We start from the raw sequence: 114,630 nt of genomic DNA, 5'->3' as shown, positions 1-114,630 counted from the left end.
TCGCGAGCGAGGTGGCAGCGACGCCCTCTCCGTAGAACTCGACGAACTTGCCGACGACGCCGTGCTTGCGCAGCATCTCGGTGATGGTGAGGACGAGGTCCGTGGCGGTGGTGCCCGGCTTGAGCTCACCGGTCAGCTTGAAGCCGACGACGCGCGGGATGAGCATGGAGACCGGCTGGCCGAGCATCGCGGCCTCGGCCTCGATGCCGCCGACGCCCCAGCCGAGTACGCCGAGGCCGTTGACCATGGTGGTGTGCGAGTCGGTGCCGACGAGGGTGTCGGGGTAGGCCTGGCCACCGCGGACCATGATCGTACGAGCGAGGTGCTCGATGTTCACCTGGTGCACGATGCCGGTGCCCGGGGGAACGACCTTGAACTCGTCGAAGGCGGTCTGGCCCCAGCGCAGGAACTGGTAGCGCTCCTTGTTGCGGCCGTACTCCAGCTCGACGTTCTGCGCGAAGGCGTCGTTGGTGCCGAACTTGTCGGCGATGACGGAGTGGTCAATGACCAGCTCGGCCGGGGCAAGCGGGTTGATCTTCGCCGGGTCGCCGCCGAGCTCCTTGACGGCCTCGCGCATGGTGGCGAGGTCGACGACACAGGGAACACCGGTGAAGTCCTGCATGATCACGCGGGCCGGCGTGAACTGGATCTCCTGGCTCGGCTGAGCCTGGGAGTCCCAGCCGCCGAGCGCCCGGATGTGGTCGGCGGTGATGTTCGCGCCGTCCTCGGTGCGGAGCAGGTTCTCCAGCAGCACCTTCAGGCTGTAAGGGAGGCGCGCGGAGCCCTCGACCTTGTCCAGCTTGAAGATCTCGTACGACTCGTCGCCCACGCGCAGCGTGCTGCGGGCGTCGAAGCTGTTCGCCGACACGACAGTCTCCTTCATCAATGTGCGCGTACTACCTCAATGCTGCCGCCACGGCTTCTCGCCGATCCGCTAAGGTAAGACTCAGTTAGGTAACCCTTACCGGATGGCGGCTGCGGTACGCCTTCGGCAGATATCTCGATGTCGAGATAACTCTAGTACATGACCGCCGCTGGGTCATGCCCCGACCTCGCCCGATCGCCGCTGCATGGATGCCGAGTGGCGCCGAACTACCGCTTTTACGAGCCTCGACACCCGATTGCCCACGGCCTGTCACCCCAATGGCCTATCCCCACGCGATCACATCTCATATCTGAGATAGCCTGCGGCCATGGCAGACGATTACCTCGTACGCATCGGCAAGCTCATCCGTGACGCCCGTCAGCATCGGGGCTGGACACAGACGCAGCTTGCCGAGGCGCTCGGCACCAGCCAGAGCGCCGTGAACCGCATCGAGCGCGGCAACCAGAACATCAGCCTTGAGATGATCGCGCGTATCGGTGAGGCGCTCGACAGTGAGATCGTCTCGCTCGGCTACGCCGGGCCCATGCATCTTCGGGTGGTCGGCGGCCGTCGGCTGTCAGGTGCCATCGACGTCAAGACCAGCAAGAACGCCTGTGTCGCGCTGCTCTGCGGTTCGCTGCTCAACAAGGGTCGTACGGTGCTGCGCCGGGTGGCCCGTATCGAAGAGGTCTTCCGGCTGCTGGAGGTGCTGAACTCCATCGGGGTGCGCACCCGCTGGATCAACGAGGGCGTCGACCTGGAGATCGTGCCGCCCGCACACCTCGACATGGACGCCATCGACGCGGAGGCGGCCCGCCGGACCCGGTCGATCATCATGTTCCTCGGGCCGCTGCTGCACCGGATGGACACCTTCCGGCTGCCGTACGCGGGCGGCTGCGACCTCGGCACGCGGACCATCGAGCCGCACATGATCGCGCTGCGCCGCTTCGGCCTCGACATCACCGCGACCGAGGGGCTCTACCACGCGAAGGTGGAGCGCGCGACCGTCCCCGAACGCCCCATCGTACTGACCGAGCGCGGGGACACGGTGACCGAGAACGCGCTGCTGGCCGCGGCCCGGCACGACGGGGTGACCGTCATCCGTAACGCCTCGTCCAACTACATGGTCCAGGACCTGTGTTTCTTCCTGGAGGCGCTGGGCGTCAAGGTCGAGGGTGTCGGGACGACGACGCTGACCGTGCACGGTGTGCCGAACATTGACGTGGACGTCGACTACTCCCCCTCCGAAGACCCGGTCGAGGCGATGAGCCTGCTGGCCGCGGCGGTGGTCACCGAGTCCGAACTCACCATCCGCCGAGTGCCGATCGAGTTCCTGGAGATCGAGCTCGCGGTTCTGGAGGAGATGGGCCTGGACCACGACCGTACGCCGGAGTACAGCGCCGACAACGGGCGTACCCGGCTGATCGATCTGACCGTGCGGCCCTCCAAGCTCGAGGCGCCGATCGACAAGATCCACCCGATGCCGTTCCCCGGCCTGAACATCGACAACGTCCCGTTCTTCGCGGCCATCGCGGCGGTCGCCCAGGGCAAGACGCTGATCCACGACTGGGTCTACGACAACCGCGCGATCTATCTGACGGACCTCAACCGGCTGGGCGGCCGCCTCCAACTCCTGGACCCCCACCGGGTCCTGGTGGAGGGTCCGACCCGCTGGCGCGCGGCGGAGATGATGTGCCCGCCGGCGCTGCGGCCCGCGGTGGTGGTGCTGCTGGCGATGATGGCGGCGGAGGGCACGTCCGTACTGCGCAATGTGTATGTCATCAACCGGGGTTACGAGGAGCTGGCGGAGCGGCTCAACTCGGTGGGCGCGCAGATCGAGATCTTCCGCGACATCTGAACGACGAATGCCGCCGCACCCTGCCTGACCAGCACGAACACGGGTCAGGAGGGGGTGCGCCCGGCACCCGTGGGGCTTCTCTGGGCTTTGCGCCGGAACCGAGTTGCTTGCCGGTCCGGCCCGGGCCGCGCGAAGACCGCGTCGATGGCCGCACTGCTGTCTCTACTACAAGCTCGACCAGGCCCAGGTTTGCCTGACCTGACCGGCTGCGGGGTGTCGGGGTTCAGACGACGGGTTGCGCCGAATCTGCTGCGGCCCTGGCCCGGATCGCGTCGGCCGGATCCCAGCCCTCGTGCGGTGCGGAGGCGAGGAGCAGACGGGTGTACGGGTGCTGGGGCATGCCGAGCACACGCTCGGTCGGGCCCTGTTCAACGACGCTGCCGCGCTGCATCACCACCGTTTCGTCCGTGATGTGCTGGACCACGGCCAGGTCGTGGCTGACGAAGACGAGCGCCACTCCGGTTTCGTCCCGGATCTCACCGAGCAGTTGGAAGATCTGGGCCTGGATCGACACGTCCAAAGCGGCGACCGCCTCATCCAGGACGAGGATCTGTGGGTCGACGGCGAGGGCCCGGGCGATGGCCAGTCGTTGGCGTTGCCCGCCCGACAGCTGGTGCGGGCGGGCGCCAGCCTCGCGGGTGCCGAGGCCGACCTGGTCCAGCAGTGACTGGGTCCGGGCATCCGTCGAGGGATGTCCGTGCAGCCGCAGGGCGGTGCGCAGGCACTGGCGGGCCGTCAGGCGTGGGTCGAGCGAGACGTACGGGTCCTGGAAGACCATCTGGATCTCGCGTGCGCGCTCCAGCCGGGCGGCCGGGCGGTGCCGGCTGAGGGCCGACGGCCGCGAGGCGCGGTCTCTGCCATTGACCGTGACCGTACCGGCGTCCGGCGGTACCAGGCCGACGAGCATGCGGGCCACGGTGCTCTTGCCCGATCCGGACTCGCCCACGATGCCGACCGATCCGCCGCGAGGCACGGTGAACGAGACGCGGTCGGCGGCGGTGAGGCTCCCGCCGCCCGGCAGCCGGTAGCTCTTGGTCAGGGCGTCGACCACCAACAGGGGCGCGTCGTGCGGCGGATCGAGTGCGGTCACGGTGTGCTCCTCTTGGCCAGGGGCGAGGGGACGGCGGCGGGCGACACGGACGCCTCGGCCGGGGCGTCGCCCCCGTTCGGGTCCTCGTGGCTGTTGTGGGACGGCTGTCCGGTCGGTTCCGCCGACACGTCGGATGCGTCGGACGCGTCAGGCAGGTCGGGGAGCCGTCGGCAGGCGGCGGTGCCCCCGCCCGGAACGGGGATGGGCTGCGGAATCCACGTTTCGCATGCGGACTCGGTGTACGGACAGCGAGCGCTGAAGGGACAGCCGGTGAAGCTGTCGGCCAGGGAGGGCGGGCGGCCGGGGATCGGGTGGAGCGTGCGGGTGGTGTCGCCGAGGGCGGGGGAACAGTCGAGCAGGCCCCGGGTGTACGGGTGCTGGGCGTGCGCGAAGAGCCGATGCGCGCTCTGCTGTTCGACGACGCGGCCCGCGTACATCACGTATACGCGGTCGCAGTACGCCGCGGCGAGGTGCAGGTCGTGGGTGATGAACAGCAGCCCCAGCTCGCGTCGTTCGCGCAGGCTGCGCAGCAGGGCGAGGATTTCCGCCTGGGTGGTGACGTCCAGTGCGCTGGTGGACTCGTCGGCGAGCAGCAACCGTGGCTCCGTGGCGAGCGCGCCGGCGATGACGACGCGCTGCAGCATTCCGCCGGACATCTCGTGGGGGCGCTGGCGGATGCGCCGTTCGGGGTCGGAGATGCCTACGGCGTCGAGAAGCTCGACGGCCTTCGTCCGCGCCGCGCGCTTGTCGCCGGTGCCTGTGCCTGTGCCTGTGCCTGTGCGGACGAGCCGTTCGATGAGGAAGTCGCCGATCCGGCGCACCGGGTTCAGGGCGGAGCGCGGGTCCTGATGGACCATCGCGACCGTACGCGCCCGGTGGTCTCGCAGTCGGGCATCGGTCATGGAGAGTACGTCCACGCCGTCGACCAGCACCTTCCCCTGGGCTCGCGCTCCTTCCGGGAGGATGCGCAGGGCCGTCTTGGCGGTGGTGGACTTGCCGGAGCCGGATTCGCCGACGAGGCCGACGACCTCACCGGTGCGGACCTGAAGGCTCACATCCGCGAGCAGTGGCCGCGCAGCGCCCGGCAGGTGCAGGGTCAGATTCTCGATGTCGAGCAGCATGAGCGGCTACCTCCTGGCGCCGAGCCGGTCGGCGGCCCAGACCCCGACGACGTTGAAGGCCACCACGACGGCGGCGATGGCGATACCCGGCACGAGTGCGGGGAGCAGGGCGCCCTGGACGATCGCGGACTGCCCCTCCTGAACCATCAGCCCCCAGTCGCTGCTGGGCGGCTGGGCACCGAAGCCGAGGTAGCTGAGCGTCGCCAGACTCATCAGTGCCTCGCCGAACAGGACGACGAGATAGCCGACGATCGAGCGCGCGAGGTTGGGCACGAGGTGGCGCACACATATACGCGCTCCGCCCATGCCCTGCACACGGTAGGCGTCGATGTACGGCTTCGCCCGCTCGGCCAGCGCCACGCTGCGGGTGTACTTGGCGATCGTGGGAGCGAAGGCCAGCGCGAGTCCCAGCACGGACGTGGTCATGCCGGCCCCGAACACCGCGATGATCAGCACGACGAACAGCAGGCCCGGGAAGGCGTACATCACGTCGGTGACCCGGGACAGCAGCGTGTCCACCCAACCTCCGCGCCAGGCAGCGACGGTCCCGATGGTGACGCCGAGGATCGCGGCGAGCGCCAGCAGCACGATCGGGGCGATCAGGCTCGTACGGACCCCGAACAGCACCCGGGAGAGCAGGTCCTGCCCCGAGGCGTCGGTGCCGAGCAGATGGTCGCCACTGGTGCCGGCCAGGGAGGCCGACAGATCCACGGCGTCGGGGGCGTACGGCGCGAGCAACGGGGCGAACACGGCGGCGAACACAACGAGTCCGAGGAATCCCGCCGCGACGGCCACCCCGACGGGTCGGCGGGCGCGCTCCCCGACGGGCAGCAGCGGCCCGGTGGTGACGGCGGTCGTCATGCTGAACTCCTCATGGCCTTGACGCGGGGATCGAGCAGCGGGTGCACGAGGTCCACGACGGTGGTGACGACGATGTAGCAGGTCACCATCAGCAGCAGGACCGCCTGTGCGACGGGGAAGTCGTGGCTGTTGATGGCGCCGACGAGCAGAGAGCCGATGCCGTTCAGCCCGAAGACGGTCTCGATGGCAACGGTGCCGGCAAGCATGCCCGCCGTGACCAGGCCGCACATGGTGACGATCGGCCCCAGTGCGTTGCGCAGGACGTGCCGCCGAACGATCTGACGCTCGGGCAGCCCGGAAGCGCGCGCCACCTCCACATGGTCGGCGGCCCCCGCCTCGACCATCGCCTGCCGGGTCACCCGGCTGATGACGGCGAGCGCGCCGAGCGCCATGGCCACCGCGGGCAGCGTGAGGTGGTGAATCGTGCCCGCGAATCCCTCACCACTGCCCGTCACCGGGAACCAGCCGAGCTGGACACCGAACAGCGCGACGAGAGCGATGCCGCCGACGAACGAGGGCACGGACGCGGCGAGCGTGGTGCCGCCCACCACCGCCGAGTCGACCCAGCTGCCGCGGCGGACGGCGGCAAGGATGCCGGCGCCGACACCGAGGACCACGAACAGGACGGTGGCGTAACCGACCAGGGCGAGGGTGGTGGGGAAACGGCCGGCGAGCAGGTCGGAAACCTGGTCGTTGTACTGGAACGAGCGACCGAGATCGAAGTGCAGACCGTCCCAGAGCCAGCGGCCGTACTGCACGACCAGCGGCTCGTCGAGGTGGTACTGCTCCCGGACCGCGGCCAGTCGCTCAGGGGTGAGTTTGTCGCGGCCCCCGGCGAGGAAGACGGCAGGGTCGCCCGGGGCTGCGTACACGGCGGCGAAGATGACGAAGGACGCGGCCAGCAGCGTGGCCAGCAGTCCCCCGATTCGTCGGCCGATTGCGGCGGTCATGAGTGCTCAGCCTCGCTTCGCGCCGAGCTCTGCGGCCCAGGGGTAGTAGAGGTACGCCATCGAGGCGGGCGGGCCGGTCAGCTTGTCGTCGATGACGAGCGCGGTGGGCACTTGGGCGATGGGGATCCACACGGCGGCGTCGGCGAACTGCCGCTGGACGTCGACCATGAGAGCGGCGCGCTTCTTGTCATCCAGCGCACGCATCGCGTCCTTGACCTTGGAGTCGTAGGCAGGACTCTTGAAGCCGACCCAGTTGTTGGAGCTGTCGGACAGCGCGTTGTCGTAGAAGCCGACCGGATCGCTCTTGGAGATGTACCAGTCGGCGACCAGGACATCGATCTCCGCACGGGCTTCCGCGTCGCCGTAGAACTCTCCGTACTCGGCAGGCGGCACGGTCTTGATCTGGCTCTTGAGGCCGATCTGGGTCAGTGCCGCGCGGACGGCGTTGGCGATGACCATGCGGCCCTGGCTGTTGTCGGTTCCGATGACGATCGGCTTGTCCGGATCCGCCTTGGCGTTCTCCACCAGCTTCTTCGCCGCGGCGATGTCTTCGGCGTCCGGATGGGCCGGCGCGCCGGTGAGCTGCTTCTGGGCAGCGGCGAAGGTGGCCTTCTCGTATCCCCAGGAGCCCGAGCCGACAGGTGTGGCCCAGGGCTCGATCAGGCCGCCGTAACCGGACTTCGCGATGCCGCTGCGGTCCAGGGCGAGGGAGAGTGCCCGGCGGATGTCCGGGTCGGCCAGGCCGCCGCGCTCGGTGGGGATGAGGGAGAGGGCGGCGGTGCTCGGTCCGTAATGCTGGTCGAGGCCCTTCTTGCCGCGCAGCGCGGCGGCGGTGCTGGTCGAGTCGGCATAGGTGCCGTCGGCTGCTCCGGTCCTCAGGGCGTTGACCATGGCGCTGTCGTCGGCCCAGCGGAAGACGACCTGCTGGGTGAGCGGCCTGGTGCCCCAGTAGGTCTCGTTCCGGTCGATGACGATCGAGTCGCCGGACGTCCAGTCGGTCAGCTTGTACGGGCCGGAGCAGGCGTCGGGCTGACCGGGGGTGCCGAATTCCTTGCCGGCCTTCTCGACCTGCTCACGGTTGTAGACGAGTCCCGCGTCCCCGGCCAGTGCCTTGGTGAACAGGGCGTCGGGCTGCTTGAACTTGACAGTGATCTCGAGATCACCGGTCTTGGCCATGGTGGCGACGTTCTCGAACTCGTCGGACTGCTCCATTTCCGGCTCTGCGTGCCGCTTCAGGCTGAACAGGACATCGTCGGCGGTCATGGCGGAGCCGTCGTGGAAGGTGACGTCGTCGCGCAGCGACAGGACGAGCGTCTTGGGGTCCGGTGTGGTGGCCGTCCGGACCAGGGAGGGGCGGACCGTCATGTCGGGCTGCAGTTGGTAGAGGCGCTCGCACACATTGCTGAGCACGGTGCGGCCCGCGCTGCCGCCCTGGGTGTCCAGGTCCAGGGAGTCGGGTTCGTCCTCCAGCAACCAGTTGACGGTGGCGACTTCGCCCTTCGCCTCGGCTGTGGTCGGTGTGAGCTTCAGCGTGGCGGCGTCGGCGGTCTTGCCGCCGCCGGCCGACGGGCTGGTGTCCGCGCCGCTGCACGCGGTGGTGAGGGCCATCGCCCCAGCGAGGCCGACGGCGGCAATGGAGGTCTTGAGCTTCATGGCAGGGCTCCTGAACAGGGGACGGGAGAGAGCGAAGACTGCTTGCTCGGGGACTTGGGTGCGGGCGTGGTCCGGGGCGGGTCAGTGGGGGGCGTGGGGGCCGTCGTAGAGATTCCAGGGGAGGTGCTGGTACTCGTGATCACAGGGCGTTCCGGCCGTCACGTGGTAGTCACCGGCGGTGAGGTCCACACAGGAGGAGACGAGCGTCTGCCACTGCTTGACCTGCGGCTGCCGCGGGTCGGTGTGCGTGCACAGCGACTCGGGGAACCCGAGATGGTCGGACATCGCCTGCCGGATCGCCTTGCGGGACTCGTCGGCGCCGGTGGATTCGCGCAGTCGGTGCAGCCCTTCCTCGGCGCGTGGCACGCGCACGAGGGAGTCGGGGGCGAGCGGACGGTAGCCGTCGGCCAGGGCGGTGGGAACGCCCGCCTGATAGTGGTTGCCGTGCACGAGCAGCCCGTCCGTCGGGTACATCCAGCCGTGGCCGGCGGGGGTGGTCTCCAGGTCGATCGCGAACCCCTCGCGGCAGGTGAGGAGGGCGTTGCTGGCGATGTGGGCACGGGTGCGGCAGAGCACGCCCAGCGCGTCGGCGATGCTCGACTGGTCGAGAACGCTGCGTCGGATCACGGTCTGCGGCAGTCCGACGGCGTCGCTGAAGCGCCCGCCGAGCCCGTTGGCGTTGAGGGCGATCCCCGCGGAGTTGGCGCCCTGTCGGCCGATCTGTCCGGCCTCCACCTGCATGATGAGGGTGGGCTTGGGGGGCTGGACGATACGGAGCATGACGACGGTGTCGGCGACACCCGCGCGCCAGTCCCAGTTCTGACCGGCCCAGACGTGGCCGTCACCGCTGGCCTGTCCGTACGCCGCGAAGGAGGTGCAGCCCTCGGCAGGCTCCTCCTCGTCGCGCATCTGCGCGAAGGAGTCGTCGTAAATGACCTCTCCGCGGGCGTTGAGCGCCAGGATGTCGAGGAGGTCGAGCCCGGCGCCGGTGGCGATGCCCTGCATCTCCTCCAGGAGGTGCGGCGCATAGTCGTGCACGGGCTCGAGCCAGCGTGCGGCCCGTCCGGTCACCTGCTGCCAGGTCAGGCCGGACGATTCGCCGAACGCCTCCGCGTAGTAGCCGAGCGCGGCCTCCAGCTGTGGTGCTACAGCTTCTCCATACTGCCTGCCGCGCTCTGCGGGGGTTCCCGAGATTTCAATGACCGGAAGGCTGTGCTGCATCGCGGGACTCCTCAGGGACACACCAGTTGCTGTAACATCCGTTCCGGAAATGCACGCCCTTGGAACGGGATGCTCGAGAGCGTAACGGTGATGACGTGATAGTCAAGAGGTGTAATGAAGAATCCAGAGTCCGGCAGTGCGGGTCCCGGTGGGCTCACTCGCCTGCGGGCGACCATTCGCGATCTTTGGGATGAGCTGTCCGCCTCTGAACGGACCGTTGCGCAGTACCTCGCGAGCGCTCCGGCCGAGCAGGTGATGTTCGCCAGCGCCCAGCAGCTGGGCGCGGCCAGTGGCACCAGTAACGCCACGGTCGTGCGGGCCCTGCAACGCCTCGGCTATGCGGGACTGCCCGCGCTCAAGAGGGAGCTGGCTGCCGATTTCACCTCGGCGATCGCCCCCGAGATCCGGCTCCAGCAGCGCATCGCCCACGTCGGTCACGACCTGGAGGGCATCTGGAACGACGTCTTCGACGAGACGCAGGACCGCATCGACCAGTGCCGTCGGCTCACCGGCACCGACGCCCTCCAACAGGCGGTCGCGGCCATGGCGGATGCCCGCGAGGTCTTCTGTTACGGCGTCGCGGCCTGCGAGCTCGCGGCCCGCCATCTTGCGCTGGCCCTCGGCCGCATCGGCCGCCGGGCCCGATTCGTCGGCGCCACCGGCTTCGCCCTCGCCGACCCCCTGCTCTCCCTCGCCCAGGGGGACGCGGTCGTCATCTTCCAGCCCGGACGCCCCCTGCACGAGCTGACGGTCCTGGTGGAGCGGGCGCGCTCGGTCGGCGCCAAGGTCGTCTTCGTCACCGATGAGCTGGGCGAGGCTTTCGAGGACCGAGTCGACGCCATCCTCACCGCACCCCACACCCCGACCGGGATCACGAACGAAGCGCTGACCGGCCTCATCGTTGCCGACGCTCTGCTGCTCGCCCTCACCGCGGTCGACGAGACGCGCGCGGTGGAGCATTCCCATCAGCTGACCGCATTGCGCGAACAACTCCTTGCGCACCGGGAGCCCCGCACGCGCAAGGCGTGAACGGGGCTCCCGCTCCTCGAGGGGAAGGCTCTTGCCGGTGTCGATGACGGCGAAGTGCAGGATCCGGTCACGCAGCGCCAGGCGGAGCGTCATCTCCGCGCGGCCGTGCTGGACGGCACTGGGTGGTCGGGTCGCTGACAATCCCGACTTCGGCCATCGCCGTGCTGACCCGGCACGGCACATGGTCGGACCTCGCACCGGGAGCCGCTCTGCTGACAGCCCTGGCCGTCCCACGCGCAGAGCGGTAAGGCGGCAGGGCGCAACTTTCAAGCTGATCACGACGGGGGCCACTTCGGTTCGGTGGTCGGACTCAACCCTCCGGAGCAGAATCCGGGTCAGTCTCCGGGGGCCATGCCTCCGCCCAGCGGGAAAGCGCGGGCGGTGCCGCGGACGCGCAGGCCGACCTCGTCCCCCACGGCTGGCGGGACCGCGGCCGGATCGAAGATCCGGGCAGCCACCGGCGTGCCGTCCCCCAGGCGCAGAGCCAGCACCGCGTCGTGGCCGTAGAAGTCGCGCCGCACGACGGTAGCGGCGACCGCGCCCGGAGCCCCGCGCGCGGCGAGCGCGATCTGCTCGGGCCGTAGCATCACGCGCATCGGGCCGGTCGGCACGCCGCTGTCGGCCGGTGTGAGCGGTACGGCGCCGAGCGGGGTCCGGGCCAGGTCGCCGTCGATCACCGCGGGCAGCCATACGGCCTCGCCGACGAACCCGGCCACCCACGGATCGGACGGTGTCCCGTAGAGAAGTTCCGGCGGTCCGCTCTGGACGATCCGGCCGTCCCGCATGACCGCGACGTCGTCGGCCATCGACAGGGCCTCCGACTGGTCGTGGGTGACAAGGACGGCCGTGGCGCCGTCGGCGCGCAAGGCCTGCCATACGTCCTGGCGCACCTCGGAACGCAGTGCGGCGTCGAGTGCGTTGAACGGCTCGTCGAGCAGCACGACCGGTGGTCGCGGCGCGAGTGCGCGGGCGACGGCGACGCGCTGCTGCTGTCCGCCGGAGAGGTGGTGCGGCATCCGGTCCTGGAAGCCGGAAAGGCCCACCAGGTTCAGCACGGCGGCCGCCCGGCCGGCCCGCCGGGCGGCGCGGTCGAGTCCGTAGGCGACGTTGCCGAGGACGGACAGGTGGGGGAAGAGCGCGCCCTCCTGGGGGACCACCGCGATCCGCCGCCGCTCGGGCGCCACCGCTGCGTCGGGTGTGGCGACACGGCGGCCGTCGACGCGGATCTCGCCCGCGTCCGGCACCTCGAAGCCTGCGATGCAGCGCAGCAGCGTGGTCTTGCCGCAGCCTGAGGGCCCGAGCACGGCCACCAGCGCTCCGGAGCGGACGGTCAGGTCCACCCCGGACAGGGCCTGCACCCGGCCGAAGGCTTTGCGGACGTCGGCGATTCGCAGTTCCGCCATGTCAGCCGCCTCCCCGTGTGAGGACTCCGGTGCGCGCCGACAGCCACCACGTGGGCACGGCGGCGATCAGTACCAGCAGGGCCGCGTAGGGTGCGGCGGCCGCGTACGCGGAGACCGACGTCTGTGTCCACAGTTCGGTGGCGAGCGTGTCCATCCCGGTCGGGCGCAGGAGCAAGGTAGCGGGCAGCTCCTTCATGCAGGTGAGGAAGACCAGTGCGGCCCCGGCGCCGATGCCGGGCGCGGCCAGGGGCACGGTCACCGTGCGCAGCACGTACGCCCGTCGACGTCCGAGCGAGCGGGCGACCTCCTCCAGGCCGGGAGGAGCCTGTGCCGCGGCGGCGCTTACGGCCGCGACCGCGAGGGGCAGGAAGAGCGACGCGTACGCCAGTCCGAGGAGCCACACGCTCTGGTAGAGCGGGTACACCACGTTGATCCCGAAAAAGACCAGTGACAGCCCCATGACCAGGCCGGGCAGGGCGTGTGAGAGATAGGCCAGGCGGTCCAGTGCGACGGCGAGCAGGCCGGGTGCGCGGGCGGTGAGGAGCCCCAGCGGCAGCGCGAGGAGCATGGTGAGACCCGCGCCGGCGAGCGAGACCCACAGCGAGTTCCCCGCGGCCGCGGCGATCCCGGTCAGCGACCCGGGCCGCGAGACGCCTTCGCCGAACCACCGCATCAGGCTCGCCGCGGGGACGCCGAGCGACAGCGCCGCCACGCCGGTGAGCCCGAACGCGGCCGGCCACCGCAGTCGGCCCAGCCGCAGCCGCGCCTGTGGTCGAGGCGCCCCGCTGCCGAGCCGGGCGTAACGGGCCCCGCGTCGCCGGGTCAGCTGCTCGGCCAGCAGGATGAGCGCGGTGAGGGCGACGAGCACCGTGGCGAGTACGAGCGCGCCGGTGCGGTCGAAGCCGAGGTTGATCGAGGTGAAGATGGCCCGGGTGAAGACGTCGACCCGCACGATGGAGACGGCGCCGAAGTCGGAGAGTACGTACAGCGCGACGAGCAGCGCGCCCGCCCCCACCGCGGGCCGTACCTGGCGCAGCGTCACGCCGCCGACCGTGTGCCACGGGCCGCGCCCCAGCGACCGCGACACTTCCTCCTGCGCCGGGTCCACGCCGGCCAGCGCGGCCGCGACGGGCAGGTAGACATACGGGTACGAGACCAGCGTGAGCACGAGTGCGGCAGGCCAGAAGCCCTCGAAGCCCTGCACGGTGGACACCCAGGCGAAAGCGGCGACGTAGCTGGGGACAGCCAGCGGCAGCGCGGCGAGCATCCCGAACAGCCGCCGCGCCGGTACGTCGGTGCGGGTGACCAGGAAGGCCGCTGCCACACCGAGTACGGTGCACGCCGCGGTGACGACGGCCGCCAGCGCCACGCTGCGGACGACCAGTGCCCCCGTGCGCGCCGTAAACAGCTCGTCGGCGATGCGGGCCCAGCCTGCCTCGCCGGCCCGTAGCCCCAAATAGGCCAGCGGAATCAGGGCGACACCGACCGCGAGCGTCGCGGCAGCCGCCAGCGCCGGGCGGGGCACCAGCCGCCGCACCCGGCGCAGGGCGAGGGCCGACGACGACATGCTCAGGCGAGCCCCGAATCCTTGATCATTTCGACCGTCGTCTCCAGATCGTCCAGGTCGTTGAGGTCGATGTCCGGCGCATTCAGCGACGAGAGCTTCGGCAGCCCGGGAGCACTGTCGACGCCGGCCACCAGCGGGTACTCGTACGTCTTCTCGGCGAAATAGGTCTGGGCCTGCTTCCCCAGCAGATAGTCGACGAATACGCGTACGTCGGGATCCTCGCCTGCCTTCTTCAGCACGCCGACCCCGGAGACGTTGACCAGGCTGCCGATGTCTCCGTCCGGGAAGAAGTGGTTCTTCGCTTTGAGGGCGTCGACGGTGCCGCCCTCCTCCTTGGCCAGCTCGTACACGTAGTAGTGGTTGACCAGCCCGGCGGCGATCCTGCCCTTGTTGACGTCGGCGACGATGGGCGCGTTCCCTTCTCGGATCTGCGCGTCGTTCGCCTTCAGCCCCACGAGGAACTCCTTGGTCATCTCCTCGCCATGCTGCACGCGCATGGCCGTGATGAATGCCTGGAACGAGCCGTTGGTCGGCGCGATGCCGACCTTGCCTTTCCATTTCGGCCCGGTCAGCTCGAACACGGACTTCGGCAGCTCGGAGGCGCGAACCTGGTCCACGTTGTAGACCATCGTGCGTACGCGGCCGGTCACCCCGACCCACTCCCCGCCGTCGTCCCGGTAGGCGTTTGCCACCTTGTCCAGCACGTCGTCGCGGAGCTTGGCGAACAGACCCTGCCTGGCCACGGCTCCCAGGGCTCCAGCGTCCTGCGCGAGAAACACGTCCGCCGGGCTCCGGTCCCCTTCTTCCTGCAGCTGGGCGGCCATCGCGGCGGTGTCGCCATAGCGCACGTCGACGGTGATGCCGCTGGCTTCCCGGAAGTCGTCGAGCACGGGCTTGACGAGCGACTCGCTCCGGCCGCTGTACACGGTGATCTTCTTGTCGGAGCCCGACTCGCTCTGCTCGCCCTGCGCCGCGCCGCAAGCCGTGCCTCCAAGGGCCAACAGACCGCCGAGGGCCGACGCCAGCACGAGCCTCGTCCGGGACGTACTCACGAACCCACTCCTCCGTTGCCGATCGGCCGGGCCCGCAAGGGGGAGCGGGCCATCCTTAGGCCAGGCTAACCTTACATAGGGGGATAAGTCAGGTTTCGTGCGAGGCATAAGGGTGAAACCTGCAACTGGTGCCGCACCTTTTAGGCAGAGCTCGACAGAGTCGTCGGCCGTGCTCGTGGCCGAGTGCCGACACGGTCCTCGCAGTCAGCTCTCGGGCTGCTCGACGACCTGTGCGATATAGAGCGGCTCGCCGAGCTTCTCGATGAGATCCAGCTGTGTGTCGAGGTAGTCGATGTGGTGCTCCTCGTCGGCGAGGATCGACTCGAAGATGTTCGCCGAGGTGATGTCGCCCTTGGAGCGCATGACGTCGATGCCGCGCCTGAGCCTGTCGATCGCCTCGACCTCGACCTCACGGTCCGCCTGGAACATCTCGGTGACCGTCTGCCCCAGCCGCACATGGAAGAGCCGCTGGTAGTTGGGCAGGCCGTTGAGAAGGAGGATGCGGTCGGTCAGGACCTCCGCGTGATTCATCTCCTCGAACGACTCACGTCGCGTGTGTGCCGCGAGCTTCGTCCAACCGAGGCTCTCCTGCATCTTGGAGTGCAGAAAGTACTGGTTGATGGCGGTCAGCTCCGCGGTGAGCTGCTCGTTGAGGAACTCGAGGACCTCGGGGTCGTCCTGCATGGCAAGTCGTCCTTCCAGAGAGATCGACGCCACGCCGCGCCTCCTCGAACCACGCCTGCGGGTTGACCGACGAATCCGATTCGGCCAGGACGCTGTCGTCGGCGCCCCCTTCTTCGACGATAGCTCGCGGCGGATCAAGGCGCCTGACGTGTCGGACTCGGTCTGCGCCGGCGCGGGATTCGGCGGCTGGTCCTCGTGATCAAGCTGCTTGCGGAGCCGTCGCAGCTCCGGGTGGCGGTCCGGGTGCTGGCCCACGGGGAGGCGTTGCGCGCCGAGCTGCGGTCCGCCGACGTCGACCACGTACGCTCTCTGCTGGAGGCGATCGGCCCTCAACCGCGGTGCAGCTCAAGGACCCTGTGGGGCATGGTCGCCGACGATCTGGTACCTCGGCCGCATGCTCGGCCAGGAGGAGCGAGCCGTGCGGGCCGCGACCGAGCTGCCCCGCGCTGCTCGTCGGCATCACCCTGCCCGCGATCTTTCTCACCTCATGGGTCGCCACACGCCGGCGCAGATGAGACCCGGCCACCGGCGTGCAGTGGTAGATCCGCGGTCGCTGTCCCACGGCCCACTGCATCAATGACCTCATCGGCTCCGCTCCAGCGTCGGGCGTGAGCGTGTGGTGGGCGGAGGGCTCGCCCCAGCGATCCAGAGCGCCGCGTGCGAGCGAGCCCGGCCGCGGCAGTCGGGGAAGCAGGGCGGCCCGCCGGCGCTGCTGCTCGCGGACCGAGTCTGGGCCCCCGCCGCTACGGATCCGCAAGGGCGACGTCAGTGGTGCTCCACCACCGGCCTGCGGCGGATGCGGGCGGCCATGACCGCCACGTCGTCCTCCGCGTGGGCGGCGTCGAGTTCGTCGAGTACGACGTCGAGCAGTTCGTCGACGCTGCTGTCGGGGGCGGCGTGTACGTCCGCGAGGCGGGCGAGCGAGGCGTCGATGTCCTCTCCGCGCCGTTCGACCAGGCCGTCGGTGAACAGCAGCAGGGTGTCACCGGGTTGGAGGCCGCGCGAGATGATTTCGTATCCGCCGAGGCCGGTGCCGAGAGGTGGTCCGACGGGCACGCCTATCAGCTCCGCGGCGCCTTCCCGGCTGAATACGGCGGGCGGCAGATGGCCTGCGCTGGAGAAGGAGCCCATGCCGCGCGCCGGGTCCACGCGTACGAGCAGACAGGTGGCGGGCCGCCGGGTGACGGCCTCGGAGATGGCGTTGTCCAGCTGCCGCAGCACCCGGTGCGGTGGCAGGTCGTTGGCCGCGACCTCGCGCAGCGTGGAGCGGTAGCTGTTCATGTCGACGGCGGCCTCCACGCCGTGGCCCATCACATCGCCCATCACGAGCAGCGTCCGGCCGAAGTGCAGCCGCACGGTCTCGAACCAGTCCCCGCCCACGAGGCTGCCGGATCCCGAGGGCAGGTACCGGGTGGCGACCTTGAGGTTGGGGTGCGGGAGGCCGGGGTCGGTCAGCAGGGCTCGCTGCAGCTTGAACGCGGTCCGCTCGGCCTGCTCGTACAGGCGGGCGTGTTCGACGGCGGTGGCTGCCCGCGCGGACACCGCCTGGACGCTCCGTACGTCGTCCTGAGTGAACCTGCCGTGGGTGCGGGCGACCAGCACGGCGCCGATTGCCCGGCCGTCGGCGATGAGCGGCATGGCCAGTCTTCGCTCGTCGAGGACGGGACGTCCGGCCCGCATCGCACGGACCGAGACCGGGACGGCGTCCGCGGAGGAGTGAGCGAGCAGCTCGTCCCGCCCTGACACGGCAGCGCGGTACACCCCACGCAGCTCCTCATCGCCCAGGTCACCGGTAGTGAGGGGAGAATTGGGAAGCAGGTCGACCGCCGCCGCGTCGGCAAGACCGGGACTGAGGTAACTGACCACTTCCAGGCACGTGGTCTCCGCGTCGAGAGTCGTCCCGATGCCTTCCCCGGTCTCCGCCAGTGAGAGGTACGACGGAGCTGCCTGCAGCTCGCCGGCCGACGCGGGCGCGGTCTCGACGATGACGCCCACGACACCGACGACTTCTCCATGGATCGTCAGACGGTGCCATGTGCAGCGGCTGAGTGCGGTCACCTGCGTGCGCGACACCCCGTCGGTGAGAACCCTGGTCAGCAGCAGCGTGGAGCCGACTCTCGGCCGGGCTCCCCAGCTGACGGGGCTGCCCGCCAGCCCTTCGTGCTCCTCCCCCGCGATCCGGCAGTAGGCGGCGTCCGCGACGACGTACCTGGCGTCTGTGTCGAGGACAGCCAGGCCCACGGAATCAGCCTGCGAGGAGGCGCTCTGGTACCCACCGAGGGAGTCGGCACTCACATGATCGCCTCCTCCGGGTCCTGGCCTTTCTCCCCAGTCCCATGCGCCTCACGTCTACCCGCATTGGCACACTTCAGCCAGGTCGCAGAACGGATTGTGGCGAGGCGGGCCGGGGCGAGCCTCAGGGCCCCGGGCTGATGCCTCCCTGGAGGCGTTCCAGGTCTGCGGGACGGACCTGGATGGCCAGAAGGGCGATCACCGCGGCGATCACCGTGAAGATGGCGGCCACGATGAAAGCGGCGGAGACCCCGGAGGTGAGCACTTCGTCGCCCCAGGGCGGCGGGAGTTGACCGGTGCGTTCGAAGAACAGCCGCTCCCCCGGTCCGGCCTGGGCCATGAAGCGCGGGACCTGCTCCTGGGCCTCGTTGCGGCTGGCCGTGCCGAACACCGTGACCAGGATGGCCAGGCCGAGCGAGCCGCCCACCTGCTGGGTGGTGTTGAGCATGCCGGATGCGGCACCCGACTCGTGCGTGGGCACTCCGGAGACGGCCATCAGCGTCAGCGAGACGAAGTTCATGCCCATGCCGAGACCGAAGATCAGCATCGGGCCCAGGATGCTGCCCGGATACGTGGAGTGGATGTCGGTCTGGGTCAGCCAGGACAGGCCCGTCGCGGCCAGGATCGCGCCTGTCACCATGAAGGGCTTCGGGCCGTATTTGGGCAGGAGTTGGGAGGCGATACCCGCGCCCACCGCGATGACCGCGCTCACCGGGAGGAAGGCGAGTCCCGCTTTCAGCGGGCTGAAGTCCAGCACGTTCTGCACGAAGAGCGTGAGGAAGAAGAACATGCCGAAGATCGCGGCGGCGAGGCTGAGCATGATTCCGTACGTGCCCGCGCGGTTACGGTCGGCGAACATGTGCAGCGGGGTGATCGGCTGTTTCGAGCGGCGTTCGACCAGGATGAAGGTGGTCAGGAGCAGCACAGCGGCCCCGAACGACGCGAGCGTGAACCTGTCGCGCCAGCCGTCCTGCGCGGCCCGGATGAAGCCGTAGACCAGCGCGACCATGCCGAGCGTGGAGGTCAGCGCGCCGGCCAGGTCGAAGTGGCCGGGATGGCGCTCGGACTCCTTGATGTGGCGGGGGGTCGCCAGAACGATGAGCAGGGCGATCGGCACATTGACGAAGAACACCCAGCGCCAGTCGAGCCATTCGACGAGGACGCCGCCCGCCAGCAGACCGATCGCGCCGCCGCCCGCGGAGACCGCGGCGAAGACGCCGAACGCCCGGTTGCGGGCCGGGCCTTCGGTGAACGTCGTGGTGATCAGCGCGAGCGCGGTCGGTGACGCTATGGCGCCGCCGACGCCCTGAAGGGCGCGCGCGGCCAGGAGCTGGCCGGAGTTCTGGGACAGCCCGCCGAGCAGGGAAGCGAGCGCGAACAGCAGTACTCCGAAGACGAAGACCCTGCGGCGGCCGAGGATGTCCCCGGCGCGGCCGCCGAGGAGCAGCAGACCGCCGAACGTGAGCGTATAGGCGCTGACCACCCAGGACAGGCTCGTGGTGGAGAAGTTCAGCGAGCTCTGGATGTGCGGGAGAGCGATGTTCACGATGGTGATGTCGAGAACCACCATCAACTGACAGGAGGCGATGACGAAAAGCGCGATCCCATCGCCGCTGCCGCCCTGCTTCTTCGGGGCGGTTCTTTTGGAGGTGGGCGTCGGCTGCGGGGGCGTCATGGCGGATCGCGTCCCTCTTACGAGGGTCAGTAGACGATTCCGTCTACCAATCGACCGTAAGCCCGGCGCGGGACCGTGACCAGTCGATCAAGACCCGCTGACAACCGGCTCCGCAACGAAGGTGCGCAGGGCCGTGGACAGGGCCTCCGGCTGGTCCTCGGCGATGAGCGTGCAGCTGTCCTCGATCTCCAACAGCCGCCCCTGCGGCAGCAGTTCGGCCAGCCGCCTGCCGTGTTCGCGCGGCATCATCCGGTCCTGGGCCGCCCAGATGACAAGCGCGGGCCGGTCGAATTTCCGCAGTCCCTCGACCGCCTCCAGGAGTTCGGTCCTGCGCACGCCCGCGTTGTAGCGCTTGAAGTCCGCCCTGATGGCCTTGTCGGTGAGCAGGGGCCGCAGCCAGCCGTCGGCGATCTCGGGCGGTACGGGACGCTTGGTGAGCGCGCCGAGTCCGATGGGCAGTCGGCGCAGCGGCTTCAGCGCCAGGATCCGGGCCATCAGCGCGATGCCGCCCGGCACCTTGCAGACGAGGGAAATCATCTTGCCGGGTGCGCCCGGCGGGTAGTTGTCGAAGGCCTCGCAGGAGATGAGCACGAGCCGGGCGAGCCGCTCGGGATGGCGTCCTGCGACGGTCTGGGCGCGCCCGCAGTCGTTCTCGACGAGGGTCACATCGCGCAGGTCCAGGAGGTCCAGGAACTCCGCGATCAGCTCGTTGACGGAGTCGGGGGTGAGCGGGACGTCCGGGCGCATGGCGGTGCGGTGCGAGCCGTACGGCAGGGTCGGGGCGATACAGCGGTGGTCCCGTCCCAGGTCGGCGACCACCTTGCGCCAGACCGTCGCGTCGTGGACCAGCCCGTGCAGCAGGACCACGACCGGGCCCGGGCCTCCGCTGTCCTCGTATGCGAGCGTCCCTGCCTCGAGCTCGATCTCCGGCATGGCGTCTCCCCTCGTACCGGTACGGGCATAACGATGTTATGCCCGTCAGGGGAGCACGGCCAAGCCCTCAAGCTCCACCAGCGCTACGTCGTCCCAGAGGCGGACCACCCCGATCACCGCCATCGCGGGGTAGTCGCGGCCGGCCAACCGCCGCCAGATCCGACCCAGTTCGGGCGCGTGCGCGCGGTAGTCGGCCACATCGGTGGCGTAGACGGTGACTCGGGCCAGGTCCTGCGGGGCGCCGCCGGCGGCCGCGAGGGCGGTGAGGAGATTGGCCAGCGCGGTCTCGAACTGCTCGGGCAGCGTCTCGCCGACGATCTTGCCCTCGGTGTCGAGGGCGGTCTGCCCGGCCAGGAACACGATCCGCGTGCCGGTGGCGGTGACGGCGTGGGAGAAGCCGGTGGGCGGGGAGAGCTCCGCCGGATTGTGGCGGTGCAGGCTCATGCGTACGGCTCCTTCGTGCCCTTCGCGTACGGTCCCTCGGCGTGCAGCTCGTGGGCGTGCAGCTCCTCGGCGTACAACTCCTTGGCGATGATCGTGCGCTGAACCTCGGTGGCGCCCTCGTAGATCCGGGGCGCACGGACTTCACGGTACAGATGTTCCAGTAGATGGCCGCGCTGGAGCGCGCGTGCCCCGTGCAGCTGGACGGCGGCGTCCACGACATGCTGCGCGGTCTCCGTGGCGAGCAGCTTCGCCATCGCGGACCGTTTCGGCACATCGGCGGCGCCTTCGTCGTACGCCGCGGCCGCCGCGTAGACGAGAAGCCGCGCGGCTTCGATACGGGTGGCCATCTCCGCGACCTGGTGGGCGACCGACTGGAGGTCCTTGAGGGGACCGCCGAAGGCACAGCGCCGGGCGATGTGGCCGAGCGTCGCATCCAGGGCCGCCTGGGCCATCCCGACGGCGAAAGCGCCGACGCTGGGACGGAAGAGGTTCAGGGTGTTCATCGCGACGCGGAAGCCCCGGTCCTCGTCGCCGAGCACATCGTCCCTGGTCACCGGGACATCGGTGAAGGTCAACGCACCGATGGGATGCGGCGAGAGCATCTCCAGCGCGGCACCGGCAAGGCCCGGCCGGTCGGCGGGGACGAGGAAGGCGGTCACACCACGGGCGCCCGCGCCCTGTGTCGTACGGGCGAAGACGGTGTAGAAGTCGGCTTCGGGGGCGTTGGAGATCCAGCGCTTCTCCCCGCTCAGCCGCCAACCCCCTTGATCCGGAACGGCTTTGAGGGCGAGAGCGGCCGCGTCCGAGCCGGCGTCAGGCTCGCTGAGCGCGAAGGCGGCGACGGCGCGGCCGGCGATCACCTCGGGGAGCCAGCGTTCCCGCTGCGCGGCCGTACCCGCCTGGACGATGGGGTAGCTGCCCAGTCCCTGGAGGGCGAGCGCGGTCTCGGCCTCCGTGCATCCGTAGGCGAGGGACTCGCGCAGCAGGCACAGCTCAAGCGCTCTTGCTCCCGCTCCCACCGCGGCCGTGGCCTCCGCTCCTGCTGGGGAGCCCGCCGCCGCACCGAACAGCCGCTCAAGCAAGCCCAGTTCACCGAGAGCGGCCACCAGGGGGCGGTTGACGCGACCCGGCTCCGCTTTCTCCGCGAGCGGTCGCAGCTTCTCGGCGGCCAGCGTACGCAATTGCGTACACCAGGCGGTCTGTACCGGATCGAGCGAGAATACGGGCATTCGTGCCCCCACTTCTGACGCATCTATCGCGGACCGTTGACTGTCGTCACCTTCACGATACGCTCGTTTGGCGACCCCACCACGAGAAGGGGGCGAACCATGGAGCTGTCACCCTCGGCCCACCGCGACACCTTTGCGCGCGACCATCTCCCGCCCGCCGGGCAGTGGCCGGAACTCCTCTTCGAGCTGCCCTCGCTGCGCTATCCGCAGCGGCTCAACTGCGGGGCCGAGCTGCTGGACCGTACGATCGACCGCTTCGGCGCCAACCGGCCCGTCTTCCGTACCGGGGGCGGCGAGATCTGGACGTACGCAGAGCTGCGCGACCAGGTCGACCGGATCGCCCATGTCCTGACTTCCAGCCTGGGAGTCGTCCCCGGAAACCGCGTCCTGCTGCGCGGCCCCACCACGCCCTGGCTCGCGGCCTGCTGGCTGGCGGTGATGAAGGCCGGCGCGGTGGCAGTCACCGTCCTCGCCCAGCAGCGCGCCAAGGAGCTGGCCACGGTGTGCGAGATCGCCGCCGTCAGCCACGCCCTGTGCGACATCCGCTCGCTCGACGACCTGGCGAAGGCCGAGGTGCCGGGGCTGCGCATCACGGGCTACGGCGGCGACTCCCCCGACGATCTGCTGCGGCTCGCCGCCGCCGGGACCGGTGAGCCGTACGAGGCGGTGGCGACCGCGGCCGACGATGTCGCGCTGATCGCCTTCACCTCGGGCACGACCGGCCGCCCCAAGGGGTGCATGCACTTCCACCGGGATGTGCTGGCCGTCGCGGACACCTTCTCCGCGCAGGTGCTGCGGCCACAGGCCGACGACGTCTTCGCGGGCAGCCCGCCGCTTGGCTTCACCTTCGGGCTGGGCGGTCTGGTGATCTTCCCGATGCGGGCGGGCGCATCCGCGCTGTTGCTCGAACAGGCGGGCCCGACACAGCTGTTGCCCGCGATCGCCGCGCACCGGGTGTCGGTCCTGTTCACCGCGCCCACCGCGTACCGCGTGATGCTGGCCGGCCTCGACGGGCACGACACCGCCTCGCTGCGGCGGTGTGTGTCGGCCGGTGAGAATCTGCCCGCCGCCACCTGGCAGGCCTGGCAGGAACAGACCGGGCTGCGCATCATCAACGGCATCGGCGCGACCGAGCTGCTGCACATATTCATCTCGGCGGCGGACGGGGCGATCAGACCGGGCACCACCGGGATTCCGGTTCCCGGCTGGCAGGCGCGGGTGGTGGACCGTTCCGGCCGGCCGGTAGCGGACGGGGAGCCGGGCCTGCTGGCCGTGCGCGGCCCGGTGGGCTGTCGCTATCTGACCGACCCCCGGCAGCTGGAGTATGTGCACGACGGCTGGAACCTCACCGGTGACACGTATGTGCGTGAACCCGACGGCTACTTCCGTTACGTCGCCCGCGCCGACGACATGATCATTTCTGCCGGCTACAACGTCGCGGGGCCCGAGGTGGAGGACGCGCTGCTGCACCACCCGGATGTGGCGGAGGCCGCGGTTGTCGGCCGCCCCGATGAGCTGCGAGGACAGATCGTGGTGGCGTACGTCGTGCTGCGTGCGGGAGTCCCGGCCGGCGAGGACACCGCCGCCGCGCTCACCGACTCGGTGAAGCGGCGCCTGACACCGTACAAATGCCCGCGCGAGATCGTCTTCCTCGACGCGCTTCCGCGCACCCCCACCGGCAAGCTGCAGCGCTTCCGCCTGCGGGCCCTAGAGTGATCACGTGGCCGAGCAGCACACTCCCCGTTCCCTGATCGTCACCCTCTACGGCGCCTACGGACGCGAACGGCAGGGCCCCATCCCCGTGGCCGAGCTCATTCGCCTCCTGGCGGTTCTGGGCGTGGATGCGCCGTCCGTGCGCTCCTCGGTCTCCCGGCTCAAACGCCGCGGCCTGCTCGTCCCCGAACGCACGCTGGACGGTGCGGCCGGCTACGCCCTGTCGCCCGCCGCCCGTCAGCTGCTCGACGACGGCGACCGGCGGATCTACGCCCGGCACGCCCCGCTGCTGTCCGACGGCTGGGTGCTCGCCGTCTTCTCGGTGCCCGAGGCCGAGCGCCACAAGCGCCATCTGCTGCGTTCGCGGCTGGGGCGGCTCGGCTTCGGGTCGGCGGCGCCCGGGGTGTGGATCGCCCCCGCGTGGCTGTACGAGGAGACCCGGCACACGCTGCGCCGTCTCCAGCTCGACCCGTACGTCGAACTGTTCCGCGGCGAGCACCTCGGCTTCGCGGCGACGGCGGAGGCGGTGGCGCGCTGGTGGGATCTGGGCGCGATCGCCAAGCAGCACGAGGAGTTCCTGGATCTGCACGAGCCGGTACTACGGGCGTGGGAAGCGCGCGGTGAGGTGCCGGCGCGGGACGCCTACCGCGACTACCTGCCGGCGCTGGACTCCTGGCGGCAGCTGCCGTACATCGATCCGGGTCTGCCGGCCGAGCTGCTACCACAGGGCTGGCCCGGCGGACGGTCGGCGGAGGTCTTCGCGCGGCTGCACGCGCTGCTGCGCGACGCGGGTGCGGAGTTCGTGCGGCTCAGCTCAGAGTGAGCCGCGGTTTCGGGGCGTCGGCGCGGCCGGTCGGGGGCTTGCGGCTGCCCGCCCGGTAGGGATCGGGCCACAGTGCCGCCGCTCCCGCGTAGTCCTGGTCCGCTGCCGCGTGCAGGGTCCAGTGGGGGTCGTACAGATGCGGCCTGGCCAGCGCGCAGAGGTCTGCGCGCCCCGCCAGCAGGAGCGAGTTGACGTCGTCCCAGGAGGAGATCGCGCCGACCGCGATGACGGGGATACCCAGGGCGTTGCGGATCCGGTCGGCGTACGGGGTCTGGTACGAGCGGCCGTACTCCGGCTGTTCGTCGGGGACCACCTGCCCCGTCGACACGTCGATCGCGTCCGCGCCATGGGCGGCGAAGGCTCGGGCGATCTCGACCGCGTCCTCGGCTGTGGTGCCGCCGCGTGCCCAGTCGGTGGCGGAGATACGGACGGTCATGGGCCGGTCGTCGGGCCAGATGCCGCGCATCGTGTCGAAGACTTCGAGGGGGAAGCGGAGTCGGTTTTCCAGGGAGCCGCCATAGGCGTCCGTCCGCCGGTTGGTGAGCGGGGAGAGGAAGCCGGAGAGGAGGTAGCCGTGGGCGCAGTGGAGTTCGAGCAGGTCGAACCCGCAGTGGGCGGCGCGCCGGGTCGCGGCGGCGAACTGCTCGCGGATGTCGGTGAGTCCGGCGCGGTCCAGGGCGTGCGGGACCTGGTTGACGCCGGGGCGGTACGGGAGCGGTGAGGCGGCGGCGAGGGGCCAGTTCCCCTCGTCCAGCGGCTTGTCGATGCCTTCCCACATCAGCTTGGTGGAGCCCTTGCGGCCGGAGTGACCGAGCTGGACGCCGATCGCCGTGCCGGGCGAGTGGTGGTGCACGAAGTCGGTGACGCGCCGCCAGGCGGCGCCCTGTTCGGGGGTGTAGAGGCCGGTGCAACCAGGGGTGATGCGGCCCTCGGCGCTCACACAGACCATCTCGGTCATCACCAGGCCGGCTCCGCCGAGGGCCCGTGCGCCGAGGTGTACGAGGTGGAAGTCGCCGGGGACGCCGTCCACGGCGGAGTACATGTCCATGGGTGAGACGACGACCCGGTTGCGGAGGGTGAGTCCGCGCAGGCTGAAGGGGGTGAACATCGGCGGTGTGCCGGGCGGGCAGCCGAAGTCGCGCTCGACGGCGTCGGTGAACGCCGGGTCGCGCAGCCGCAGATTGTCGTGGGTGACGCGGCGGCTGCGGGTGAGGAGATTGAAGGCGAACTGCCGTGGCGGCTGGTCGAGGTAGCCGGCGAGCTCCTCGAACCAGCGGAGGCTGGCGGCCGCCGCGCGCTGCGTGGACTCGACGACCGGGCGGCGCTCCGTCTCGTACGCGGCGAGTGCGGCGGGCAGGTCAGGCTGTTCCTCGACGCAGGCGGCGAGCGCGAGGGCGTCCTCGACGGCGAGCTTCGTGCCGGAGCCGATGGAGAAGTGGGCGGTGTGGGCGGCGTCGCCGAGAAGCACTGTATTGCCGTGGGACCAGCGGTCGTTGACGACGGTGCGGAAGGCGATCCAGGAGGAGCTGTTGGAGCGGAGGCCGCGGCCGCCGAGGGCTTCCGCGAAGATCTTGGAGCAGAGATCCGTGGACTCCTGCTCGTCGGCCGTGTCGAAGCCGGCGGCCCGCCATACCTCTTCGCGCATCTCCACGATGACGGTGCTGGCATCGAGGGCGTACGGGTAGCCGTGCAGCTGCATCACTCCGTGCTCGGTCTCGGCGATCTCGAAGCGGAAGGCGTCGAAGGCGAAGTCGGCGGCGAGCCAGATGTAGCGGCAGCGGTGGGTGGTGACGCGCGGCGCGAATGTGTCGGCGTGCGCCTCACGGGTGAGGCTGTGCACCCCGTCCGCCGCGATGACCAGGTCGTACGCGGCGGCGAGTTCGGCGGCGGGCGGGGCGGGGGTGCGGAAGCGGAGGCGCACGCCGAGGGATTCGCAGCGCCCGTGCAGTATCTCCAGCAGGCGTCGTCGCCCGAGGGCGGCGAAGCCGTGCCCGCCGGAGGTGAGGGTGCGGCCGCGGTGGACGATGTCGATGTCGTCCCACCGTACGAACTCGTCCTGGAGCGCGCGGTAGATGACCGGGTCGGCGTGCTCGATCCCGCCGAGGGTCTCGTCGGAGAGGACGACGCCGAAGCCGAAGGTGTCGTCGGGGGCGTTGCGCTCCCAGACCGTGATGTCGCGTTCGGGGCCGAGCCGCTTGAGCAGCGCGGCGGCATACAGCCCACCGGGCCCACCGCCGATGACTGCCACGCGGAGGGCGCGTCGGCGTGCCTCGGGCGCGGTGGCCGTCGGCCGGCCGGGCTGGGGGACCCCGACCCTCTGCTCGGCCGGGGAGCCGGAGGTCCGGGCCGACTGCGGCGCACGCCCGGGAAATTCAAGCCCCGCCCGCGATTGAGGCGCGGGGGTCCGGGGGCGGAGCCCCTGCGCGGGGGCCGGGGCGGAGCCGCGGGGTGGGCGGCGTGGCATCGTCAGCGCCCCCGCCACTTCGGCGGGCGCTTCTCCGTGAAAGCGGCGTGGAACTCCGCGTAGTCCTCGCCGTTCATCAGCAGCGCCTGCGTCGCCGCGTCGAGTTCGACCGACGCCGCGAGCGGCATGTCGAGCTCGGCCGTGAGCAGCGCCTTGGTCTGCGCATACGCCAGGGCCGGGCCCTCCGCGAGGTGGCGGGCCAGCTCCGCGGCCCGCTCGTCCGACCGGCCCTCGTCCGTCAACTCGCTGATCAGACCGATCCGTTCGGCCTCGGGCGCGCGGACCGGTTCGCCGAGCATCAGCAGCCGGGTGGCGTGGCCGAGGCCGACCACCCTCGGCAGCAGATACGCCGCGCCCATGTCGCCGCCCGAGAGCCCCACCTTGGTGAAGAGGAACGCGAAACGGGCCGACGGGTCCGCGATACGGAAGTCCGCGGCCAGCGCCAGCACCGCACCGGCCCCCGCCGCGACGCCGTGCACCGCCGCGATCACCGGGAAGGGGCATTCGCGCAGCGCCCGTACGACCTGCCCGGTCATCCGGTTGAAGTGGAGGAGCTGGGCGGTGTCCATGGAGAGCGTCGCGCCGATGATCTCGTCGACGTCACCGCCGGAGCAGAATCCGCGCCCTTCCCCGCCCAGCACCAGTACTCGTACGGACCGCTCCCGCGCCAGCTCGGCCAGCAAGTCACGCAGGTCGGCGTAGGCGCCGAAGGTGAGGGCGTTGAGCTTCTCCGGACGGGCGAGGGTGACGGTCGCGACCCCGTCGTCCGTCGTGAGCCGCAGATGGCGCCACTGTTCGGTGCGCTGCGCGGAGCTGGAAAAGGGGCTCATGGAGTGTGGCCTCCTTCAGCGGGCGGGCTGCTGCCTGCCACTCGAAGCTATCACCCTTACGTGACTCCCGTCACGACTGCGCGATACGCCGATTGTACCGATGCAAAGGTCCCGTCCCAGTTGTGGCACAGGTCCTATCCAAGGCGGGCCCCAGCCCCTTGTCCGGCGTCTTGCGCTTCATAAGGTTGAAAGCACGACGTCGAACCTCGAATGGACCGCCCGCCTTGCTCGAACTCTCCGGCCTGCCCGTCCCTGCCTCGTGGCGCATCGCGCTGCCGCACACCGCGGCAGCCGTGCCCATCGCCCGCGCCCTGATCCGTACGGCGCTGGCGGACATCAAGGTGCCGGCGGACAGCGACACGGCCGAGCTGCTCACGGCGGAGCTCGTCGCCAACGCGGTGGAGCACACCAGTAGCGAGACCCCCATCGAGCTGGTGGTGGAACTCCTGCCGACGGGCTGTCAGGTGGAGGTCCATGACGGCGACCCCGCCCCGCCGGGCGACTGGCCCCGGCCCGGGCCCGGCCAGGCCCCCGACGCCTGGCAGGAGCACGGCCGGGGGCTGCTGCTGATCCGTGCGCTGAGCTCGGCCTGCGGGCACCGCCTCACCGACGGGGGCAAGGCGGTCTGGTTCACGCTCCCGTCGCGGAGCCGGCCTCCTGCCGCATGATTATCCGGCGGAGGCGAGCGTGGCGACCATAACCGCCTTGATCGTGTGCATACGGTTCTCCGCCTCGTCGAAGACGACGGAGTGCTCCGATTCGAAGACCTCGTCGGTGACTTCGAGCTCGGTCAGGCCGTGGCTCTCATGGATCTCGCGAGCGACCTTTGTGCTCAGGTCGTGGAAGGCGGGGAGGCAGTGCAGGAACTTCACGTCCGTGTTGCCGGTGGCGCGCAGCACGTCCATGGTCACGACATACGGACCGAGCACCTTGATGCGCTCGTCCCAGATCTCCTTGGGCTCCCCCATCGACACCCAGACGTCGGTGGCGACGAAGTCCGCACCCTGGACTCCCTCGGCGATGTCCTCGGTGAGGGTGATCCGGGCGCCGCTGGTCTCGGCGGCCGCGCGGGCACGGGTCACGATCTCCTCGGCCGGCCAGTACGACCTGGGCGCGACGATCCGTACGTCCATGCCCAGCAGCGCGCCGGTGACCAGGTAGGAGTTGCCCATGTTGAAGCGGGCGTCCCCGAGGTAGGCGAAGGAGATCCGTTCGAGCGGCTTGTCACTGTGCTCGGTCATGGTGAGCACGTCGGCGAGCATCTGGGTGGGGTGCCAGTCGTCGGTGAGGCCGTTGTAGACCGGCACCCCGGCGTGCGCGGCGAGCTCCTCGACGGTGGACTGGCCGTCACCGCGGAATTCGATGGCGTCGAACATGCGGCCAAGCACCCGCGCGGTGTCCTTGGCGGACTCCTTGCTGCCGATGTGCGAACCGGCCGGGTCGATATACGTCGTCGAAGCGCCCTGGTCGGCCGCCGCGACCTCGAACGAGCAGCGCGTACGGGTCGACGACTTCTCGAAGATCAGCGCGATGTTCTTGCCGCGCAGTCGCTGGACCTCGGCGCCCGCTCGCTTGGCGGCCTTGAGCTCGGCGGCCAGACCGATCAGGCCGCGGAACTCCTCGGCGGTGAAGTCCAGCTCCTTGAGGAAGTGGCGGCCTTCGAGATGTATCGCCATGGTGGCTGCTCCTGGGTCGCGAATGCGGTGACCGTGGAAGTATATACAGGCCTCCGCATTGCTATACGGCGCATTGCTGCACGGCCGCGTTGCCATACACCGCCTCCATCGCCGGCCGCGGCGGCGTACGGCACTACACGGCCTCGCGTTCGAACGGACAGCTCATACAGCGAGGGCCTCCACGACCCCGGCCCAGCTCGCTGCCGGGGATCTCGATCACTTCGATGCCCTGTTTACGCAGATGGGTATTTGTCGTGACATTGCGCTCGTACGCCACGACGACGCCCGGCTCGACGGCGAGCACATTGCAGCCGTCGTCCCACTGCTCGCGCTCCGCCGAGTGCACGTCCTGCGTCGCCGTGAGCACCCGGATCTCCTTCAGCCCCAGCGCGGCGGCGATCGCGCTGTGCATGTGCTCGGGCGGATGATCGCTGACCTTGAGGGCCTGAGGTCCGACGGCCGGTTCGATGGTGTACGAGCGGAGCATGCCGAGCCCCGCGTACTGGGTGAAGGTGTCGCGGTCGACCATCGTCATCACGGTGTCGAGATGCATCAAGGCCCGCCGCTTGGGCATGTCCAGCGCCACGATGGTGCGGGCGGAGCCGGCCGCGAACAGTCCGCGCGCCAGCATCTCCACGGCCTGCGGAGTGGTGCGCTCACTCATCCCGATCAGCACCGCGCCATTGCCGATGACCAGGACGTCGCCGCCCTCAATGGTTGAGGGGTAGTCGTCCTGCCCCTCCGACCAGTGGTGGAACTCCCCCGCCCGCGGGCTGGTGAACAGCGGGTGGTGCTTGTAGATCGCCTCGAAGTGGACGGTCTCGCGCTGCCGGGCCGGCCAGCGCATGGCGTTGATGGAGACGCCGTCATAGATCCAGGCGGAGGTGTCGCGGGTGAAGAGGTGGTTGGGCAGCGGGCGGAGGAGAAAGTCGTCCAGGTCCATCACATGGAAGCGGACGGAGGTCGGCTCGGGATGACCGGCGAGGAACTCCCGCTTGGTCATCCCGCCGACGAGCGCCTCGACCAGGTCGGACGTGGGCAGCTCGTCGAAGACGGATCTGAGGTGATCGGTGGCGAGCGGCCCGTACTCCTTCTCGGCGAAGACCCGGTCCAGGACGAGCTTTCTGGCCTCCGGGAGCTCCAGCGACTCGCGCAGAAGATCGCCGAAGAGGTGCACCTCCACCCCACGGTCACGCAGGACGTCCGCGAACCCGTCATGCTCCTGACGGGCGCGGCGCACCCACAGCACATCGTCGAAGAGCAGAGCGTCCTTGTTACTGGGGGTGAGGCGCTTCAGCTCCAGATCTGGCCGGTGCAGTATGACCTGGCGCAGCCGCCCGGTCTCGGAGTCGACGTGGAATCCCATGCCTCCATCCTCACCGCGCGGAGCGCCATTCACCCGGCGAATGGTCCACCAGATCCACCCGAACAGTTCACAGCCGGGGGTCGACCGGCTCCGACTCCAGTGCCAGCACGGCGAAGACCGCCTCGTGGACCCGCCACAGCGGCTCGCCGTCGGCCAGCCGGTCCAGCGCCTCCAGGCCGAGTGCGTACTCCCGCAGCGCCAGCGAGCGCTTGTGGTTCAGGAACCGGTTGCGCAGCCGCTCCAGGTTCTCCGGGCGGGTGTACTCGGGACCGTAGATGATCCGCAGGTACTCGCGGCCGCGGACCTTGATGCCCGGCTGCACGAGCCGGCCCTTCTCGTCCCTGGCGAGTGCCTGGAGCGGCTTGACGACCATGCCTTCGCCGCCCCTTCCGGTCATCTCCAGCCACCAGTCGACCCCGGCGCCGACCGAGGCCTCGTCGCCGGTCTCGACGACCAGCCGCCGGGTGACCTGGAGCAGGCCCGTCGGGTCGTGCTCCACCAGCCGGTCCAGCCATGCCAGTTGCTCGTCGTGCGGCACGGACGCCAGCGAACGCCCCTGCGCGGCGAGGATCTGGAACGGAGCGAGCCGCACCCCGTCAAGCCCCTCGGTCGTCCAGCAGTAACGCCGGTACGCCTCGGTGAACGCGGCGGCGTCACCGGAGCGTCCGCGCTGCTTGGCCAGCAGCCCCTCCACCTCGACGCCGCGCGCGACCGCCGCTTCGAGGGCCGCCGTGGCGCCGGGGAAGACAGCACGGGAGGCGGCGCCGACCGCCGCGTACTGCGAGCGCAGCAGCCCGGACGCCTTGAGCGACCAGGGCATCAGCTCGGCGTCCAGCAGCAGCCAGTCAGTGTCGAGTTCCTGCCAGAGACCGGCTTCGGTGACGGACGTACGCAGCCGGTCGAGGATCTCTTCGGTGACGGCTTCATCGTCGAAGAACGGTCGTCCGGTCCGGGTGTGCAACGCGCCGGTCGGCCCTCCTCCATTGCCTCCGGCATGGGAGGTACCCCCGACCCCGAACCGCTCGCGCGCGGCCTCGGCGTCACGGCAGACGAGCACCACCGCCCGCGAGCCCATGTGCTTCTCCTCGCACACGACCTTGGCGACGCCGTCCGCCCGGTACTGTGCGAAGGCCTCAGCCGGGTGCTCCAAATAGCCTGCTTCCCTCGATGTCGCGGTCGGCGACATCGTCGGCGGCAGATAGGCGAGCAGCCGCGGGTCGACGGCGAAACGGCTCATGACTTCGAGCGCCGCCGCGGCGTTCTCCTCGCGTACGCCGATGCGCGCCATGTGCCGGGTCTCCACGACCCGCCGCCCCTGCACATCGGCGAGGTCCAGCGGACGGCCCTCACCGCCGCCGGGCGCCTCGGTGACGAGGGGCCGCACCGGCTCGTACCAGACCTTCTCGGCCAGTACGTCGACGAGCTCACGCTCCGGCCAGCGCAGCGCGGTCATCCGGCCGCCGAAGACGGCTCCGGTGTCCAGGCAGATGGTGTTGTTGATCCACGATGTGTTGGGCACGGGTGTGTGGCCGTAGACCACAGCGGCGCGTCCTCGGTAGTCCTCCGCCCACGGGTAGCGCACGGGCAGGCCGAACTCGTCGGTCTCGCCGGTCGTGTCGCCGTACAGCGCGTGCGAGCGGACCCGGCCGGAGGTGCGCCCGTGGTACTTCTCGGGCAGACCGGCGTGACAGACGACCAGCTTGCCCTCGTCCAGGACGTAGTGGCTGACCAGGCCATCGATGAATTCCCGCACTTGCTCGCGGAAGGAGTCGTCCTCCTTCTCCAACTGCTCGATGGTCTCGGCCAGTCCGTGCGTGTGCTGGACGTTCCGGCCCTTCAGGTAGCGGCCGAGCTTGTTCTCATGGTTCCCGGGCACACACAGGGCGTTGCCCGACGCGACCATGCTCATCACCCGGCGCAGCACACCGGGGCTGTCGGGTCCCCGGTCGACGAGGTCGCCGACGAAGACGGCCGTACGTCCTGCGGGGTGTGCGCCGTCCACATAACCGAGTTTGGCGAGCAGGGTCTCCAGCTCGGAGCTGCAGCCGTGAATGTCGCCGATGATGTCGAAGGGCCCCGTGAGGTGCGTGAGGTCGTTATAGCGACGCTCAAGGACGACCTCAGCTGCCTCGACCTCCTCCACGCTGCGCAGGATGTGCACCTTGCGGAAGCCTTCGCGCTCCAGTCCGCGCAGCGAGCGGCGCAGTTCACGGCGGTGACGCTGGATGACATGGCGAGGCATCCCGGCCCGGTCGGGGCGTACCGCATTGCGCTCGGCGCACACCTCTTCCGGCAGGTCGAGGACGACGGCGATCGGCAGCACGTCGTACTGGCGCGCAAGCTGCACCAGCTGCCTGCGACTCTCCGACTGCACGCTGGTGGCGTCGACGACGGTCAGCCGCCCGGCCGCGAGCCGCTTGCCCGCGATGTAGTGCAGAACGTCGAAGGCGTCGCCGCTCGCGCTCTGGTCGTTCTCGTCGTCGGCGACGAGGCCACGGCAGAAGTCGGAGGAGATGACCTCGGTGGGCTTGAAGTGCTTGCGGGCGAAAGTGGACTTGCCGGATCCGGTGGCGCCGATGAGGACGACGAGAGACAGGTCGGTCACCGGGAGTCGGCGCCTCGCCGGCGCGGCGGTCGTGGTGGTCGTGCTGCTCATGCGGCCTTCGCCTCCCTCTCGGTCTCGGCCTTGTCGGTCCTGGTGAAGACAGCCATCTGCGTCGGCGGCCCCACCTCCGGGTCGTCGGGACCCACGGGGACGAACTCGAGGCCGTAGCCGTCCCGTTCGGCGACGCCCTCCGCCCAGGCGCGGAACTCGGCGCGCGTCCACTCGAAGCGGTGGTCGCCGTGGCGCACATGCCCGGCGGGCAGCGTCTCCCAGCGGACGTTGTACTCGACATTGGGCGTGGTGACGATCACCGTCCGCGGTCGGGCCGACCCGAACACGGCGTACTCCAGGGCGGGCAGCCGCGGCAGATCGAGGTGCTCGATGACCTCGCTGAGCACGGCGGCGTCGTATCCGGCCAGTCGCTTGTCGGTGTAGGTGAGTGAGCCCTGCAGCAGCTTGACCCGCGCGGCCTGCCGCTCGCCCATCCGGTCCAGTTTCAGCCGGCGCCCGGCGATGGTCAGCGCGCGTACCGACACATCCACTCCGACAATCTCGGAGAAGCGCACGTCCTTGAGCAGCGCCTGCACCAACTGGCCCTGACCGCAGCCCAGATCGAGCACCCGGGTCGCCCCGGCACCGTGCAGCGCCCGGAGAATCGCCTCCCGCCGCTGCTCGGCGAGCGGCACCGGCTTCTCTTCAGTGTCGGTCGTCTCGTCCACGGCGTTGTCCACGTCCTCGACCTCGAGGTCGTCGGACTCAGCGAGCCGCACCAGCTCGAGCCGCTCCATCGCCTGCCGGGTCAGCCCCCAGCGCCGGGACAGATAGCGGCTCGTGATCAGCTTCTGCTCCGGGTGCTCGGCCAGCCAGCCCTCGCCCGCCCGCAGCAGCTTGTCCACCTCGTCGGGCGCCACCCAGTAGTGCTTGGCGTCATCCAGCACCGGCAGCAGGACGTACAGCTGGCGCAGCGCGTCGGCGAGCCGTAGCTCCCCCTCCAGCACCAGGTGTACGTATCGCGAGTCGCCCCACTCGGGGAACTGCTCGTCCAGCGCCACCGGCTGCGCCTGCACCGATGTCCAGCCCAGCGGCCCGAAGAGCTTGTGGACCAGCTCGGCGCCACCGCGCGCGGGCAGCGCGGGCACCTCGATACGCAGGGGTATCGCGGCCTCGGCGCGCTCGGGCAGCGCGGCGCAGACACCCCGCAGGGCGCTCTTGAAGACAGTGCTCATGGCGACGGACAGCAACGAGGACGCGGCGTACGGCCGGTCGTTGACGTACTGCGCGAGCGCCGAATCGGGCGCGCCGCCGCGGCCCTTGCCCTTGCCGCGCCTCACCAGCGCCACCGGATCCACCTCCAGCAGCAGGGCGGCCGTGCAGCGCTCGGCGGATGCCTCGGGGTAGAAGACATGCGCCGTGCCGTGCGAGGTGGAGAACCTCTGCGCCTTGTCGGGATGCTTGTGCAGCAGAAAGCCGAGGTCGGTGGCGGGACGTTCTGGAGTACCGCTCGTACTGATCGTCAGGAACATCCGACGCACCTCTTGACCTTTGCTTACACGGGGTTGAAACGACTGTGACCTGCTAGGACGGGTTTCAGAGGCTATAGGAGGCAGTCGGAGCCAACCACCGGGTTTCGACCCCGATTCGACCCGGTCCGCTCGGAGGCAGTCAGAGGCAACACCGGCAGCCCCTCGTGAAGTCCCGCGTAGCGCTGCCGGAGTTCCCGGGCAATGAGCCGGTTCAGCTGGACCCCAGCCTGGTGAACTCGGCTCCTTTGCCGCCGAACCGCAGGCGACTCGGCGCGTCGCGCAGGTGGAGGTCAGGCCGGACACCCGGCCGCTCTTGAACGTCGGCGCACGAGGACTTGACCGGGGGTGACGTGGACCAGGTGTGGGCCGCCCCCGCCCGCCGGAGTGAGGGGCGGCCCCCGGGCATGCCGTCCGACTTGCGTGCTGCGAGGCAGGACACCGAATCCGTGCTGCTGGTGGTCTCCGAGCTGGTGGCGAACGCGGTGCTGTATGCCCGTCCGCCGCTGCTCCTGCACCTGGTGCGTGATCGCATCGGCTCCTGGGTGTGGGTGGGTGTCACGGACGGCGCCCCCACCGGAGAGAGCGCCTGGACTGCCCCACGGGAGGACGATGAGCACGGGCGCGGCCTGGTCATAGTCGATGCCCCCGCACCGGCCCATGGAACCCGGAACCACGCAAGCGGCCGCGTGATCCACTGGGCGGCTCTGAACTGGTCGGTCGGCCCGGCGGTTAGGCTGTGCATGTGCCCCGACCTGCCAATCCCCTCGTCCGCGAGAGTCTCCTCGACGCAGGACTGACCCTTTTTCATGCACGCGGTTTCAACGCGGTGGGCATCAAGGAGATCACGGACACCGCCGGCGTCCCGAAGGGGTCGTTCTACAGCTACTACAGCAGCAAGAACGCCTTCGTGGCCGCGGTCCTCGACAGCTTCTGGGCCGGAGTCGTCCGTCATCACGGCCCGATCCTCACCGACCCGTCCACCCCGCCGGTGCGCCGCCTCATCGCATTCTTCGAGGCCTTGACCCGGGACAATGCCGCGCGGGGGTTCGCGCTCGGGTGTCTCCTCGGCAATCTCGCTCTCGAACTCTCGGACGACAACGGGGAAGCACGGCTCCGGCTGGCGAACATTATGGAGCAGTGGTCGGATCTGATCGCTGCCTGTCTGGCGCAAGCCGGGAACACCGCTGATGACGTCGTCGCGACGACCGAGACAACAGACCTGGCATCGATGATCATCGAGAGCTGGGAGGGAGCTGTCATGCGCGGCCGGGTCGACCAGAGCCGCGCCCCGTACGACCGGTTCCTCACCGTATCGCTGCCGCGACTGCTGGACGCAGTCGGGGTATCCGTCTGAAGGTCCAAAGCGCACACCCCGGCACTGCCTCACTGTGATGTATGCCCTTCGGTTCATTTACAGGCGACTGGTCGCTTATTATTGGGGAGTCTCTTCCGCCTCTCGAGTCCCTTCCGTCTCCCGAACTCATGCCAACCACGAGTCCGACACGTGACGTCCGCCCAGACCGGCCTCAACGCCGAACCTCGATGCGCCGGTGGGCGAGGACGGCGACACGCCGCTGGTGCGTGACCACCCGTTGCGGCAACAGCTCCCGTGTGACCCTCTCCTACCAACACCACAAGGCGGCCACCGCACGAGGGGAGACGGCGGCCGCCTTGGACGAATACGCAAATTCTCCAGACGCTTGATCATGGCCCATCCCGCCGGCGGACCGTAGAGCGGCGGCCAGCCGTACCTACGGCCGCAGCGAAGTCATCCACGGCCAGAAACGAATCAGTGGAAGGCACACCATGCGGTACGAGCAGGCAGGGCTCTTCGTTCTCCCGGATCGCGGTGGGAACACTGACGTTCTACGGCGCGGGGACACCGCCGCGGAGTCGGATGCGGAACGTCCGTGCTCCTCGGGGAGCGGGGCAGCAGGGTGGCGATGGCCTTGCTCCACGTCTGAGCAGGGGAGAGTTTGAGTGCCGGAACAACTGCGCTTCGCTGTTCTGGGGCCTGTCCGTGGCTGGTGCGGGCCGGACGAGGTGGACCTCGGGCCTCCGAAGCAGCGTGCGGTCCTTGCCGTACTGCTGCTCGGCGAAGGCGCACAAGTCCCGGTCGACGCGCTGGTCGACGCCGTCTGGGGGACCGGATCACCGGGTTCCGCGGTGAGTTCGCTGCGCACCTACGTCCATCGGCTGCGTCGGCTGCTCGGCCCTCTGGCGATCCTTTCCGTGCGGGACGGTTACCAGATGCATACGTCGCCCGAATCGCTCGATCTGGCTGCCTTCCGGGACCTCGTCGCCCGGGGGGACCGGGCCCGACGCGACAACGATGCCAAGACCGCCGCCCGGTACCTGAACGACGCCCTCGCTCACTGGCAGGGGACCGCGCTGGCCGGAATCCGCGGCGAGTACGCCCAGGCCCAGCGCGAACGGCTTGGCCGACTGCGGCTGTCGGCCCTGGAGGCGAGCCTCGCGGTCCGGCTAGAACTCGGCGAGCACACGGATACCGCAACGGAACTGGCCGCGCTGGTGGCCCAGCACCCGCTGGACGAACGGTTCCGCGAGATGCTGATGCTCGCCCTGTACCGGTCGGGACGCCAGGCGGAGGCGCTCGCGACGTACAGCGAGGCCCGCGTGGTTCTCGCCGGCGAGCTGGGTGTCGATCCGGGACCTGAACTCCGGCGCATGTTCGAGCGCATCCTGCAGGCGGACGCCGGACTGATCGCCCCTCCCACGCCCCCGCGCCCGGCCGCGCCGGTACCCGACCACCCGACGCCGGCTCAGCTCCCCGCCGATCTGCCGGCCTTTGTCGGGCGTGCGGCGCAACTCGCACAGATGGACCTGCTGCTTGACGGCAACGGCGAGGTGCCCACGACCATCGTCGTCAGCGCCCTCACCGGCATGGCAGGAGTCGGCAAGAGCACCTTCGCCGTGCACTGGGCCCACCATGTCTCCTCCCGTTTCCCCGACGGTCAGCTCTACATCGACCTGAGGGGCTTCGACCCGGCCGGACTCCCCGTCTCCCCGGACCGGGCGCTGCGCACGGTTCTTGAGTCACTTGGGGCCGATCCGCTGAGCCTGCCGCAGGACGCCGACGCGCTGGTGGCCTGCTACCGCACACGGCTCGCCGGGCGGCGCTTGCTGCTCCTGCTGGACAACGCCCGCGACGCTCAGCAAGTGCGCCCGCTGCTGCCGGCGAGCCCCGGCTGCCTGGTGATCGTCACCAGCAGGAACCGGCTGTCCGGCCTCATTGCCACGGACGGAGCCCGGCCCATCCACCTCGACGTGCTCTCGCTGGCAGAGGCGCGCGACTTCCTCGTACGCAGGCTGGGCGCCGACCGGGTGGCCGCCGAGCCGACGGCCGTCGACGAGATCATCGAACACTGCGCCCGGCTGCCGCTCGCCCTGTCCATCGCGGCTGCGCGGGCGCTGACCCGCTCGGGCTTTCCCCTAGCGAGCCTCGTCCACGAACTCGCCGACGGTCAAAACCGCCTGGACGCTTTCCACGACACCGACACGGCGACCGACGTACGCGCCGTCTTCTCGTGGTCGTACCACGCCCTCACCCCCGCCGCCGCACGCCTGTTCCGACTGATCGCCCTGCATCCGGGCCCGGACACCTCGTTGGCCGCCGCCGCAAGCCTCGCAGGCCTCAGCGCCCCGCACACCCACCAATTGCTGACCGAACTGACCCACGCCCACCTCGTGGACGAACCCGTGCCCGGCCGGTACGCCGCCCACGACCTGCTGCGCACCTACGCCGGTGAGCTGGCCCGTGCCTACGACGCCCCGGAGGCGCACCACGCCGCCCGGGTCCGCGTCGTCGACCACTATCTGCACAGTGCCCACCGCGCAGGACGGGCGTACTCTCCCCACCGGCCCGCGATCGTGCTGCCTGCCCCCTCCCGGGGCGTCCGGGCCGAGGAATTCGCCCCGGAGCCTGGGCGCTTCGGCCGGGCCGCGGCCTGGTTCGACGCCGAACGGGCGGTGCTGGTGGCGGCCATCAGAACGGCGGCCGCTCATGGGCTCGACACGCACACCTGGCAGCTCGCCTGGGCCGTCGGACACGACCTGGGCCGGAAGGGGCTGTGGCACGACCTCGAAGCCACACACCACATCGCGATGGAGGCGGCAGAGCGTATCGGCGACCCCTGTGCCCGGGCACACGTCCACCAGGGACTGGCGCGGGCCGCGACCGATCTGGGCCGGGTCGAAGAGGCACGGAACCGCATGGAGCGGGCGGTGGAGCTGTTCACCGCTGCCGGTGACGTGACCGCCTACGCCGACAGCCACCGGCTGCTGAGCTGGGTGGCCGATCGGCAGGGCGACCTGGAGGCAGCGCTCTCCCACGCCCAACAGGCTCTCGCTCTGCAGCGGGCTGCCGGCCACAGTACCCGCACCGCCGCGGCACTCAACGCCGTCGGCTGGTGCCACACCCGGCTCGGGCAGCACCAGCAGGCGCTCGACCACTGCCGGGAAGCCCTGGCGATGGAGGAACTGTCCAACCGCCCCTACCTCAAGGCGTTCGTCTGGGACAGCATCGGCCTCGCCCAGCACCAACTGGGCCGGTACACAGAGGCCGTCGCCGACTACGAACAGGCCCTCGTCCTCTACCGTGAAGCCGGCGTCGCCCACGGCGAAGCCAGCACACTCAGCCGCCTCGGGGACACCCACCACGCGGCGGGCGGGGTGGAGTCGGCCCGTGCGGCATGGGCGGAGGCCCTCGCCATCCTGGAACGGCTCGGCCATTCGGGCGCGGACGCCGTCCGTGCGAAGCTCACGGCCCTCACAGAGAACCGGCCTTGTCACTGACGCGCTCATAACCTCCCTCGCCGGCTCACCCAGGCGCGGCCCCGCGAGCCAGGTGCTGTCGGCCGGACCGATGGAGGTGCTGGGATTGGAGAGCAGCACGAATTCGCTGCGCTGCATGGCACCGAGACGGTGTGTCACTCACCCCTGGTCCACGGGCGGCCGGACCTGGGCGCGCCACTCACCACAGCCCGCGAGCCGGCCAAGGCGTGGCCGGACGCCGAGTTGAGGGTGGTCGGCGGCAATGGCCACCCCGAGGACAACAAGATGCGCGCCCAGATACTCGGCGCCCTGGCGTTCGAGGACGGGCACAGCTGAACGTCCGGGCCCGGGTCGATCGGGGACCGAGCTGTCTCACTGCGACTCGAGTCGAGTGCGCCGGGCGTAGGCACGGGCTGCGCGGACACGATCGCCGCAACGGGTGGAGCACCATTGGCGGCGGCCGTGGCGCAGCAGGTAGCGGGTGCAGGGGCTGGAGCCGCAGGCGGCGAGGCGTTCTGCGTCGGGGCCGGTGAGCAGGTCGGCGGCGTTGTCGGCGAGGGCGGCCAAGGCGTGGTCGACGATCTGGGTGATCGGGTGCGAGTCGGCCCGGAACAGTCCGCGGGTGGGGTCCCAGTACAGCAGGGACGCCGCGGGAGCCCTGGAAAGGGCGCCGTTGACGGCGGCGAGAGCGCTCGGCGGGGCGGGGTGCCCGTCCACCCGGGAGGCGAGCAGCGCCCGGATCTGCTCACGCAGCGTCCGCAGCTGCGCCGCGCACGTCTCCTGCAGTCCGGCGCCGGCCGGGGCGAGGTCGTGCTCGGTGAGCCACTGGTTCGTGGCGGCGGGAGTGCCGAGGAGGTCGAGGAACCGGCCGCCGGGCAGAGCGACGGCGCTGTTGGCGAAGTCGAGGGCGCGGTACTGCTCCGCGCCCGGTGCGGGCGGCAGCAAGGGCTCGGCGGTCACGGTCTCCTCCATGACTCTCATGTTACGGCTTGCATTCATCCGTGAGAAGCGATTAACGTCTATCATGGATAAACCGCTTGCGATCCGTGAGGTGTTTCTTGCATGTCTGCTGCCGGCACGCCCCCTGAGCAGATCCCCGTCCGCGTCTTCGGCGGCCCGACCGCGCTCATCGAGTACGGCGGGCTGAGGTTCCTGACCGACCCCACCTTCGACGCCCCCGGCGACTACCCCATCGGCCCCGGCCTGGTCCTGACCAAGACCACGCCTTCCTCCACCGCCCCCGAGGACCTCGGCCGCATCGATGTGGTCCTGCTCTCCCACGACGAGCACCCCGACAACCTCGATCACTCCGGCCGGGCCCTCCTCGCCGACGTGCCCGTCACCCTCACCACCCCCAGCGGCGCTGGCCGCCTGGGCGCACACGCCAAGGGTCTTGAGGACTGGGAGTCCGTCACGCTGGACCGTCCCGACGGCGGCACCGTGACCGTGACGGGCGTGCCCGCCATCCACGGTCCTGGGGCGCGCGAGGAGGTCGAACCGATAGCGGGCGAGGTCGTGGGCTTCGTCCTCACCGCACCCGACCTGGCCACGGTGTACGTCAGCGGCGACAACGCCTCGCTCGCCCTGGTCAAGGAGATCGCCGAGCGGTTCGGCCCGGTCGACACCGCCGTTCTCTTCGCAGGTGCTCCGCGTCTGCCCATCTTCGAGTCGACAGTGGTGCTCGACAGCGCCCAGGCCGCCGAGGCCGCTCAGTTCCTCGGGGCGCGCCGGGTCGTCCCCGTCCACTTCGACAGTTGGGCCCATTTCACTGAAGGCCGCGACGACCTGGTGGCCGCCTTCACCGCCGCGGGACTGGCCGACCGCCTCCAGCTGAACTGAGCGAACCCCGGCCCGCACCGCGGCATCAGGCCTGTCACTCCTGTCGACCTCCCTGATGGATCGCCCTCACAGCCCCGCGGAGTTCCGCCACCCGGCGAAACTCCGCGGGCCGGAATGCCCTTTCGGCTCCTGCACTGCGGACAGCGCGTCACACGAGGAGCGGCACGGCCCGGTCTCAGCCCAGCCGTTCGCCCGGCACCACTGTCGCCGATGCCGGCCGACGCGCCGACGGAGCGTCGGCCGTCTTGGACGAGCGCGCAGGTTCTCCGGACGTTTGATCATGGTCTGCCGGGCCGGCCGTCCGTAGCGTGGCAGGCAGCCGTGCGGACGGCCGCAGCGCCGTCCACGACCAGAGCACGGATCATCGGAAGGCGGAACATGCAGTACGAACAACTGGGCGCCACGGGGGTTTTCGTGTCCCGGATCGCTTTGGGCACGATGACGTTCGGCGGGGCGGGCACGCCGCCGTGGAGCCTGGTAGGCGGTCTGGACGAGAAGGCCGCGGACGAGCTTGTGGGCCTGGCTTTCGATGGGGGTGTCAACCTCATCGACACCGCCGACATGTACGCGGGAGGCGAGTGCGAGGAGATCCTCGGCCGGGTGCTGGGCTCGAGACGCCAGGACGTGCTGCTTGCCACCAAGCTCTTCGCCCGCATGGGCAGCGGCCCCAACGACGTCGGTCTGTCCCGGCTGTGGGTCACCCGGGCGCTGGAGGACAGCCTGCGCCGGCTGCGTACCGACCATATCGACCTGTACCAGATCCACAGTTTCGATCCGCTGACCCCGGTCGAGGAGACGCTGGCCGCTCTGGACGACGCCGTCCGGCAGGGCAAGATCCGCTACATCGGCGCGTCCAACCTGGCCGCGTGGCAGATGATGAAGTTCCTCGGCGCCTCGCGGTCGCGCGCTGTGGAGCGCTTCGTGTCCCAGCAGGTGTACTACTCGCTGGCCGGACGGGACATCGAGCGGGAGATCCTGCCGATGGCTGCCGACCAGCAGCTCGCCACGCTGGTGTGGAGCCCGCTCGCCGGCGGGTTCCTGTCCGGCAAGTTCGACCGCAACGGCACCAGCGACGACACCGCGCGCCGCGCCATTGCCGACTTCCCGCCCGTGGACCGGGAACGCGGCTGGGACATCGTGGACGCGCTGCGCGTCGTCGCCGCACGCCACGGCGTCGGTGTGGCCCGCGTCGCCCTCGCCTGGGTACTCGCCCGACCCGGGATCACGAGCGTCATCGTCGGCGCGAAGCGCCCCGACCAGCTCACCGAAAACCTGGCCGCCGTCGACCTCGTACTCACCGACGAGGACCTGGCAGACCTGGACGCGGCCAGCGCACTCCCGGTCCCCTACCCCGACTGGTGGGACCAGGGCGCCCTCGAGCACCGGCTGCCGCTGCACTCCTGACCCGACGCCGACCGCGACCGGGACACATCGGCAGTTGGCCGCACCCCGGTTGAGCACCCATCGTTCGCGCTGCGAGCACAGCCGTGACCGGGCGAGGCGAGGTGGCCGTACCTGCCGGAGCCGGGACGGCACGGCGCAACTGACTGAGTATCAGAAAGCAATGGTGCGTCAATCGCCGGCCAGCAGCATGCGAGACGTCCCGGGCGCCCCGACGCAGACACCGAACCGAGAGACGTTTCACGGGATGTCATACCCGTGCACCGCCCCCGGCCGTTCCAGCCGTCAGCGATCACCACATGCGGCCCGGGCCACGCCTCCAGAGCCGGCAACTGCTCACCGCACCCATCACATTCAACCGTTCAACCACCTTCCGAGGAACCTTGATGACCCTGGTACCGACGGACCGACGGCGCGCTCACGCAACAGCTCATCGGCCCCCAGTCTCCGAGCGCTGACCCGGGCGCGAGCCATGCACGACCCAGTGCCGAAGGTCCCTGACGTGTCGCCGTGCTTCGCACGGCGCCACCCCTCGTGCCGGTAAGCCGCGCGCTGCGCGTACCCGCACACCCTCTCTTCGCACCACCCACCGCACACTGCCCCAGAGGAGAAAAAGAGCATGAGCCGCAGCGACGTCCTGGTAGACGCCGACTGGGTCGAGGCCCACATCGACGACCCGAAGGTCGTCATCGTCGAGGTCGACGAGGACACCTCCGCGTACGACAAGAACCACATCAAGAACGCCGTCCGGATCGACTGGAAGTCCGACCTCCAGGACCCGGTCCGCCGTGACTTCGTCGACCAGGAGGGCTTCGAGAACCTCCTGTCCGCGAAGGGCATCGCCAACGACGACACCGTCGTCCTCTACGGCGGCAACAACAACTGGTTCGCTTCGTACGCGTACTGGTACTTCAAGCTCTACGGCCACGACAGCGTCAAGCTCCTCGACGGCGGCCGCAAGAAGTGGGAGCTCGACTCCCGCGACCTGGTCGACGGCGCCGAGGTGCCCAGCCGCCCGGCCACCGAGTACAAGGCCAAGGCCCAGGACACCTCGATCCGCGCCTTCCGCGACGAAGCCGTCGCCGCCATCGGCAACCAGAACCTGGTGGACGTGCGCTCCCCCGCCGAGTTCAGCGGCAAGCTGCTCGCCCCGGCGCACCTCCCGCAGGAGCAGTCGCAGCGCCCGGGCCACATCCCGTCCGCCCGCAACATCCCGTGGTCCAAGAACGCCAACGACGACGGCACCTTCAAGTCGGACGACGAGCTCAAGGAGCTCTACGCCGAGGAGCAGGTCGACCTGGCCAAGGACACCATCGCGTACTGCCGCATCGGTGAGCGCTCCGCGCTCACCTGGTTCGTGCTGCACGAGCTGCTCGGCGTCCAGAACGTCAAGAACTACGACGGCTCGTGGACCGAGTACGGCTCCCTCATCGGCGTGCCGATCGAGCTCGGCGCCAACGAGTAACCCCTCTCCCCTCCCTCCCCGCTCACAAAGGACAGCCTCTATGTGTGGAGCAAAGGCCGGCGGCCCCGACGCCTCGACGATCAAGCCTGGCGAGACGACCATCCAGGGCAGCGTGACCCGTGACGGCGAGCCCGTCACCGGCTACGTCCGCCTGCTGGACTCGACCGGCGAGTTCACCGCCGAGGTCCCGACCTCGGCGACCGGACAGTTCCGCTTCCACGCGGCAGAGGGCACGTGGACGGTGCGCGCCCTCGTCCCGGGTGGCACGGCGGACCGCACGGTCGTCGCGCAGACCGGTGGCCTGGCCGAAGTGGCCATCGCCGTCTGATGTCCCGACGCACCTCTCGCGCCGCTCGGCGCGGGGGCGTGTCACGGGCTACGAGCCGCGGCGCCGACGTGTCATCAGTCGCTCCGCGACGGGCGTCCGTCGGATTCCGACAGCTCGCAGCTCCGCTTACTGGCCGAAGGGCCGCACCCCAGGAGGTTGGACGCTTTCCTGGAACCGGGTGCGGCCCTTCGGTCGTCCCGGTTTCCGGTCGTACCCTGAATTGGGCTTGATCCGCTTTGACGGACATCCGAGATCAGCGGTTCTGCCCCGGGAGGATGTCCATCATGAAGAGCATGGGGAAGAAGAAGCCTCTTGAGGGTGGGCACGTGCCTCGCTGAGTGGGACAGCGGCCGACGGCCGATGCTGGGACTACGCTCTGAGGCCATGGCTCCGCATCGTGCCTGACGCCTCAGCCGCCTCGGAACCGCAAACCGCGGCAAGGACAACCAACGTCAGCAGTCACATACCGAGGTCGCTGAGCCGGGTTTCAGGCTCCTGGGTAAGGGAGGTACTTACCACTCAGGACGAGTTCGACCCGATCGCCCCTGGGATCCTCTCGGCGGTTCAGTGTCAGCCGGAAGTCGATGGCGCTCATGATGCCGTCACCGAATTCCTCGTGAATCAGCTCCTTGATCGTCGGACCGTAGACGGTGACGATCTCACGGAGACGATGGATCAGTGGGTCCGAGGCCATGGCGGGCTCACTCAGCCCTCGAGTGGGAGGCGTCTGGAGGATCGCGACGGCTGCACGGGGCAGGTCGAAGATGTCGGCGATCTTCTGTGCCTGATCGGCTGACAAGGTCATCTGGCCGAGGCAGGCGGTGGTCACCCATTCCTTGCTCGCGTCGAGTTCGTCGGCGACGTCAGCCCACTTCATTCCTTTCTGGATCTTTGTCTCGACGATCTGCTCGGTGACGGTAGCCCGATTCACGACGCACGTCCTTCGGTTGCTGGATGCGGTTGTCAGTGTCCGCGCAGTGCCGCGACAGCCTCGGCCGTCGTCCATGTTGCGCCGGCCAGGAAGCGGAAGTTGATGAGTGCGGAGAGGTAGCCGTCGCCTTCTGGGAGCCGGGGCCCGGCCGTGGCGTCACGGACGACGACCACCTCGAAGCCCTGCTCGACGAGTTCGCGCAGATGCCCCTCGACACACAGATTGGCGGCCATTCCGGCGAGGAGGACCTGTGAGATGCCGCGCTTGCGCAGTTGGAGGGCGAGGTCGTTCGACTCGGGCCCCACGATCTTGTGCGGCGAGGCGATGACGGTCCTGCCGTCGAGTATGTGCTCCCGGTAGACGGGCAGGAAGTCGGCCCCGGAGTCGGCGAATCCGTCGAGGAGAAGCGGCCCTTGGCGCCTGAACATCCCCACGCTGTGCATGTACTGCTCCAGTGGGCCGCCGAACTGCCAGGCGTCGTCGGACGGGTAGTAGTAGTGGGGCGAGATCGCCACGGTGACGTCGGCGGTCTTGGCTGCCTCCAGAAGCTGTCCGATGTGGGCGACCGTGTCGTTGTCGGTGATGCTGGCGCCGAAGATCTCCCAAGTGACCCCCTCTGGACTGAGGAAGTCGATCTGCGGGTCTGTGACGACCAATGCCGTGTGTGCGAGGTCAAGCTGCAGGCCGCTGCCCGGAAGCGCGGGCGCGGAGGGCTCCGTGTAGAGGCTGGTCTGGGCGGACGTCATGGGTCGGACTCCTGACTGGAAGCTGGAAGGTGCAGGGAGTCCAGGAATTATAACTGTCCAGTCGTCTATAAATGAAATAGACAGCCCGCATGGACTCGCTGACTGAGGGGTTCTCAACTGCCCCTTCTGTGCAAGCACACTGCGGGGCCCGTCGACGCTCAGGTGGAGGTCGCCGGCATGCCGAGCAGTCGCGGCAGGGCTGCGGTGAGGAAGCGGCCGTAAGGGGCCCTGTAGGGGCCCTGTTTCGATCGATGCGCCCCCGCATGGGCGCGCCCTCCCAGGATTCGATGATCATGGATGCCAGCTCGGTGGCCTCGGGGGAACCTGCGACGTTCTGCTCACTCCTGGCTTCCGCCAGGCAGGCTGCGACCAGGCAGGACCAGCGGTCCATGATGGCGGACTGTAGAACGAGCCCTTGGGTACGCCGGCCTTGTCCGTGATCTCTTTGATGCCTACTGCGTTGAACCCCTCAGAGTGGAAAAGGGCCTGCATTGAGGAGGTTCTCGCGGACGAGGGGATTTGCGGGTCGGGGCACGGATTTCGTCTTACTGATCGTTGCGAGACCGCGGAGGCGGCGATGCGGCGCGCGCTGAACGCGGGAGCGACCATCAGCAGCAGCCTCCTGTGGTCACCGCCGTAGGCGGTGACCACGTGCTCGACCACGACCCACATGACAAGCCGCCGGCTACGGCCTTCTCGAAGTCGGGCCAGTGGGCGCGTCCTTGGGCCGGCGTCAGGGCAGGTCGCGCAGCGGGGCGTAGCCGCGCTCCCACAAGGCCTTGGCGCCGTAGCGGAACGCGATGTTGCGCACGGCGGGCGGCATGGACCTGGACCGGTCGCGCCGGTGGGTCTGCCGCTGGACCCACCGGGTGCGGGAGAGCCTGCGCTGGACGTACTGCTGGAGGAGGTCCTCGGTGTCCCCCTCGGTGGCCAGCACCTCGGCGAGGACCTGCGCGTCCTCGACGGCCATGGCGACGCCCTGGGCCATGTTGGGCGAGCTGGCGTGCGCGGCGTCCCCGACGAGCACGACGCGTCCGCGCACCCATGTCTCGCCGCTGACCTCCTCCACCGGTGAGAAGTACGCCTCATGGGCGGCGGGTGTGGCCAGCAGGCCCCGTACGCGCTGGTCATAGCCGGAGAAGAGCCCGAGAAGAAGGGCGGCGGTGGTCGGGTCCTTGGGTGAAGCGGCCGCCACGTCGGCGTAGCAGCACACCTGGCCCCCGCCGACGGGGTAGGCCAGGAAGGCCGTCCCCGGGCCCAGCCACACGGTCCACCGGTCGATGTCGGGGGCGTCGGTCAGGAAGCGCCAGCAGACCTGCCCGAGGTAGCGGGTACCGGCCGCCGGATCGACTGACTCTCGCAGACCCGACCGTATGCCGTCCGCTCCCACGACCACGTCGTACCGGCCGCTCCCGCCGTCGCTGAACTCCACGTGCACACCGTCGTCGTGCACACCGTCGTCGGACTGCTTGAGCGAGACCACGGTGACCTCGTGGCGGACAGGCACCGGCACGATGTCCTGCAGGGCCGCATGAAGGTCGCCTCGGGTGATGCCGACGCAACCGGCGGTGCCTCTCCACAGTTCGGCCATGTCGATCTCGGACAGCACTCTGCCCCGGTGGTCCATCAGCCGCTGACCGGGCACGGGCGCTCCCTGCGCGCTGAGGTGTTTCCCCAGCCCCAGTGCGGTCAGCGCGCGGACACTGTTCCCGGGCAGGAAGAGCCCGGCTCCCGTGGCACGGCGCTCGGGGGAACGCTCGATGACGTCGACGGACATTCCCTCGCGGTGCAGAGCAGTGGCGGTCGCCAGGCCGGCGATACCGGCTCCGACCACAAGGACGTCAAGGGGGGTGGACATTCGGATCTCCGTAATGTGGTGGCCTTGGGTGGTACGTCGTGCACTACGGCCCCGTCAGCGGCCAGGTTCACGGCCACTGGCCGCCAAGCGCTCCCCCGCCCTCCGGGCTTGGCCGCGGTGACCGGCACCGCGGGAGAGGATGCCCTGGATAGGTGACTGGCCCGCGGAAACTCCGCACTCAGTTCGGTCAGTTGACGTCACAGGGTCCCGGAGCGCAATGCGAAGGCGACCGCGTGGGTGCGATTACGCAGTCCCAGGCGGTTGATCATGCCGCTGATGATGTTCTTGATGGTGCGCTCGGAATAGCTCAGCTTCTGGGCGATCTCTGTCGTGTCCAGGCCGTCCGCCAGCAGGCGCAGCACCTCCACTTCGCGGACCTCCAGTCCGGACGGCGTCAGCCCCATTGGCCCCAGCACGTCGCTGTGGACCGTGCCGATGTGGTTGATCAGCCAGCCCTGGACCGAGGCGGGCAGCACGCCGCGTCCGTCGGCGACGCCTCGGATGGCCTTGGCGATTCTGTCGAACCCGGCATCCTGACGCCATATCACGCTGCGCAGGCCGAACTGCACCGCCCGCACCACCTGGCCCTCGCGCACGCTTCCGGTGACCAGCACGATTCCCATGCCGGGTTTGACCGAGCGGGCGGACACCGCTTCCATGAGCAGCATCGTCTCGTCGGTGACGTCCACAGTCAGCATCACAACCACGTCCGCCCGCTCGTGCTCCTGCAGCGGCAGCACTGTCAGTTCCCGCTGCCTGCTCAGGCAGGAGGCTGCTCCCTCCCTCGTGACCGGGTCACTGGCAAGGATCGCGATCGAGATCACCCTCAAACACCCTTCCTGGGACGCATCACCGTGACGGCCTGGGCCGCGCCCCGTCGCGGAACCTTCCTGAAGGGTGAGACAGATCACCCGCCGCACGCCCGCCGGAATCCGCGTCGCCGAACACCTCGCCCTGGCACCTCCGACGTCGAGGGCGCGGCCCAGCTGAAGATCAGCGTCACCGGCTTCAGCGGTCGTCCGGCTTCAGGCGGTCGTCCGGAATCACCCCGCGTGGAGTCCCTGGGACGTCAAGCCTTGGCGCAGTGCCCGCAACGCATGGCTGGTGCGGGACTTCACCGTGCCGATCGGGAGTTTCAATGCGGCAGCGGTGTCCTCAACACTGCGATCGAGGTAGTACCGGTGAACAAGTACCTCGCGGTGGGGCGGGGTCAGGTCCGCCATCGCCCTCTTCAGCACGTGCGAGGTGAGCATGTGCTCGCCTGCATCGGGCACCACGTCCACGTCCACGTCCGATGCGCACAGCTCGACCGGACGGACGCGAGAGGCCCGGAGACGGTCGATGGCCAGCCGCCGCACCACGGTGAAGAGCCAGGGACGCGCGAGTCCTTGGGTGGAGATGAGCCGATCCGCGTGGCGCCAGGCCCGTAACAGCGCCTCCTGGACGAGGTCTTCAGCGCTGTGGACGTCACCAAGGGTGAGTGTCTTGGCGAAGCGCAGCAGGTCGGCTTCCTCCGTGCTGATCGCCAACATGAAGTCCTGGCCTCTGTCCGGGACCACCTTCTTGGAGCCTGAGACGTGCTGCGCAACGCTGCCGCACAACGAGGCGACTGCGGGCATTTTCTCGTCTTCCTTCAGAGTGATCGAAGACGTGACGTACATGGTGGTTCGACCGAGCCTTTCAGGCCACGCCGACTGCTCGAGCGGCGGCGGGTCGGCGTACGGATGACAGCTGGGAACGTCCCCTGATGTACCGCCGCGTCGGAACGCCCGAGGACGTCTCGCATGCTTCTGGCCCTCGATGGACGCACCGTTGCTTTCTGATACTCAGTCAGTTCTGACGGGGTCGACGACCTTCAGACCTCACGCCCGGTGACCCACAGCCCCGGCTCGGCGGCGCGGGGCCCGGGCTGTCGCTTTCACGCCGCTCCGCCACCAGTGCGGCAAGGGCAGCGACGAGCGCATCCACCCATGACGACAGCCGGCAGCAGGGGCAGGGTCATAAAGCCACCTCGGCCCGGGAGAAGGGGTTCGGTCGGCGCCGGACCGGCATCGGCGCCCTGATCGTGTCTAGGGAGACGGACGTGAAGGGGTTCTGGACACGGGCGGAGCCGGCGGCAGCACCCCGGCCGACCGCGGGGCCGTAGTGGACCACAAGCGGACCACGCACCGCTGACTTGGCGTCTCGCCCCAATCGATCGCGATCCTCACCAGTGACCCGGTCACCGGGGAAGGAGCCGCCTCCTGCCTGAGCCGGGTTCGACAGAATCACCAAGGCCATCAGAGGCGTCGCCGACGGACGCGGCGGGCTGCCCGCCTCGGTCCAGGGCTGGCTGATCAACCACATCGGCACGGTCCACGGCCACGTGCCGGGGCCGATGGGACTGACGCTGGGCGAGCAGTTCCCCGAAAGTGGGTGCCGACGACTTCTCGGGCACAGGTCCCAATGATCAACGTGCCGAGCCTGAGATCAACTCAGGACGCTGCGGCCAACGACCACCAAACCGCTCACCCTTGATCATGCTGGGGTGGGTCGTCTTACCGATCCGCGGGGCGGGATCGGGCCGCAGCGCCCGGAAGTTGTTTCAGCGGGCCTTGGTCGATTCGGGCTCAGTAGGCGTAGAGAGTGAACTTTTCCCAGCCGTTGTTGGCGGGGCGGTTTGCGATCAGCGGCTCGGTGCCGTTGTTGGAAGTCACGTACATGTTGTTCGTCCCGGCAACCAGACTGACGGTACCGTTGGAATTCTTGATCATGCGGAATGTCTCCCAGCTGTTGGCGACAGTCCGGTTGGCGATCAGCGGCTTCGTGCCGGCGCTTTCCGCCGTGACGAACAGGCCGTTGACTTGCGCACGCAGCTGAACCTGGTCCCCACTGAGATAGGTCACGTCGAACGCCTCCCATGGGCCGACCTGCGCGCGGTTGGCGATGAGCGGTTGAGCACCCGCACTCTCCGCCGTGACGAACAGGCCGTTGTTGGCCTTGAAGCTTACGGTGGTGGGGCGTTCCGTCAGTCCGAGCAGGCTCGTCAGGGACTGGTTGGGGATGAAGTTCGACTGCAGCGTGCTGTTTCTGACGGACGCCGACTGGAATCCGCTCGGTGCTGAGGCGATGGAGCCCGAGCAGTTGGAGCCCTTCACATGGCCCACATGGGTGGACCTGTCGGTGTTGCCGGTCACCGTCCAGTCTCGGACGCCGTTGGCGACGAACCCGTAGCCCATGTGCGCGCCCTCGAGCGTGTTACCCGTCACGGTGGCGCCGTAGTTGACGACGGTGGAACCACATCCCCAGGGCAGCGGGCCCATGGGCACTGCGATCTTGATCAGGGAACCCGCGGCGTTGATCGTGTTGCCCGACACCACGGTGCCCGTGTAGTTGCCTCCGTCCGGGCCGTAGTCGACCATGTTGATACCGCCGAGCATCACCTGGGTTGCCGCGATGATCGTGTTGTTCCGGACAGTCGAGCCGGGAGCACCGAAGATCACGATGCCGCCGTCGGTGGCATCCCGGATGGTGTTGTTCTCAACCAGGGTGTGGCCGCAGTCCAGGGAGATGCCGTCCGCCCACGTGTCCGGCACGTCCGTGCCGGCGTCGGTGAGCAGATTGCCGGACAAGGTGGCCTGCTGGCACCCGGGTACGCCGCCGGTCGAGTCGCCGCCGAACAGGTGGAGGTTCGACCAGCCGCGGGTGTGGTGGGCGTAGACGTTGCGCACGGCCTGGCCGGTGCTGTTGCCACCCATCTCGATCAGCGCGTCGGAGTTGGGAATCCGTCCGTACTGCGGGCGGGAGCCGTCCACTTCGACGTTCTGCACAACCGCGCCGGACTGGTCGTGCCCGAAGACGGCCATCGCCAGGGTGGGGCTGGCGACCCGCAGGATGGCGCGGGTCCCGTCGGTGGGCAGCCCCTGGGTCTCGATTCGCTGCTGAGCGGCAGTGAAATAAATGGTCTTGCTGAGGTTGAAGACAGCGCCCGGGCAGAGTTCCGCCACGTCTCCAGGGCCTACGAGTGCAACGGTGATGTCGGCGTCTGTCCCAGAAGATATGCAACCGGCAGCGGAGGCCGGAGAGATGGTCGGGCCGAACCAGGCCAGACCCGTGACGGCCATGCCCAGAACGGTTCCGATCACCAGAGCCGAACGCCGCCGAGTGCGGGGCGTACCAGCAGAGCCCACGCGTCCGTCCCGCCTCCCTCTGACTGCGGCTCCGACTCCGGCGGCTCGGCCTCGAGCGGCCTCGCGTGACCGGCGGGACAGTGGTCGTAGCTTCATCTTTTTCCTTCGACATGAGCTGGATTCAATCCACGTGAAAAGGTGCGGTACTCAAAATCCCCTTGGCGACGCACCGCCAACTTCCCGCGGCCGCATGCTAGGGCCGTAATTCGGAGAAGGACGCGTCCGCGCCCGCGCCGCCGTATACGAGGGAAGTAATCCATGTCCCGCCGGGCAGAATCTGGCGCGGCCGGGCCGCCTGCCGCGCCGGGATTCCTATGGTCGTGGCTGCACGGCGGCTCAGGACCTCGGGTCACCGTGGACGGCACCCGCACCCCGGAGAACCGGAGGCATGTCGCCGTGCCGGCCGGGGGACACCACGCGCGGTGCTCCCCCGGCACTGAACCCTCCCGCCGTCGTCGGCGGTGACCACCACCCGTCACGGACGACGAGCACCGCTCGTGGCGCCGCGGCTCGGCCGTCCGCACATGCCGGTCCCTTGGCGCCACAGTGAGGAAGTGGGACGAGGGTTTCGGGCTGCCGCCGAACGAAGAGTGGAGCAGAGGCACATGGAACGCACAACGAGGCAGGCAGTCAGGGGCGAGGAACCCGCCGTGGACTTGTTCGGCAACGTCATCAGGCCGCGGGAGTCGTCGGCCGCGCGAACTGCCGGGCACAACTCGAGCGAAGCGCGCTGGGAGCGGCGGCTGCCCTTGCAGAGGCGCCGCGACCGCGATCCCGAACCAGCCCGCCCCGGCCGCGGAGAGCGTTGTACCGACAGGCGACAGAACGGGTGGCGGCACAGGCTGCCCGCGGTGGCCGACGTGGTCTGCGTGACCAGTCCCGCGCTGGTCTTCCGTGCCCTTCAGGTGCGGCAGGGCCGACAGCCCGACGGGCGCGACCACTTGTCACAGTCCTGGAGGGGCATCCGCACACGCTGGCCCTTGCTGGCGTCGGTCAACAATGTGCGCAGCAGCTCCCTGGGGGTCACCTCCTTCGGACAATCCGGCACCATCGAGGACCTGTACCGCTTCCACGGGCTCGACACGGACAGCATCACCGGCGCCGCTCTCGATCTGATCGACTGATCCCCGGTGGCCCCTCGCCGGCAAGCCTGGGGTGATGGGCCGCGCGTCGAGGCGACCGTTCCAGTGAACGAGCTTCTCGCCCGCAGCACGCGGGCCACACGCTCCATCGGGTTGGTCCGGACACTGGATAACAGGTGCAACGAGGCCGACATGCTTACTCATCTCGGCAGAGACGCACCGCGCGGCCGAGCGTCCGGCTGCCGCCGTGGGCCGTGGAGGACATGCCCCCACAACTGCCGGGGGCCGCCCCGGTGGTGATGCCGGGGCGGCCCTGGTGGGTTCGGAACCGGCAGGTCAGACCTGGCCGGCCTTCTCCAGTGCGGTGCAGCAGGTGTCGACGATCAGGCGCGTCACGACATACGGGTCGACGTTGGCGTTCGGGCGGCGGTCCTCGATGTAGCCCTTGCCGTCCTGCTCGACCTGCCACGGGATACGGACCGAGGCGCCGCGGTCGGAGACGCCGTAGCTGTACTCGTTCCACGGGGCGGTCTCGTGCAGACCGGTCAGCCGGTCGTCGATGCCCGCGCCGTAGTTCTTGACGTGGTCCAGCGGCTTGGAGCCCTCGCCCAGCGACTCACAGGCGGTGATGATCGCGTCGTAGCCCTCGCGCATCGCCTTGGTGGAGAAGTTGGTGTGCGCGCCCGCGCCGTTCCAGTCGCCCCTGACCGGCTTGGGGTCGAGGGTGACGGAGACGCCGAACTCCTCGGCGGTGCGGTAGAGCAGCCAGCGGGCCACCCACAGCTGGTCGGAGACCTCCAGCGGGGCGAGCGGGCCGACCTGGAACTCCCACTGGCCCGGCATGACCTCGGCGTTGATGCCGGAGATGCCCAGGCCCGCCTTGAGGCAGTTCTCCAGGTGCGCCTCCACGACGTCACGGCCGAAGATCTCGTCCGCGCCGACGCCGCAGTAGTAGCCGCCCTGCGCGGCCGGGAAGCCGCCCTCGGGGAAGCCCAGCGGACGGGCGCCGTCGAAGAAGGTGTACTCCTGCTCGATGCCGAAGATCGGCTCCTGCGCGGCGAACTTCTCGGCGACCCCGGCGAGCGCGGCACGCGTGTTGGACTCGTGCGGGGTCATGTCCGTGTTCAGGACCTCGCACATCACCAGGACGTTGTCGCCGCCGCGGATCGGGTCCGGGCAGGAGAAGACCGGCTTGAGAACGCGGTCGGACGCGTGGCCCTCGGCCTGGTTGGTGCTGGAGCCGTCGAAGCCCCAGATGGACGGCTCGGCGCCGTCAGCAAGGATCTTTGTCTTGGAGCGGAGCTTGGCGGTCGGCGAGGTGCCGTCGGTCCAGATGTACTCAGCGCGGTAACTCATGGCTCTCTTCTTTCCATTTCCGGGGCAGGAAGGTCCTGTCCCGTTGTTGTGGGTGATAGCCGGGCCGGATCCGCCGGGACCTTTCAGCCCGGCGGATTCCGGCAGCGCGGCGGGTCGGTGGGTGCGGATTCGTCCGGGAATCCGTGGGGGTCAGGCGGTCTGCTTCCTGGCCCGGGGAGCTGGCGCGACGGGATCGGCGGCCTGTCTCAGAGCGTCGATGACCGTGGTGTGGCGGCCGTTCTCCGCGTCGGTGAGCGGGGTCCCGCCCCATCGATCGGTGGCTGCCAGGTCGGCGCCCTGCTCCAACAGATAGGTGACGACGTCGAGATGCCCCTCGGAAGCTGCCAGGTGCAGGGCTGTACGGCCGTCGTAATCGCTGGAGGAGGGCGCGACTCCCGACGCCAGACAGGCACGTACTCCGTCGGCGTCGCCCTTGCTCGCCGACCACAGGAGCCGGATCGTTCCCTCGATCGCCGTCTGGTTCTTCTGCAGCCGCGGGTCGCGCTTGCCCTGCCGGTCGTCTCCTACGAGGGAGTCGTACACGTGGAAGTTGTACTTGGCGACCAGTTGCTTGCAGAACTCGATGCCGCGTACGGAGTTTCCCAGTGCGTCGAGGCGGGGCGACCAGATGGCGATCCCCATGACCTGCGGGACGACGAGCATGAGGGCCCCGGACACCCCGCTCTTGGCCGGCAGGCCGATGGTGAAGGCGAACTCACCGGAGTAGTCGTACATGCCGCAGGACGACATGAGGGAGAGGCACTTCTGTACGGTGCCGGTCGAGAAGACCCGGTCGCCGGACAGCGGCACGACGCCGCCGTTGGCGAGGGTGGAGGCCACGCAAGCCAGCGCACCGGCGTTGAGTTCGACCGAACAGCACTGGAAGTAGAACTCCAGGGTCTCGATCAGGTTGATGCCGGCCGGGAAGGCACCGTGCTCGCGCATGAAGTACCCGAGGGCGAAGTTGCGGTCGGCCGTCTGCCGCTCGGAGAGGTAGACGGCGTTGTTGAATCCGACGGGGCCGTCGCCCGACAGCCGCCGCCAGGTGTCCGCGACGTAGTCGAAGCGGTCGGCGATGTCGAGGGAGGTCTCGATGAGCGAACAACTCATGATGGCACCGGAGTTGATCATCGGATTGTGGGGGAGACCGTTCCCGTTGACCGACAGTTCGTTGAATCCGAGTCCGCTCGGCTCCCGTCCCACATGCCGGTGGACCACCTCGGCACCGTGCCCCTCCAGCGTGAGGCAGTAGTTGATCGGTTTGCACACCGACTGCACGCAAAAGCCCACACCCGAGTCGCCGATCGTGAACCGCTGGCCGTCCACCGTGCAGATCGCGATGGCGAACTGGTCGGGCGGGACCCGCTTCAGCTGGGGAATGTAGTCGGCCACATGACCGCGCCTGTCGGGCAGCAGACTCTCGTAGATCTCGGTGATGTCGGCCACGAAGGAGGAAAAGTCCGGGATGACGAGCTCACCGGTGACGGCACGGGCCAGCAGCCGTCGGTTGCGCTGGCACAGCTTTGTGAACCCCGCGAGATCCAGCCGCTGGCCGTCGCCGTCCGACTCCTGAAGCGAGGCCCAGATATCCCTGATACGCGGGTCCTCGGGAGTGATGCCCGCCTTCCGGAGCCGCTCCATGATCTCCACGCGCGAGATGCACCCCTCGGCATCCTTCTTGAAGGAGTCGAACAGCACCCGCACCCCGCCGAGGTCCTCCTCCGTACTCTTCCCCGCCCGCCGCACCGTGTCGGTATCAGGGATGCTGCCGGCGCTCCTCACTTTGACGTCGCTCCCCGTTGTTCTCGACCGTGGCGGACCTGCCCGTGCAGGACCACGGGTTGCTTCACGCCCCTGGCCGGTGCGGCATCATTCGCCCAATCGCCTGTGCTCTGTGTCGTGTTGTTCTGCCTGACGGTGCCGCGTCTTAACTCCAGCTCGATCGCCCCGGACGAGGACGCGGCGGCCGGGGCCCTCCCGCCTGTGGCAGCATCACTACCAGCGTCGCTGCCGCAGGCAGACAGCAGAACAGTGCCCGCAGCGGTGAGCGTGACCGCACGTGGGTGGAACATGGGGAGCCCCCGGTGGAAGAGAGACGGTTGCTGCGCGGCCTCGAAGCCGGCGCCGACAACCCCTGCTACGGGGCGCATCGGCTGCAGGATTCACCTGCGGCGGCCTGATACACAACCGTGACAACCTCTCTACGCTCCCCCACCGGCAATCCCTGGACCGTGTCGTCCCCGGCATCGCCGCGGACAAGCTCCAGGGAATGTTCGCCGCGGCCGGCTGGCAGGTCATCACCCTCAAATACGGGCATCTGCTGCGCGTTCGGTTGAGCGGCTGTACGGCCCTGGGTTCGCCGCCGACCCCAGGGCGTCGTACGCCCGACTGCGCGCCCACGGCTCCGTCGCGACCGTGGACATAGCACCCGGCGTAAGCGCCTGGCTGGTCACCGGCTAAGAGACCGCTCTGGAGGTGCTGCGCAGTCCGGAGCGCTTCTCCAAGGACCCGCGCCGCTGGCGGGCTCTCGCCGACGGGACGGTGCCGGCAGACAGCCCCGGTCGTGCCGATGATGATGTACCGTCCGAACGCCCTGTGGACCGACGGGGACGAGCACAGCCGGCTGCGCGGCGCCATCACCGACAGCCTCGGCCGCGTTGACCCCGTCGCGCTCAGAGGGTACGTGGAGCACAGCGCCGACACCCTCATCGACCGGATCGGGCCCAGGGGGCGGGTGGATCTGCTCAACGAGTACGGTGCCGTCCTGTGGCGATCCCGATCTGGTGCACGAGCTCTTCGGGGCTCAGCGCGGCGGGATGATCCATGAGGTGAGGTCGTTTCCTCGCTACTGTGCTTTGAGCGTGATGAGCTCAGTCATGTACTGCTCGAAGTCCGTGTCCCCTTTGTTGGCCTCCTCGGTGTCGGCACCTTCGAACAGGCCCGTGAGTGCGGCGACGAGGCGGGGGCTGTAGTGGTCGGGCATGCCGAGCACCATGATCAAACGTCCGGAGAACCTGCGCGCTCGTCCGAGCCGGCCGGAAGACGGAAGGGAACCGCCGGCCAGTCGTCCAGCCTCGCGATCACTGCTGCGGGCGGGGCGTTGCGGTACTGCGCCGGCGAGAGGCCAGTGATCCGTTTGAACGCGGTGCTGAACGCACTCTCCGACGAGTACCCCCACTCGCAGGCCACGGAGGCCACGGTCCGCTCGCCGCGGCGCAACTCCCGGCCGGCGGCAAGAATCCGCCAGCGCTGGAGGTAGACGAGCGGCGGGAGCCCGACGAGTTCCTTGAAGCGGGCGGCGAAGCTTGCCCGGGACATGCCCGCCTGAGCACCTAGCGTCGCGACGGTCCATGGACGACCTGCCTCTTGGTGCATCAGCAGCAGCGCACGGCCGATACGCGAATCGCCGAGGGCGCCGAGCCAGCCCGGCAGGGCCGTCCCGTCCGTTGCATGCGCTCCCGCCACGACGGCCCGCAGCGCCTGTATGAACAGGATCTCGGTGAGCCGCTCCGACATCACGGAAGTGCCCAGGCGCACAGCGCTCACCTCGTCGAGGAACATCCCGAGCAGCGGCTGGATCGCCTTCGCCTGGGCAGTTCCGGCACGGATGGCGACCATGGGTGGCAGGCCACCGAGCAGCAGGGCGACGGTGGCGTCGAGAAAGTCGACGCTGCTGCCGACGATGAGGGTCCGCTCCTGGTCGGCAGTGCCGCGCGTCTCCCCGAGCCGCACGATGCGGCTGTCGGATCGCTTGTAGAGCTCCTCCGCGCTGCGGTACGGCGTGTCCAGGTCCCCGGAGACTGCGAACGACTCACGCACCGCCAGCAGGAAGCAGTCACCGGCCTCGAAGCGCACCGGCTCGGCTCCATCGGCGCCGAGCCAGCAGGAGCCGTCAAGCACGGCCCCGATCTTGATGTGCTCGTGGACGCCGAAGCGAAGTGCCCAACTCCCCCACGCCTCCAGGCCGGACAGCGATCCCGTCCGGACGTTCAACGAGGCGAGGACATCGGATAGCGGATCAGCCGGTGAGTTCATGTCATTCACGCTAGCGGAGCGGTTGCCCATGTCCGCCGACCAGTGCAGCCGCCAGCGAGCGGCCGTTGCTGAACACGGACAGCGATTGCCTGCACGCACCGAGTGCCAGTGCCCTCGTTCTCCGCCGTGACGAACTTGTCGTTGCCGGCCAGGAGGCTGATGGCCGTGGGGGTCTCGGCGCCACTGACCACGAATCCGTAGCCCATGTGAGTGCCCGTCAGGGTGTTGCCCGTCACGGTGGCGCCGTAGTTGACGTTGGACGATTCGCATCCCCACGGCATCGGCCCCATCGCCACGGCGATCTTGATGAAGGAGCCAGCCGCATCGATGGTGTTGCCCGACACCGTGGTCCTGGTGGAGTTGCCGTTCATCGGCGAGGGTTTCCCCCTCTGCGTTGCGCAGGCGGGTCTCGGTGGCAGGGAGTCAGGGCTGTGGCGGAGCGACTGCGGATGTCACGGTTGTGTATCGGGCGGTTGGGGGAGAACCGTGCCGGGACCGGCCTCGTAGCGGGGGTTGTCGGCTTCGCCTTCGAGGCCCAAGCATCCTGTCTCTTTTCTACCAGGGGTTTTCCGATGCTCGACCGACGTGCCGCCAGGTTCGCCGTGTTCGCTGCCACGGGCGTGCTTGTGCTGTCCGCCTGCGGCGGCGAAGCCGCACCGCGGTGGAGAACCCGAGATGCCCGGCACATTGATGCCGGCGCGGACGCCGGCCTCTCCGGCGAAGGAGGCAGACCATCACCACCGTCCCCAACGTCCCTGAACAGTCCGAGCGATTCGAGCAGGTCGCCTCCGACTCGTTCGCCCCGCTGCGCATCCGCCCCCACAAGAGGACCGCCGCCACCAGCCCGGCCGGCACTCTGCGGAGTGCGAAGCCGGGCGAGGTGCTGGTCACCAGGATCACCGGAGGCCCGTGCACGGTGCTGCGCACCCGCTCCCTCATCAGTTCCGGAGACCAGGAGCTGGTGAAGGTCGCGCTTTACAGCCGCGGGCGCGCGGGCGTCGAGCAGGACGGTCGCCAGTGCCTGCCGGGCGCGGGCGACCTTGTCGTCTACGAGACCACGCGGCCGTACGAACTGCGCTTCTGGGACCCGTTCGACATCGTCGTGCTCGGCATCCCGCGCACGTTGTTGGGCCCCCACAGCAATCGGCTCGCTGCTCGTACGGCGTCGCCGGTGCCGACCGACAGCGGCGGCGGACGGCTGGCTGCCACGCTGCTCCGCGGCGCTGCAAGCGATCTGGACGCGTGCACCGGCAGTGGAGGTGCGCACCTGGCCGAGGCGCTGGTCTCCCTAGTGCTGTCGGCCCTGGCGGAGCAACCGGTCGCGGCCTGCCCCGCCGATCACCTCGCCGAGCGCATCCTCTCCCACTGCCTGAGCCGTCTGTCCGATCCCCGCCTCTCCCCGGAGTCGGTGGCACGCGCCCACCACATCTCGGTGCGCTACCTGCACAAGGTCGTGCAGGAGCGTGGCGTGACACTGGCCTCCTGGATCCGAAGCCGTCGGCTCGAACGGATCCGCCGCGACCTGGCCGATCCGGCCCTTGCCGACCGCAGCGTGTCCGTTGTCGCCGCGGGCTGGGGCCTCCTGGACGGCACGCATCTCAGCCGCTCCCTGCGCGCCGAGTTCGGGCAGAGCGCGGCAGAGATCCGCAAGGAGGCAGATACGGGCGAACGTCCAAGAGGCTGACAGTCCCGGACGCCGTGAGGGTGGTCAGGTGCCTCGCTGAGTGGGACAGCGGCGGGAGCGCGCGCGACCGCGAACACAGCGACGGTGTGAGCAGCTTCGCCGACTCACGCGGCTACCGGCCCTGCATCATGTTGATCCACACCGTGCCGGCCTTGACGTGCCGGGCCAGCCGGTTGGCGGTGCCGATGTCCCGGGACCAGATGGCTGCGGCGAGTCCGTACTCGGAGTCGTTGGCGAGGGCGACCAGTTCCTCCGGATCGTCGTACGGCATCACGGCCAGCACCGGACCGAAGATCTCCTCGCGGGCTATCCGCACGTCCTGGCTGACGCCCGCGAAGACGGTCGGCCCGGTGGCCTCGGGAAGTTCGGCGAGAACCTCGCCGGTGGCCGGGTTGACGGTGGTGAAGGTAGTGCCGCTACCAGCGGTCCACTCGCCCCCGATGAGCATGTCGCTACGCATGGCTGGTTCTCCGGTTTGTGCGGGTGCTGCGGTGTCAGGAAGCGGCGAGGATGAGGTCGGAGGCCTTCTCGCCGACCATGATCGAAGGGGCGTTGGTGTTGCCGGAGGGCACCGACGGCATGATCGAGGCGTCCGCGACGCGCAGCCCTTCGACGCCGTACACCCGCAGCTCGGGGTCGACGACGGCGAGCGAGTCCTGTCCCATCCGGCAGGTGCCGACCTGATGGTGGTATGTGCCGACGGCCCGGCGAACGTAGGCGCGCAGGTCGTCGCGAGTACGTGCTTCGGGCCCCGGCGCCACCTCGGCCTTGCGCCAGGCGTCGAAAGCGGCCTGTTCGCCGATCTCGCGGCTGAGCTCCACCGCGTCGACCAACGCTTCGAGGTCGTACCGTTCGGAGAGTACGTTCGGATCGAGCAGTGGCGCCTTCCGCGGATCGGCCGACGCAAGCCGCAGTGTGCCGCGCGAGAGCGGTCGTACGATGCCGGGGGCGATGGTGTAGCCGTGCTCCGGCACCGGATAGGACTCCGCCGGGTAGACCAGGTGCAGGAAGAGCGGCTGCAGATCGGGGCCCGGGCGGCGGGCGGCGGTGGAGGCGAACAGCTGGCTCTCCAGCAGGTTGGCCCTGCCGGGCGGCAGCGGCCGGGATGCCTCGTACACGTTGCTGACCAGCAGGTGGTCGTGCAGGTTCTCGCCAACGCCCGGCAGGTCCACGGTCACCTCGACGCCGACCTCGCGCAGGTGCTGCGCGGGGCCGATGCCGGAGAGCAGCAGCGTCTGCGCCGAGCCGATGACGCCGCCGCTGAGCACGACCTCGGCGGAGGCGTACGCACGGTGCACGGCGCCGTCGGCTGCGTACTCGACGCCGACGGCCCGGCCGCCCTCCATCAGCACCTGGTGCACATGGGCTCCCGTCGTGACGGTCAGCGCCGGGTTGCCGAGCACCGGGGCGACGAAGCTCTGCCAGGCGCTCATCCGCCGGCCGTCGCGGATCGTGGCGTGGTTGAAGCCGACGCCGGTCATCCGCTCGCCGTTGAAGTCTTCGATGTGCTCGTGTCCGAGCGCGAGGGCGGCCTCCACGAACGCGGCGGCGGTGGGATGCGGCTCGGTGATCCGGCCGACCGGCAGCGGTCCGCCCTTGCCGTGCCAGGCGCTCTCGCCGTCGACGTGGTCCTCGGACCGTTTGAACAGCGGCAGAACGCTGTCCCAGTCCCAGCCGGGACAGCCCGCGTAGGCCCAGGCGTCGTAGTCGCTGCGATGACCGCGGACGTAGATCATGCCGTTCAGCGAACTGGAGCCGCCCAAGACCTTGCCACGAGGCCAGTACAACGACCGGTTGTTCGCATGCCGCTGAGGCACTGTCATGAGCGCCCAGTCCAGAGGAGACTGGAGAAGCAGCGGCCAGCCCTGCGGGCTGTGCACGCGCTCGTCGTCGTCCGCCGATCCGGCCTCCACCACATGGACCGAATGCCCCGCGTCCAGCAGCCGCCGAGCGATCACACTGCCCGCCGATCCGGCGCCCACCACGAGATAGTCGTGCTCGAAACCTGTTCGCTGTGACATCGTCTTACGCTCCTCACTCCGCTGTCGCTTTGACGGAAAGCTATGTCGGCGCGGTCAACACGGCTCTCCGCCGGGCGCACGGGCAGTCGCCATCGAGCGCACAGCGAGGGACGAGACCTATGACATGCACGTCCTGGGCGTCATCGACCAATGCGGACGCTCCGTGGACCGCTGGACCCCTTCATCACTCCGCGCCCAGTGGTGCGTTGATCAGCACCGTTGGGATACCGCACAGCTCGAACGCAGACAGCCGGCGACGCGCCCGTGAGGACACTCGCCGTTCCTGTCGATGCCCGCATTCTCGCGAACATTGCCCTCGGAGAAACCGGCTGACTCCGGTTCGCCATCCGAGAGCCACGGTCGGCGACTACGGCACCTCTCGGGCCGGGCCAGCGCCCGACACCGGTTCCTGCCCGTTCGGAGGCGGACCTCGAACCAGGGGTCAGCGAAACCTGTGTCGCGACGCTCGTAGGATGGATGTATGGCATCAACCACCCGACGGCCCTCCAATGCCGCTGACCGGCGCGCCGCAGTGGAGAGGCGGATTCTGTCCGCGATCGGAGAATTGCTGCGCGAGGGCAAGACCTACACCGAACTGGGCGTGGAGCAGATCGCGGCTGCCGGAGGCATCTCCCGCTCGGGGTTCTACCTGTACTTCCGCGACAAGGTGGATGTACTCCTGCGGCTGAGTGCTTTCCTCAAGGCAGACAGTTTCGAGATTACACAAGGCTGGCAGCCCTGCGGCCCCGGCGGCGGACTTGACGGGCTTGCCCACACCTATGAGCAGCTGTTCGGGCACTACCGCAAGCATGCGGCCCTCCTGGCAGCCATCAACGAAGTGGCTGCATACGACCCTTCTGTACGTGAGTCGTGGACATCGACTCAGGACCAGTTCATCGACAACACGATGAAGCTGCTGACCCAGGAACAGCTGTCCGGTCGCACACCAGCTGATATCGATCCGCTGTGCGCCGCCACAGTGATGGTGCGAGGCGGCGCACAGGTCATCGCCCAGCAGGTGGCGACAAGCGATGGCCATGATGACGCCTTGGTCGCCCGCGAGATGGCTTGCGGCTACTGGTACGGCCTCTTCCGGCGTCCTGAGTAGCACCCCGGGTTACGCGGGAGAACGACGTTCCGACGGACTGCCCTGGGGGGTCGGCGGCGGCCTTGGCGACGGCGATGGCCGCAAGGTCGATGTCGGCGTACAGGATGCCGTCGGCGTCCTCGGGCAGCAGTTCGACCAGGGGACTGCCGTCCGGGCCGTAGACCTGGGCGAAGCCGCCGCCGCGTCGCAGCAGCTGCTGCTTGACCGGGGTGTCGCCGAACAGATCTGGCGCTCCGACGTCACGAGCCGTGAGGATCGATATCAGCTGGTGTGCGACCGGACAGCTGTTCCTGGGTCAGCAGCTTCATGGTGTTGTCGATGAAGCTGTCTTGGGTAGAACCCCGGGCGGGAGATGCCCCCTGCAGAACCGGAGTCAGCCGGTTTCTCCGAGGGCGATGTTCGCGAGAAGGGCAGCAAGTTCTGCGGGCATCGACAGGAACGGCGAGTGACCGCTTTTCAGCCGGTGAATGGCATTTGCCCGGGCGGCGAATTTCTCCTGCATCTGGGGCGGCAGAGCCTGGTCCTGCTCACAGATGATGTACGTGCAGGGCGTGGTCCGCCACCCCGCCTTTGTCACCCGGTCGCTCATCGATCTCACACTTTGCGGCACGAGCTGCCGGACCGCTCGCACGGTCTCCTCCTCGGATACATCGGCGTAGAGCTCCGTATCACTGTTTTCCAAAGGCGGGTAGACGCCCTTCGGATCCTCCGGCTCGGGAGCGCCATGGACCGCATAGAGGCTCTCTCCGACGTCCAGCTGATATGCCGCCAGGTAGACGGTATGCGAGACGTTCGGGGCGTCAGCGATGACTTGGGTGACCGGAATGCCACCGTAGGAGTGAGCGACGACGACCACGGGACCCTCAATGCCTTCAAGGGTCTCCCGGACGACCCGCGCATCCGTATCAATGCCGGCAAGCGGCTCTGCTGTCGGGGCGTCCGGCCTCACAGCACTGGGCAGTTCAACCGTTCGAGTCGCCCAGCCCTCGGCCTCCAGCGCGGACTCCAGCTTCTCCCAGCACCAGGGGCCGTGCCATGCCCCGTGCACCAGGAGCAGAGTGGGACGGGATGCTTCGGCGGTAACCAAGTCGAATCTCCTAGCTGTTCCAGAAAACCAATGACTTCAGAGAGCTGCGGATCACCAAGAAGCCGCCGCGCGAGTCTGCTCGGACAAGCAGCACAGGCACACACCCCATCGGCGAAGCGAGCGTCGTAGGTGCTGTACGTGACAAGCGGCACGCTGGGCGCCGGCTCGCTGGCTATGTTCAGACAGTTCGCTGCAGCGTCGCGTTCCTCCGCCGTGGCGGCCCCGCGAAATCCCCCGGATCCGTGCCGTGGATGCGCATCCGGCAGCCGGACGGGGGCCCAGCTGCCGGATGAAGCACCTACCGAGGGCTGCCCGATACCCGCGCAACCTCGTTAGCCCAAAGGCTAGTTTGAATTGGACGCGATGTCCAACGACCCGTCCAACTCGGGCGCGTATCGCGAGGAGATCTGACGCACATGCCGTCGCATCGGGGCGGATCCGGGTCAGCCGGTCTTCCACTTCTGGTCACCCCGCGCCGCTGCACGACCACAGTTGCAGCCTGGCACCGTTGCCCGTGGCGTGGTCCTTCACGCCCACGCACTTGTCCGACTGCGGGTTCACCAGGTCATGTGCCGAATTCAGGCGGAACTGCCGTGCCGGGTTGCCAGTGCAGTTGGCGAGCGCTGCGCAGAAAGGGGTGCTGTCCGTCGTCGGGACCTCCGCAGACGGCTCCCTCCCCGTTCGCCGGCAGTCATGCGGATGCGCGGGCGGTCCGCGAAACGCTTGAAGGCATCGAGGGTCCCGTGGTGGTCGTCGGCCACCGCTACGGCGGCATCCGCGGCGGTCGCTCATCGTGCACCAGCTCGCCCGGCACCGCCCGCCGAGCCCGCCCACCCCCGGCCCACTGCAACTCGATCCGCACGTCAGAGCGGGCCACTTCGAGGCACGGGCGCGGGTGGATCCGGCCTGGGTGGGTTCAGGCGGTACGGAGGGTGAGTCCGGCCGTGTCGGCGGCGGCGAAGGAGTCGTCCACCGCGACGACATCACGGCCTGCCACGTCCAGCAGTGAAGCGGCGATGGCGGCGCGCATACCGCCCCCGCAGTGCACCCACACCTCACCGGGTGGCAGCTCGTCGAGTCGCCGGTGCAAGGTGTGCAGCGGAATATGGACCGAGCCCTCGATGAACCCGGCAGCCCGCTCGGAGACGCGCCGGACGTCCAGCACGACAACGTCCTCCGCCGGGTGTCGCCCGGCGAGGTCTGCGAAGTCGGCGCGGCGGAAGGTGGCCAGGGCTGCGCCCTCGGACGTCCAGGCATATGGTCCACCGTTGGCCGCGGCGGCCGGGCGATCGATGCCGACCCGCACCAACTCGCGCTGTGCGTACGCCAGTTGTTCGGCCGATTCGGCGAGCAGTGTCACCGGCTTGCCCCAGGGGATCAACCAGGCCAGATAGGTCGCGAGTTGGCCGTCGGCTTCGAAGTTGTAGGTGCCGGCGACATGCCCTTCGGCGAACGCGATCCGGTTGCGCAGGTCGACCACCCACTCCCCGGCGGCCAGTCGTGCCGCGATCTCCTCGGCGTCGGCGACCGCCGGCGCGGTGAGGTCGACCGGAGAGGGGCCGGCGGAGTTGGCGGGTCCCATGTGTGCGTAGTACGCGGGGATGTCGTCATGCCCCGCAAGTATGCGGGTGACGAAGGTGTCGACCTCCTGGGTGAGGGCTTCGTTCGACGCCTTCTCCTTCCCGATGGTGGTCTCGTCCCCCTCGGCCTGGCCGGCGGAGCAGAAGCTGCCGAATCCGTGCGTGGGCAACACGGCGGCGGCGTCGGGCAGTTCCGCGGCGAGGCGGCGCGCGGACGCGTGCTGGGCCCGGGCGAGGCTCTCGCTCAGACGCGGCTCGACCAGGTCGGGGCGGCCGACCGTGCCGATCAGCAGCGAGCCTCCCGTGAACACCGCGACCACCGTCGCATGCTCCTCGAGGACGTACGCGGTGTGGTGCGGGGTGTGACCGGGTGTCGCCAGCGCCCGCAGGGCGAGACCCGCGTCGATGGCCGTGCGGTCTCCGTCGTGCACGGGTATGCGCTCGAAGGACACTGTGGCGTCGGCCGGTACGAGATACGCGGCACCAGTGAGACGGGCGAGTCCCAGGCCGCCGGTGACGTAGTCGTTGTGTATGTGCGTCTCCACAACGTGTGAGATCCGCACCCTCCTGCGCGCCGCGGCTTCCAGCACCCGGTCGACGTCACGCGGCGGGTCGACGGCCACAGCCGTGCGCTCGCCGCCCGCCAGATAGCTGCGGTTGCCGAGTCCGGCCACCTCGATCATGTCGACGAAGAACAATTCAGGCACTCCCTCAAAATGAGACATTTGCCCTGCTGAAGGCCACCGAACCCGCTTACCGCAGCGTGTCGAGCCGCCGTACGCTGCGACGCGAGCGGGTGAACCGGCCCAGACGCCTGCGCCGTCGCCCCCATGGGCCCGGCGGCGGCCAGTGCCGCTCCCGGCCGAGGCGAGTATCACGCGGCGGGACACAGGCGCCGGTCCTCTCGACATCAACATCTTGCTTCCTCTCTGATGCGGTTCGGCTCGCCGTCCACAGCGTTCCCAAAGAGGAGTTGATGGTTCCCCACCGGTTCAGGCTTTGCGGAAGGCGAGGGCTACGTTGTGGCCACCGAAGCCGAATGAGTTGCTGACGGCAGCGCTGATGGTCGTCCTCCGCGGCTCCGCCCGTGTGACGTCGATGGCGAGGTTGTCGTCGGGGTCGTCGAGGGTGGGAGTGGGCAGGGCGACGTCGTGATGGACGGCCAACACGGTTGCAAGGGCCTCAAGAGCTCCGGAGGCGCCAATGAGGTGACCGGTCATGGACTTGGTCGCTGAGACGACCGGTGTGCTCCCGAACACGGAGGCGATGGCCTGTGCTTCGAGGGCGTCACCGACCGGTGTTGAGGTGGCGTGGGCGTTCACATGGCTGATGTCGCCCGGGTGCAGGTCGCCGTCGAGGAGAGCCCCGCGAATGGCCCGGATCTGTCCGGTCACGGTCGGATCGGGAGCAACCATGTCATGGGCGTCGGAGGTCATGTGGGCCCCTGCGAGGGTGGCGTAGGGGCGGCGAGCTCGGGCGGCGGCGCTCGATGCGCGTTCCAGGATGAGGACGGCTGAGCCCTCGCTGAGCACGAAGCCGTCGCGATTCTTGTCGAAGGGGCGGGATGCCCGGTGCGGTTCGTCATTGACCGACATGGCTCGGGCTTGGGAGAAGCCCGCAATGGTAAGTGGCAGGACGCAGGCTTCAGTTCCGCCGGCGATGACTATGTCGGCCCGGTCCAGGCGAATAAGGTCCAGTGCGTGGGCGATGGCTTCGGCACCGGAAGCACAGGCGCTCACTGGAGTGGTGACGCCGCCCCGGGCGCCAAGATCGATGCTCACTGCAGCCCCGGAACCGTTGGGCATGTTCATTTGAATCAGCCGCGGGGACACGCGCCGGTGCCCGTGCGCGCCCAGGGTTGAGTGGTTGTCCAGCAGCGTGGTTACGCCACCGATGCCGGTGCCCATGACGACGGCCACCCGGTCCGGGTCGGCATCACTGATGTCCAGGCCGGCATCTCGCCATGCTTCGCGGGCCGCTACCACTGCGGCTTGTGATGCCCGGTCGAGCCGGCGGGCCTCCACCGGATTCATCAAGGTGGCCGGGTCAACCGCCATACGTCCCGCCACGCGGACGGGCAGCGGGCGGAACCGTTCTTCCTGTAGCCGGGTGATACCCGACTGACCGGCCAGCAGCCCAGCCCAAGTGGCCTTGGCATCACCTCCCAGCGGAGTAGTCGCACCTAGTCCGGTTATGACAGCTTCAATCACGTTCATCACTTCCCAGCCAATTCGGCCGTAGCATTCAAGAGATCTGATCGTCGGCGTGAACACTGCCGTGTCTGTGCTCTCAGCTCGGAGGCGATCCGCAGGCACTGCCCCCCCCGCCTGCATTACGTGGTCGCTGGTGAACCGGTTCATGACGCTCGGTACTGATCAGCTCCACGAGCGATGTCGCATCTGCGCGGCCGGCCATCCGTCAGCCGACCACCGTTGCCCGACTGTCCAAGAAGGCAAGCCTGGTCGACATCGCGCTCCGGATTCCGCCGGCGGGATCCGGTCGGAAGGGCCGTGGCGCCATCAGCGCGTCTTCCTACTCCGTAGAGCCGGGGTGGTGGTGGACCGGAAGTGCCCGTCCCTTGAGCCAACTCCCTCCATCGGGTACCGCCTCAGGACAGCGTCCCGCGCCGGGGACTCTGACGCCGCGTGAACCGAACCGCGCGTGCCGCGTACAGCAGAAGGAGGGTGGTCGCGAACGCGACGGCCTGGCCCCTGCCGCACGCCAGCGGGGGCCGATCAGGGATGGCCGGAACAGCCTCCTGCCCAGCACGGGCAATCCTCAAGATCGGACGCCCATCACGGTGCGGCACAGACTGCTGATGTCACACTTCCAGCTTGCAGCCACTAAGCCCGTTCACGCATGGAGACCTGAGCATATTGGCCCTCTGCTGCTCACGGCAGAGGGCCAACAACTGTCGCTCAGGCTGCAGGTGACCCGCCTCTAAGGGCACCGGCGGAGCCTTCTGCTTTCCATCTTCCGGCCGGCGACGTCGCGGGCTCCGCGGTCGGGAGCACCCCGCGTGATCACAGTGGGACAGAAGCCAAAGGCGCGACAGCTTCGCTCCGGGGCACGGGTGACTCGCCGACTGTGGCGGCGCCCGCCCCGAGGAGTCGGGAGCAGGAGCCGCCACGTCCGGCGCCGGGCATTTCAGCCGAGGAAGCGAACGGACCTCACCGTGCCGAATCCGATGGCAGAGAGATCCTGGACACTCCCATTGACGACCTGCGCCTTGCCGGTGCAGTCGGCTCCGTCCCAGATCTTGACGGCGCCGGCTGCCTGGAGCGAGCCGGAGAAGCGGACGTTCTTGCAGCCGGGACCCGCCACCCCCTGGGAGGGGTCGGCGAAGTTCGGACCTTGGAAGAAGGTGGCGCTGCTCGCGGGCGAGGCGTTGGGATCGGCACCGGCACCAGCACCGGACTGACCGCCGCCGGCCTTCTCGCCGTCCGGCTTGACGCCGAACCAAGTGCCGCCCACGCCCTGGCCGTTGGTGTCCCCGGCCTTCGTGTCCTTGTTGAAGAGGTACACGGGCCAGCCGCCGATGGTGACCTGGAAGGCGCCGTCACGCTGGATGAAGCCAATCGACGACTTGTCGATGCCGTCGAGGAAGACCTTCCCGCCGCGCGCAACCAGATACGGCGGCCAGGTGGTTGCGCACTCCCCGCTGCAGTTGGACTTCGACGGGTCTGCGGTGTCCTTGTCGAACCGATACAGCGTGAAGCCGGCACCATTGACTACGACCGGGTCCAGTTGTCCAGCGCGGCCGGCCGACAGTTGTACCCACTTGCGGGCCACCGGCTTCTTCGCCGCCACAGCGGGTGCCGCGTCGGGCGCCAAATCACCGGTCTGCGCAGGCGCATTGTTCTGCTTTGCTGTGCCGTTCTGGAAGGACAGCTCGCCGGCCCCGGATGCGGATGACGATGCGCCCGCGTCCTTGGTGTCATTTCCGCCGCAGGCGGACAGCAGAAGAACGCCCACCGCCGCGAAAGAGGCGAGCGCTGTGGCTCGTGTACGGAACATCGAGAAATACCCCCCGAATGCTGCTGGTCTTTCCGCTCCGGACTTTCCGAAGCGATCACCCCCTGCTACGGAGCCGATTCTTAAGGGGTTCTCAGCACCTGGCTCCGAGACACAACCGTGACCAGTTCTCAGCCATGGACCTCCCTTCTCGGTTGCCGAGAACCCATCAGATTTCCGCCGCGCCGCACAATGCCGCCGTCGGCCGCCTGGTAGAGCTCCTCGGCGCTGCGGTACGGCGTTCCTCTGTCACTGGAGACGTGGAGGACTCGCGCGCAGCGAGGAGGAAGCAGCCGCCGGCCTAAAGGCGTACCGGCTCGGCGTTGTCGACGCCCAGCCGGCAGCACCCGTCGAGTACAGCCCCGATCTTGATGTGCTCGTGACGCCGAAGCGGAGTGCCCAGCCGCCCCGTGCCTCCAGTCCGGACAGTTATCCGGCCCCGTGCAACGAGGCGAGGACAGCGGGTCGGCCGAGGTTGTCATGTCGCGCAAGGCAGCGAGCGCTCGACCGGGCCGCTGGCCCGTCCAGCGGACAGTCGGCCTGCGATCGATGGGCCGAGCCGGTTGAGGTCCACACCTGGCCGACACCGCCTGGTCGACTATCACGGTTGTGCGTCGGGCCGCTTCGGGAGAACCTCGCCGGGACCGGCTCCGTAGAAGGGGTTGTCGGCCCCGCTTCGGAGGCCGCGCAGCACTCTGAGTCGGCCCTGTGGAGTTCGAGCGCAGGACGGCCAGGCAGAACAACGCGCAGAAGAGAACAGGCGATCGGGCGGGCCATCCGGCCGCCGACTTCGATCGCGATCACTGATCTCCGGGGCGGGTGGGGCTGTTCCCCCGTTTGGTTCCGCCCGCCCCGGGCTCCGCACGAGTTGAAGGATGCCCTTGACCCGCCGCACACGCGTCGCTGCTTACGTCACTGCGCTGCTACTCGTCCTGGCGGGTGTCGCCGGTTGCGATTCCTCAGGACGCCTGTCGGCCTTCTCCAACCCCGTCGTGGAAGGGCTGTGGACCATCGAGCGCATGGCACAGGCCGGGTCCGCGGACACCCGTGTGCCGAACGGCACCGGCGAGAACACCGGTACGACGGACCCTGAGCCCGACCCGGTGCCGGCACAGCCGCAGAAGGCGACGTACCACGACAACGCCGCGGTGATGGGGAAGCTCTTCTTCGACACCCCCGACGGGCCGAGCGTGTGTTCCGGCACGGCGGTGGAGGACCCGGCACGCCCCGGCAGATCGGGGCTGGTATGGACGGCGGGTCACTGTGTGCACGCCGGGGCCGGCGGCGACTGGTTCCGCAACATCGTCTTCGTCCCCTCGTACAACAATTTCGGGCTCGACGGAACGGCCCGGCAGACCGCGGACGAGGACCGGATCGCGCCCTTCGGAACCTGGTGGGCCACCTGGGCGGAAGTCGCACCCGAGTGGGTCGCCGAGGGGAAACCCTCCGAAGGTGGCGGCTCGCCGTTCGACTACGCGGTGCTCCATGTGCAGCGGCAGGGGCAGCCTGCCTCGCTCCAGGAGACGATCAGTCAGTCGGCGCCGGTCTGGTTCGGCGCTCCGTCGGCCACTGGTATCGGGGACATGGCGGTCTGGGGCTATCCGGCCGAGTCCCCGTTCGACGGCGAGCGGATGTTCTCGTGCCAGGACAGGCCCGGTCGTCTGTCGATCCGCCCGGAGCAACCGGTGCTGTACCGGATCGGCTGCACCATGACCGGGGGCTCCTCCGGGGGCGGCTGGTTCGCCCGCGGCCCGGGCGGTGGCCTGGCGCTGGTGAGCAACACATCCATAGGGCCAACCGAAAACACCTGGCTCGCCGGGCCCCGCCTGGGCGAGTCGGCGAGGGAGCTCTATCGGCGCGTCAGTGACAAGGCCGTTTCGTCGTGAGGCCATTCAGCTGCGCTCGGACCGCCTCCTCATCGGCATGGAGGTCACCACGACCTGACCCAGCAGCTCCGCCTCAAGCTTGAAGACCATTCAGAAACCATGCTCTGCATCAGGTTCGACGGCCTGTCCGGGCTCGGCAAGCTCAGCAGCGTGAAGGGCTCCGCACGTGACGACTGGAATCGATCACGCGACCCCATCTTCCCCGGAAGTGACGTCACGCTGAGGTCCACCTGTCCCGACTCACTTGACCTGACCGCTTTCCGGTACCTCGTCGCCGGGCGGACGCGCTGGCCGGATTCCGCGGCGAGGACGCCCAAGCCCAGCGCGAAAGGCTTGACCGACTGCGGCTTTCGGCCCTGGAGGCGAGTCTCGCGGTCCGGCTCGACCTGGGCGAGCACACGGATACCGCAAGGGAGCTGGCCGCACTGGTGGCCCAGCACCCGCTGGACGAACGGTACCTCGAAGCAACTCAGCACATGGCGGCGTCCGAGCGCTTCGAAGACCCCTCGCCACTGCGTTCCCTTGCAGGCGAACCCGCGCACAAGACCTGCGCGGAGTCCTGGAACGCAGCTCACCCCGGCGAGGCCCGCCTCGTGTCCGACGCGCCCAAGCGCAAACGCGACGACACCCACGCCTGACCTTCCAGGCACCCCCGTTTCGACCATCGCTGCCACCGGCCTCGACCTGCCTGTCGCGCATCGCAGTCTCGATCGGATCGACGCCCCTGACGAGTGGTCACACCGTCGGCGCCCTCGACATCTTGGCCTTCAACTAGGGCGTGACGGACGACGAGCGAGAGGCTTCTTCCCTCATGGTCCCCATGAGGGAACATCCCGGAACGAACCTCTGATCTCAGTTGTCCGCCAAAAGGGGATCAACCCAACTTTGCGGAGATCGCCAACACGCCCACTCCACTGGGATGAACCCGGGGACTGGGAACGGAGTAGTGACGAGCGAGAAGAGCCGGCGGAGATACGAGGTACCCGCGCCTGCATACGCCCCTCGCACCTCTACTGGCAAGCAGAATCACCTGATTCAGAACAAAGGAAGCACGTGAAGCCACGTATTACTCGTCTCTCACGTTATCGCGCGGCTGCGCTCAGCGCGGCAGTCACCTCTGGCGCTCTGGCATTCGCGATGATGCCCTCGGTATCCGCAAATGCCGCACCCCAGAACGCCAGTTCGCTCGACTACGTCGCACTGGGTGACTCCTACGCCGCCGCTCCGGGCGTGCCAGAGCAGATCGACCCAGCATGCGCCCGCTCCAGCAGTAACTACCCTCATCTCGTGGGGATCCAGAACAAGGCACATCTGACAGACGTCACCTGTTCGGGGGCGACCACAGCGGCCCTGGCCGTCGCCCACGGTGCTGCTCCCGCACAGTACGACGCCCTCTCCCGGAAGACCGACCTCGTAACCGTAAGCATCGGCGGAAACGACATCGGCTTCTCCGCGGTACTCGGACGCTGCGCCGCACTGTCCGCCGGCGCCCCGTCCGCGAGCCCATGCCGCGACCACTTCACTCAGGGCGGCGCCGACCAGGTCGAGCAGAGCATCGCGGCCACGGCGCCGAAGGTCTCCCAGGTGATCGCCGAGATTCACCGCCGGGCCCCGCGAGCCAGGGTCTTCATGGTCGGCTACCCATCGCTCTTCCCCGACAGCGGAGTCGGCTGCACGAGCCCCAGCGTCCCCATCGCCGCTGGCGACTTTGCCTACCTGCGAGACAAGACGAAGTCCCTCAACGCCATGATCGCCGGCCGAGCCAAGCTCGGCGGAGCCACGTACGTTGACACATACAGGCCCACCATCGGCCACGACATGTGCCGTCCCGTTGGGGAACGCTGGATCGAGAACCTCGCTGCCCAGAAACCAGCGGCGCCGGCCCACCCGAACGCACAAGGCGAGCAGGCCATGGCGACAGCCGTGTACCGCGCGCTGTCCCAGTGTGGCGGAGCCCACCGAGCCTGATCGCGCCGGAACATCCGACGCACCTCTTGACCTTTGCTAGCACGAGGTTGAAACGACTGTGACCTGCTAGGAAGGGTTTCAGAGGCTATAGGAGCCAGTCGGAGCCAACCACTGGGTTTCGACCCCGTTCGACCCGGTCCGCTCGGAGGCGGGCGCCCGGGCGGACGGGACATGTGTGACGACCAACCTTCCGACAACCTTGCTGTGGCGCCTGAAGCTATTTCCCAGAGCGAGAACTGCGTGCCTCCTGTTGCGATGCGGAACAACCCTGACGACGTGAGTGGGCCGCCCAGTCCTCGCGACGGCTCACGCCCACCCCTAAGGCGGGCGACGCCGATTGTGGACCGGGACTGGGAGGTGACGCGGCTGTGCGCAGCCCTCGATGCCTGCACCCATGGCAGTTCGACGGTCGTCGAGATCACCGGGGACCCGGGGCTGGGCAAGACCAGGCTGCTTGCGGAGATCGCCTCGCATGCCCGCGCCACCGCGGTGACCGTACTGTCGGGCCGGGCCTCGGAGTGGCTCCGGGGCAAGGGAGAGATCGACCGGCGTCAGGCCGGAAGCGTGACGGCGTCACGAACTGCTATGCCGACCTCGCACGCCCGACGGCCGCATTCACCCGTCGCGACCAGGGAATTCCTCCAGGCCGCCACCACTTGCGAGGGCCGCTGTGAGGTCCGCGATCCGCTCCGGCCCCACCCGGCAGCAGCCGCCGACCAGTCGGGCACCGGACGCCAGCCAGTCGCGCACCCGGCCCGGGTCGTACGTAGTCCCGCCCCGCCACCCCCGCTCGTCGGCGTCCCAGCGCTCACCGCTGTTCGGATAGACGACCACCGGCTTACCGGTCACCGACGCCGCGAGTTCCACCGCACGGCCCGCGTCCCCCGGCTCGCAGCAGTTCACCCCGACGGCGATCACCTGGTCCTGGCCGACGGCCAGGGCGAATGCCGCCGCCAGCTCCTGGCCTGCCCGGGTGCGCTCGCCGGTGATGCTGTACGAGAGCCAGACCGGCACTCCGCACCCGTTAACCGCCCGCAGCAGCGCCTCCGCCTCGTCCGTATCCGGCACCGTCTCCAGCGCGAGCACATCGGGGCCCGCTGCCACCAGGGCCTCGATCCTCGGCCGGTGGAAGCGCTCCAGCTCCCGCACGGACAGCCCGTACCGGCCCCGGTACTCGCTGCCGTCCGCGAGCATCGCGCCGTACGGCCCGACCGAGGCCGCCACCCACACCTCCCGCTGGACCAACTCGCCCGCGCTGCGGGCCAGTTCAACGCTGCGGGCCAGCAGTCCGGCTGCCTCCTCCCGCGCGACTCCACGTCGCGCGAACCCCTCGAACGTGGCCTGGTAGCTGGAGGTGATCAGCACCTGCGCGCCCGCCCGGACATACGCCGCATGCGCGGCCTCGATCTGACGCGGACCGTCGGCGAGCAGCCGTGCCGACCAGAGCTCGTCGGACAGCTCGCAGCCCTGCGCCTCCAGTTGGTTGGACAGGCCGCCGTCGAGGACCACGACCCCTTCGGCGAGGGCGGCGGCGAGTGTACGGGCGGGGCGCACGGCAATCAGCTCAGCTGGGACTGGATCCGGGAGGAGATCAGCTCCAGGTGATCGAGATCATCGAGGTCCAGGATCTGGAGGTAGATCCGGGATGCCCCGACGGCGCTGTACCGCCCGATCTTGTCGACCACTTCGGCGGGCGAGCCGGCCAGCCCGTTCGCCTTCAGTTCGTCCACCTCCCTTCCGATGGCGGCCGCGCGGCGCGCCACCTCTGCGTCGTCGTTGCCCGCGCAGACGACCAGGGCGTTGGAGTACACCAGGTCGTCCGCTCCTCGCCCTGCCGCCTCGGCGGCGGCGCGGACCCGGCCGAACTGGCGCTCACTGTCCTCGATCGAGGCGAACGGGATGTTGAACTCGTCGGCGTACCGCGCGGCCAGCCGGGGGGTGCGGGTCGCGCCGTGGCCACCGATCAGCACCGGCAGCTTCTCCTGGGCGGGCTTGGGCAGCGCCGGCGAGTCGACGAGCTGGTAGTACGCGCCCTCGTACGAGAAGGTCTTGCCGACCTCCGTGGCCCACAGCCCGGTGACGATCGCCAGCTGCTCCTCGAGCCGCGCGGACCTCTCCTTGGGGAACGGGATGCCGTAAGCCTTGTGCTCCTCCTCGAACCAGCCGGCGCCCAGCCCCAGCTCGACCCGGCCGCCCGACATCTGGTCGACCTGCGCGACCTGGATGGCCAGCACGCCGGGCAGCCGGAACGTACCTGCGGTCATGAGCGTGCCGAGGCGGATCCGCTTGGTCTCGCGGGCCAGCCCGGCCAGGGTGATCCAGGCGTCGGTGGGCCCGGGCAGCCCGTCGGTGGACCCCATGGGGAGGTAGTGGTCGGAACGGAAGAAGGCATCGAAGCCGAGGTCTTCGGTGGCCTTGGCGACGGTCAGCAAAGTGTCGTAGCTCGCCCCTTGCTGGGGCTCGGTGAAGATTCGAAGATCCATGCATCCATCCTGCACCTTCGAACGACCGCCAACCCCAAGGTCCCCACCAGGTCCGCACCGGCACGGTCGGATGGAGACCCGTCACCCCGGCGGGGCGCGCCCGTACCGCACAGCTCGCCCCCGACCACTGCGAGGTCATGACGGCCCCGCCGCCGATTCCACAGCGTCCACGACGCCCACCGAGCCGGAGGGGCCAGAGGGGCCGGATGGGCCGGACGAGCCGGACAGGTCGAACGAGTCCGACGGCTCCGGTAAATCCGGCACCTCCGGCGGCTCCATCGACTCCATCGGCCCCGCCACAGCCACCGGATCGGCTCTGCCCCGGATCGTGTCGGGCGGTCTCTCCGCAAGCCGGCGCAGCATTCCCCGCACCCGGTCGCTCGACTCGTCTGCGGCGTCTATGGCCTCGATGCACTGCCAGTACAACCCCTCCTCGTCAGTGGCGCACGCGACCCCGACCAGGGCGATTCCCACCTCTCCCAACAGCACGCCCAGCCCGATCAAAGTCCCCCGCGCATCCGCCACTTCGGACAGCTGCGCGGCTCTGACCCCACCGCTGCGCACCATCGGATGGTCGAGCACTCCGCATCCGCGTCCGCCGATCTCGCTGAGCCCGCGTGCCTCGCCTCTCAGCTCCAGCGGTCCGCAGACCGCCAGCCTGCTCCCGATCGCCTGTGCGAGTGCCTGCGCCTGCCAGGCCTCCGCCACGATGTCCGGCACGGCCCGGCTCTGCGCCAGGGCATGCCGACTGACTCCGATGAGCCGCTGCGCATCCATGTACGCCGCCCCCGTTCGTACGACTTACTGCCCACTCAGTTCATTACCCAGAGTGAAGGCTCTTGAGCCTGAACACCAAGGGAATTCGGAAATCTGTGGACACCAAGGCCGTTGTGGATAACCCGACCACTCCATAGAGTGACGAAGGCGTGTGTAGCGGATCACCGGACCCGCCGAGGATCACTTCGCCGGGAATCGAATCTCGTTCCGGTCGATCTTGTCGGAGAGCGCGGCAAGCACGTCGATTCCGAGCACTTCGCAGAACTGCAGCAGATACGCCAGCACATCCGCGACCTCGTCCCGCACCCGGTGTGCCGACCCCTCCTCGTCCATCACTCGCGCCGACTGCTCCGGCGTCAACCACTGGAAGATCTCGACCAGTTCGGACGCCTCGACGCTCAGCGCCACCGCCAGGTTCTTCGGGGTGTGGTACGGCTCCCAGCCACGAGCCGCCGCGAACTCTGCCAGCCTGCGCTGCAACCCCGCCACATCGAGCCCGCCCAGCCCGTCCTGTCCGTCCCGTCCGAGCTGTCCGTGCTGTCCGTGCTGTCCGTGCTGTTCATTCCCTCCGTCCCGTCCAGCCTGTTCGTCCCGCCCGTCATCTGTCGTCACGGCACCAGGTCTACCACCGTCACGCCGTCCACACCGCGCGCATACGACGCATCGGCAACCGCCCCCACCAGCCGGACATGGCCCCGCGCGCACACCTCCGCGCCCAGCGACACCAGTTCACGCGCCTGTCGCGGGTCCAGGCAGCGGTCGAAGCCGTCCGCGAGAACGGTGAGAGCCTGGTATGCCGACGGCACCTCGGCCGCCTGGTCCATGGCCAGCACGCCCGGCCCGGTCAGCAGCACCAGCGCGAGCGCCAGATACCTCAACTCGCCCTCGCCGAGCCGCCCCACGGGAGTGGCTCCCCGCGTGCCGCCCCGGCCCAGCAACGCCCGCACCGTCCCGTCATCCAGCTCCTCGACGGCCAGTTCCTTCACCACTCCCGCGCACCCCACCCGCGCCGCCGCGGCCAGTCGCGCATGTCGCTTGGCGCACTCGCTCCGGGTCCGGTGCAGCACCTCCGCGAGGTTGTCGCAGCCGCGCCGCAGCCGCCCCTCCCCCACCGCCACCGGCTCACGCATCCGGTGCGGCTGCGGGTCACAGGCGAAGACGGACCGCAGCGCCACCACCACCTGCTCGGCCGCCGCAAGCACCTGCAACTGCCCCTGTGTCTTGCCTGCCACGCGTAACGGCAGCAGGGCCGTGCCGAGCCGGTCGTCCGGCAGCGGGGCACGCGTTACCGACGCGGCCCCGGCCGTGTGCCAGGCGGCCTGCACGGAGGACCGCCCGGGATCGCGCAGCGCGGTGGTCAGCAGGGTCCGCCCGCCGCTGGTCAACCGCTCGCCGACGACCCGCAGTTCGGGTTCCGCCTGTACGGCGAGATCAAGCTGTACGGGACCGGCGGTGCCATCCACCGTGCAGCCGATCCTGAATCCCCGCCGCCCCTGCCCGTCGGCCTCCGCCCACTCGGGCACACATGCAGCGGGATCGGGGAACGCGGCCTCGATGTCGTCGCCCGCGCCCAGCCGCGCCAGCGCCTCGTACGCCTGCAGGACGCTCGACTTGCCGCTGCCGCTCGCCCCCGCGAAGAGCGTCAGCGGACCGAGGGGAAAGGCCGCGCCACGGTGTGTTCTGAAGGCGGAGAGCCGCAGTTCCGTGACGGTGGGGCGGGCGCCGTTCGCGCCGTTGAGCGGGGTGTTTGCGTCCATGAGCCGGACGGTACGCAGCGCGCAATGCGCCGAACCGTTCCGCCTCGACGGCCTTCCTACGAACGGGGGACGGCGGCGGCCGCCATCCCCTCGACCTCCGTGCCGATCGGGGCCAGCAGGAAGACATTCCGGTCGACCCGGTGCATCCCGCTGCCGAGCCCGAAGACGACACCACTGCTGAAGTCCAGGATGCGCTTGGCGACATCGGTGTCGGCGCCGGTGAGGTCGAGCAGCACCGGGATCTGGGCGATGAGGTACTCGGCGACCTCACGCGCGTCGGCGAAGACCTGCACCCGCAGCACGACGAAGCGACGCTGCTCCGCCACCGCGTAGTCCTGCGGGATGGTGCGGTGGTCGACCCGCGACGGCCACTCGTTACGGCTGCGCAGTGGGACGACCTGGGCCAGGCCCTCCCACTGCTCGTCGGTGACGTCGTACCTCTCGTACCTACTCATGCGACCCATCCTCGCGCTCCTCACCCGTTCGGCCCAACAGCGACACGGGCGAGTCGGCCGCGGATCGGTCCGGGGCTGTTCGGCGCGGGCCGCTCAGTGCCCGGCGGGGTCGGGTACGAGGCCGTCGGCGATCAGGCCGGCGAGCACCGCCTCACTCAATGCCTGGACCGCGGACATGGGTCGGACCATCACGGTGAACTCCTTGACCCGGCCCGCCTCGTCGAACTGCAGCAGGTCGATGCCGTGGATCTGCTTGCCGTTCACGACAGCCCGGAAGAGCAGGATCTCCGAGGGAGCCTCCTCGCCGTCCGTACTGGTCTCGGCCGCGCCCGCGAACCGGCCGACGTACCGGAAGTCCTCGAAGGTGCGCAGCAGGACGCCGAGCAGGCCGATGACCATCGGCCTGCCTTCGAAGGGGGTGAACTTCACTGGACTGTAGAAGCGGATGTCCTCGGTGAACAGGTCGTCCAGGGCGGTCAAGTCCCGCTTCTCGACGGCTGCGCGAAAACGCTCGGTCGTGTCCATCAGTCCTCCTGAAACTGTCACCACTGCCACGGCCACTGATCCTGATACTCAAGAATCTGACTAGTCACTTTATTGAGTATCATGCGGGGAGACACCGAGGGAAGGGGGGCTGCGTTCGATGGCCCTGCGACATGCCGTACTGGCTGCGCTGCTCGACGGCGAGTACAGCGGATACCAACTGGCCAAGGCGTTCGACGTCGGCGTCGCGAACTTCTGGCACGCCCTGCCCCAGCAGCTGTACGCCGAACTGGCCAGGCTGGAGAAGGAAGGGCTGGTCGCGGGTCGGCAGGTGGTGCAGGAAACCCGGCCCAACAAGCGACTGTTCAAGGTCACCGACGCCGGCCTCGCCGAACTGGAGGAGTTCGCCGCGGCCGCGTCGAAGCCCTCGTTCATCCGGGACGACCTGCTCGTCAAGGTCCAGGCCGCCGACCGCGTCGGCACCGGCCCGGTGATCGACCAGCTCGAAGAACGGGCGGCCGTCGCCGAGGCCAAGATCGAGCTCTTCGGCAAGCTGCTGCGGCAGATCCGGGGCGAGACGGACGAGGACGAATTCCTGCGCCGGGGCGAGCGGATCGGTCCGTATCTGACCTGTCTGCGCGGTCTCGCCTTCGAACGGGACAACCGGGACTGGTGTCTGCGGATCGCCACGGTCCTGAGGGAACGGCAGTCGGACCGTCACCGCATCGCATAGGCGAGCGCGAGCGGCGGCGGTCCGCCGCCGCTCGAACGGTGGTGATGACGAGGGCCGGGGGCAGCCCGGTGAGCTGGTCGGTGGTTGCGCGCAGCGGGGAAGCGGTGATCTGCGCCATCAGGATCGACGGCTTTGCGGCCATCGGCCGGGACGAGTTCGAAGAGATACGGGCGATTGGCGGTGGCGTTCACGAACGCCCGGGCCTCCGGCTCCAGTACGGGCCTTGCGCTGAGTTCGGTCATGACGGGACTCCTTGTCCGGGTCGGGGTGTGGTGGCTGCCGCCAGGGCGACAGCAGTGAGCAGGAGGAGAGCCGGCGCGAGCGCGGCGGCCGTGCCGTGGTGGAGCTGGAGCAGGCCGCCGGCGAGGGCGCCGGTGAACATCGCGGCGAGGGAGAACAGACGGCGTACGGTGGCCGGCCCCGGCCGGTCGGCGGCCAGACCTGTCAGGGTGCGGGTCATGACGGTGGTGGTGAGGTCGGGTACGGCGAGCTTCCGGACCACGGCGTTCTGCGCGCCCATGCCGAGCGCGAGCAGCACGATCAGTACGTGCTTCGCGGCATCGGCGAGGCCGGCCACCAGAGCCGCCGCGACCAGGACGCCGTGCGCCGCTACGAGCAGCGCGAAAAGCCGCACGGGCTCCGCGACCCTGGGCGTGATCCGCCCTCCGGCGAGCGCACCGGCCACGAACGCCGTGCCGGCCAGGACGGAGGCGACGGCGGACAGTTCCTTTTCGCCTGCCAACGCGAAGCCCAGGAAGACCACATTGCCGGTCATGTTGGCGACGAAGACATGGCCGAGGCCCAGATAGCTGACAGCGTCCACCAGGCCGGTGACAAAGGTCAGCAGAACGAGCAGCGGGGGCAGTACGCCGTGGTGTCCTGGGGTGTCGGGGAAGAGGCGGGCGGCGGCCCGGCCGAGCAGAGTGTTCATGCTTTTCCTTCGGCGGAAACCCGGTGCGGTGCGAGCCCGGTCGGCCGGCGGCCCGGTCCGGTGAGCGCGAGCCCGCCCAGCCGGAAGCAGACCTTCTGCACACCGTTCCCGGCGGGCAGCAGCCCGGTGGCCAGCCTCAGCAGGAGCAGTCCGGCGTCCATCAGCCCGCGGCGTCCGCGCTGATCATGAGCTGGGCCCAGACGACACCCATGCCGTAGGCGCCCGCCTGCCGCTTCACGACCTCGACGGTCGCCGCGTACGTCTCCCCGGAACAGTCAGCGGCACAGACGGCGTGGCCGGCGTCGACCCGCTCTCCACGCGAGTACGGTCCGCCATCAACTAGCCTGCTCCTGAGCGCAGTCGGCGACCGAAGCGCCCGGCAGCAGTAGGTCTCAAGACATTGGAAGGTCATGCGCGAAGACGCCCTCGTTCACGCCGCCACCGGTGTTCACCTGGTCCACGGCAGCAATACCAACTGGGTCATCCTGACCGACGGTGACGCCGTCACGCTGATCGACTGCGGCTACCCGGGAGACCGCAGGCAGGTCCTCGAGTCGCTGGCGGACCTGGGCCACGCACCCGATGCGGTAGAGGCGGTGCTCATCACGCACGCGCACAACGACCACATCGGTTCGGCGGAATACCTCAGCCGCACCTTCGACGCCCCCGTCTTCCTGCACGAGGCAGAGGTGCCCCACGCACGCCGGGAGTTCCTCCACCAGGTTTCCATAGGTCAGGTCCTGATGAACGGGTGGCGTCCCGGCGTGCTTCCGTGGGCAGTACACGCTCTCCGGTCGGGCGGCACCGCGGACTCCCGCATCACCCGTCCTCAGAAGTTCCCCGTGGCGGGTGCGCTCGATCTGCCGGGTCGTCCGGTCCCCGTACACACACCCGGCCACACCGCGGGGCACTGCTCCTACCACCTCCCGGACAAAGGGATTCTGATCTCCGGAGACGCGCTGGTCAGCGGCCATCCCACGTCCCGTGTGCGGGGGCCGCAACTGCTGCCCACGATGTTCGACGCGAACCGCGAACACGCCGTGGCATCCCTGGACGTGATCGAGCAGTTGGCGGCCGACATCATGCTGCCCGGCCACGGCCCCATCCATCGCGGGTCGGTACACGAGGCGGCCCGGCGCGCACGCGAACTCACCTCCTGACCGGATCGGCTGAGGCGAGGACCCGGCCCTGCGGGGCACGGGCGATCGCGCCAGCCACGCTGCATCGGCGCGTCGGCCGATCGCGTCAGCGCTTCCGTACCCGCCGTAGAGGGCTGCCAGAGAACCGCTACTGGTCAGGAGCCCATGGCGGGATGCCCCGCGGCCCGCGTCCACATCGACCCCGCCAACGACGGCAGCGAGACCGTCAGCGCCGTTGCCGACCACGTCCGCGCCGAATTCCTCACCCGCATCGGCCTCCACGACCTCCTCACCCCCACAGCTCGTAGCATCGCTACAGCACCCTCGATAGCGTCACTCTCATGAGTACGCGGACACGCATCCTGGAAGTGGCGGCCGACCTGGTCGCCCAGTCCCCGAACGGGGACATCTCCACCCGGGCCGTGTGTGAGGCCGCCCAGGTAGGTGCACCGGCGCTCTACCGGCATTTCGGTGACAAGGAGGGCCTGCTGTCGGCCGTCGTCGACTACGGCTTCGACAAGTACCTGGCGACGAAGCGGCAGCACAACCCCGGCGCGGACCCCATCGAGGACCTGCGCGACGGCTGGGACACCCACGTGGACTTCGCCCTGCGGAACCCGAATCCGTACCGGCTGATGAATTCCCCCGCGATGCGCACACCGCCGGCCGCGGCCCTTGAGTCCCACCAGATTCTCACCCGGGACCTGGAACGAGCCGCGGCCCGGGGCAAACTGCGACTCGCCCCCGAACTGGCAGCCCAGATAGTCATGTCGGCCAATGTCGGCGTGGCCCTGATGCTCGTCGCCCGCCCTTCGACCTTCACGGACAAGAGCGCATCGACGCGTGTACGGGACGCGGTGCACGCCGCCATCTTCACCCCCGACGTGTCCGCCCCCACGGGGACGGGTACCGAGGGGACGGGTGCCGAGGACACGCAACTACCGTCCACGGCGGCCCGGTTGAACGCACTGCTGCGTCAGTCACCGGACCCCGCCCTCACCCCCGCCGAAACCGGCATGATGACCGAATGGCTGGACCGGCTGTCCAACGCCCCCCGCAACCAGTAGCCACAGCCTCCGAGCGGGAGCGACGAGCCCCTCAGGGCGTCAGGTAGGAGTGGAAGACGCCCTCGGGGTCGTACTGCGCCCTCAGGGTCTGCAGCCGCTGCCAGTCGCTCGGCGTGAACGACCGCTCGGCGCGGTTCGGACTGGCGGTGAGGTCGGCCTCGGCGATGTAGTGCCCCGTCCCGAGCGGCTCCACGGCGCTCATCGCCTCGCGCAGCCAGCGGACGTTGATGCCATCCTCCGAAGGGTCGTCCCAGACGGCGTAGGGGACGACGTAGCTCTCGCCGAGCACCGAGAACGCCATGTCGCGCAGCAGATCCTCATCGTGAGACACGGGCGATACAGGTGCCAGGACGAGGGACTTGTCGGAGGGGGCGCTTTCGACCGCGTCGCTGAGCTTGGACAACAGCGTCCCGAAGTCCGCCTGAGACCACAGGGTGTCGGCCGCAAAGCGGTGCTGTCCGGGCCAGATGCTGCCGGAGGCGTCGTAGAGGGCATCGAGGGACGCCGGCTCGTCCGCCTCCCGGAAGAGGGAGCGATCGGCGAAGGGGCAGTTCTTGAGCGGTCGGAGGGCCTGGACGGCCTGCTCGCTCGAATCCGCGAATGCGGTGGCGGCTACGACGATCACCTTCGGCCGTGGCCTTTCCTTCGTCATGTGCGGGGCGGCCGTTGCGAGTACGAGAGCCAATTCCACGGTCGGCTCCAGCTCGTTCGCGGTCTCGATGGCCCAGTTCGACACCTCTTCGACGTCCGCGAGAGGAAAGGCATACGTGGTCGACATGATCGCCCCGGGAAGCCGGTGCAGACGAAGGCGGAAGCTGGTGACGACGGCGAAGAAACCCGGACCCGCTCCACGCGCCGCCCAGAACAGGTCGGGATTCTCGTCCTCGTTACATCGGACCACTTCGCCGTCCGCCGTCACGGCTTCAATCTCGTAGACGCTCCGGCAAGCCGGCCCCAGGGCACCGGAATTCCACCCGAGACCACCGCTGAGGAGATATCCGCCGACGGCGACCGACCCACAATGCCCGGTGGGAAAGGCGAGGCCGCGCGCGGCGAGTTCCGGCACGAGTTCGCCGCCGGTGACAGCCGGCTGCACGGACGCCGTCGCGGACGCCTCGTCGATGTCCCACCGCCGGAGCCGGGAGAGGTCGATGAGCATGCCGTCGGAGCGGACGGACGACCCGCACCAACTGTGCCCGCCCGCCCGTACGGCGATGCGAAGACCGCGGGAACGAGCCAGCCCGATGGCTCCGGGAACATCCCGCTCGGAGGCGGCCCGGACGATCACCTCCGGGAACCGCTCGGGCTTGAGCCCGTTCCACACCATGCTTGTCCGGACGGCTTCGTATTCGGCGTCGCCTCGCTGGACGAGCGCCCCCTCAACACCTCCGGCCTGCCCGTGTTCGCGCATCATGGACTCCAGGACTTGCGCCGGCTGCGTCTGCGGATGAAGCTGAAGTTCCGGTGTGAAGTACCGCAGAGTACGAGCGGAGACATCCCCAGTTTACCGGCCGTCCGAAAGCTCGCGGCCTGGAATTGCTGCCCTGGAGACGGCCATCGACACCATGAGAGCTTTTGTCCTCAGGAGAGTCGGCGAGGTCGGTGTCATCGAGAAACCGGTCCCCGAACCCGGCCCCAATGAGGCGGTCGTGCGCACTACCGCGGCCATGGTCTGTACGTCCGACGTGCATACGATGAAGGGAGCGATCCCGGTCGCCCCCGATGTCACATTGGGACACGAGGCGGTCGGCGTCGTTCACGCCCTGGGTTCTGCCGTCGAGGGCCTCAGGGAGGGCCAGCGTGTCGCCGTGGGTGGCGTGACCCCGTGTTTCCAGTGCGAATACTGTCAACGCGGCTTCTCCTCGCAGTGCGGCGGCAGAATGATGGGAGGCGCTGTGTTCACCGTCCAGGCCGACGGGAACATGGCGGAGTATTTTCTGGTCCGCAATGCGCAGGCCAATCTGGCGCCGGTCCCCGAGACCCTCGGCGACCACCAGGCCTTGTACGCGACGGACATGCTGTCGACCGGATTCGTCGCCGCCGAGCACGCGGAACTCGAATTCGGCGAGACCGTCGCGATCTTCGCCCAGGGGGCGGTGGGGCTCTCGGCGACGATCGGCTGCCGTCTACGCGGGGCCGGACTCATCATCGCTGTCGAGTCGATATCCCGGCGTCAGGAACTGGCGACGCATTTCGGCGCCGATGCCATCGTCGACCACACCCAGCACGACCCGGTGCGGCGAATTCTGGAGTTGACCGACGGTCGGGACGTGGACGCCGCGATCGAGGCGCTCGGCACCCCCCGTACGTGGGAAGCGACCTTCCGTGTCACCAAGCCTGGCGGACGTATCTCCAATGTCGGATACCACGGCGACGTGCCCGAGCCGCTCAAAATCCCGTTGGAACCCTTCGGATACGGGATGTCCGACAAGCAGATCTACGGCGGACTGAACCGCGGGGGCCGGGAGCGGCTGCGGCGGATCTTCCGGCTGCTGGAGCACGGCAAGGTGGATCCCACGCCGATGACCACGCACGAGTTCGGCTTCGACGAGATCGAACGGGCATTTCGGATGATGGAATCGAGAGAGGACGGGATCATCAAGCCACTGATTCGTTTCCGCTGACGCGTTTCGGCTGACGCGTTTCGGCTGACGCGTTTCGGCTGACGCGCTGTGTTGCCTAACCCGTGGTCAGACCGAAGATGGTGATGATCACCAGATAGCACACCGCCACGACGGCGGCGCCCGCCACATGGGTACGGAAGGATCGCGCCCGGTTGGGCAGCAGCCAGAAGGCGAGCGCCCGGTTGACCAGCGGCATCAGCAACCACGTCAGAACGCTGACACTCAGCACGTTGCTGATGAACAGGGACAGATACCCGGGCATTCCCAGGCTGTTGAACCAGTCGCCGACCGTCAGGTTCAGGATCATCACCGTGGGATACAGGGCCAGCACCACGGACATGGCCTGTTTCCAGTTGGGCGGAATGCCTTCGTCCGCACCCTCGCCGAAGCGGAACCAGCCGCCGAACGCCGACCCGATCTTGCGCACGTCGTACGAGCGGAAGTAGCCGCGCCCTTCCTCCAGAAGCTTCTCGCGGGCCTCGGAGTCGAGCCAGCCGTCGAGGTGTTCGCGCGTGTCGAAGCGGAAGGCGACCACCCAACGGTCCTGAATGCCCTCCACCGGCTTGAACATCTCCGACCCCATAAAGCCGGGAAACCCCTCCTGCGTTTTCAGGATCTTGTCCTCCCAGCGCATGAAGTCCCGCTCCCGCCCCGGCAGCACATCGTGCGAGATGACCGCCGTGACGACATCTTGGGCCGGCGTCCCACCGGTGAGCACCTCTTGTGTCGGGGTTCCGTCGAACAACGGGCGGCCCTCATCAAGGAGTTGTCGACGCGCACCCGAATTCAGCCACGCGGTCAGCTGCTCGACACCGGCGAAGCGGAATACGACGACCCACTCGTTCTCTTCGCCGGAGACCGGCGGGTACAACTCCGTGCCCTGGAACCCGTCGAAGCCTCGCACGACCTGATTGGTCTTCTCCTGCCAGCGCTTGTAGTCGTCATCCCGGCCGGCCCGGATCTTCTGGGAGGTCACGACCGTAGCGCTGTCACCGAGGTCACGGCTTGCACGGGTACCCATACGGAGTAGTCTAGATCAAAAGGGAGTTATCGGACAAATCGGAGAGATTTGCGCCAGTCGGCGAGCGGGAGGATTCTGAGATGGGACACAAGGAGTTCATGGCCGAAGCGGTTCGGCTGGCCACGGAGTCCGTCGAGAACGGCTGGGGCGGCCCATTCGGTGCGGTGATCACCAACGACGGCGAGATCATCGCTCGCGGGCAGAATCGCGTACTCCTCACGGCCGATCCGACTGCGCACGGCGAAGTGGAAGCCATCCGCAAGGCCGTTCAGGTGTTCAATCCTGAGGCGCCCAGCATCTCCGAGAAGCACCAGAACGAGTACACCCTGGAGTTGGTGCCTCGGCCTGAGGGCTCCCCCGACCTGGTGCCGGAGCGCGCTCGCATGCTGCAGGGGTGCGCGATCTACACCAGTGGCGCCCCCTGTCCGATGTGCATGAGCGCCATCTACTGGGCTCGGATAGGCAGCGTCTACTACAGCTGCGACTGGAAGGCCACTCAGGAGATCGGCTTCGACGACGCCTTCCAGTACGAGGACTTCGCGAAGCCCCCGGACCATCGGAGCATCACTCTCGAGCAGCTCCACCCCGAGCTGGGCGCCACGTCGTACGAGGCATGGGCGAAAAAGCCGAACAATCACCCGTACTGACGCGGAGTCCCTGAACTGCTCCCCGGCCGGCATCGTCTTGGAATTGCCCGGCCGCAGGGCCGGGGCAGGAAGGGGAACGCGATGGAGCTGTTCCCGCCGATACCGCTCGCGGAGTGGCAGGACACCAAAGAAACGCTGCACCGATTCGCGCAAGTCGTCGGCAAGATCCGCCTCGCCGCGAGTGCCCGGCGCAACCACTGGTGGAACGTTCCGTTCCATCTCACCGGACGCGGCATCACCACACGTCCGATGGGACAGGTCGACGGAAATCCGGTCTTCACTGTCGACTTCGACTTCGTCGACCATCAACTGGTCGTCGCGACCTTGGACGGCAGAGCGTCCCTCCCGCTCGAGGGCCAGTCCGTGGCGTCCTTCCACAGCAACGCCCTTGACGCTCTGGCCCAACTGGGCGTCCGGGCGCGCATCGCCATTCCCAGGCCGTACGACCTGTCCGATGCCGACCGGCCGTTCGCCGAGGACACCGAGCATGCGGCCTACGATCCTGTGCTGGCCAACCGCTACTGGCAGGTCCTCAGCCAAGTGGCGTTGGTGCTGGAGGAATTCGCGGCCGGCTTTTCGGGAAAAGCCAGCCCCGTACACCATTTCTGGCACACCTTCGACATCGCCCACAGCCGGTTCTCAGGGCGTCACATCGACCAGCCGCCGCAGGTCGATCCAGTGACGCGGGAGGCATACTCCCGAGAACTGATCAGCTTCGGATTCTGGTTCGGTGACGATACGTTCGCCGAGCCCGCTTTCTACTCCTACACCGCCCCCGAGCCTGCGGCACTGACCGGGGAGCCGCTCAAACCCGCTGCAGCACACTGGGTTTCACGCAATGACACCCACCTGGCCGTGCTGCCCTACGACGCGGCCCGCGCCGAAAACGATCCTCGTGCCGCCGTACTCGACTTCTATGAGAGCGCGTACCAGGCCGGATCCCGACGCGGCGGCTGGGACACCGCCGCTTTCGCCTCTCCGGACGGGATCACGGACCCACATCTGCCGGTCCCGCGTCGCTGATCCCGAACGAACGGATTCCAAACGAGCTGATTCCGAACGAGCTGATTCCGAACGAGCTGATTCCGAACGAGCGACGGCAGGCCGAGTGAACCTCAACAGCAACGTCAGTGCACGTGCTGCTGCCAGTCCGCGGGCACCTTGCCCCGCGGGCCCGGGGTCGGCTGGGAGGCCGGGTGCGAGGCGGGTGGGAGCAGCTGCGGGCCCTCGTAGTACTGCCCGGTTTCGATGTTCCAGAACCAGCTCTCTCCCGGCTCGAAGCTGGCGAGGAAGGGGTGTCCCTCCTCGCGCGCATGCTTCGTACCGTGCTGCGAGGGTGAGGAATCGCAGCATCCGATGTGCCCACACGCGGCGCAGCGCCGAAGGTGCAACCACCATCCCGGACCATCGCCCGCCAGACACTCCACGCAGCCGTCTCCGCTCGGAGTCGCAGTTGGATCTATACCTGGGATCTGGTCATGTGCCATTTGGCATGCCTCTCTGAGTGAGGCCGGGCAGGTGTCCTTGGGGACCCGTTCGGCGTGCTGAGGTCAGTGACCTGCCCTTCTTGCATCGTAACCGGCCAGTCAGCACGGAGCGCGCCCGGGCGTCCCGCCCAGGGACCGGCCGAGGACCGCGCCGCAGCCGTCGCAGAAGGACTGCCCGGGGGCGGGGCAGACCGCCCGGCGGGGCCGTCGCTGTCCCGGTGCCGCGGCCGCCTGCAAGGCCGGCCGTACGCCAGCACTACCCCGCGGGCGCGGCTCGGCGCGCGCCCAGGAGGTCCGAGGCAGATGAAAGGCGCCCGACCGAGCATCCCCGGCCGAGCGCCTCCCCGCTTTTCAGCCCTGCGGCCGGCCGACCTGTCTCAGCAGTTCAGGCCACTGCTCCTCCGGCTCGGAGCCCGTCAGTCGCAGATATTCAGGCCCCGACACCCACTCCAGGAAGAAGGTGGTGAAGTCGTCCGCGACCTTCTCGAAGACGGACGACATCCACCATTCGACCCCCGTGTCGGGGAAGTACCAGACCGAACCGGTCGACCGGCTGAGGAAGAACGGCTCGTCGGAGATGACTCCCGGACAGAACCATTCCTCACGACCCAGTGCCACCGCGGCTCCGTCGACCGGGTCCGCGTAGAACTGCATGCTGTCGACCGTGGCAGCGTTGAAGAGCGTGACGTCTCCGCAGGTCGCGCCGTCGGTCGCCGAGAGGAACTCCCGGATCGGGGCCGGTAGCCCAGTCCAGATGTCCTCGGGCCGAGCCCCGGCGGGCAGCGAGTTCAGCATGCGCCACTCGTCGCGCGTGGCAACGGTGGAGCGCAACTCCTCCACCACCCGCCGGAGTTCGGCATTCACCGTGTGCTCCCCTACCATTCGATCTCGATCTCGATCTCGATCGGAGTGAAGTCGTCCAGGTTCTTGATCTGCGGCCAGATCTGCTGGGTCCCGATGTGCCAATTGGTGAACGAGTCCAGCATCTTGAGATTACCGGTCACATCGGGCCCGCCCAGCTGCAGCTCATGAACAGAGCCGCCGCCTTCTTGGCGGACTCCGCCTTGGACGGCCTCGGTCTCCTCCTTCGGAGCCCCCGGGGTTTCGCCGTGTATGGCTCATGTCAAGCAGCGGCCCGAGAGCCGCAATATACTGACTTGTCGTCAATCAGGCTTCTTCATCGCATACTTCAGCAACGGATGAGCTTCTCGACGGCTCTTCTTGCGGTGGAACGGGGCATTGCCTTGCCACCTGCCCCTTCTTTCGATGCACCCCTGACGAGCCGGAGTCCCGCGCCGTCCCGACCGCCGAGGTGACAGTGTGGCCGGACTGCCGAAGTCCGTCGGCGACGCGGCCCCGGACCGGCCACCGAGCCACGGCCCGTGAACGAGGAGGTAGGTGGCGGCCATGCGTCTACCGGGTCCGTGACAGCGCGGCGACGGCTTGGACCTCGATGAGGTATTCCGGCGCGAAGGGCGCGGGCACGGCCACCAGGGTGCTGGCCGGTGCGGTCGAAGTCCCTGCCCGCAGGGGGCCGAGGATCTCGGGAAGCAATGCCACCCGCCTCGCCGCCGCCTATCGGTCCGGCCGCATCCTGCCTCCAAAGTCACCGGCTGCCCGGCCGGGATCCGCATCCGCTCCGGATCAATGCAGACGAACCGGGTGAGCCCGCCCTCCAGCGGTACGACCAGCACGCCACGGGCCCGTGCGGCAGCAAGGACTGCAGGATCTGCGTCGACGTCCGCGAAGTCCCCGAGCATGCCGGTCAGTGTCTCGTCGGTGCCCGGGAAGCCGATGCCGGCGGCCTGCCGCACCAGGCTGCGCCCGCCGTCGCAGCCGACCGCGTACTGCGCCCGTATGGTGTCGACGGCCCCGCCGGGCCCGCGCACCTCCACGTCGACGCCGGTGGCGTCCTGCCGCAGCCCGGTGGTCTCGTGTCCGCGGCTGATGCGGACGCCCAGTTCGCCCGCCCGCTCCTCCAGCAGCGCCTCGGTGCGGGCCTGGGCCAGGAAGAGGGTGTAGCCGTGGCGGGAGTCCAGCGCGGCGAAGTCCAGCCGGGTGTCCAGGCCGGCGAAGTGCCAGCCCGGCACCGGCTTTCCGAAAGCGAGGAAGCGGGGCGCGAGACCCCTCATGTCCATCAGTTCCACACTGCGCGGGTGCAGGGTCAGCGCCCGTGAATCACGCTGCGGCTCGGTACGCCGCTCCACGATCCGGGTCCGTACGCCCGCCAGCGCCAGCTCGCAGGCGAGCATCAGTCCGGTCGGGCCCGCACCCACGACAAGCACGTCGGTGTCCATCAAGTGACCTCCACTATTTAGTGAACATCATTCACGTGAACGATGTTCACTATAGTGGCGCGCATGAGCAACCCGTCAACCCGCACACGTGGACGCCCCGCACGACTGGACCAGGCGCGGACCGTCGAGACAGCCCTGGACCTGCTGGACGAAGCCGGGCTCGACGCGCTGACCATGCGGCGTCTGGCTGATGCGATGGACGTCCAAGCCGGCGCGCTGTACCGCTACTTCGCCACCAAGCAGGAGCTGCTGACCGCGATGGCGGAGCGGATGCTGTCCGACGTGGGCGCACCCAAGGGCCCCGTGGGCGGAGACTGGAGCGAACGGCTGGCCGGCCTGGCCAGAGCGATGCGTACAGCGCTGCTCGCCCACCGCGACGGCGCCCGCGTCTTCGCCGGCACGCACTCGACCGGGGCGCACACCCTGCACTTCGCCGACACCGTGATCGGCGTCCTGCGTGAGGCCGGCTTCGACAATGCGGACGCGGCGCGCGCCCTGATGGCGGTGGCTAATTTCACCGTCGGCCACACCCTGGAAGAGCAAGCCGCTTTGGAACCGGGCGCAGGGGCCCCCGCCGACCCGAGTCGCCTGGGTGACGCCGTGACGGCCGGGCCGTACCCGCACCTCACGGCCACCCTGCCCGTGTTCACCAGCACGGACTTCACCGCCCACTTCGAGTTCGGGCTGCGCCTGCTCATGGAGGGGCTGCGCGCCCTGCGACAGCAGCGCTGACGGAGTGTCCCGCGTGGTCGATGTGGAAGTGATGGCGTCGTCCCATGAGATCGCCCGATGACAGCACGGCGGCGCTCAGCGGCTTGCGGACCGCTCCTCGGACTCGGCCGGGACAGCCGACCGCCGGGCGAAATGGCACGCGGTCCTCAACGCCCCCGCCGCCGTGCGCTATGCCGACTCGCTCGCCGAGGTCCACCGCCGCTTCGGCAACTGGCACGCCCCGATCCCCGCGCTGCTGGACGCGACCGCCCCCGGCGCCGTACTCCACCACGACGTCGCCGAGTTGGCCACCCACTCCCCTCCTTCACCGCCGGCCATCGGCCTTCCCCCGCTACGACACCGAGCGCCGCCCCCGCACCACCTCGGTCGCCGACGCCGCCCGCCAGGCGGGTCCGCATGGGCCAGCTCGCTCATCGTCCCGGCTGCGGCAGGTACTGCCTGTACCACGGCACGCTTCGGGCAAGCCCCTCGGCGAACGCGGGACCGGGCGTGCAGCCGGTCGCAGCCCAGAGGCGGCTCGCGTCGTACCAGTGATCGGTCGACAGCATGCTGAGGTACCGCTCGCGGGCGCCGATCTGCCGGAAGTGTGCTCGGGCTTCGTCCAGCGACATCGCATCGCCGGCCCCGGGGACCGTGATGCCCAACTCCCCGGCCAGCGTCGCGCCGATGTCCCGGATGGCGACCGGCTCGGGGTGCGCCGCGTGCAGTACGCCCCCGGCGGGCCAGGAAACCGGATCCGCGGCCAGCTGCGCCATCGCCCGCCCCAGCGCGTCCACATCGATCAGGGAGGTCACGGCCACCCCGCCGCCGACCCAGCCCGGTAGCTGTTGGAACAGGGCCGACAGGGTCGGCACCACCCACCGGTCGCCCGGGCCATAGACGAGGTGCGGCCGCACCACGCACCCGCCGGCCTCGCGCACATACGTTTCGGCGGCGAGCCGGCTGGTGCTCGCCGCGGACACCGGAGCGGGGGCCACGGCCTCCTCCGACAGGGCGCGGTGCGGCCCGTCCCCGTAAACGGATGCCGTACTGAGGGAAACGATGCGCTTGACTCCGGCCCGCACCGCCTCGGCGACCAAGGACTCGGTGCCCGCCCGGTTCACCAGGTCGCAGAGCTCGGGATCGGGGCCGACATAACTCGCACAGTGCACAAGGACCTCGACACCATCACATATCCCTGCCAGGGATCCGGGCTGCTGGAGGTCGGCCACGACGCGTATCACACCGTCCGGAGAAGATTTCTCCGACTCCGTCGCGGCGCGCACCAGCGCCAAAGACCGTACGCCCTGGCGCTTATTGAGGGACCGCAGTACTGCATTTCCTATGAAACCGGTCGACCCGGTGATCAGCACGGTCCGCTGCATGGCCGGAACTCCTCCTGTTGCCATCCATCGCATGGGGTGGGTTAAGATTCTGTTTCCAAGGCGAAAGCATACCGGTCGCCCAGTTTTTAACTCCTCCCCTCTGAGGAATCCCTCATGACCAGGCAACTCCGCGCAGAGCAGACCCGCACAACGATCATCGAAGCCGCAGCGGAGATGTTCGATCGTTACGGGTACGGATCCACCTCGTTGAGCGACATCGTCACCCAAGGGAAAGTGACCAAGGGGGCCTTGTACTTCCACTTCGCCTCCAAGGAGGGACTGGCCCACGCGGTAATGACATTGCAGCATGAGCTGTCCATGCAGGAGGCGCAGGAAGTTTCGAACAAGAACCTGCCCGGCCTGGAGAGCCTGATCCGTATGTCCTACGGAATCGCGGACCAGGTGCTGCGAAACCCGGTGACACGTGCCGGAGTGCGGCTGACCCTGGAGAGCGGCTCGCTGCAGCAGCCGATGCGTGACCCTTACCGGGACTGGGTGAACGTCACGACCGAGCATCTGGAGCGGTCCGTCGACGAACTCGACGTGCGACCCGGTGTCAACGTCTCATGCGCCGCCCAGTTCATCGTGAGCGCCTTCACCGGGCTGCAGCTGGTCACGCCGGTGCTCGAGTCCCTCGACAAGCTTCCGCTGCGTATAGCGGACATGTGGACGACGATCCTGCCCGGGCTCGTCCCCCCGCGCAAAGCCGCGTACTACCTCAACATGTCCGCGACCATCGCCGACGGAATGATGCGCGAGCTCTGATCCAGGCCGGCCCTTGCCGCCCTCCACACCTCGGCACGTTCACGACCTCTGCGCGTTCACGCCGCGACGCACACCCCGATCTTCGGGCCCATCTCCACGGTGCCCCGGACAGCTGTCACCCCGCGCTGCGACAGCACCGCCGTCACTTTGTGCGCACCCGGGCCCACTTGATCGCCGTTCGACGGCGAGAGGATGGCCGCGACCCGGCAGTCCTCGTCCAGCTCCAGCAGGCTGGTGAAGCGTGTCTCACCCGCCAGCGGCGCCCTCAAGGCACCGCCGAGCAACGCGATCGCCGCCTGCCGCATCGCCTCGAACGCCAGCATCCCCGGCACATGGTCCAGCGGGTGGTCGAAGAGCGTCGGATGGTCGGTCAGAATCCGCAGCGGCCGGGTGCCCGTCTCGTCGAGGTCTCCGACCACCACGTCCCTGGACGATTCCCGCCCCACCAACTGCGGGTCCACCGGAGCCACATACGGCGGCTCGCCCGGTTCCCCCGACCGCTCGGCCTGGCGCATTCGCGCGTAGACCCGGGAGCCCACACAGCGCAGCCAGCCGGCACCGTGGGCGCAAACGACCCCGTCCCGCACGAACTCGACGGCCACCCGCATGGCGTCGACACCGCGCGCCCGGTGGCGGATCTCGCCGACCTTCACCCGCGCCAGCAGCTCAACGGGGCTGTCCGACAGCGTCATCCGTTCGGGGAAACATCGCCACGTCAGACGCTGCATCAGAAAGGAATGCTCCAGCGGGATTCCATAACCACTGTGTGCAATAAGAATTCCCGCCTGGCGCAACGTTTCCACGACCAGGAGTGGGTCAATCATGCTACCGCCGATACTGTAGAAATTGTGGCGCTGCGGCCACTGCACAGCACAGACAAAACTGTCCGGACCCGATTGGCGCCAGTCCGTGAGAAAGACCTCCGAGACTGCCGCACGATGCACCAATTCCCGGGCGACCGTGGACTGGTACGAAAGCCCCTGCATCTCCGGACAACCCCGCGGCTGCCCCGGATCAGGTAAAGCCCTATTCACACTCGCACACACATCGGGCACGACAGACATCGCCCCTCCCCCCTCGATGAATCTCAGATCCAGAACATACCAACCGACAGGTCCTCCACGGTGTGACATGGCTCACCCCTGCCAAGTCCCGCCCCCGGAAGGGCTGTTACTCGCGAACAGGAGGCGGAGGCAGGGCGCCCATTTACCGCTTCAGCCAGGCCAAATGCGCGCCTTGGCAAGGGAATCGGAGTTCGACCCTGCGCACGTAATACCCAGTTGACTGAACAGGGCGACCGGTATGTACTGGTCCCGCCACCGCCGCCGGTCTCAGCTCGATCACACGACGCGCAATCTGAAGCATGGTTACGAAGCGCAGTCACGCCATTACGAAACGGGGTCAAGGGGAATGGCTACAGCAGCACAATCGATAAGCCGCGAAAGCCTCACCGGTTCAGCCGACGACTATTCTGCGCTACCCGCGTTGCGCGAGCGTGACGAGGAGTTGTCCGTTCTGCGCAATCTCTTCCGGGACACTCTGGAAGGAAACAGCCGGATCGCGGTCGTGAGCGGGGCGGCCGGCCATGGCAAGACGGAACTGCTCGGCATGCTCGCCGACGACGCACAGCGCGCAGGAGCCCTGCATCTGTCCGCCACGGCCTCGCGCACCGAGCAGTCCATTCCCTTCGGAGTACTGGCCCAGCTCTTCCGCTGTGAGGGTCTGCCCGCGGAGCTGGACACCCGCGTCGGCCAACTGCTGGACGAAGCCCTGTCCGTCGCTTCCCGCACCGCGGACGACGTGGACGGCATCTCCCCGCGGGTGTTCCATCAACTGAGCCTGGCTCTGCGCGACCTCATCGACTGGGTGCCCGGACCGCTGCTGATCAGCATCGACGACGTGCAGTACGCGGACACCTGTTCGCTGCAGTGCCTGTCGGCCGTGGTCCGGCGGCTACCGTCTGCCCCAGTACTGATCGTACTCAACGAGTGCCCTCCGCCGTGGCCGTCCAGCTCGCTGCTCAAGGCCGAGCTGCCGCCTGAGCCGCGCACCCTCCGGCTGCGCCTGTCCCCGCTGTCGCACCGGGCTGTACACGATCTGCTCGCCCAGCAGCTGGGGCCGCGTACGGCCGACGCCCTCAGTGCGGACTGCCTTGCTGCCACCGGCGGGAACCCGCTGCTGCTCCGCAGGCTGATCGAGGACAACCGGGTGTCGGACGAGCCCGGTCCCCGCACGCTGCGGATCGGACTGCAATTCGAGCGCGCGGTGCTCGACTGCCTCTACCGGTGCGACCCCTCGCTGCGCACAGTCACCCGTCAACTGGCCGTCCTCGGCGACCCGGTGGCGGCCCCGCTGCTGAGCCGGCTCTCGGGTCTGGACCCGCAGTCCCTCGCCCAGGCCCTGACCACGCTGGAAGAGACCGGAATCCTGGTCGGCGGCGAGTGGCGCCATCCCCGCGCACGCGCCGCGGTGCTGCACGGCATGTCGGCGGAGGAGCGTGCCGTCCTCCACATCAAGACCGCAACGGCGCTGTTCAAGAACGGCACACCGGTGATCACGGTGGCCCGGCATCTCATCGCCGCCGGCCGCATCGGCTCCTCCTGCGAAGTCACCGTCCTCCATGACGCGGCCGAGGAGGCGCTCGCCGATGGCGACACCGCGCTTGCGTTCAACTGCCTTTCTCTGGCGTTCCTTTACAAGGGCAGCGACGAGCATCGGGCCACCACGACCGCCATGCTGCTGCGTACCGAGTGGCGGGCGGACCCCGTCACCGCCGCCCGCCGGACCCCCGCGCTGATCAGTGCCGCCCAGCGGCTCACCGGGCGGCATGTGTCCGCGCCGATCGATTCCCTGCTGTGGTTCGGCCACGCCGACATGGCCCGGGTCACCATGGAGCAGATCGAGCAGCGTGCCCAGCAGTCGCGGGACCTGGAGGCCTCCGCTCATCTGCACGCCTCCCGTTCGATCCTCACCCTGCTCTATCCGGCGGCCGCCGAGAGCCCGGGCGACGGAGCCTCCCCGGACGACGGGACGGACACGCTGCTGCGGGCGTCCTCGCGGTCCCAGGCCGTCCTCGCACTGTGCAGAGTACTGCGTGACGGACCCAGCCCCGATTCCGTACTCGTGGCCGAACAGACGCTCGTCGGTAGCCAGTTGAACGACCAGACCCTGCTGCCGCACGTCTCCGCGATCGGAATCCTGCTCCTCAACGACCGGCTCGCTGCGGCCGAGCACTGGATCGACACCCTCGTCACGGCCGCGAAGCACCAGTCGGCGCCGACCTGGGAGGCCGTCTTCACCAGCCTCGCGGCCAAGCTCGCCCTGCGCCGCGGCGACCCGGCGACCGCCGCCCGGTACGCGGAGCGGGCGCTCGCGCAGCTCCCGCCGCAGGGCTGGGGCGTGATGATCAGCCTGCCGCTGAGCGTCCTGCTGGAGGCCCACGCCCTCATGGGCGGCCGGGACGACGCACTCGCCCAGCTCCAGGTGACCCCGCCGGACACGATGCTCGGCACGCCGCTGGGGATGCGCTATCTGCGGGCCCGGGGCCGCGCCCTGCTCGCCAACGGCCAGCTCCAGGCCGCCCTGGAGGACTTCCTCACGGTCGGCGAGCTCGCGGTGCGCTGGCGAATGGACGTCCCGGCGCTGCTGTCCTGGCGGACCGACGCGGCGCAGATCTATCTGCGCGGCGGCGACACCGAGCGGGCGCGGCAGCTGGCCGCGGAACAGCTCGGCCTGGCCAAGGCGGACCAGCACCGCGTGCGCGCGGTCTCCCTGCGCATGCTCGCCGCCGCAAGTCCGCTGCCGGAGCGGCCCAAGCTGCTGGCCCGCGCGGTCGAGGCGGCCCAGCAGTGTGCGGGTCGGCTCGAACTGGCCTACGCGCTCTACGACATGGGCTGGGCGCACCAGGAACTCGGCCAGTACAGCAAGGGCCGGATGGCGCTCCGCCGGGCGCAGCAGATCTCCGAGGAGTGCCGTGTGCCGCTGCCCGCGCGCACCCAGCCGGACGGGCCGGGATCCCAGCAGAGTGCCGCGATCAAGGGCGACGGCGAGGAATTGGCCGGCACCCTCAGCGACGCGGAGATGCGCGTGGCCACGCTGGCCGCCCGCGGGCATAGCAACCGCCAGATAGCAGGCAAGCTCTTCGTCACCGTCTCCACGGTCGAGCAGCACCTCACCCGCGTCTACCGCAAGCTCGGCATCAAGCGGCGGAGCGATCTCGCCTTCGCCCTGTACGACGGTGCCGCGGTCCGGGTCGCCTAGGGCGTGTTTTAGAAGTCCCTCCCCCAGAGCTTCGCCTGGGAGGTGCCCCCAGCCCCGCGACGCCTGGCACGCACTCCCCCAGCTACCGCTGGGAGGTGCCCCCACCGCCTTGCGATTGCACGCACCGGACGCCGCGGGGCCCGCCCTGCGGGCGGACGGCGCTACTTCCAAAACACGCCCTAGCACCGGGGCACCGTGATCGCCGTGACGACCAGTCCGTTGCCGACCCTCCAGTTGCCCGAGAACGCCTCGATCCGCCGTCCTTCCACGACGGGGCCGGGCACCAGGAGGCCGGCGCGGAAGGTCCGGGTGCGTGGGTCGATGGCGATGTCGGCCTCGTGGAAGTCCAGCCAGCGTCCGGTCAGCGGGTACCAGGCCTTGTACACGCTCTCCTTGGCGCTGAACAGCAGCCGGTCCCAGAAGATGTCCGGCTGCCGGTCCGCCAGGCCGGCCAGCCGGATCCGCTCCCCGGGAAGCGCGACCGACTCCAGCACCCCGGGCGGCAGCGGCAGTCCGGGCTCCGCGTCGATGCCCAGGGAGGCGACTTCGGCCGTACGGGCGACCGCCGCCGCACAGTATCCGGCGCAGTGCGTCATGCTGCCGACCGTGCCGCCCGGCCATACCGGTGCGCCGTCCGTTCCGGTCAGGATGGGGACGGGCCCGACATCGAGTCTCCCGAGAGCTCTTCGGGCGCAGCCGCGGACGGTCGCGAACTCCTGTCGGCGCCGCTCGACCGAGTCGGCGACGATCTCCTGCTCCTCGGGGAACAGCTCGGGCACCGGATCGGGGCGGAACGCCTCCTCGACGGCGACCCACGGCGGCACCAGGCTCTCGATCACCGGCGGCCCGCCCCAAGTGCGGCCGCCGGGAGGATCTCCCGCAGCCGTCCGGGATCGCCGGGCCGCTGCCGCCACTCCCTGGGGTAGCCGACCGACACCTCGACGAAGGGCACCCCGTCGTAGTACGTAGTCCGCGGAATGTGCAGATGGCCGTAGACCACGGCGGTCGCACGGAAGCGCCGGTGCCAGTCGGCCGTGCGCTCGGTGCCGCACCACTGGGCGAACTCCGGGTACCTCAGCACCCGGGTCGGTTCGCGCACCAGCGGATAGTGGTTGACCAGTACGGTCGGCAGCGCCGGGTCGACGGCGCTGAGCCGCGCCTCGGTGAGGGCGAGCCTGGCCCGACACCACGCCTCGCGGCTGGGGTACGGGTCCGGGTGCAGCAGCATCTCGTCGGTGCAGACCACCCCCGCGTCGTACGCGCGGGCCAGCGCGGCCTCCTTGCTCGAGGTGCCGACGGGCCTGAACGTGTAGTCGTACAGGAGGAACAGGGGAGCGACGACCACCGGGCCGTGCTCGCCCTCCCACACCGGATAGGGGTCCTCGGGGGTACGGACGTCCAGCCGGCGGCACATCTCCACCAGCCTCTGGTAGCGCGCCTCGCCGCGGAGCTGGACCGGGTCGCCGGGCGGTGTCCACAGCTCGTGGTTGCCGGGGGACCACACCACGGTGGCGAACCGGTCCCGCAGGAGGGTCAGGGCCCATTCGACGTCCTCGAACCGCTCCCCCACATCACCGGCCAGGAGCAGCCAGTCCCGGTCCGCCGCGGGCCGTAGCCGCTCGACGATCTCCCGGTTCTCCGGATGCCCGATGTGCAGGTCGCTGATGGCGAGGAGCCGTGGTGCGGTGCTCATCGGGGCGACTCTGCGAGAGCGGTGTCACGGGTCCGGCCGGTGAATGCGCGGCGAATTTCCGCCGCGACCTCGTCCGTGTGCCCGTCCAGATAGAAATGCCCGCCGGGAAACACCTGCACCTCGGTTCCGCCCGTCGAATGAGCCCGCCATGCGGAGGCGTCCTCGATCGTGGTGACCGGGTCGGCGTCACCGACAAGGACCGTGATCGGGCAGGCGACTTGTGCGTCCGGAGGCGTCACATGCGTTTCGAGCGCCTTGTAGTCGGCGCGAATAACCGGCAGCAGCAGGGCCAGCAATTCCTCGTCCCCGAGAATGCTCTGGTCCGTGCCGCTCAGTCGGCGCATCTCGGCGACGACCGTGGCGTCGTCACGGAGATGGATCCGGTCCCGGTGCGGAACCGAAGGCGCGCGGCGCGCGGAGAGGAAGAGCGCCACGGGCCCGTCGCCGGGCGCAGCGTCCTCGAAACGGCGGGCCACCTCGAAGGCGAGGACGGCACCCAGGCTGTGCCCGAAGAAGGCGTAGCTGCCGGACAATTCGGCACGGAGCACATCGAAGACGGCGTCCGCCAGTTCCGTCAGGCTCTCGGCGAAGGGTTCCTGGCGCCGGTCCTGGCGGCCCGGATACTGCACGGCCAGCACCTCGGCTCCGGGAGCAAGTGCGCGCGACAGCGGCACAAAAGAACTCGCCGCCCCGCCCGCGTGAGGAAAGCAGACCACTCGCGCATCGCTGTCCGGCAGCGGCGTAAAGCGCCGAATCCAGGAACTCGCCTCGCTCGCTTCATTCGAAATAGCCACGACCGGAGCGTACGCAGACGCACTGTGGCCGGAAACCCCTAGGAAATAGGGCCGACCCGAGCTGAACGCAGCCTGCTCCCCCACCCCTATTCCTACCCCTACCTCCCCCCTATCCGGCCTCGGGAACCTTGAGCCGGAGGGCGCAGGGGAGGTTGGGTGGCAGGTGAATCGATCACACACGCGAAAGGACCTGGGCGTGCTGCTGGACGGCGAGCGGGATCGCACCCGAGCCATTGACGCGGCCGAGGCCGAGGACCTCATTCGCGGAATCTGTTTCAAGACCGGTCCGCCGCGGCGTACCGGCGTCGAAGTCGAATGGCTGCTGCAGGATCTGCACGATCCCGCCGCCCCGCTCCGGCCCGGGCGGATCACGGCCGCGCTCACCGCGGTCCGCGCCCTTCCCCTGCGGTCGGCCCTGACCTTCGAGCCCGGCGGCCAGCTCGAACTCAGTTCTCCCCCAGCGGACTCACTCTCCGACGGCGTGGCGGTGATGAGGGCCGATCTCGCTCTGGTGCAGGGCTCCTTGAAGCCCCACGCGCTCTCCCTCTCCGGCCATGGGCACGATCCGTGGCACGCTCCGCGCCGACTGCTCGACGCGCCCCGCTACACCGCCATGGAGGCGTACTTCGACCGGTTCGGGCCGGAGGGCCGCGCCATGATGTGCAGCACCGCCTCCGTCCAGGTCTGCGTCGACGCAGGCCAGGAGGAGCCCGGCCCGCTCGGCCACGCGGACCGCTGGCGACTGGCTCATCTCCTGGGGCCGGTTCTCGTAGCGGCCTTCGCCAACTCCCCGCTGCGTCAGGGCTCTCCCACCGGCTGGAAGTCCACCCGCCAGGCCGTCTGGACCGCACTCGACCCCGGCCGCGCCCTCGCGCCGGCCGGACACGCCGACCCGCGGTCCGCCTGGGCCGGGTACGCCCTGGACGCGCCCGTGCTGTGCATCAGGAGGGACGAGCGCCCGTGGGATGTCCCGGTGGGGCTCACCTTCCGGGACTGGGTCCGCGGCAAGGGTCCGAGGGCGGCCACCGCGGACGACCTCGCATACCACCTCACCACCCTCTTTCCTCCGGTGCGCCCGCGCGGCCATCTGGAGCTGCGCATGATCGACGCGCAGCCCGGCGAGGAGGGCTGGATCGTGCCGCTCGCCGTCACCAGCGCCCTCTTCGACGATCCGGAGGCCGCCGAGCGTGCCTACCACGCGGTCGCACAGCTCTCCGGTGACGAGAACGACGGTCGCGCACCCCGCAGTCCACTGTGGCGCAACGCCGCACGTTACGGTCTGGCCGCGCCCGGGCTGCAGGCCGCGGCCGACCTCTGCTTCACCGCGGCGCTGGAGTCACTGGCCGGGTCCGGTGCGGCCCCTTCGGTCCAGTCGGCCGTCGCCCGCTTCCACGAGCGCTATGTGTCCAGGGGCCGTTGCCCCGCCGACGACGTTCTCGCATCCCTACCCGTACCCCCGTCAGGGAAGGACAGCAGTTCATGACCGCCCATGAGCCGGCCGGAGCTGCCGCGCCCGCCGACCCCGAGGTCCTGCGCCTGCGTGCCGCAGTGGCCCTGACGGCAGCGCGCGACCGCACCGACGTCCTCACCTCCTGTGTGGAGGACCCCGAACTCATAGCCCAGCACTCGCCTCTGATGTCGCCCCTGGTGTGGGATCTGGCGCACATCGGCAACCAGGAGGAGCAGTGGCTGCTGCGCACCCTGGGCGGGCGCGAACCGTTGCGCCCCGACATCGACAAGGTCTACGACGCGTTCGAGCATCCCAGGGCCGAACGCCCCGCCCTGCCGTTGCTGCCGCCCGCCGAGGCGCGCACCTATGTCGCCGACGTCCGGGCGCGCGTCCTGGACGTACTGGAGGGGACTTCGATGGAGGGCCGGGGGCGGCTCGCCGACGCCGGATTCGTGTTCGGCATGATCGCCCAGCACGAACAGCAGCATGACGAGACCATGCTGATCACACACCAGCTGCGCCGCGGGCCCGCGGTGCTGACTGCCCCCGCCCCGCCGCCGGCCCCCGCCGACGCATCATCGCTGCCGCCGGAAGTCCTGGTCCGCAGCGGCCCGTTCACCATGGGCACCTCGGCCGAGCCGTGGTCCCTGGACAATGAGCGGCCCGCTCACGAACGCTCCGTACCGGCCTTCTTCATCGACACCACCCCGGTCGGCAACGCCGCCTACTCCCGCTTCATCGAGGACGGCGGCTACCGGGACCAGCGCTGGTGGGCCCCGGCCGGGTGGTCACACGTCCAGCAACACGGGCTGCACGCACCGCTGTTCTGGACACGGGACGGCGGAGTGTGGCTACGCCGTCGCTTCGGGGTCGTGGAGCCCGTACCCGCCGACGAACCGGTGCTGCACGTGAGCTGGTACGAAGCGGATGCGTACGCTCGCTGGGCCGGGCGGCGGCTGCCCACGGAGACCGAGTGGGAGAAGGCCGCCCGGCACGACCCGGCGACCGGCCGGTCCCTGCGCCATCCCTGGGGCGACACCGACCCCACCCCCGTCCACGCCAACCTCGGCCAGCGCCATCTGCGGCCGGCGCCGGTGGGCAGCTACCCCGAGGGTGCCTCGCCCCTCGGGGTGCGGCAGCTGATCGGGGATGTGTGGGAGTGGACGGCGAGCGACTTCCTGCCGTATCCCGGATTCGCCGCTTTCCCCTACCGGGAGTACTCGGAGGTCTTCTTCGGCAGTGACCACAAGGTGCTGCGCGGCGGCTCCTTCGCGGTCGATCCGGTCGCTTGCCGCGGCACCTTCCGCAACTGGGACCTGCCCATCCGCCGCCAGATCTTCTCCGGATTCCGTACCGCCCGTGACGCGGAGGACTCCTGATGTGCCGTCATATCGCCTATGTGAGGCCTCCAGTGCGTGTCGGCGATCTGCTGGTGGCCCCGGATCACGGTCTGCTTCGCCAGTCGTGGGCGCCGAGGACCCCGCGGTCCGGGGTCACCGTCGCGTCGGAACCGTACGACGACTCCCCGCTGTGGACCGAGGTTCCCGACCGATCCCAGCTCTTCGCCACCCGTACCGATGTCCTTGTGACCCCGCTGTCCTTGTGACCCCACTCAAGGAGCCTTGTCCGTGAGCTCGTTCACCCTCACCCGCACCCTGCCCGCCGACGCCGGCGACGACGCCCTGCGCGCCGATGTCACCAAGGGCCTGGGCGGGGGCCCCAAGCACCTGCCGGCCAAGTGGCTGTACGACGCGCGCGGCAGCGAAATTTTCGAGGAGATCACCAGGCTGCAGGAGTACTACCCGACCCGCGCCGAGCGCGAGATCCTCATCGACCGGGCCTCGGACATCGCGGCGGCGACCGGAGCCCGCACCCTGGTGGAGCTCGGCTCCGGCTCCTCCGAGAAGACCCGGCATCTGATCGACGCGCTGGCCGGCCTGCGCACGTACGTCGCGGTCGACGTGAGCCCGAGCGCGCTCGAACAGGCCGGCCGCGAGCTTCTGGCGGACCATCCAGGCCTCGACGTGCACGCCCTCGTCGCCGACTTCCAGCACGGCCTCCGGCTCCCCTCCGCGCCCGGGCCGCGGCTCGTCGCCTTCCTCGGCAGCACGATCGGCAATCTTCTTCCCGCCGAGCGCGCCGAGTTTCTCTCCGGTGTGGCCGGCCTGCTCTCGCCCGGCGACGCGTTCCTCCTGGGTACCGACCTGGTGAAGGGCGAACAGGAACTCGTCGCCGCGTACGACGATGCGGCGGGCGTCACAGCGGAGTTCAACAAGAACGTCCTCAGCGTGCTCAACCGGGAGCTGAACACGGACTTCGACCCCGCCGCCTTCGACCACGTGGCGGTCTGGGACGCGGAGCACGAGTGGATCGAGATGCGGCTGCGGGCACGCGAGGAGCTGACCGTCAAGATCCCGTCGCTCGGTCTCGCGGTGCACTTCGCGGCCGGCGAGTACATCCGTACCGAGATCTCGGCGAAGTTCCGGCAGGAGGGCGTACGCGCCGAACTGGCCGCCGCCGGGCTGGAACTGCGGCACTGGTGGACCGACCGGGCCGGCCGTTTCGCCGTGTCTCTGGCGGTCCGCAGCTGATCCTCCGGCCGAGCCGCCGAACGCGCCGGTGCCCCGGCCCCTGCTCAGGCAGGGGTCCGGGGCACCGGCATATGCGCTGCCCTCACATATGGGGGCAGCGCATATGGGTCGGGACCTGTGGCCGGTTACGGGGGTTTCCCGGCCACAGGTCCCGAGTGCGTGGCGAGGCCTGGTGAACAGGCCCCGTGGCGCAGTCTCCTCGTCAGCTGGAGACCGTCACCTCACGCCCCTCATCGGCCGGGACGGCGGTCGAGGAGGGAGCCTTCTTGAGGTTGAGCGCGACCAGCGCGCCCAGCACCGCTGCCCCGGCGGCGACCCAGCCGGCGGCTCGCAGTCCGTCGACCACATCGGCGACCGCCGGAGTCGCGGCGCCCGCGCTCACGTCAAGGCCGGAGTTGGCGATGACGATGAGGGCAGCGAGGCCCACGGCAGCACCGACCTGCTGCGCCGTGGAGGCCAGCGCGGAGGCGACGCCCTGCTCACTGGCGTCCACACCGGAACCGGCAGTGGCAAAGATCGTGGTGAAGGCGAGGCCGCCACCGAATCCGTAGATGGCCACGCCGGGCAGGACCGACCAGTACGTGCCGCCGGTCGACATTCCGGCAGCCATCGCGGCCATGCCGATGCCGTAGACGAGCATGCCGATGAACAGGGTCGTACGCAGGCCGCTCTTGTTCAGCATCGAAGCCGCGACCTTGCCGCCGGCGATCATCGCAAGCAGACCCAGCGGCAGGAAGGCGAGGCCGGCCTGCAGCGCGTCGTATCCCAGGATGTTCTGGATGTACGTCGTGAAGAGGTAGTAGCCGCCGCTCAGCGCGCTCATGTGCAGGAACGCGACCAGCATCGAGGTGATGAGGCTGCGGTTGCCGAACATCCGCAGAGGGGCCAGCGGGGCGCTCGTCTTCGCCTCGATCAGGAAGAACGAGGCGATCAGCAGGGCACCGACGACCAGCGAACCGAGCGCCCGCGGAGCGGTCCAGCCCGCCTCGGGCCCACTGACCAGGCCGAAGACGACCAGCGTGGCGCCGACCGTGACCACCAGCGCACCAGGAACGTCGAAGCCCCCACGGTCACCCGAGCGGGGAGCATCGGGAGCGAGCAGCAGGGGCGCACCGATCAGCGCGATGACGACCAGAGGAACCATCGAGAAGAACACCCAGGCCCAGCCGAGGCTGCCGGTGAGCACACCGCCGAGCAGCGCGCCGGCGGCCAGGCCACCGCTTCCGGTGGAACCCCAGACGGCCAGCGCCCGGTTGCGCTCACGCCCCTCGGCGAAGCTGGTGACGATCAGCGTCAGCGTCGACGGGAACAGAAGCGCGCCACCCAGACCCTGCACCGCACGGGCGAGGACCAGTACCTCGGGCGAGTTGGCCAGGCCGCCGACCAGGGCAGAGACACCGAACAGGACGAGGGCGATGACGAACACCCGGCGCGCACCGAGCCTGTCGGCCGCGCGGCCGCCGAAGAGCAGGAAGCCACCGAAGGCAACGGCGTACGAGCTCACGACCCACTGCAGGGTCTGGGGCGAGAAGCCCAGAGCGTCGCCGATGTCGGGCAGCGCCACGAAGACGATGTTGTAGTCGATCGCGATGATGAACTGGGCCAACGCCAGCAGCGCAAGCCTGAGGCCGGCTCGCTGGTGCGACTGGCTAACGGAACCATCCACTGGATCGGACCCTTTCAGGGAGACGAGGAGAGGGAGAGGAGGGAGTAAGAGGAGTGGAGACAGCGCGCCAGCGACCGGCCGGTGCATGCCGTTCGAATACTAAGCACTGTTCAGACTTAACACTGAGGATAATAGTGGCACGGCGTAGAGTGTCAAGCGTGCCCGGAGAACAGCCGTGCCCGGGGAACAGGTCGGCCCAGGGGAACAGGCCGGCCCGGGGAACAGGTCGGCCCCGGGCGGTGGACACCGACCAGGGCCGACCAGCGACGCGTGCGACAGAGACGTGTGCGACAGAGCGGGATCAGGTCCCCAGGACGGGACCGAGAACGATCGGCAGCTTCCCGATCACGCGCAGAGAGGTGCCGGGCCAGCGCTCCGGACCCTCCTCGGCAAGCCGCACATCGTGCTTGATCAGGGCGCCGAGCGCCTCCTGGGCGATCATCCGGGCAACCGGCGCGGCGACACAGAAGTGAATGCCGTGGCCGAACCCCAGGTTCCGGGTCGACGGGCGGGTGATGTCCAGCTTGTCCCCGTCCGGGAAGCTGGCAGGGTCGCGATTGGCGGCCCCCATCATGACGACGACGTACTCCCCCTTGCTCACCGGAATGCCCGCCACCTCGGCGTCCTCCAGCGCCGTACGGGTCACCATCGCCAGCGTGCTGTCGTACCGCAGCAGTTCCTCGACCGCCGCGGGCATTTGGTCCGGGTGCGACCGCAGCCAGTCGACCTGCTCCGGATGGGACAGCAGGTTGTACACCTCGTTGCCGATCATGGCGGCTGTGGCGCCGAAGCCCGCGGCGAGCAGGTTCATCAGGAGCATGGCCAGCTCCCACTCGGTGAGCCGGTCGCCCTCCTGCTCCGCCTTGACCAGTTCACTGATCAGGTCGTCGCCCGGGTTCGCACGACGGGCCGCGACCAGCTCGACACCGGCGTCGATGAAGACGTCGCGGGCGGCGTTGCGCCCCGCCTTCTGCTCGTCGGTGAGGGTGAAGCCCGGGTCCAGACCCCGGCCGCTCTCCTTGGTGTTGGCGAAGAACAGCGGGTGGTACCGGGACGGGATGTCCATCATGTCGCTCAGCACCAGGGCCGGCAGCGGCCGGGACAGCACATCCTGCAGGTCGACCCGGCCGTCCGGACTGTCCGCGAGCGCCTTGGCCAAAAGCTCCTCGGCGTACTGCGCCGCCTTGGGGCGGAGCTGCGCGATCATCTTCGGCGTGAACGCCTTGGAGACCAGCCCGCGTATGCGGGTGTGGTCCGGCGGGTCCATGAACATCAGGATCCGCCCGGACTCACCGCTGGTGGGGTTCTCCACGAACTGATCCGCCACCATCGGATTGACACCCCAGCCGAAGCGGGGGTCCTTCATCACCGACGAGGCTTCCTCGTAGCCGAATACGGCGACGACTCCCTCGGCGGTCCGGAATGCCGAGCCGGACTGCTCCCTGATCGCGTTGTAGTGCGGATAGGGATCCGCGTGAAAATCGGGGTCGAACGGATCGAACGGCAGCGTCTGCCGCGCGACTTCCGGATTGTATGTGATGACGTCTGGAAGCTTTACGGTGGGCGCCTCGGTCATTACTCACATCCCATTTATTGGTTGAGAGCCACTTTCCTTCGACGCAAATTACTGACCAGCCACCCCTACCGCCAACCCCTGAGCCGCAGGCGGAAACCCCTACATCAACGACTGGGGTTGGCCCCGAGGAGCAGCCCCGATAGCTTCGAGCCCGCGCGGCCCGTTCCGCGAAAAGCGGGCCCTCCCGGGCACTCCCAGAATGGCATTTCCGCCCGGGCGCCACATTATGCACTCGCTATCGTGAGGTTGATATGGGTACCGAAAAACATTCGGGCACGGGACAGGATTTCCCTCCGATCCTGGACGGCTTCGATCTGACGGATCAGTCCCGGTTCGCCGAGGGAATTCCGTACGAACTCTTCGCCCGGCTGCGCCGTGAGGCGCCGGTGCTCCGCCACCCGGCGGGCACCCTGCCCGACGGCGAGGGTTTCTGGGTGCTGACCCGGCACGCCGATGTCGCGGCCGCCTCGGTCGACCCCGCCTTCTCCTCGCAGGGCGGCGGGGGGCGGGCCGGCGGCGGCTCCCACCTGGAGGACCTCCCCTACGGCGGCGGTCTCACCGGCACCGTCCTGGCCATGATGGACAACCCGCGGCACGACGTGTTCAGGCATCTGCTCGGCCCCGCCGTCGCCGACGCAGTGGCCAAGCTGGAACCGGCCCTCCGAGCCACTGCAGAAGAACTCGCGGACGCGGCGGTCGCCCGCGGCACCTGCAATCTCGTCGACGACTACTCCGAGCCGTTCTCGCTGCGTTCCGTGGCGATGCTGCTCGGCATCGGGCCCGAGGACTGGGAACAGCTGACCGCCTGGGTGCACGCCGTCCTGGGCTTCACCCACCGCCGGACCGGCAAGGTCGACGAGCAGTCCAAGCAGACCTACACCGACCTGCGGGGGTACTTCACCACCCTGCTCGCCGCCAAGCGCCTGAACCCCGCCGACGACCTCGGCACCGTGCTGGCCGTCGGAGAGCTGCCCGAGGGCTCGGGCCAGCCGCCGCTCTCCGAGGTCGAGCGCGAGGCGAACGCCAGCGTCATGCTGGTGAGCGGCTTCGAGCAGCCGCGGAACACCATCGCCGGGGGACTGCTCGCCTTCGCCCAGCACCCGGAGCAGTGGCGGGAGTTGCGCAAGGACCGGTCCCTGCTGCCGACCGCGGTGGAGGAGGTGCTGCGCTGGCTCCCGGCCAACCCGTACAACCGGCGCACGCTCACCCAGGACGTCGAACTGCACGGCCTGCGGATGCGGGCCGGCGAGAAGGTGACGCTGTGGTGGCCCGCCGCCAACCGGGACGAGTCCGTGTTCCCGCACGCTTCCCGCTTCGACATCCACCGCGACCCGAACCCACATCTGTCCTTCGGGCACGGCGTCCACTACTGCCTCGGTGACGCGTTCGGGCGCCTCGAGATCCGGCTGGCACTGGAGGCACTGCTGGACCGGGTCGAGGAGATCCGGCTGACCGGCTCCGAGACCTGGGCCCCCAACAACAAGCACACCGTGCTGCTCGATGTGCCCGTGGAGCTCGTGCCATGAGTTCACGGACGTACGAAGGCGGGCAGCGGCCCGCCCCGAGCTTTCTCGACGCCCTGGACTCCGGGCGGCTGGAGTGGGGGCTGTTCCACCCCTTCCCCCGGCAGAGCCCGCAGGAGCAGGCCGCGGGCGACGCCACCGTGGCCGGGCTGGAGGCTTTCCTCCGCGCCCGCCTGGACCCTGACGACGTGGACCTGACCGGTGAACTGCCGGCCGGATTCCTGCGGGACCTGCGCGAGAGCGGCTACCTCAAGCTGTGTCTCGACGCGGGGATCGGCGGCCTCGAGCTGTCCGCGTACGACGCGTTCCGCGCCGTGGAACGCGCCGCGAGCTGGTGCATGCCCGCGGGACAGATGCTGGCCATCCAGGCCGGTGTCGGCGCCCCGGCCCTGCTCCCCGCGCTGCCCCCGGGGCCGCTGGCGGATTTCGTGACCACGCGGCTCCAGGAGGGAGCCGTCTCCGGCTTCGGCCTCACCGAGCCCGCCGGGCAGAACAACGCCTGGCCAGGGACGACGGCGACCAGGTCCGAGGACGGCGCCTGCTACGTACTCCGGGGCGAGAAGGTCTTCACCGGCCACGGCCCGGTGGCGGACCTGCTGCCCGTGGCGGCCACCGAGCACGGCCTGGACGGCAGGCGGTTGTGTATCTGCTTCGTGGACACCTCCGCCGCCGGCTTCGAGGTAACCTCCCGCATCGAGTTCACCGGCAGCAGGGGACTCCCCAACGGGGCGCTGCGCCTCGACGAGGTGCGGGTCCCCGCCGAGTACGTCGTACGGAGCGAACCCGAGGATCCGCGGTTCCCGGACCTGATGGCCTCGGCGGTCCTGATCGGCCAGCTGTACTTCACCGCCGCGCCGGCCGTGGCGATTTCGAAGCTCTGCCTGCAGTGGTCCGGCGAGTTCATCGCGCGGCGCAGTGTCAACGGCCGCGGCCTGGGCGAGTACGACGCGATCCAGCGGATACTCGGCGACACGCTCGCCGAGGTGTACGCGGTGGAGAGCGTCATCCGGTGGAGTCTGCTGGACTCCGGCCCGGCCGACCGATGGTTCGAGCGGCTCGCCGCCAAGAACCTCGCGGTGCGCGCCAGTTGGCGGATCGTCGACCGGACGGTGTCGCTGTACGGAGGCGAGGGCATCGAGACCGTACCGAGCAAGCTCCGGCGAGGCGCGCCGCCCGTGCCGTTGGAGCGCAGGCTGCGCGATGCGCGCGGACTGCGGATCGCCGGCAATGTCGACTTCCAGCTCGACAGCCAGGCGGGCCGCAAGCTGCTGGCCCGCCACTACTCCGGCGACGTGGGCGAACCCGGCCAGGGCCTCGGCGCGGAACACCCGGCCGAGGCCGGGCTGTCCCCCGCCAACCGCACCCACCTCGGGTCCGCGAAACAGCAGGTGCAGCGCTTCCACGAGAAGTGCCGTGAGCTGGTCCGCCGCTTCCCGGACCAGGATCTTCTCTTCGAAGAGGAGCACACCGTGATCCTGCTCGGCCGCATCGCGGCCGAACTGTTCGCGGTGTGCGCGGTCCTGGCCAGGGCGGCCGGGCAGAGCGCGGCCGGCGATCCGACCGAGGGCGGGCAGCTCGCAGAGGTGTACTGCACGACGGCCGGGCACCGGCTCGCCGACCTCTGGCGGCAGCTCTACGCGGAATCCGGCTCGCACTCGGGCACCGAGGCCGGACCCGCGTACGCCAAGATCAGCCGCCAGTGGCTGGCCGAGCGGACCTATGCGGACCTGCACGGCGGAGCCGGGGCCTAATGAGCCTCGTCCACCAGCACATGCCCCAGGGACTTGGAGAGGTCCAGCATCTCCGCCCGGTACAGCTTCGCGGGTTCCGAGACCTGGGGCCGCAGGTGGCCGTAGACCTCCAGGGACACCAGGCCGTGCATACGGCCCCATACCCTCAGCGACAGGGCCACGGCCGCCGGGGGAAGATCGGGGAAGGACTCACGGATCAGGCCCGCGAACCCCGGGTCGAAGTCGGACCAGGTGTGGTCGCTACCGATGTGCAGGTGCTGCGCCTTCGGCCAGGCCGCCGCCACAATGCCGGTCAGCACCGCGCAGGCGCGGTGCTCGGCCTCCGCCGCCACGCCGCCCTCGGGCGGCTGATAGTCGGGCACGGGATCGCCGTACACCAGCCGGAACTCCTCCGGGTTGGCGACCGCCCAGCCCCGGTACGCCTGGCCGTACGCCAGGATCTGAGCGGCCGGATCGTCGTGGGGGCGACTGTCGCGGGCCGCCTCCAGCGTGCCGGCGAGGGCGTTGTAGACATCGGCGATCAGCACGCTGACGAGGTTGTCGCGCGTGTCGAAGTAGCTGTAAATGGCACCGGCCGTCATCCCCATGTCACGGGCGATCGCCCGCAACGAGATCGCGGCGGTGCCGCTCGATGCCATGTGCTTGAGCGCGGTGGCCTTGATCTCCGCAGTTGTGGCCTCGCGTAGACGCATCCTCCGGCTTTGAGTCACCTCTCCCATGCTCGACATCTTAGCAGCGTTGAATCATGAACGCTCCGCCCAAATTTTTCACGCCATATAGATTGTGAACGCCGTATAATATTGATGGCTCTCCGAAAGGCTCATGCAATGACGACACACCTCACGACGCAGCCCGCCGCCGCGGCGGGCACCTTCCGGATCGGCGGGGATCTCACCGTCAACCGGCTCGGCTACGGCGCCATGCGGCTCACCGGCCCCGGCATCTGGGGCGAGCCGGCCGACCCCGACGAGGCGGTCCGCGTACTGCGCCGCGCCGTGGAACTCGGGGTGAACTTCATCGACACGGCCGACTCCTACGGCCCCTTCGTCAGCGACCAGCTGATCAAGAAGGCCCTCCACCCCTACACGGACGACCTGGTCATCGCCACCAAGGTGGGCCTCTCCCGGCCAGGACCCGACGACTGGCGCCCGGTCGGCCGCCCGGAATACCTCCGCCAGCAGGTGGAGCTGAACCTCCGCCACCTCGGCGTGGAGACCATCAGCCTGCTCCAGCTGCACCGGATCGACCCCGCGCTCCCGCTGGAGGACCAGGTGGGCGAGCTCGCCGGCCTGCAGCAGGAGGGCAAGATCCGCCACCTCGGCCTGTCCGAGGTAACGGTCGAGGAGCTCGAGAAGGCCCGCGCCGTCGCCGAGATCGTCTCGGTGCAGAACCTCTACAACCTGGCCGAGCGCAAGTCCGAGGACGTCCTGCGCTACGCCGAGCAACAGGGCCTCGCCTTCATCCCCTGGTTCCCCATCGCCATGGGGCAGCTCGCGGAGCCCGGCAGCCCGCTGCAGTCCGTACTCAAGGACCACAACGCCACTCCGGCTCAGCTCGCGCTGGCCTGGTTGCTGCGCCACTCCCCGGCACTGCTCCCGATCCCCGGCACCTCGTCGGTGGCCCATGTGGAGGAGAACACCGCGAGCGCGCTGATCGAACTGTCCGACGAGGAATACCAGGCCATCACCGCCGCCGGCTGACGGCCGCCCGCCCGAGAAGGAGTCCCCCGTGCCCAACACCCATCCGGACCCGGACCACCGTGTGACTGCGGTCCCCGGCACACAGCACATCAGGGTCGAGATAGACGGACAGCTGGTCTCCTCGTCGAGCCGCCCCGTCCTGGTGTACGAGACCGGCCTGCCGGTCCGTTACTACCTTCCGGCCGAGGACGTGAACCTGACGCTCTTCGAGCCGACCGACACCCACACCACGTGTCCCTACAAGGGCGAGGCCTCGTACTGGTCCTTCCACGGCGGGAACACCGGGGCGGACGCGGCGGTACGGACGGACGTGGCCTGGTCGTATCAGGAGCCGCTCCCGTCGGTCCTGGACATCAAGGGGTATCTGTCGTTCTACGACAACGTCGCCGACATCCAGGTGACGGGGGAAGCCCCGGAACCGCCGGCGGTCTGAGGACAGGGAAGGGCGGGTTGGGCACAGGCCCCACCCGCCCTCATCCGTTCCCCTCTGCGACGGTCCAGGTGTCGTTGCCGGTGAGGAGGGCGGCGAGGTCGCCCTTGCCGTTCTGTTCGATGGCGGTGTCGAGTTGGTCGGCCATCATCGTG

At 69.1% G+C, this 114,630-nt stretch carries 100 protein-coding genes and 5 pseudogenes (1 of these 105 only partly in view); 40 read left to right on the top strand and 65 right to left on the bottom strand.

Annotated elements, in window-relative coordinates; genetic code table 11:
* A protein-coding gene (acnA, locus tag ACH492_RS00525; RefSeq protein WP_398981269.1) for an aconitate hydratase AcnA crosses the window boundary here: on the bottom strand, positions 1–883 show its 5' end (the start). The gene continues 1,847 nt to the left of window position 1, outside the view; 883 of the gene's 2,730 nt are visible here — the first part of the coding sequence; its start codon is at positions 881–883; its stop codon lies beyond the left edge, outside the window.
* A gap of 310 nt (positions 884–1,193) precedes the next feature.
* Here acnA and ACH492_RS00520 point away from each other — a divergent pair, with 310 nt between their 5' ends.
* The gene (locus tag ACH492_RS00520) at positions 1,194–2,723 is read left to right on the top strand and encodes a helix-turn-helix domain-containing protein (RefSeq protein ID WP_398981267.1); all 1,530 of its coding nucleotides are present in this window, start codon (positions 1,194–1,196) and stop codon (positions 2,721–2,723) included.
* Between the two features lie 223 nt (positions 2,724–2,946).
* Here ACH492_RS00520 and ACH492_RS00515 read toward each other — a convergent pair whose 3' ends face one another.
* The 6 genes from ACH492_RS00515 to ACH492_RS00490 all read right to left on the bottom strand — a co-directional run bounded on the left by ACH492_RS00515 (position 2,947) and on the right by ACH492_RS00490 (position 9,619).
* Positions 2,947–3,813, bottom strand: coding sequence for an ABC transporter ATP-binding protein (locus ACH492_RS00515; protein ID WP_398981265.1), 867 nt, complete (start codon positions 3,811–3,813; stop codon positions 2,947–2,949).
* The gene (locus tag ACH492_RS00510; RefSeq protein ID WP_398981263.1) at positions 3,810–4,934 is read right to left on the bottom strand and encodes an ABC transporter ATP-binding protein; all 1,125 of its coding nucleotides are present in this window, start codon (positions 4,932–4,934) and stop codon (positions 3,810–3,812) included. The genes ACH492_RS00515 and ACH492_RS00510 overlap by 4 nt, the downstream gene beginning before the upstream one ends.
* Positions 4,935–4,940: 6 nt before the next feature.
* The gene (locus ACH492_RS00505) at positions 4,941–5,795 is read right to left on the bottom strand and encodes an ABC transporter permease (RefSeq protein ID WP_398981260.1); all 855 of its coding nucleotides are present in this window, start codon (positions 5,793–5,795) and stop codon (positions 4,941–4,943) included.
* On the bottom strand, positions 5,792–6,745 hold the full coding sequence (locus ACH492_RS00500) for an ABC transporter permease (protein WP_398981258.1): 954 nt from the start codon (positions 6,743–6,745) through the stop codon (positions 5,792–5,794). The genes ACH492_RS00505 and ACH492_RS00500 overlap by 4 nt, the downstream gene beginning before the upstream one ends.
* Positions 6,746–6,751: 6 nt before the next feature.
* Positions 6,752–8,398, bottom strand: a complete 1,647-nt coding sequence (locus ACH492_RS00495) for an ABC transporter substrate-binding protein (protein ID WP_398981256.1) — start codon at positions 8,396–8,398, stop codon at positions 6,752–6,754.
* A gap of 81 nt (positions 8,399–8,479) precedes the next feature.
* Positions 8,480–9,619: a C45 family autoproteolytic acyltransferase/hydolase gene (locus ACH492_RS00490; protein ID WP_398981253.1), complete on the bottom strand. Its 1,140-nt coding sequence runs from the start codon at positions 9,617–9,619 to the stop codon at positions 8,480–8,482.
* A gap of 114 nt (positions 9,620–9,733) precedes the next feature.
* Here ACH492_RS00490 and ACH492_RS00485 point away from each other — a divergent pair, with 114 nt between their 5' ends.
* A complete protein-coding gene (locus ACH492_RS00485; RefSeq protein WP_398981251.1) occupies positions 9,734–10,648 on the top strand; it encodes a MurR/RpiR family transcriptional regulator in 915 nt (304 codons plus the stop codon).
* A 143-nt stretch (positions 10,649–10,791) separates the two neighbouring features.
* Positions 10,792–10,896, top strand: a pseudogene (locus ACH492_RS00480) (histidine phosphatase family protein); the annotation flags it as partial.
* Between the two features lie 87 nt (positions 10,897–10,983).
* Here the strand turns inward: ACH492_RS00480 and ACH492_RS00475 are convergent.
* From ACH492_RS00475 to ACH492_RS00435, 9 genes are all read right to left on the bottom strand, one after another.
* A complete protein-coding gene (locus ACH492_RS00475) occupies positions 10,984–12,051 on the bottom strand; it encodes an ABC transporter ATP-binding protein (protein WP_398981249.1) in 1,068 nt (355 codons plus the stop codon).
* Position 12,052: 1 nt separating this feature from the next.
* Positions 12,053–13,618, bottom strand: coding sequence for an ABC transporter permease (locus tag ACH492_RS00470; protein ID WP_398981247.1), 1,566 nt, complete (start codon positions 13,616–13,618; stop codon positions 12,053–12,055).
* A gap of 2 nt (positions 13,619–13,620) precedes the next feature.
* Positions 13,621–14,670 (bottom strand): iron ABC transporter substrate-binding protein, encoded by a 1,050-nt coding sequence (locus ACH492_RS00465; RefSeq protein ID WP_398981245.1) that lies wholly within the window; start codon positions 14,668–14,670, stop codon positions 13,621–13,623.
* 204 nt (positions 14,671–14,874) lie between these two features.
* Entirely contained in the window at positions 14,875–15,354 is a 480-nt protein-coding gene (bfr, locus tag ACH492_RS00460; protein ID WP_398983210.1) for a bacterioferritin, read from the bottom strand.
* 765 nt (positions 15,355–16,119) lie between these two features.
* Positions 16,120–17,649 (bottom strand): PP2C family protein-serine/threonine phosphatase, encoded by a 1,530-nt coding sequence (locus tag ACH492_RS00455; protein ID WP_398981243.1) that lies wholly within the window; start codon positions 17,647–17,649, stop codon positions 16,120–16,122.
* Between the two features lie 121 nt (positions 17,650–17,770).
* On the bottom strand, positions 17,771–19,321 hold the full coding sequence (locus ACH492_RS00450; RefSeq protein ID WP_398981241.1) for an MFS transporter: 1,551 nt from the start codon (positions 19,319–19,321) through the stop codon (positions 17,771–17,773).
* 87 nt (positions 19,322–19,408) lie between these two features.
* A complete protein-coding gene (locus tag ACH492_RS00445; RefSeq protein WP_398981239.1) occupies positions 19,409–20,254 on the bottom strand; it encodes an alpha/beta fold hydrolase in 846 nt (281 codons plus the stop codon).
* Positions 20,255–20,299: 45 nt separating this feature from the next.
* Entirely contained in the window at positions 20,300–20,698 is a 399-nt protein-coding gene (locus tag ACH492_RS00440) for a RidA family protein (protein ID WP_356223967.1), read from the bottom strand.
* Positions 20,695–21,927 (bottom strand): acyl-CoA dehydrogenase family protein, encoded by a 1,233-nt coding sequence (locus ACH492_RS00435; protein ID WP_398981235.1) that lies wholly within the window; start codon positions 21,925–21,927, stop codon positions 20,695–20,697. The genes ACH492_RS00440 and ACH492_RS00435 overlap by 4 nt, the downstream gene beginning before the upstream one ends.
* A gap of 99 nt (positions 21,928–22,026) precedes the next feature.
* Between ACH492_RS00435 and ACH492_RS00430 the strand changes: the two genes are divergently transcribed.
* Both ACH492_RS00430 and ACH492_RS00425 read left to right on the top strand, forming a co-directional pair.
* Positions 22,027–23,643, top strand: coding sequence for an AMP-binding protein (locus tag ACH492_RS00430; protein WP_398981232.1), 1,617 nt, complete (start codon positions 22,027–22,029; stop codon positions 23,641–23,643).
* A 4-nt stretch (positions 23,644–23,647) separates the two neighbouring features.
* On the top strand, positions 23,648–24,463 hold the full coding sequence (locus tag ACH492_RS00425) for a PaaX family transcriptional regulator C-terminal domain-containing protein (protein ID WP_398981230.1): 816 nt from the start codon (positions 23,648–23,650) through the stop codon (positions 24,461–24,463).
* Here ACH492_RS00425 and ACH492_RS00420 read toward each other — a convergent pair.
* The gene (locus ACH492_RS00420; RefSeq protein ID WP_398981228.1) at positions 24,450–26,927 is read right to left on the bottom strand and encodes a bifunctional salicylyl-CoA 5-hydroxylase/oxidoreductase; all 2,478 of its coding nucleotides are present in this window, start codon (positions 26,925–26,927) and stop codon (positions 24,450–24,452) included. The two genes, ACH492_RS00425 and ACH492_RS00420, sit on opposite strands and share 14 nt — an antisense overlap.
* A 2-nt stretch (positions 26,928–26,929) precedes the next feature.
* Positions 26,930–27,757, bottom strand: coding sequence for an enoyl-CoA hydratase family protein (locus tag ACH492_RS00415; protein WP_398981226.1), 828 nt, complete (start codon positions 27,755–27,757; stop codon positions 26,930–26,932).
* 224 nt (positions 27,758–27,981) lie between these two features.
* Between ACH492_RS00415 and ACH492_RS00410 the strand changes: the two genes are divergently transcribed.
* Complete coding sequence (locus tag ACH492_RS00410; protein ID WP_398981224.1) at positions 27,982–28,425, top strand: ATP-binding protein; 444 nt, start codon at positions 27,982–27,984, stop codon at positions 28,423–28,425.
* Here the strand turns inward: ACH492_RS00410 and argF are convergent, their stop codons facing one another.
* The 4 genes from argF to ACH492_RS00390 all read right to left on the bottom strand — a co-directional run bounded on the left by argF (position 28,426) and on the right by ACH492_RS00390 (position 34,927).
* A complete protein-coding gene (gene argF, locus ACH492_RS00405; protein WP_398981222.1) occupies positions 28,426–29,433 on the bottom strand; it encodes an ornithine carbamoyltransferase in 1,008 nt (335 codons plus the stop codon).
* Between the two features lie 133 nt (positions 29,434–29,566).
* Positions 29,567–30,799 (bottom strand): arginine deiminase, encoded by a 1,233-nt coding sequence (locus ACH492_RS00400; RefSeq protein ID WP_398981220.1) that lies wholly within the window; start codon positions 30,797–30,799, stop codon positions 29,567–29,569.
* 67 nt (positions 30,800–30,866) lie between these two features.
* Entirely contained in the window at positions 30,867–33,455 is a 2,589-nt protein-coding gene (locus ACH492_RS00395) for a polynucleotide kinase-phosphatase (protein WP_398981218.1), read from the bottom strand.
* Positions 33,452–34,927, bottom strand: coding sequence for a 3' terminal RNA ribose 2'-O-methyltransferase Hen1 (locus tag ACH492_RS00390; protein ID WP_398981216.1), 1,476 nt, complete (start codon positions 34,925–34,927; stop codon positions 33,452–33,454). Before ACH492_RS00390 ends, ACH492_RS00395 begins: the two co-directional genes overlap by 4 nt.
* A gap of 404 nt (positions 34,928–35,331) precedes the next feature.
* On the opposite strand from ACH492_RS00390, the gene ACH492_RS00385 reads away from it, so the two are divergent.
* From ACH492_RS00385 to ACH492_RS00370, 4 genes are all read left to right on the top strand, one after another.
* Positions 35,332–35,724: an ATP-binding protein gene (locus tag ACH492_RS00385; protein ID WP_398981214.1), complete on the top strand. Its 393-nt coding sequence runs from the start codon at positions 35,332–35,334 to the stop codon at positions 35,722–35,724.
* Positions 35,670–36,281 carry a TetR family transcriptional regulator C-terminal domain-containing protein gene (locus tag ACH492_RS00380; RefSeq protein ID WP_398981212.1) on the top strand — a complete coding sequence of 204 codons (612 nt, stop codon included), beginning with the start codon at positions 35,670–35,672 and terminating at the stop codon, positions 36,279–36,281. Before ACH492_RS00385 ends, ACH492_RS00380 begins: the two co-directional genes overlap by 55 nt.
* A gap of 626 nt (positions 36,282–36,907) precedes the next feature.
* On the top strand, positions 36,908–39,742 hold the full coding sequence (locus ACH492_RS00375; RefSeq protein WP_398981210.1) for a BTAD domain-containing putative transcriptional regulator: 2,835 nt from the start codon (positions 36,908–36,910) through the stop codon (positions 39,740–39,742).
* A 129-nt stretch (positions 39,743–39,871) separates the two neighbouring features.
* Positions 39,872–40,057, top strand: coding sequence for a hypothetical protein (locus tag ACH492_RS00370; RefSeq protein WP_398981208.1), 186 nt, complete (start codon positions 39,872–39,874; stop codon positions 40,055–40,057).
* A gap of 36 nt (positions 40,058–40,093) precedes the next feature.
* Here ACH492_RS00370 and ACH492_RS00365 read toward each other — a convergent pair whose 3' ends face one another.
* Positions 40,094–40,693, bottom strand: coding sequence for a CGNR zinc finger domain-containing protein (locus ACH492_RS00365; protein ID WP_398981206.1), 600 nt, complete (start codon positions 40,691–40,693; stop codon positions 40,094–40,096).
* Positions 40,694–40,783: 90 nt separating this feature from the next.
* On the opposite strand from ACH492_RS00365, the gene ACH492_RS00360 reads away from it, so the two are divergent.
* The 4 genes from ACH492_RS00360 to ACH492_RS00345 all read left to right on the top strand — a co-directional run bounded on the left by ACH492_RS00360 (position 40,784) and on the right by ACH492_RS00345 (position 44,754).
* On the top strand, positions 40,784–41,560 hold the full coding sequence (locus ACH492_RS00360; protein ID WP_398981204.1) for an MBL fold metallo-hydrolase: 777 nt from the start codon (positions 40,784–40,786) through the stop codon (positions 41,558–41,560).
* Between the two features lie 378 nt (positions 41,561–41,938).
* The gene (locus tag ACH492_RS00355; protein WP_398981202.1) at positions 41,939–42,964 is read left to right on the top strand and encodes an aldo/keto reductase; all 1,026 of its coding nucleotides are present in this window, start codon (positions 41,939–41,941) and stop codon (positions 42,962–42,964) included.
* Between the two features lie 616 nt (positions 42,965–43,580).
* Positions 43,581–44,426, top strand: a complete 846-nt coding sequence (locus ACH492_RS00350; protein ID WP_398981200.1) for a sulfurtransferase — start codon at positions 43,581–43,583, stop codon at positions 44,424–44,426.
* A 40-nt stretch (positions 44,427–44,466) separates the two neighbouring features.
* A complete protein-coding gene (locus tag ACH492_RS00345; protein WP_398981198.1) occupies positions 44,467–44,754 on the top strand; it encodes a DUF1416 domain-containing protein in 288 nt (95 codons plus the stop codon).
* A gap of 487 nt (positions 44,755–45,241) precedes the next feature.
* On the opposite strand, the gene cynS is transcribed toward ACH492_RS00345, so the two are convergent.
* From cynS to ACH492_RS00315, 6 genes are all read right to left on the bottom strand, one after another.
* Positions 45,242–45,685 (bottom strand): cyanase, encoded by a 444-nt coding sequence (cynS, locus tag ACH492_RS00340; protein WP_398981196.1) that lies wholly within the window; start codon positions 45,683–45,685, stop codon positions 45,242–45,244.
* A gap of 32 nt (positions 45,686–45,717) precedes the next feature.
* Positions 45,718–46,431 carry a cysteine hydrolase gene (locus ACH492_RS00335; RefSeq protein ID WP_398981194.1) on the bottom strand — a complete coding sequence of 238 codons (714 nt, stop codon included), beginning with the start codon at positions 46,429–46,431 and terminating at the stop codon, positions 45,718–45,720.
* 733 nt (positions 46,432–47,164) lie between these two features.
* Positions 47,165–48,289 (bottom strand): FAD-dependent oxidoreductase, encoded by a 1,125-nt coding sequence (locus ACH492_RS00330; protein ID WP_398981192.1) that lies wholly within the window; start codon positions 48,287–48,289, stop codon positions 47,165–47,167.
* 197 nt (positions 48,290–48,486) lie between these two features.
* Positions 48,487–49,029, bottom strand: a complete 543-nt coding sequence (locus ACH492_RS00325; protein WP_398981190.1) for a LuxR C-terminal-related transcriptional regulator — start codon at positions 49,027–49,029, stop codon at positions 48,487–48,489.
* Positions 49,030–49,332: 303 nt separating this feature from the next.
* Positions 49,333–49,908 carry a sigma-70 family RNA polymerase sigma factor gene (locus ACH492_RS00320; protein ID WP_398981188.1) on the bottom strand — a complete coding sequence of 192 codons (576 nt, stop codon included), beginning with the start codon at positions 49,906–49,908 and terminating at the stop codon, positions 49,333–49,335.
* Positions 49,909–50,898: 990 nt separating this feature from the next.
* A complete protein-coding gene (locus tag ACH492_RS00315; RefSeq protein WP_398981186.1) occupies positions 50,899–52,392 on the bottom strand; it encodes a right-handed parallel beta-helix repeat-containing protein in 1,494 nt (497 codons plus the stop codon).
* 917 nt (positions 52,393–53,309) lie between these two features.
* On the opposite strand from ACH492_RS00315, the gene ACH492_RS00310 reads away from it, so the two are divergent.
* Positions 53,310–53,582: a hypothetical protein gene (locus ACH492_RS00310; protein WP_398981184.1), complete on the top strand. Its 273-nt coding sequence runs from the start codon at positions 53,310–53,312 to the stop codon at positions 53,580–53,582.
* 294 nt (positions 53,583–53,876) lie between these two features.
* Here ACH492_RS00310 and glnII read toward each other — a convergent pair whose 3' ends face one another.
* The gene (gene glnII, locus ACH492_RS00305; RefSeq protein WP_398981182.1) at positions 53,877–54,896 is read right to left on the bottom strand and encodes a glutamine synthetase; all 1,020 of its coding nucleotides are present in this window, start codon (positions 54,894–54,896) and stop codon (positions 53,877–53,879) included.
* Between the two features lie 150 nt (positions 54,897–55,046).
* Positions 55,047–56,678 (bottom strand): glutaminase A, encoded by a 1,632-nt coding sequence (gene glsA / locus ACH492_RS00300; protein ID WP_398981179.1) that lies wholly within the window; start codon positions 56,676–56,678, stop codon positions 55,047–55,049.
* Between the two features lie 558 nt (positions 56,679–57,236).
* Between glsA and ACH492_RS00295 the strand changes: the two are divergent.
* Positions 57,237–57,663 (top strand): annotated as a pseudogene (locus tag ACH492_RS00295) (cytochrome P450); the annotation flags it as partial.
* A 78-nt stretch (positions 57,664–57,741) separates the two neighbouring features.
* Here the strand turns inward: ACH492_RS00295 and ACH492_RS00290 are convergent.
* Genes ACH492_RS00290 through ACH492_RS00280 form a run of 3 tightly spaced genes read right to left on the bottom strand, consistent with a single transcriptional unit; the run spans position 57,742 to position 59,302 of the window.
* Positions 57,742–57,879, bottom strand: coding sequence for a hypothetical protein (locus tag ACH492_RS00290; protein ID WP_398981177.1), 138 nt, complete (start codon positions 57,877–57,879; stop codon positions 57,742–57,744).
* Positions 57,880–57,893: 14 nt separating this feature from the next.
* Positions 57,894–58,931, bottom strand: coding sequence for an AraC family transcriptional regulator (locus tag ACH492_RS00285; protein WP_398981175.1), 1,038 nt, complete (start codon positions 58,929–58,931; stop codon positions 57,894–57,896).
* Between the two features lie 5 nt (positions 58,932–58,936).
* Positions 58,937–59,302 carry a hypothetical protein gene (locus ACH492_RS00280; protein ID WP_398981173.1) on the bottom strand — a complete coding sequence of 122 codons (366 nt, stop codon included), beginning with the start codon at positions 59,300–59,302 and terminating at the stop codon, positions 58,937–58,939.
* 362 nt (positions 59,303–59,664) lie between these two features.
* Here ACH492_RS00280 and ACH492_RS00275 point away from each other — a divergent pair, with 362 nt between their 5' ends.
* Complete coding sequence (locus tag ACH492_RS00275) at positions 59,665–60,615, top strand: helix-turn-helix domain-containing protein (RefSeq protein WP_398983208.1); 951 nt, start codon at positions 59,665–59,667, stop codon at positions 60,613–60,615.
* Between the two features lie 112 nt (positions 60,616–60,727).
* On the opposite strand, the gene ACH492_RS00270 is transcribed toward ACH492_RS00275, so the two are convergent.
* Both ACH492_RS00270 and ACH492_RS00265 read right to left on the bottom strand, forming a co-directional pair.
* A complete protein-coding gene (locus ACH492_RS00270; protein WP_398981171.1) occupies positions 60,728–61,075 on the bottom strand; it encodes an aldehyde dehydrogenase family protein in 348 nt (115 codons plus the stop codon).
* Positions 61,076–61,109: 34 nt separating this feature from the next.
* Positions 61,110–62,636, bottom strand: coding sequence for a GMC family oxidoreductase (locus ACH492_RS00265; protein ID WP_398981168.1), 1,527 nt, complete (start codon positions 62,634–62,636; stop codon positions 61,110–61,112).
* Between the two features lie 481 nt (positions 62,637–63,117).
* Here ACH492_RS00265 and ACH492_RS00260 point away from each other — a divergent pair, with 481 nt between their 5' ends.
* Positions 63,118–63,744 carry a TetR/AcrR family transcriptional regulator gene (locus ACH492_RS00260; protein WP_398981166.1) on the top strand — a complete coding sequence of 209 codons (627 nt, stop codon included), beginning with the start codon at positions 63,118–63,120 and terminating at the stop codon, positions 63,742–63,744.
* A gap of 373 nt (positions 63,745–64,117) precedes the next feature.
* On the opposite strand, the gene ACH492_RS00255 is transcribed toward ACH492_RS00260, so the two are convergent.
* From ACH492_RS00255 to ACH492_RS00240, 4 genes are all read right to left on the bottom strand, one after another.
* The gene (locus ACH492_RS00255; RefSeq protein ID WP_398981164.1) at positions 64,118–64,831 is read right to left on the bottom strand and encodes an alpha/beta hydrolase; all 714 of its coding nucleotides are present in this window, start codon (positions 64,829–64,831) and stop codon (positions 64,118–64,120) included.
* Positions 64,832–65,747: 916 nt separating this feature from the next.
* Complete coding sequence (locus tag ACH492_RS00250) at positions 65,748–67,109, bottom strand: rhodanese-like domain-containing protein (RefSeq protein WP_398983206.1); 1,362 nt, start codon at positions 67,107–67,109, stop codon at positions 65,748–65,750.
* Positions 67,110–67,403: 294 nt separating this feature from the next.
* Positions 67,404–68,627 (bottom strand): beta-ketoacyl-[acyl-carrier-protein] synthase family protein, encoded by a 1,224-nt coding sequence (locus tag ACH492_RS00245; RefSeq protein ID WP_398983204.1) that lies wholly within the window; start codon positions 68,625–68,627, stop codon positions 67,404–67,406.
* A gap of 931 nt (positions 68,628–69,558) precedes the next feature.
* Positions 69,559–70,428: a hypothetical protein gene (locus ACH492_RS00240; RefSeq protein ID WP_398981162.1), complete on the bottom strand. Its 870-nt coding sequence runs from the start codon at positions 70,426–70,428 to the stop codon at positions 69,559–69,561.
* Positions 70,429–71,306: 878 nt separating this feature from the next.
* Between ACH492_RS00240 and ACH492_RS00235 the strand changes: the two genes are divergently transcribed.
* The 4 genes and pseudogenes from ACH492_RS00235 to ACH492_RS00220 form a co-directional block, all read left to right on the top strand.
* Positions 71,307–72,311 carry a trypsin-like serine peptidase gene (locus ACH492_RS00235; RefSeq protein ID WP_398981160.1) on the top strand — a complete coding sequence of 335 codons (1,005 nt, stop codon included), beginning with the start codon at positions 71,307–71,309 and terminating at the stop codon, positions 72,309–72,311.
* A gap of 287 nt (positions 72,312–72,598) precedes the next feature.
* Complete coding sequence (locus tag ACH492_RS00230; protein WP_398983202.1) at positions 72,599–72,949, top strand: BTAD domain-containing putative transcriptional regulator; 351 nt, start codon at positions 72,599–72,601, stop codon at positions 72,947–72,949.
* A 499-nt stretch (positions 72,950–73,448) separates the two neighbouring features.
* Positions 73,449–74,279 carry an SGNH/GDSL hydrolase family protein gene (locus ACH492_RS00225; RefSeq protein WP_398981158.1) on the top strand — a complete coding sequence of 277 codons (831 nt, stop codon included), beginning with the start codon at positions 73,449–73,451 and terminating at the stop codon, positions 74,277–74,279.
* 171 nt (positions 74,280–74,450) lie between these two features.
* Positions 74,451–74,816 (top strand): annotated as a pseudogene (locus ACH492_RS00220) (AAA family ATPase); the annotation flags it as partial.
* Positions 74,817–74,894: 78 nt separating this feature from the next.
* Here the strand turns inward: ACH492_RS00220 and mmuM are convergent.
* The 7 genes and pseudogenes from mmuM to ACH492_RS00185 form a co-directional block, all read right to left on the bottom strand.
* A complete protein-coding gene (gene mmuM / locus ACH492_RS00215) occupies positions 74,895–75,833 on the bottom strand; it encodes a homocysteine S-methyltransferase (RefSeq protein ID WP_398981156.1) in 939 nt (312 codons plus the stop codon).
* 5 nt (positions 75,834–75,838) lie between these two features.
* Positions 75,839–76,762, bottom strand: a complete 924-nt coding sequence (locus ACH492_RS00210) for an LLM class F420-dependent oxidoreductase (protein ID WP_398981154.1) — start codon at positions 76,760–76,762, stop codon at positions 75,839–75,841.
* Positions 76,763–77,068: 306 nt separating this feature from the next.
* A pseudogene (locus tag ACH492_RS00205) lies at positions 77,069–77,539 on the bottom strand (DUF6099 family protein); the annotation flags it as partial.
* A 180-nt stretch (positions 77,540–77,719) separates the two neighbouring features.
* On the bottom strand, positions 77,720–78,151 hold the full coding sequence (locus ACH492_RS00200; protein ID WP_398981152.1) for a nucleotide pyrophosphohydrolase: 432 nt from the start codon (positions 78,149–78,151) through the stop codon (positions 77,720–77,722).
* Positions 78,148–79,296 carry an ATP-binding protein gene (locus ACH492_RS00195; RefSeq protein ID WP_398981150.1) on the bottom strand — a complete coding sequence of 383 codons (1,149 nt, stop codon included), beginning with the start codon at positions 79,294–79,296 and terminating at the stop codon, positions 78,148–78,150. The genes ACH492_RS00200 and ACH492_RS00195 overlap by 4 nt, the downstream gene beginning before the upstream one ends.
* 56 nt (positions 79,297–79,352) lie before the next feature.
* The gene (locus ACH492_RS00190; protein ID WP_398981148.1) at positions 79,353–79,751 is read right to left on the bottom strand and encodes a cell division protein SepF; all 399 of its coding nucleotides are present in this window, start codon (positions 79,749–79,751) and stop codon (positions 79,353–79,355) included.
* Between the two features lie 93 nt (positions 79,752–79,844).
* Positions 79,845–80,276 (bottom strand): nuclear transport factor 2 family protein, encoded by a 432-nt coding sequence (locus ACH492_RS00185; protein ID WP_398981146.1) that lies wholly within the window; start codon positions 80,274–80,276, stop codon positions 79,845–79,847.
* A gap of 118 nt (positions 80,277–80,394) precedes the next feature.
* On the opposite strand from ACH492_RS00185, the gene ACH492_RS00180 reads away from it, so the two are divergent.
* Positions 80,395–80,967, top strand: coding sequence for a PadR family transcriptional regulator (locus tag ACH492_RS00180; RefSeq protein ID WP_398981144.1), 573 nt, complete (start codon positions 80,395–80,397; stop codon positions 80,965–80,967).
* On the opposite strand, the gene ACH492_RS00175 is transcribed toward ACH492_RS00180, so the two are convergent.
* The 4 genes from ACH492_RS00175 to ACH492_RS00160 are packed head-to-tail and all read right to left on the bottom strand — an operon-like array spanning position 80,952 to position 82,310.
* Entirely contained in the window at positions 80,952–81,209 is a 258-nt protein-coding gene (locus ACH492_RS00175; protein WP_398981142.1) for a hypothetical protein, read from the bottom strand. The two genes, ACH492_RS00180 and ACH492_RS00175, sit on opposite strands and share 16 nt — an antisense overlap.
* Entirely contained in the window at positions 81,206–81,898 is a 693-nt protein-coding gene (locus ACH492_RS00170; protein ID WP_398981139.1) for a YoaK family protein, read from the bottom strand. Before ACH492_RS00170 ends, ACH492_RS00175 begins: the two co-directional genes overlap by 4 nt.
* The gene (locus ACH492_RS00165; RefSeq protein WP_398981136.1) at positions 81,895–82,059 is read right to left on the bottom strand and encodes a hypothetical protein; all 165 of its coding nucleotides are present in this window, start codon (positions 82,057–82,059) and stop codon (positions 81,895–81,897) included. The genes ACH492_RS00170 and ACH492_RS00165 overlap by 4 nt, the downstream gene beginning before the upstream one ends.
* The gene (locus ACH492_RS00160; protein ID WP_398981134.1) at positions 82,059–82,310 is read right to left on the bottom strand and encodes a hypothetical protein; all 252 of its coding nucleotides are present in this window, start codon (positions 82,308–82,310) and stop codon (positions 82,059–82,061) included. Before ACH492_RS00160 ends, ACH492_RS00165 begins: the two co-directional genes overlap by 1 nt.
* On the opposite strand from ACH492_RS00160, the gene ACH492_RS00155 reads away from it, so the two are divergent.
* The 3 genes from ACH492_RS00155 (at position 82,309) to ACH492_RS00145 (ending at position 84,104) form a co-directional block, all read left to right on the top strand.
* Positions 82,309–83,058, top strand: coding sequence for an MBL fold metallo-hydrolase (locus tag ACH492_RS00155; protein ID WP_398981132.1), 750 nt, complete (start codon positions 82,309–82,311; stop codon positions 83,056–83,058). The two genes, ACH492_RS00160 and ACH492_RS00155, sit on opposite strands and share 2 nt — an antisense overlap.
* A gap of 144 nt (positions 83,059–83,202) precedes the next feature.
* Positions 83,203–83,382: a hypothetical protein gene (locus ACH492_RS00150; protein WP_398981130.1), complete on the top strand. Its 180-nt coding sequence runs from the start codon at positions 83,203–83,205 to the stop codon at positions 83,380–83,382.
* On the top strand, positions 83,379–84,104 hold the full coding sequence (locus tag ACH492_RS00145) for a TetR/AcrR family transcriptional regulator (protein ID WP_398981128.1): 726 nt from the start codon (positions 83,379–83,381) through the stop codon (positions 84,102–84,104). Before ACH492_RS00150 ends, ACH492_RS00145 begins: the two co-directional genes overlap by 4 nt.
* Before the next feature lie 31 nt (positions 84,105–84,135).
* Here the strand turns inward: ACH492_RS00145 and ACH492_RS00140 are convergent, their stop codons facing one another.
* The gene (locus ACH492_RS00140) at positions 84,136–85,518 is read right to left on the bottom strand and encodes an FAD-binding oxidoreductase (RefSeq protein ID WP_398981126.1); all 1,383 of its coding nucleotides are present in this window, start codon (positions 85,516–85,518) and stop codon (positions 84,136–84,138) included.
* A 151-nt stretch (positions 85,519–85,669) separates the two neighbouring features.
* Between ACH492_RS00140 and ACH492_RS00135 the strand changes: the two genes are divergently transcribed.
* A complete protein-coding gene (locus ACH492_RS00135; protein WP_398981124.1) occupies positions 85,670–86,728 on the top strand; it encodes an alcohol dehydrogenase catalytic domain-containing protein in 1,059 nt (352 codons plus the stop codon).
* Between the two features lie 55 nt (positions 86,729–86,783).
* Here ACH492_RS00135 and ACH492_RS00130 read toward each other — a convergent pair whose 3' ends face one another.
* Positions 86,784–87,749, bottom strand: coding sequence for an antibiotic biosynthesis monooxygenase (locus ACH492_RS00130; protein WP_398981122.1), 966 nt, complete (start codon positions 87,747–87,749; stop codon positions 86,784–86,786).
* 80 nt (positions 87,750–87,829) lie between these two features.
* Between ACH492_RS00130 and ACH492_RS00125 the strand changes: the two genes are divergently transcribed.
* Both ACH492_RS00125 and ACH492_RS00120 read left to right on the top strand, forming a co-directional pair.
* On the top strand, positions 87,830–88,396 hold the full coding sequence (locus ACH492_RS00125) for a nucleoside deaminase (protein WP_398981120.1): 567 nt from the start codon (positions 87,830–87,832) through the stop codon (positions 88,394–88,396).
* Positions 88,397–88,477: 81 nt separating this feature from the next.
* Entirely contained in the window at positions 88,478–89,419 is a 942-nt protein-coding gene (locus ACH492_RS00120; protein WP_398981118.1) for a DUF5996 family protein, read from the top strand.
* 104 nt (positions 89,420–89,523) lie between these two features.
* Here ACH492_RS00120 and ACH492_RS00115 read toward each other — a convergent pair whose 3' ends face one another.
* From ACH492_RS00115 to ACH492_RS00100, 4 genes and pseudogenes are all read right to left on the bottom strand, one after another.
* The gene (locus tag ACH492_RS00115; RefSeq protein WP_398981116.1) at positions 89,524–89,883 is read right to left on the bottom strand and encodes a UBP-type zinc finger domain-containing protein; all 360 of its coding nucleotides are present in this window, start codon (positions 89,881–89,883) and stop codon (positions 89,524–89,526) included.
* A gap of 351 nt (positions 89,884–90,234) precedes the next feature.
* Complete coding sequence (locus ACH492_RS00110; protein ID WP_398981115.1) at positions 90,235–90,747, bottom strand: hypothetical protein; 513 nt, start codon at positions 90,745–90,747, stop codon at positions 90,235–90,237.
* Positions 90,748–90,758: 11 nt separating this feature from the next.
* Positions 90,759–90,887, bottom strand: a complete 129-nt coding sequence (locus tag ACH492_RS00105) for a hypothetical protein (protein WP_398981113.1) — start codon at positions 90,885–90,887, stop codon at positions 90,759–90,761.
* A 594-nt stretch (positions 90,888–91,481) separates the two neighbouring features.
* A pseudogene (locus ACH492_RS00100) lies at positions 91,482–92,180 on the bottom strand (FAD-dependent monooxygenase); the annotation flags it as partial.
* Between the two features lie 63 nt (positions 92,181–92,243).
* On the opposite strand from ACH492_RS00100, the gene ACH492_RS00095 reads away from it, so the two are divergent.
* On the top strand, positions 92,244–92,912 hold the full coding sequence (locus tag ACH492_RS00095) for a TetR/AcrR family transcriptional regulator (RefSeq protein ID WP_398981111.1): 669 nt from the start codon (positions 92,244–92,246) through the stop codon (positions 92,910–92,912).
* A gap of 410 nt (positions 92,913–93,322) precedes the next feature.
* Here the strand turns inward: ACH492_RS00095 and ACH492_RS00090 are convergent, their stop codons facing one another.
* On the bottom strand, positions 93,323–94,276 hold the full coding sequence (locus ACH492_RS00090; protein WP_398981109.1) for an NAD-dependent epimerase/dehydratase family protein: 954 nt from the start codon (positions 94,274–94,276) through the stop codon (positions 93,323–93,325).
* Between the two features lie 114 nt (positions 94,277–94,390).
* Here ACH492_RS00090 and ACH492_RS00085 point away from each other — a divergent pair, with 114 nt between their 5' ends.
* Positions 94,391–95,041 (top strand): ScbR family autoregulator-binding transcription factor, encoded by a 651-nt coding sequence (locus ACH492_RS00085; protein WP_398981107.1) that lies wholly within the window; start codon positions 94,391–94,393, stop codon positions 95,039–95,041.
* Positions 95,042–95,097: 56 nt separating this feature from the next.
* Here ACH492_RS00085 and ACH492_RS00080 read toward each other — a convergent pair whose 3' ends face one another.
* Complete coding sequence (locus ACH492_RS00080) at positions 95,098–96,027, bottom strand: ScbA/BarX family gamma-butyrolactone biosynthesis protein (protein WP_398981105.1); 930 nt, start codon at positions 96,025–96,027, stop codon at positions 95,098–95,100.
* Positions 96,028–96,526: 499 nt separating this feature from the next.
* Between ACH492_RS00080 and ACH492_RS00075 the strand changes: the two genes are divergently transcribed.
* Positions 96,527–99,301, top strand: a complete 2,775-nt coding sequence (locus ACH492_RS00075) for an AAA family ATPase (protein ID WP_398981102.1) — start codon at positions 96,527–96,529, stop codon at positions 99,299–99,301.
* A 179-nt stretch (positions 99,302–99,480) separates the two neighbouring features.
* Here the strand turns inward: ACH492_RS00075 and ACH492_RS00070 are convergent, their stop codons facing one another.
* Genes ACH492_RS00070 through ACH492_RS00060 form a run of 3 tightly spaced genes read right to left on the bottom strand, consistent with a single transcriptional unit; the run spans position 99,481 to position 101,788 of the window.
* On the bottom strand, positions 99,481–100,140 hold the full coding sequence (locus ACH492_RS00070; RefSeq protein ID WP_398981100.1) for a 4'-phosphopantetheinyl transferase: 660 nt from the start codon (positions 100,138–100,140) through the stop codon (positions 99,481–99,483).
* Complete coding sequence (locus ACH492_RS00065; protein ID WP_398981097.1) at positions 100,137–100,994, bottom strand: metallophosphoesterase family protein; 858 nt, start codon at positions 100,992–100,994, stop codon at positions 100,137–100,139. The genes ACH492_RS00070 and ACH492_RS00065 overlap by 4 nt, the downstream gene beginning before the upstream one ends.
* Complete coding sequence (locus ACH492_RS00060) at positions 100,991–101,788, bottom strand: thioesterase II family protein (protein WP_398981095.1); 798 nt, start codon at positions 101,786–101,788, stop codon at positions 100,991–100,993. The genes ACH492_RS00065 and ACH492_RS00060 overlap by 4 nt, the downstream gene beginning before the upstream one ends.
* Before the next feature lie 196 nt (positions 101,789–101,984).
* Here ACH492_RS00060 and egtA point away from each other — a divergent pair, with 196 nt between their 5' ends.
* From egtA to egtD, 4 genes are read left to right on the top strand one after another with little or no spacing between them, the layout of a single operon-like run.
* On the top strand, positions 101,985–103,271 hold the full coding sequence (gene egtA, locus ACH492_RS00055; RefSeq protein ID WP_398981093.1) for an ergothioneine biosynthesis glutamate--cysteine ligase EgtA: 1,287 nt from the start codon (positions 101,985–101,987) through the stop codon (positions 103,269–103,271).
* Positions 103,268–104,617, top strand: coding sequence for an ergothioneine biosynthesis protein EgtB (egtB, locus tag ACH492_RS00050; protein ID WP_398981091.1), 1,350 nt, complete (start codon positions 103,268–103,270; stop codon positions 104,615–104,617). The genes egtA and egtB overlap by 4 nt, the downstream gene beginning before the upstream one ends.
* A complete protein-coding gene (locus tag ACH492_RS00045; RefSeq protein ID WP_398981089.1) occupies positions 104,617–104,844 on the top strand; it encodes a hypothetical protein in 228 nt (75 codons plus the stop codon). Before egtB ends, ACH492_RS00045 begins: the two co-directional genes overlap by 1 nt.
* Positions 104,845–104,866: 22 nt before the next feature.
* Positions 104,867–105,829 carry an L-histidine N(alpha)-methyltransferase gene (egtD, locus tag ACH492_RS00040; RefSeq protein ID WP_398981086.1) on the top strand — a complete coding sequence of 321 codons (963 nt, stop codon included), beginning with the start codon at positions 104,867–104,869 and terminating at the stop codon, positions 105,827–105,829.
* A gap of 202 nt (positions 105,830–106,031) precedes the next feature.
* On the opposite strand, the gene ACH492_RS00035 is transcribed toward egtD, so the two are convergent.
* On the bottom strand, positions 106,032–107,495 hold the full coding sequence (locus ACH492_RS00035) for an MFS transporter (protein WP_398981084.1): 1,464 nt from the start codon (positions 107,493–107,495) through the stop codon (positions 106,032–106,034).
* A 301-nt stretch (positions 107,496–107,796) separates the two neighbouring features.
* Positions 107,797–109,071 (bottom strand): cytochrome P450, encoded by a 1,275-nt coding sequence (locus ACH492_RS00030; protein ID WP_398981082.1) that lies wholly within the window; start codon positions 109,069–109,071, stop codon positions 107,797–107,799.
* Positions 109,072–109,322: 251 nt separating this feature from the next.
* On the opposite strand from ACH492_RS00030, the gene ACH492_RS00025 reads away from it, so the two are divergent.
* Complete coding sequence (locus ACH492_RS00025) at positions 109,323–110,597, top strand: cytochrome P450 (protein WP_398981080.1); 1,275 nt, start codon at positions 109,323–109,325, stop codon at positions 110,595–110,597.
* A complete protein-coding gene (locus tag ACH492_RS00020; RefSeq protein ID WP_398981078.1) occupies positions 110,594–112,345 on the top strand; it encodes an acyl-CoA dehydrogenase family protein in 1,752 nt (583 codons plus the stop codon). Before ACH492_RS00025 ends, ACH492_RS00020 begins: the two co-directional genes overlap by 4 nt.
* Here the strand turns inward: ACH492_RS00020 and ACH492_RS00015 are convergent.
* The gene (locus ACH492_RS00015; protein WP_398981076.1) at positions 112,342–113,037 is read right to left on the bottom strand and encodes a TetR/AcrR family transcriptional regulator; all 696 of its coding nucleotides are present in this window, start codon (positions 113,035–113,037) and stop codon (positions 112,342–112,344) included. The two genes, ACH492_RS00020 and ACH492_RS00015, sit on opposite strands and share 4 nt — an antisense overlap.
* 135 nt (positions 113,038–113,172) lie before the next feature.
* Between ACH492_RS00015 and ACH492_RS00010 the strand changes: the two genes are divergently transcribed.
* Together ACH492_RS00010 and ACH492_RS00005 are read left to right on the top strand one after the other, a co-directional pair.
* Positions 113,173–114,045 (top strand): aldo/keto reductase, encoded by an 873-nt coding sequence (locus ACH492_RS00010; RefSeq protein ID WP_398981074.1) that lies wholly within the window; start codon positions 113,173–113,175, stop codon positions 114,043–114,045.
* A gap of 28 nt (positions 114,046–114,073) precedes the next feature.
* The gene (locus ACH492_RS00005) at positions 114,074–114,478 is read left to right on the top strand and encodes a DUF427 domain-containing protein (RefSeq protein WP_398981072.1); all 405 of its coding nucleotides are present in this window, start codon (positions 114,074–114,076) and stop codon (positions 114,476–114,478) included.
* Positions 114,479–114,630: the final 152 nt, after the last annotated feature.

This window comes from Streptomyces sp. NPDC019443 (genome assembly GCF_044389785.1).
In the GTDB taxonomy this organism is placed as follows: Bacteria; Actinomycetota; Actinomycetes; order Streptomycetales; family Streptomycetaceae; genus Streptomyces.
Note: the sequence above shows the minus strand (reverse complement) of the source record. Positions and strands in the feature narration are given on the sequence as shown.

Excerpts from the sequence above, each read along its gene's own strand:
- ACH492_RS00520 (WP_398981267.1), top strand. The coding sequence starts at position 1,194 with ATGGCAGACGATTACCTCGTACGCATCGGCAAGCTCATCCGTGACGCC.
- ACH492_RS00510 (WP_398981263.1), bottom strand. The coding sequence starts at position 4,934 with ATGCTGCTCGACATCGAGAATCTGACCCTGCACCTGCCGGGCGCTGCG.
- ACH492_RS00505 (WP_398981260.1), bottom strand. The coding sequence starts at position 5,795 with ATGACGACCGCCGTCACCACCGGGCCGCTGCTGCCCGTCGGGGAGCGC.
- ACH492_RS00500 (WP_398981258.1), bottom strand. The coding sequence starts at position 6,745 with ATGACCGCCGCAATCGGCCGACGAATCGGGGGACTGCTGGCCACGCTG.
- ACH492_RS00495 (WP_398981256.1), bottom strand. The coding sequence starts at position 8,398 with ATGAAGCTCAAGACCTCCATTGCCGCCGTCGGCCTCGCTGGGGCGATG.
- ACH492_RS00490 (WP_398981253.1), bottom strand. The coding sequence starts at position 9,619 with ATGCAGCACAGCCTTCCGGTCATTGAAATCTCGGGAACCCCCGCAGAG.
- ACH492_RS00485 (WP_398981251.1), top strand. The coding sequence starts at position 9,734 with ATGAAGAATCCAGAGTCCGGCAGTGCGGGTCCCGGTGGGCTCACTCGC.
- ACH492_RS00475 (WP_398981249.1), bottom strand. The coding sequence starts at position 12,051 with ATGGCGGAACTGCGAATCGCCGACGTCCGCAAAGCCTTCGGCCGGGTG.
- ACH492_RS00470 (WP_398981247.1), bottom strand. The coding sequence starts at position 13,618 with ATGTCGTCGTCGGCCCTCGCCCTGCGCCGGGTGCGGCGGCTGGTGCCC.
- bfr (WP_398983210.1), bottom strand. The coding sequence starts at position 15,354 with ATGCAGGACGACCCCGAGGTCCTCGAGTTCCTCAACGAGCAGCTCACC.
- ACH492_RS00450 (WP_398981241.1), bottom strand. The coding sequence starts at position 19,321 with ATGACGCCCCCGCAGCCGACGCCCACCTCCAAAAGAACCGCCCCGAAG.
- ACH492_RS00445 (WP_398981239.1), bottom strand. The coding sequence starts at position 20,254 with ATGCCGGAGATCGAGCTCGAGGCAGGGACGCTCGCATACGAGGACAGC.
- ACH492_RS00440 (WP_356223967.1), bottom strand. The coding sequence starts at position 20,698 with ATGAGCCTGCACCGCCACAATCCGGCGGAGCTCTCCCCGCCCACCGGC.
- ACH492_RS00435 (WP_398981235.1), bottom strand. The coding sequence starts at position 21,927 with ATGCCCGTATTCTCGCTCGATCCGGTACAGACCGCCTGGTGTACGCAA.
- ACH492_RS00430 (WP_398981232.1), top strand. The coding sequence starts at position 22,027 with ATGGAGCTGTCACCCTCGGCCCACCGCGACACCTTTGCGCGCGACCAT.
- ACH492_RS00420 (WP_398981228.1), bottom strand. The coding sequence starts at position 26,927 with ATGCCACGCCGCCCACCCCGCGGCTCCGCCCCGGCCCCCGCGCAGGGG.
- ACH492_RS00415 (WP_398981226.1), bottom strand. The coding sequence starts at position 27,757 with ATGAGCCCCTTTTCCAGCTCCGCGCAGCGCACCGAACAGTGGCGCCAT.
- argF (WP_398981222.1), bottom strand. The coding sequence starts at position 29,433 with ATGGCGATACATCTCGAAGGCCGCCACTTCCTCAAGGAGCTGGACTTC.
- ACH492_RS00400 (WP_398981220.1), bottom strand. The coding sequence starts at position 30,799 with ATGGGATTCCACGTCGACTCCGAGACCGGGCGGCTGCGCCAGGTCATA.
- ACH492_RS00395 (WP_398981218.1), bottom strand. The coding sequence starts at position 33,455 with ATGAGCAGCACGACCACCACGACCGCCGCGCCGGCGAGGCGCCGACTC.
- ACH492_RS00390 (WP_398981216.1), bottom strand. The coding sequence starts at position 34,927 with ATGTTCCTGACGATCAGTACGAGCGGTACTCCAGAACGTCCCGCCACC.
- ACH492_RS00385 (WP_398981214.1), top strand. The coding sequence starts at position 35,332 with ATGCCGTCCGACTTGCGTGCTGCGAGGCAGGACACCGAATCCGTGCTG.
- ACH492_RS00365 (WP_398981206.1), bottom strand. The coding sequence starts at position 40,693 with ATGGAGGAGACCGTGACCGCCGAGCCCTTGCTGCCGCCCGCACCGGGC.
- ACH492_RS00360 (WP_398981204.1), top strand. The coding sequence starts at position 40,784 with ATGTCTGCTGCCGGCACGCCCCCTGAGCAGATCCCCGTCCGCGTCTTC.
- ACH492_RS00355 (WP_398981202.1), top strand. The coding sequence starts at position 41,939 with ATGCAGTACGAACAACTGGGCGCCACGGGGGTTTTCGTGTCCCGGATC.
- ACH492_RS00350 (WP_398981200.1), top strand. The coding sequence starts at position 43,581 with ATGAGCCGCAGCGACGTCCTGGTAGACGCCGACTGGGTCGAGGCCCAC.
- ACH492_RS00345 (WP_398981198.1), top strand. The coding sequence starts at position 44,467 with ATGTGTGGAGCAAAGGCCGGCGGCCCCGACGCCTCGACGATCAAGCCT.
- ACH492_RS00335 (WP_398981194.1), bottom strand. The coding sequence starts at position 46,431 with ATGACGTCCGCCCAGACCAGCCTCTACACGGAGCCCTCCGCGCCCGCG.
- ACH492_RS00330 (WP_398981192.1), bottom strand. The coding sequence starts at position 48,289 with ATGTCCACCCCCCTTGACGTCCTTGTGGTCGGAGCCGGTATCGCCGGC.
- ACH492_RS00320 (WP_398981188.1), bottom strand. The coding sequence starts at position 49,908 with ATGCCCGCAGTCGCCTCGTTGTGCGGCAGCGTTGCGCAGCACGTCTCA.
- ACH492_RS00315 (WP_398981186.1), bottom strand. The coding sequence starts at position 52,392 with ATGGCCGTCACGGGTCTGGCCTGGTTCGGCCCGACCATCTCTCCGGCC.
- glnII (WP_398981182.1), bottom strand. The coding sequence starts at position 54,896 with ATGAGTTACCGCGCTGAGTACATCTGGACCGACGGCACCTCGCCGACC.
- ACH492_RS00290 (WP_398981177.1), bottom strand. The coding sequence starts at position 57,879 with ATGCCCGACCACTACAGCCCCCGCCTCGTCGCCGCACTCACGGGCCTG.
- ACH492_RS00285 (WP_398981175.1), bottom strand. The coding sequence starts at position 58,931 with ATGAACTCACCGGCTGATCCGCTATCCGATGTCCTCGCCTCGTTGAAC.
- ACH492_RS00280 (WP_398981173.1), bottom strand. The coding sequence starts at position 59,302 with ATGAACGGCAACTCCACCAGGACCACGGTGTCGGGCAACACCATCGAT.
- ACH492_RS00270 (WP_398981171.1), bottom strand. The coding sequence starts at position 61,075 with ATGCGTAGCGACATGCTCATCGGGGGCGAGTGGACCGCTGGTAGCGGC.
- ACH492_RS00265 (WP_398981168.1), bottom strand. The coding sequence starts at position 62,636 with ATGTCACAGCGAACAGGTTTCGAGCACGACTATCTCGTGGTGGGCGCC.
- ACH492_RS00260 (WP_398981166.1), top strand. The coding sequence starts at position 63,118 with ATGGCATCAACCACCCGACGGCCCTCCAATGCCGCTGACCGGCGCGCC.
- ACH492_RS00245 (WP_398983204.1), bottom strand. The coding sequence starts at position 68,627 with ATGAACGTGATTGAAGCTGTCATAACCGGACTAGGTGCGACTACTCCG.
- ACH492_RS00240 (WP_398981162.1), bottom strand. The coding sequence starts at position 70,428 with ATGTTCCGTACACGAGCCACAGCGCTCGCCTCTTTCGCGGCGGTGGGC.
- ACH492_RS00225 (WP_398981158.1), top strand. The coding sequence starts at position 73,449 with ATGATGCCCTCGGTATCCGCAAATGCCGCACCCCAGAACGCCAGTTCG.
- ACH492_RS00210 (WP_398981154.1), bottom strand. The coding sequence starts at position 76,762 with ATGGATCTTCGAATCTTCACCGAGCCCCAGCAAGGGGCGAGCTACGAC.
- ACH492_RS00195 (WP_398981150.1), bottom strand. The coding sequence starts at position 79,296 with ATGGACGCAAACACCCCGCTCAACGGCGCGAACGGCGCCCGCCCCACC.
- ACH492_RS00190 (WP_398981148.1), bottom strand. The coding sequence starts at position 79,751 with ATGAGTAGGTACGAGAGGTACGACGTCACCGACGAGCAGTGGGAGGGC.
- ACH492_RS00185 (WP_398981146.1), bottom strand. The coding sequence starts at position 80,276 with ATGGACACGACCGAGCGTTTTCGCGCAGCCGTCGAGAAGCGGGACTTG.
- ACH492_RS00180 (WP_398981144.1), top strand. The coding sequence starts at position 80,395 with ATGGCCCTGCGACATGCCGTACTGGCTGCGCTGCTCGACGGCGAGTAC.
- ACH492_RS00175 (WP_398981142.1), bottom strand. The coding sequence starts at position 81,209 with ATGACCGAACTCAGCGCAAGGCCCGTACTGGAGCCGGAGGCCCGGGCG.
- ACH492_RS00170 (WP_398981139.1), bottom strand. The coding sequence starts at position 81,898 with ATGAACACTCTGCTCGGCCGGGCCGCCGCCCGCCTCTTCCCCGACACC.
- ACH492_RS00165 (WP_398981136.1), bottom strand. The coding sequence starts at position 82,059 with ATGGACGCCGGACTGCTCCTGCTGAGGCTGGCCACCGGGCTGCTGCCC.
- ACH492_RS00155 (WP_398981132.1), top strand. The coding sequence starts at position 82,309 with ATGCGCGAAGACGCCCTCGTTCACGCCGCCACCGGTGTTCACCTGGTC.
- ACH492_RS00160 (WP_398981134.1), bottom strand. The coding sequence starts at position 82,310 with ATGACCTTCCAATGTCTTGAGACCTACTGCTGCCGGGCGCTTCGGTCG.
- ACH492_RS00150 (WP_398981130.1), top strand. The coding sequence starts at position 83,203 with ATGGCGGGATGCCCCGCGGCCCGCGTCCACATCGACCCCGCCAACGAC.
- ACH492_RS00145 (WP_398981128.1), top strand. The coding sequence starts at position 83,379 with ATGAGTACGCGGACACGCATCCTGGAAGTGGCGGCCGACCTGGTCGCC.
- ACH492_RS00140 (WP_398981126.1), bottom strand. The coding sequence starts at position 85,518 with ATGATGCGCGAACACGGGCAGGCCGGAGGTGTTGAGGGGGCGCTCGTC.
- ACH492_RS00135 (WP_398981124.1), top strand. The coding sequence starts at position 85,670 with ATGAGAGCTTTTGTCCTCAGGAGAGTCGGCGAGGTCGGTGTCATCGAG.
- ACH492_RS00130 (WP_398981122.1), bottom strand. The coding sequence starts at position 87,749 with ATGGGTACCCGTGCAAGCCGTGACCTCGGTGACAGCGCTACGGTCGTG.
- ACH492_RS00125 (WP_398981120.1), top strand. The coding sequence starts at position 87,830 with ATGGGACACAAGGAGTTCATGGCCGAAGCGGTTCGGCTGGCCACGGAG.
- ACH492_RS00120 (WP_398981118.1), top strand. The coding sequence starts at position 88,478 with ATGGAGCTGTTCCCGCCGATACCGCTCGCGGAGTGGCAGGACACCAAA.
- ACH492_RS00115 (WP_398981116.1), bottom strand. The coding sequence starts at position 89,883 with ATGGCACATGACCAGATCCCAGGTATAGATCCAACTGCGACTCCGAGC.
- ACH492_RS00095 (WP_398981111.1), top strand. The coding sequence starts at position 92,244 with ATGAGCAACCCGTCAACCCGCACACGTGGACGCCCCGCACGACTGGAC.
- ACH492_RS00090 (WP_398981109.1), bottom strand. The coding sequence starts at position 94,276 with ATGCAGCGGACCGTGCTGATCACCGGGTCGACCGGTTTCATAGGAAAT.
- ACH492_RS00085 (WP_398981107.1), top strand. The coding sequence starts at position 94,391 with ATGACCAGGCAACTCCGCGCAGAGCAGACCCGCACAACGATCATCGAA.
- ACH492_RS00080 (WP_398981105.1), bottom strand. The coding sequence starts at position 96,027 with ATGCAGGGGCTTTCGTACCAGTCCACGGTCGCCCGGGAATTGGTGCAT.
- ACH492_RS00065 (WP_398981097.1), bottom strand. The coding sequence starts at position 100,994 with ATGAGCACCGCACCACGGCTCCTCGCCATCAGCGACCTGCACATCGGG.
- egtB (WP_398981091.1), top strand. The coding sequence starts at position 103,268 with ATGACCGCCCATGAGCCGGCCGGAGCTGCCGCGCCCGCCGACCCCGAG.
- ACH492_RS00045 (WP_398981089.1), top strand. The coding sequence starts at position 104,617 with ATGTGCCGTCATATCGCCTATGTGAGGCCTCCAGTGCGTGTCGGCGAT.
- ACH492_RS00030 (WP_398981082.1), bottom strand. The coding sequence starts at position 109,071 with ATGACCGAGGCGCCCACCGTAAAGCTTCCAGACGTCATCACATACAAT.
- ACH492_RS00025 (WP_398981080.1), top strand. The coding sequence starts at position 109,323 with ATGGGTACCGAAAAACATTCGGGCACGGGACAGGATTTCCCTCCGATC.
- ACH492_RS00020 (WP_398981078.1), top strand. The coding sequence starts at position 110,594 with ATGAGTTCACGGACGTACGAAGGCGGGCAGCGGCCCGCCCCGAGCTTT.
- ACH492_RS00015 (WP_398981076.1), bottom strand. The coding sequence starts at position 113,037 with ATGCGTCTACGCGAGGCCACAACTGCGGAGATCAAGGCCACCGCGCTC.
- ACH492_RS00010 (WP_398981074.1), top strand. The coding sequence starts at position 113,173 with ATGACGACACACCTCACGACGCAGCCCGCCGCCGCGGCGGGCACCTTC.